Here is a 97,511-nt window from a genome sequence, read left to right as displayed (position 1 = left end):
AGGCGTTGCTGTTCCCGTTACTGTATAGCCCGTTGCAGATGTACCTGTTACTCCTGTTACTGTCGGTGCTGGAACAACTACTGGATCTGCTGGCGTTGTAAACGGTGTACCCGCACTTGTATTTCCAGCTCCATCAGTTGCTGTTGCTGTTAATTGCTCATTTGGTGTTGCTGCTCCTGTTGGAATCACGAGTGTATAATTTCCGCTTGGATCTGCTATTGCTGTACCAATAACAGTACCACCAGAATTTTTAATTGTTACAATATCTCCTGCTGGCGCTGTACCTGTCACTGTATAACCTGTTCCTGAGTTCCCAGTTACACTTGTTACTGTTGGTGAAGTAACAACCACAGGATCTGCTGGTGTTGTAAATGGTGTTGCAGTACTTTGATTTCCAGCTGGATCAGATGCAATAGCTTTCAACTGTTCAACTGGTGTTGCTAAACCTGCTGGAATGGTTACTGTATAGTTTCCTCCTGCATTCGCTACCGCTGTACCAATTACTGTTCCGCCTGTATTCTTGATTGACACTGTATCTCCAGGCGTTGCTGTTCCCGTTACTGTATAGCCCGTTGCAGATGTACCTGTTACTCCTGTTACTGTCGGTGCTGGAACAACTACTGGATCTGCTGGCGTTACAAACGATGTGCCAGCACTTGTATTTCCGGCTCCATCTGTCGCTGTTGCTGTTAATTGTTCATTTGGCGAAGCTGCTCCTGTTGGAATTACAAGTGTGTAATTTCCGCTTGGATCTGCTATTGCCGTACCAATCACTGTTCCGCCAGCATTTTTAACGGTTACAACATCTCCTGCTGGCGCTGTTCCTGTTACTGTATAACCTGTTCCAGAGTTTCCAGTCACGCTTGTTACTGTTGGCGCTGGAACAACTACTGGGTCTGCTGGAGTTGTAAATGGTGTTGCAGTACTTTGATTTCCTGCTGGATCAGATGCAATAGCTTTCAACTGTTCAACTGGTGTTGCTAAACCTGCTGGAATGGTTACTGTATAGTTTCCTCCTGCATTCGCTACCGCTGTACCAATCACTGTTCCGCCAGTATTTTTGATTGTCACAGTGTCTCCAGGTGTTGCTGTTCCTGTTACTGTATAGCCTGTTGCAAATGTTCCAGTCACACCTGTCACAGTCGGCGCTGGGACCACTACTGGATCTGCTGGCGTTGTAAACGGTGTGCCTGTACTTGAATTTCCTGCTCCATCTGTTGCAACTGCAGTTAATTGTTCATTTGGTGTTGCTAAACCAACTGGAACTATCGCTGTATAGTTTCCACTAGGATCAGCAATTGCTGTACCAATAACAGTGCCACCTGGATTTTTAATTGATACTGTATTTCCTGGTGTAGCTGTCCCTGTTACCGTATAGCCTGTGGCAGAGTTTCCAGTTACACTCGTTACTGTTGGCGCTGGAACAACTACTGGATCTGCTGGCGTTGTAAATGGTGTTGCTGGACTTTGGTTGCCGTTTCCATCCGAAGCAGTTGCTGTCAATGCTTCTTCAGGTGTAGCTAAACCTGTAGGAATTGTTACCGTGAAATTTCCACTTGCATCTGCTGTTGCTGTACCAATAATAGTACCGCCGGCATTTTTAATTGATACAGTATCTCCAGCTGGTGCTGTCCCTGTTACTGTATAGCCAGTTGCAGATGTTCCTGTTACCCCAGTCACAGTTGGTGCTGGAATTACTACTGGATCCGCTGGCGTTGTGAATGGTGTAGGTGTACTTTGATTGCCGCTTCCATCAACAGCCACAGCTTTTAATGCTTCACTAGCTGTCGCTTGGCCTTGCGGGATTGTTGCACTAAAATTACCACTTCCATCAGCAGTCGCTGTTCCAATAACAGTGCCGCCGGCATTAAGAATATTTACTGTATTACCAGCTGTTGCTGTCCCTGTTACTGTATAACCAGTACCAGATGTTCCTGTTGTATTTGTTACAACTGGAGCTGCTACAGCAGTTGGGTCTGCAGGGGTCGTAAATGGTGTAGGTGTACTTTGATTGCCACTTCCATCAACTGCAACGGCAGTTAAAGCTTCACTAGCTGTTGCTTGACCTTGCGGGATTGTTGCGCTAAAGTTCCCACTTCCATCAGCAGTCGCTGTTCCAATAACAGTACCACCAGCATTAAGAATATTCACTGTATCGCCAGCTGTCGCTGTACCTGTTACTGTATAACCTGTTGTAGATGTTCCTGTTGTGTTTGTTACTATAGGCGCTGGAACAACTACTGCAGTTCCTGCATAGTAGATGTCAGAAACACCATTCGCAGTGTTTAATAGATTAACGTCAATGGTATCGGTCTGTACGACTGTACCAACAAATTTTGCATCTAAGTTTTGCGACAAGTTAGTTGGGCTAACAACTGTTGTAGGGATATCAATAGTTGTTGAACCTAATACAGATGCATCTAATAATTGATTGAACCCAGTTCCACCTGCTTGAACTAATGGTAACGCTACATCAATAGCTGTATCAACAGCTAATTTTACTGGTGCTAAAGCTGTATTAATAATCAAAGCTGATGCCGGTCCTGTTAGACCAATTCCAGTTGCATGTAAAGCATCAACCGCTGATTTTAAGTCTTGAAGTATCGTTGTAACATTTTGTGATAATACCAATCCCAAACCATCATCAATATTTGCACTGATATATGAGCCATCAGCCGAAAGTGTTGGTGTTGAACTGAATGATGCGCTTCCGAAATTTTCAATATTATTTAATAGATTTAATTGTTGTTGAACAGCAGTTAAATCAAGGGTAACCCCAGTTAATGAAGCTACCGTACCACTAGTAATTTGGGTTAATAAGGTTGCTAAATTATTGGCTGCTGTTAATGTGTTTGTTAAAAATGATACTTGACCAACCGTAATTGTCACATTCGTATTGATCGTTGCTGATCCATTTGGTGTTACTTTTCCATTTAATTCAGTAGGGATAGTTAATACTCCTTGTTTTGTTCCGGTATTAATAACAGAACCACCTACTAGAGCACTTCCTGAAATCGTAAAATCAACATTTTTTGTAGAGCCATCCGATGCCCACGGACTTCCACTAGTTGTTCCACTATTATTAGAACTGGTGATATTAGATAAAATTTCTGCATCCAAAATCGCTGCTGAAGCAGTAATCCCCCCGGGTAAATAAAAGGTCAATGGGACTGTTAAAGGTGCAATAACCAAACTACTTGTTAAAACAAGCGATAATGCACGATACTTATTCTGTTTTTTTGATTTATTATTACCTTTTTTCTTTTGTTTATCATTTTTCATAATTATCCTCCTCCTGCATTTAAACAAATATTACAAAACAAATGGATTTAGAAGCTTGTTAAAACCAATAGACACTCTCCTTTCGCAAAATGTGAGCAACGTAAAAATTTATTTAAGCTTCTACCTATGGATTTTATAACCTTTATAATATTTTTGGAAATGATATGAATCGAAAAAACTTATTTTTTTTTAATAAGAACATAAAAAAACGGATGTCCTTTTTTAAAAAAACAAACAAAAACCACTAATAACAATGTTTAAAGCCCTTGTATATACTATTTTAATTTTAATGAAAATAATTTTAGACCCAGAATGAATATTATCAATATAATATGAAGTTTTACAAAAAAAACAATGTATGCGTTATCAATTTTTCGAGGTAAAAAAGAATTGGAATTAAATTTTTTAACAATGTCATTAAAAAACAAGAAATCTTGAAAACACTGCTCTTTACTATACTTTATTAATCTTTTGTTTTTATACTTTTCCAATAATAGATTTACGTACTCTTTCATTCCAAAAAAATTAATAAACGGATCACTAAAAAACACATTGATAAGCATTATGATTCCAAATATTCACCGAAAATAAAGGCTAGCATCACTCTCAAAAAATAATACTCAGTCAAAGATTAATCTCCAAATACGTTAGTAAAACCAACAATACTATTCCCAATAACACCTATTACCGATTCTTCTGTTATAATGTTTCTCTCAAAAACACTCATCAACGCTCATAAGAAACGTAGAGCATGATCAACCCACTAATTCAATTAAAACAATGGGCAACAAAACAATACAATGAGCACACTATAATTCTTTTAGAATAAAAAAACTAGAGTTAGATATAAACCCAACTCTAGTTTTTTTATTTATTATTTTTTAGCAATATCGTTTAACGCTGCTTGTGCTAACAAATTCAAATAGTTCCAAGGACGATCAAAATGCGGTTGGAAGAAGAAATCTGATAAAGCCAAATCTTCTACGGTCATATTATTTTGAACGGCTAATGATAACGTATTAGCTGACTGTGTAATGTCGTATTTAGACATTAACTGTCCACCTACAATACGATTTGTTCCTTTTTCATAAACCAGCTCCATCATTACATTTTCAGTTGTTGGCATAAATTCTGGTCGATAGTTATCTTCGAATTGTGTTGCCGAAACTTCTAAATTGTTCATTTTTGCACTTTCCAAAGTAACACCTGTTGATCCGATTTTCCACCCAAACAAGTATAGGCCAGAAGTTCCCTGAGTTCCACGGTAAGCTAGTTTTTCGTCAGTTAAATTATATCCAACAAGCATTCCTTGACGGACAGCATTTGTGGCTAAAGGAATATAATTAGTTGAATTACTTGGATTATAGTGTACAACTGCACTATCACCTGCAGCAAGAATATCGGGGTTGCTTGATCTCATATATTCATCAACTACAATAGCTCCATTTGGTAACATATCAACTTTGTCATTAAGTAATACTGTGTTTGGTGTAAACCCAACACACATAATAACCATATCCGCTTCAAATTCTTGGCTAGGGGTAATTACTTTATTCACATGTCCACTTACATCTGATTTGAATTCTTGAACATTTTCACCTAAAGCTAAAGTCACACCGCGATCCACCAGTTCTTTTTCTAAAACATCCGTGAAAGGCTTGTCTAAATATTTGTTTAAAATACGATCTAGTCCATCGATTAAAGTAACTTCTTTTCCAGATTCTACGAATGCTTCTACTAATTCAATACCAATGTATCCGCCGCCTACAACGACAACTTTTTTCGCTTCTTTCGCTCGTTCAATAATTACATTCGCTTGGTTGTAGTTTTTACATAATAAAATATTTTCAGCCTCAATCCCCTTGATTGGCGGAACAATCGGCCATGATCCAGTTGTCATTACTAATTTATCATAGGAAACGGTTTCTTCAATACCCGTTTGAATATCTTTTGCAGTGACTGTTTTATGATTAACATCTATTGTTTCAACGTCATGTTCCATTTTTACAGTAGCTCCAAGGGACGCAAGTTCTTCAGGACTTGAATAAAACAAGCTAGCTGCTTCTTTCACGACTCCTCCTACATATAGAGCGATACCGCATGATAAAAATGATACATTATCATTTCGTTCATATACGATTACCTCCGCATTTGGGTGATTTGTTAAAATACTTTTGACTGCAGCAGTTCCTGCATGCGTACATCCTACGACTACGACTTTCATTTTGTAAATCCCTTCTTTCAAGTTAAATTTTTCACCAATGAGTTCATTACGAATCTATTGGTATATTAGTAATATAACAAAGTGAAAGGGCACTTTCTAGTACTTTGTTTGTGAATTCAAAGATTATTTTTTCACAAACTCTTCTGTTTTTAACTGTTTTTTCATTTATTATCGCTGAAAAATAATAAAAAAGCTGATTTTACAACAAAAAAAGCTGAGAAATAATCATTTCTCAGCTTGTGAAAGTAAGGTATTATTCAGTTACTTCTGCAATAATTTCTATTTCAATAAGAACATCTTTTGGCAATCGGGCTACTTCAACTGCAGAACGTGCTGGCAATTGACTTGTAAAAGCTGAAGCATATACATCATTAAAAGCGACAAAATCATTCATATTCTTTAAAAAACAAGTCGTTTTTACAATATGATTAAAATCACTGCCTACTTCTTCTAAAATTGCTGCAATATTTTTCAGAACTTGTTTTGTTTGTTCTTCTATTGTAGAACCAACAACTTCCCCAGTTTCAGGACTTAAAGGGACTTGACCTGAAGCAAATAATAACCCATTCACAATATTCCCTTGTACATAAGGTCCAATTGCTTTTGGTGCTTTATCCGTATGAATAGATTTCATTTTCTCACTCCTTTTCTTTTTGGCACTCTGGACATAGTCCGTAAAGTTCTAGTCTGTGTTCGTTAATCTCAAAACCTGTCAATTTACTCGCTGCCATTTCTACATCTTCCAAACCCGGATAATGAAAATCGACAATCTTACCACAGTTTTGGCAAATGGCATGGTAATGTTTTTTTGAACTAAAATCAAAGCGACTTGATGCATCACCATAATTCATTTCTTGAACAAAACCGATATCTGTAAATAAACGTAAATTATTATATACAGTAGCTACACTCATATTAGGAAAACGATCTTCTAATGAACGATAAATTTCATCTGCTGTTGGATGGCTATGATTCTCAATTAGATATTCTAGAATTGCATATCTTTGAGGAGTAATACGAATATTGGCTTCTTTTAACTCTTCAAGTGCGTTCTTTACCAATATATTGTCCATTTGTCTCCCTCCCAGTCTTTCTTTCTTAAATAATACTATTTCTAATCTATCTTTACAAGAATTATTAAAGAATAAAACAGGAAATACCCGTTCTATCTCTTTAATTATTTGAATTAATATAACAATTACATACTTTTTGTTTGAATTATGTACAAGGAAGCTGTGGCATCCGCTTCCTTTCTTAGTTAAAAGTTATTCAGAAAACTCATAAAGAGCTGTTGAAAGATACCTCTCACCGTTATCTGGTATTACTGTTAAAACTTTTTTCCCTACGCCCAACTCCTTAGCAATAACCAAAGCTGCATAAACTGCGGCACCTGCGGATATCCCTGCTAACAGTCCTTCTTTTATTGCCAATTGTCTAGCGGTTTCAATAGCAGTGTCACTGGGGACTGCTATAATTCTATCATAAATTTCTGTATCCAATACTTTGGGAACAAAACCTGCACCAATTCCCTGGATTTTATGCGGTCCAGGTGTTCCACCTTCTAAAACAGGTGACTCTGTTGGTTCAACTGCAATAATTGAAATACCAGGATAGACACGTTTCAATTCTCTACCAACGCCTGTTATTGTTCCTCCTGTACCCACACCAGCAACAAAGACATCTAAACCTGCAGGACCAAAGGCATCTTGAATTTCTTTTCCAGTTGTCTTTTCATGTGTTTCTGCATTCGCTGGATTTTCAAATTGCATAGGCATAAAGTAACCATCTGTTTTTGATAGTTCAGTCGCCTTGGCGATAGCTCCTTTCATTCCTTCGGAACCTGGAGTTAATAATAGTTCAGCGCCATACGCTTTCATCAATTTTCTGCGTTCAATACTCATTGTATCAGGCATAACAATCACAACTTTATATCCTTTAGCCGCTCCTACCATTGCTAAACCAATCCCAGTATTTCCACTCGTTGGTTCAATAATCGTATCTCCAGTTTTAAGTTTGCCGCTCTTTTCAGCTTGATTGATCATATTTAATGCGATTCGATCTTTTACACTTCCGCCTGGATTAAAAAATTCCAGTTTCACATAAACATCCGCTGCATCTTCTGGAACCATATGATTTAACTTTACAATCGGTGTTTTCCCAATTAACTCTGTAACTGAATTAAAAATTTGAGTCATATTATATTCCTCCATTTTTCTATTTTACAGATAAAACTTCTCTTGTTTTATAATAGCTTATATAGCGCTATATGGCTATTAATTTGTTAGTGTAAGCTAATTGATAGCTAGTCTTTAAACAAATTTAACAAAAATGGTGTATATTATAGAAGACTAAAAAAAGTAAATAGGGGTATCTATAAATGAAAATTATAAATATTAGCCCACGTGGCTATTGTTATGGGGTAGTAGATGCAATGGTTATAGCTAGAAATGCTTCTCTAGACGAAACATTGCCTCGCCCGATCTATATTTTAGGAATGATCGTTCATAATCAACATGTAACCGATGCTTTTGAAAGTGTTGGCATCCGCACGTTAGAAGGAGAAAATCGCGAAGAGATCTTAGCTAAAGTCGATCATGGAACAGTTATCTTCACTGCTCATGGCACATCCCCTAGGGTAAAAGAACTGGCCATCGAAAAAGGCTTAACTGTGATTGATGCGACTTGCCCAGACGTAATAATTACGCATGAATTGATTGCCGAGAAAACAGCTGAAGGCTATGAAATCATCTATATCGGAAAGAAAAATCACCCTGAACCCGAAGGTGCACTAGGTGTGTCTCCTGAACACGTTCACTTAGTCTCTAATTCAGACGATATCTCTGCCTTAACATTAACAGCTGATAAAATTTTTGTTACCAATCAAACAACAATGAGCCAATGGGATGTAAGTGACTTAATGGATGAAATACAAGAAAAGTATCCTCATGTAGTGATTCATAAAGATATTTGCAAAGCTACCCAAGTTCGTCAAGAAGCCGTTGTGGAACAAGCCCGAGGATGTGATTTAACCATTGTTGTAGGTGATCCTAAAAGTAATAATAGCAATCGCTTAGCTCAAGTTTCAATTGAACAAGCTGGGGTTCATGCTTATCGAATCTCTGATGTTTCACAAATTGATCCCCAGTGGTTGGTTAATGTCGAACAAATTGCAGTTACAGCAGGCGCTTCTACTCCTACACAAATTGTTCGTGAGGTTATTGAATATTTAAAGAATTTTGATGCAAACGATTCTTCAACTCATAAGCAACATTCAAAAACAACACCAGAAGCGATTTTACCTAGACCAAGAATTAAGGATCTAACAAAAAATCGTCAACGCCGACTAGACGAACTACGTTCTGGAAAAAGATAAAAAAGAAAACTCTCAAAGATTGCCATGAAAAACGACAGTCTTTTGAGAGTTTTTTTATGCAATTTTCAGTACTTGTCCTACTGTAATTAATTCAGCAGTTAACCCATTAAGAGACATAAGCTGGTCAACTGAAAGACCACTTTTTTCAGCTATAGCCCAAAGCGTATCACCTGAAACAACTGTATACGTGTTCGCAGTTGTTTCTACCGAGCTGCCTCCACTTTGTCCAAGTGCTGTTATGTCAAATGTTGTATTTCCGTTTGTATTTGCTCCCCAGTCATAATCAGTTAAATTATACGTTGCAATTAGCCAGTTTAGCTTGCTCGCATAATCTGGATCTGTTGCATAACGTCCTGCCAAAGCTGCTGTAGCATCTGTATAATTTGATGTATTGCTTTTCCACACACCTGAATAATGATAGTTTCCATTAGAAGCTAGGGTTGTTCTAATAACATTAGCGTGATCTTGAAATGAGTCTGCGTATGAAGGATAACTTCTAAAAGGTTCGTTCATGGTAACCCATTCTCCATTTAAATATTCTGAAGTAGGCATATAAACTGTTTGACCACCATAACTACCTTTCACACCAAATAAATTATAATTGGGCGCTGCAGCCAACCCAGACGTACCATAGCTGCTTTCTAACAGTGCTTGAGCAATCATTACAGATGCATATAAATCATTAGCACTCGCAACCGAAGCAGCAGAATAACCAATCGAATCAATAAATGCTTGCGGAGAAGATGCTCCTTGCTGATCAATTTCTGTTGCCTGTACACCTACAGGTAGTAAATTACTTGCAACAGGAAGAAAAACCAATGAAGTCCCTAGTGCCGCTGCGATCTTTTTACTACTGATAGTGTGCACTTTATTTTGATGCCTACTGCTTCTTGTTATTTTTTCTTCCATTCCTTTGTCCTCCTTGATAGAACATCATACTCATATTCTACTCGGGTATCTTTTTATAAACAATTATTTACTCCCGATTCTTGAATTTTTAAAGGATATGTAACTTATTTGAAATTTTTGTTTTATTAAAAAACAAATTTTTGTTCCGTTATTATTACACGGTGTAGATAATTCGTATATTTTTATGAATAGAAACCCTTTAATACCCATTTTATTAAAAAAAATTAATTTACCGAAAAAACATTTCTTTTATTTGTTTTTTGTTTCATTTTCATTACTTAAATATTACAAAAAAAAGGATGGGAGCTTCCCCATCCTTTTTAGATTGCTTATAAGTTATTATATTTTGCTACAACATTTTCAGTAGTGAAACCAAATTCTCTCAATACTAAATCTCCTGGAGCTGACGCACCAAAATGATTGATTGTCACAGTCGTACCTGCTGTACCTACATAACGTTCCCAACCAAATGGTGAAGCAGCTTCGATCGCTACCCGTTTTGTTATATTTTTAGGTAAAACAGACTCTTTATATTCCTCTGTTTGTTTTTCAAACAAATCAAAACTTGGCATCGAAACAACAGAAACATCCTTACCTTGTTCTGCCAGTGCTTTTTGAGCTTCTATTGCTAAATTCACTTCAGATCCAGTTGCAATCAAGATTCCTTCAGGTTTAGCACCTTTTTGTGGAGAAATCACATATGCACCTTTTTGAACAAACTCAGAAGCTTTTTCTTTTGTCCCTTCGATAACTGGTAAATTTTGACGACTCAATACCAAAACAGTTGGTGCATCTTTTGTAGTCATTGCAAGTTTCCAAGCAGCAACTGTCTCGTTACCATCAGCAGGGCGTAAAACTTGCACACCAGGCATACAGCGAATGCTTGCTAATTGTTCAACAGGTTCATGGGTCGGACCGTCTTCTCCAACTGCTACAGAATCATGCGTTAACACATAAGTTACAGGTGTATTTTGAATAGCAGCTAAACGGAGTGCTGGACGTAAGTAATCCGTAAACACAAAGAATGTTCCGCCATAAACTCTGCTTCCACCATGTAATTGAATACCATTCATTGCCGCTGCCATCGCAAATTCACGAACACCAAACCAAATATTACGACCTTCATATTGTCCAGGTTCAAAATCTTTTTCAGCTGCCACCATCGTATTATTTGATGCAGATAAATCAGCAGAACCACCCCAGAAACTAGGTACAGTTTTTGAAATTGCTTGGATTGTTTCTTTGCTAGTTACACGGCTTGCTGCGCTTGATCCTACTTCATATGTTGGTAAGTCTTTGTCCCAATTTTCAGGAAGTTGATCTGCAAAAGCTTGCTGGAACTGTTTAGCTAGTTCTGGATGTTCTTTTTCATAATTCTTGAACATATTATTCCAGTTATCTTCTGCTTTCCCACCTTTTTCAACCACCGCTTCTTTAAAACGGGCAGCTACTTCGTTAGGAACTGTAAAATCAGGATATTCCCAACCATAAACAGCTTTAGCAGCAGCAATTCCTTCAGCGCCAATTGGTGCACCATGAACAGAAGAAGTACCTTCTTTTGGAGCTCCATAGCCAATCACAGTTTTAACTTCAATTAAAGTTGGTTTGTCAGATTCAGCCTTTGCTGCTTCGATTGCATTAGAAATAGCTTCTAAATCATTCCCATCCTTAACTAAAATATGTTGCCAACCATAAGCTTCGTAACGGTCACCAACATTTTCAGTGAACGCTTTTGATGTTGGCCCATCCAAAGAGATATCATTTGAATCATATAACACGATCAATTTGCCTAATTTCATGTGACCTGCCATTGAACTTGCTTCTTGAGAAACACCTTCCATCAAGTCACCATCACCGCACAATGCATACGTATAGTGATCAATTACAGGGAAGCTATCACGATTATACACTGCTGCAGTGTGAGCTTCAGCCATCGCCATACCAACTGCCATCGCAATTCCTTGACCTAGTGGACCAGTTGTCGCTTCCACACCATCAGTAAAATGGACTTCAGGATGCCCAGGTGTTTTACTATCCCATTGGCGGAAACTTTTAAGATCATCTATCGTAACGTTGTAGCCTGCTAAGTGAAGCAAACTATAGAGCATTGCTGATCCATGACCTGCAGAAAGAACAAAGCGATCTCTGTCAGCCCATTTTCTTGATGTTTTAGGATTTACTTTTAAATGTTTTGTCCAAAGTGCATAAGCCATAGGTGCAGCACCCATTGGTAGTCCAGGATGGCCTGAATTTGCTTTTTGTACTGCTTCGATACTTAGTGTACGAATCGTATTGACGCCTAACTGATCAGTGTTGTCGAACAAAAAAATCATCTCCTATTTAGGTTTTTTTTACCTTTATTAGTTATATTTTATCGTATTTTGTTTATGAAAGCAATTACTTTTAGTAAAATAAACTAAAATTATTCTCGATTGTGTAATCCTTTGGCCTTTTGAATTTCTTTTAACTTTTCAGGTGTGACGTCATTTCCGTTTGGATCAACAACTTTCATTCCTTCAATATGGTGACGCATTCCGCCGCGAAAAGCAGCTAAGTACTCTTGTCTCAGTATTTTTTGTTCATGTTTTTCGTTTTCATTTAGTTCAGTTTCTTTTGCTTTTTTAGCAAGTTCATTTATTCGGTTCATTTTTTCTTTTGATAGCATGTTTATCCTCCTTAAAATTTAAAAAGCTGAACTTGTCCAACCTTCATTGGGAAATAAAAATAACGAAGAAGATATTTTTATCTTATTCATGTTTCGATTTTTTACGAAATTCCCCAAAAATGTAATAAGATATTAGTCAAAACATTCGTATAACAAAACATGTTTACTTTCCATGTCTATCTTATAAGATGAGCTTCGAAAACACAACCATATTCTTGATAAAACAGGAAAATAACTTTTTATTCTTAGGTAATCATTTTTTTCAGTAACTTCAATAAAAAGTTTAGCTTTAATTTTTCAAAAAAACACGAACGCTTGTTTGATTCCTTCGTAAAACTATGGTACACTGAAAATATAAATCGAAAGAAGGTGCGGGTTGTGGTGAAACGTACAGACACAAGGCAAATTGAAGTACTAAAATATATATACGAACAAGTTGAACTCAAGGGCTATCCCCCGACCGTTCGGGAAATCGGAAAAGCAGTTGATCTTTCGTCAACCTCCACGGTTCACGGACACTTAGCGCGCTTGGAGAAAAAAGGGCTGATTTTACGCGACCCAACAAAACCAAGAGCCATTGAACTAACTACAGAAGGTTTAGAAAGAATCGGTATTCGCCCGTCGATTATTCCAATGTTAGGAGTCGTTACAGCCGGAGAACCTATACTAGCTGTCGAAGAAGCATCTGACTTTTTCCCTCTTCCTCCTGATTTAAAATCAGAAGAAAATGCTTTGTTTATGTTAACAATTCGGGGCGAAAGTATGATTAATGCTGGAATACTAGATGGTGATCAAGTTATTGTTCGCAAGCAAAGTGATGCGTCTAACGGAGATATCGTTATCGCAATGACTGATGAAGACGAAGCTACATGTAAACGATTCTTCAAGGAAACAGATCATGTTCGTTTACAACCAGAAAATGATGCTTTAGAGCCTATTATTTTAAATAATGTGAGTATCTTAGGTAAAGTTGTTGGATTATATCGCAATCATATTTAAAACATAAAAAACATACTACCTTAATAGTATGTTTTTTATGTTTTTCCATTACTTTATTCAAACGTTCTATCAGTTTATTTGTTCAGATGAAACTTTTCGTTGATATGTTTCAAATTGATAAGCATAATGATTTTCTTCATCTTGCTCACCTTCACTTAAATTAATCAATGTCCAATCATCCCAGGAAACAATAGGGAATTTTGCATCTCCTTCGAAGGTATGATGGATAAGAGTCCGGTACAACACGTCACAATGAGGTAAAAAATCCTCATAAATTGCTGAACCACCAGCAATAAATGTAATGCCCGTGAACGTTTTTGCATAATCAAGTACTTCTTCTATTGTATGAAACACAATGACTCCTTGTGCCTGATAGTCTTTATCTCTCGTCATCACGATTGTTTGACGATTTGGCAATGGACGACTTCCCATCCCTTCAAAAGTCTTTCTTCCCATAACGATTGTATTGTCTTCGGTCATTTGCTTAAAAAATTTTAAATCATTTGGCAAATGCCAAGGTAACCGATTTTTTTTACCGATTGTCCCTTGCTCATCTTGTGCCCATATGGCTGCTAACATCAGGAAGCACTCCTTTCAAGTTATACGGCGATTGGCGCCTTAATTGCTGGATGTGGGTCATATCCTTCAATAACAATATCTTCCATATCGAAATCAAAAACAGATTGCTTTTCTTGATTCAATTTTAAAGTAGGAAATGATCGAACATCCCTAGAGAGTTGTTCACTCATTTGATCAATATGATTGGTGTATAAATGAGCGTCTCCTATCGTATGAACAAAATCTCCCACTTCTAATCCAGTTTCATGTGCAATTAAATGCGTCAACAAGGCATAACTAGCGATATTAAATGGCACACCAAGAAAAACATCCCCACTGCGTTGATACAACTGACAACTTAATTTACCATCATTTACGTAAAACTGAAACATGGTATGACATGGCGGTAACGCCATGGAAGGAACATCTTCAGGATTCCAAGCAGAAACAATCAAGCGACGTGAATCGGGCGTTTCTTTTATCATATTAATAACATTTTTTAATTGGTCAATAAACTCACCATCTTTTGTTTCCCAATGGCGCCACTGTGCACCATAAATGTTGCCTAACTCACCATACTTAGCAGCAAAAACTTCATCGGTCAAAATCCTATCACAAAATTCTTTGTGTTCTTTTTCGTAACTGTCTTTAAACACTTCATCTATCAACACTCGACGACCAAAATCTGTCATATCTGGACCATGGTAATCTGAACTTTTTATATAGCGTTCAAAAGCCCATTCATCCCAAATATGGTTGTTGTGTTGTAATAAATAACGAATATTGGTATCTCCTTTTAAAAACCATAAGAGCTCACTTTTAATTAAACCAAATGGTACCCGTTTCGTTGTTAGAAGTGGAAACCCTTCAGAGAGATCAAAACGCATTTGATGACCAAAAATACTGCGTGTTCCTGTCCCAGTGCGATCTTCTTTTAAGTGACCTTCCTCTAAAATTTTGCGGCCTAATGCTAAGTATGTTTCTTCCATAGATACTGCCTCCTAATTTTCTGCAAATTCACTCAAATATTCCCAACGTTCCATTTTTTCTTCTAATTCTTGTTCAACAGCTGATAACTCAGTTTGAAGTTGTTGTAACTTAGTAAAATCGTCACCTTGGTGATTCATTTCTTCAGTAAGTTTCGCTTCTCGTTCTTCTAGCTTACCAATATCTGCCTCAATGGTTGTCCATTCTTTTTGTTCCATGTACGTCAATTTCGTTTTTTCTTTTTTCTCAACTGATTGGATCGGCTTGTCTTCTACTTTTACAGTTTTCTTTGTTTTCTCTTTGTTGATTAACAAATACTCACTCATTGAACCAAAATAAGTTGTGATTTGACTATCGCCTTGAAAAACGAGTAGTTTGTCCATGGTCTTATCAAGAAAGTATCGATCATGAGAAACAGCAATCACTGCTCCTTTAAATGATTGGATATAATCTTCTAAAATCGTTAAGGTGTCTATATCTAGGTCATTTGTAGGTTCATCCAATAATAACACATTTGGTTGACTGATCAATAGTTTTAACAAATAGAGTCGACGTTTCTCGCCACCAGAAAGTTTGCCAATGATTGTCCCATGCATAAAACGAGGGAAAAGAAATTGTTCCAGCAATTCAGCAACACTTATACTGGTACCATCTGTTCGTTGCACTTGTTCAGCAGCCTCTTGCAAATAAGAAATCATTCGCTGGCTTGGATCCATCGCTTCGTTTTGTTGCGTATAATAAGCTAAACGAACCGTTTCTCCAATTGAATAGACACCACTATCCAATGTCAAACGCCCAGCCAATATATTCAACAGTGTAGATTTTCCTGCACCATTTTTACCAGTAATTCCTATCCGATCCTTTGCTTGAATCAGAATATCAAAATCTTTTAGAATGGTTTTATGTTCAATACTATAGCTTCCATTCTTAATTTCTAATACTTTTTTACCTAGTCTTTGGGTCGCTATATCTATCTCTAATTGATTTTTTTGGTTCACTTGATGAAGGTTTTCTTTAAGATCATGGAAACGGTCTTGCCTTGCTTGCTGTTTTGTTCCTCTTGCCTGTACACCAGCACGCATCCATTCCAATTCTTGTTTATATAATTGTTTTCTTTTGTCTTCTTGCTCAAGTTCTACACGTTCACGTTCTGATTTTGCTAGGATATATGCTTCATAATTACCTTTGTACTCATATAGTTTACCAAAAGATAGTTCAAAAATCCGATTTGCCACACGATCTAAAAAATAGCGATCATGGGTAACCATCAAAATTGCTCCACGATATCCGTTTAAATAACTTTCTAACCAATTGATTGCCTCATAATCTAAATGGTTCGTTGGTTCATCCAACAGTAATAAATCAGGAGATTCAATTAGTACTTGTGCTAGACTGACGCGTTTTTTTTGCCCACCAGATAATTCACCAATTTTTTTATGCAAGGTTTCAATACCTAACTTTTGTAAAATGATTTTAGCATCCGTATCAGCAGTCCAAGCATCTTCTTTATTCATTCGTTCCTCTGCTTGAGCGTATTTTTTTTGAGCCGATTCACTAAGTCCATCCTCAGTCAGCGCTAGTAAAGCTAGTTCATAATTTTTCACAGCTTGAATAATCGGCGTATCACCTTGGAATACTGCCTCCACAACTGTTAATTCAGGATCAAACTCTTGATCTTGCGATAGATAGCCTATTTGGTAATCATTTGGCTGCTGGATCGCATGAATGTCACCGTCACCACTGTCTTTACCAGCAAGAATATTCAATAAGCTAGTTTTTCCTGTTCCATTTGTTCCTATCAATCCAATTCGGTCTTTATCATGGATATGGAAAGAGATATGGTCAAATAACGTTTTCTCTCCATATGTTTTAGTTAACTCACTCACTTTTAATTCTTTCATATGCTCACGCCCTTTTCATCCTGCTTATTGTATCAAAAAAAAGTAAAAAAAAGAAGCGAGTTTTCTTACTCAGCTTCTTTTTTTAATTCTCTTGTCAACTTTCGCAATGGAATAGTGTTAGAAGTATCATTAATTGAGTAAGATTCCAGTAAATTAACATTTTTTCTGTATTCATTTGCTTCTAATGAAGATATTTTTTCTGAAAGTTCATATTGATCAATCATTCTTCGTTCTTCTTGATAACCAATCAATAGTTCCTTTACATAATTTGATTGAGAACGAACGATAAAGGAATCAATAAATGTTCCATCTTCTAGCCTTTGTGCAAATTGTAATCGTCCTTCAATAAAGAATTGAATAATTTCATCATCATAAACACCTTTTAAATTATCCAAACTTTTTAAAATCACTTCTGTATTTTGTAAAAATACTTGTCGAACATTTTCCAGTTCTTCTTTTTGAAATTCTCGTCTGTTCTCTTCGTCTTTTGAAGAGAATAACAACTTAGGATGGACAAAAAATGCAATAATTTGTCGAACAAAAAGCAACCAAAAACCAATAATAGAGAGTAATTGTCTTGCGATAGAACGCTCCATTCTAGAAATTAATCGCTCATATAGGCGATATCCTTCGATGCCAATTTCTTTTTGTCGAAAACTTTCTTCCAACCCATCACGTTCAATCGAAACAATCAGTGCTCGTAATTCTTGAACCTCTTGCCGCTGATCCGATGGTAATTGCTCTGTATACAATTCTTTCACGCGATCTTGATAATTTTCGATCACAACATTCATCTCAACATGCGGATCGTTTTTATTGATCTTTTTTAGCTTTTCAATAACGTCTTGAAGTAAATTAATCCCTTGAACATTAATACTTTCCGCTTCGTCAGATTCAGTTAAAAATGGTAAAACAAGAATTCCGCCAACTAGAGTAACCAAGATTACACATGCTGTAATAAACAACAACAATGATCGCTCAGGAAAATATTGCCCGTTTACTGTTAACGGTAAAATAAAGATCGTTGCTAAACTGACCGTTCCCTTCACTCCAGCAAAAGTCAAAATCAGCATTTCATTCATTGACTTCCCGAGATTTCTTAATCCATTTTTCACACTATAAATCAGAACAAGAGATAAGAAACGTGCGACAAATAATGTAACACTTAAAATCAAAACAACAAGCATTAAGAAACTATTCGAGTAAGTCTCGCTATTCCAAACAGGTGAAAAAACTTGTGACAACTCAATTCCTAAGAATAGAAAGACCAATGCATTCAAGGTAAAAGTAATCGTTCCCCAAGTAATTTCAGAGACACTCGAAAGTTCCGCTTCAAAAAGAGAAACTTTTTTAAAACTAGCCGCTTGCATAACACCTGCTACAACTGCTGCAATAATCCCTGAAACATGGAACACTTCAGCAACCATATAAGCTAAAAACGGTAACAATAGTTCCAGCAGTAAATAACCGGTTACATCTCTGGCTGAAGCTTTTTCTAAGATCATGACTATTTGTCGTTTGATCATTACTAAAATAGCTCCTACGATAGCGCCACCAATACTTGAAACGATTAATGTTATTCCCGCACCCGTTGCCGAAAAACTACCAGTCAATAGAGCAGCTAACGCAAATTGAAACGCCGTAACGCCAGAAGCATCATTGATAAGTGCTTCTCCTTCTAATATATGCATGGCCTTAGGAGGAATCTGGATCTTTCCAGATAAAGAACCTACGGCTACCGCATCTGTAGGTCCAAGTGCTGCTCCTAATGCAAAACAAGCTGCGATCGGTAACGCAGGTATAATAATATGTAATGCCCAACCAACACTCACAAGTGTGATTAAAACACCGATAAAAGCTAAAAATAAAATGACGCTAAAATTTTTCATCGTCGCAGAAATATCATTTCGTTGACCTTCACGAAAAAGCAAAGGTGCGATAATCATTACTAGAAATATTTCTGGTTCAAACGTTATTTCACGACCGATGTCCGTCAATCCAATTAAGATACCAACAATGATTTGAACAATCGGTAACGGTATAATCGGAACAATCCGATTAAACACATTAGAAAATGTAATTGCAAAAACAAATACAATAATTAAATACACAAACCCCATCCTGTATCTCCCTTCATTAATTATTGATCCATCTGTTTACCTAAATATCGTAATAATTTTTCTTTCTTACAGGTTATTTTCTTTTCTATTAGTCCCAGTTCTTTTTCCTTGTCACACAATTCCAACTGAGCACGACGAGCTTCTAAACGTAGTAACTCCGACTTGACTAATTCAATTTTTTTATAGTTTAAAAAGTTTCTTTTCTTTATATGACGTTCCAACTCTGCTTTTTTTTCTGGAGGCAACTCTTTATATTTTTCACGTAGCTCAGCAATTCGTTGCTCTATCTCTTTATTCACAACATTACTTCCTTTCAGAAATTCTCTGACACATTATAGCAAACAGTTGAAGAAATACCTACTAAATTTTACTATTCTTTAGAAAAAACTTTTCAAACTTAATTTTGAAATCTTAAACGCCAAAAAAAGGGTAACAAAATGCTCTTTTAGACTGATTTTATTTATTTACTTTCATTGTCTTCCTCCACCAAAATACTAATTTCCGCTTCTTCGTTCAGTCGCTCAGAAAGAAAAGATAACAGATCTTCTATTGGCATAGAAAATTTCAACATTGGACCTCTGCGTCCATTTTTAAAATAATTCAATCGTATTTCTTTTTGTTTAAGTAATAATGCCATTTTTTCTATATCATGATACATAACACCATTCTTATCAAACGGTCCTAAAATAAGTCGATCATCCGACAAACCTTTTGTATCCAATAAAAAACTTAGTATAAGTAAAACTGAAAGAAAACCTCGAATTCTTTGATCCGTTGTTTGTTCAGAAAACAGGGTAGTAACTAAGACGATTGAGCTGAATCCAAAAACTAATACATAAAAAAAACGTCTTTTTATACTTCTAATCAAGATACTTTTTCTTACTAAATTTAGATAAATATAAATAAGTACAACAAAAATAGCGAGTAGTACTGTAAAAAAATCTATGCTCAAAATATTCTCCTTTTGTAAATGATTCTATCTATCTTTAATTGATAGTTATTCTTTTTTATTTAGCTCAGTTAATTGTTGGTTGATTTTCTTTATTTTGTCTTTGCAAGCTAGTATGTCTCGTATCATCTGATCACGTTTATCTCCAAGCGGCAAACGATTGACTACTTGGTAATACGCAGCGAGTAGTTGAACTTGCTTCATTTTTTCTTTTTGTAAACGTCCTTCAGTTAGATTCATCCACTCGCCCTCCTTTTCTTTAAGTATACCCTACTTTTAAAGGAAAATGACTATTGAATCGTTATTTTTTATCGATTTTCAACAAAAAATAAGATTTGCTTTTCATTGTAACATACTATTTATTTTCTAGTGAGAATACGAACTTATTAGATTATCCCTCGTATTACACCTCAAAGAACAAAACAGAGGATGAAACAAAACTAAAAAAGTTTTGCTTCATCCTCTTCTTGGTTTATTGGGCACAAATACAAAGGGCAATTGCTTTTTCGCCTAAGTGAGTTCCAATAACAGGATTAAAATGACCAATTTCAATAATTGCATTAGGATATTTTTTTTCAAGCTTTGCTTTCTCTTGTTCGGCTACAGCTAAATTATTTGCATGAATAACGTAAAGTTTAACTGGTCGACCAATTTCTTTGTCTCGTTTGCCTATTATCTCTTCGGCACGAGCAAAAGCTTTTTTAGTTGAACGAATTTTTTCGAATAAAACAATTTTTCCATCTTCGAAAGTTAAAATCGGTTTAATCTTCAATAATCCAGCAACTAATGCTGCACCATTTGTCAATCGTCCACCACGGACTAGATTGTTTAAATCTTCAACAATCAGGTAAGCATAAGTGTTGTCTCTGATAATATCTAATTTAGCGAAAATATCTTCTAAACTAGCATCTTCTTTAACTAAATCTAATGCCGATTCTACCATATGTCCCATGGGTACACTCGTAATTTTAGAATCGTACGGATAAAGTGTAACACCTTTTATTGAATCAGTTAATGAAAATAAGGTATTAACAAATCCAGAAATACCGGATGAAAGATGAATACTAATAATCGTGTCATATCCTTTGGAAGCAATTTCTTCGTATAATTCAATAACTTCTCCTAATGCAGGTTGAGAAGTTGTTGGAAACTCATTGCTATGATTCAACAAGCTGTAATATTCATCAGCTTCGATATCGATTCCTTCGTTATATATCTTACCATCTAAAATAACTGGGATGGGAATAACAAATAGATTAGGCGAATTTTTGATTCGCTCAGGTAAATAAGCTGTACTATCTGTCACAATAGCAATTTTCATTTTGTAACCTCGTTTCACTAATTTTACACGGCATTATAAATATAGCATAAATCAATGTATATTTAAATACAATACTTATTGTCCTAGAAAGCTTTGAACTGCTGATCGATTCATATCTAGATCAATTTGAAGTACGCTACCCGCATAGTAAACATCCTCATTACTCCAAGAGCCGTCAATGGGAACAGTTAAGCGTTCCACACCGCCACCGCCTTTTAACATCAATGATGGACCATTTTTCAGCATAAATGATGTAGGAATATCTGTTGATATATATCCAACCAAACGTCCTAAAGATTCAGGTGTACGAATCAAGGCAAAGGGATTTTTTAACTGTCCAATAACAGCGTTCATAACTTGCTGTTGACGACGAACACGCCCGAAGTCACCTTCTTCATCTTTTCTAAAACGTGCATATTGCAAAAGCTTATGCCCATCCATTTTTTGGTTTCCTTTGGTAATATCAACACCATCTAAATTCAAATCTTTTTCAGCATCGATTTTAACACCACCAGGAAACATAGAATCAATAATTTTTTCGAATGATTGAAAATCAACTTTTGCGTAATATTTGGTTTGAATATTGAAATTTTCTGCTAATGTTTGGCGAACTAGCTCTGCTCCGCCCAATGCGTAAGCTGTATTAATCTTATTAGCATCATAACCCGGGATATCAACAAAGGTGTCTCGCATAAATGAAATAAGTTTAGGCTTTTTGGATGGTCCGTCTAATTGCAATACCATAATCGTATCCGCTCGACCAGAATCTTCCCCTCTTGTATCACTGCCTAAAATCAAAATGTTATTCGCACCATTTTCGCTTTTCACACCATTAAAAGTCTGAACTGATTCTTTAGGTAAAGAATTATCATTTTCAGCATAAGATTTTCCTTTAAAAAAGAATCCAACAGCTAAAACAATCAGTAAAATTAAAAATAAAGCAATTCTTTTAGGCCAGCTGAACCGTCTTTTTTTCCTAGGCTTTTTCGGCTTCTTCTCTTTTTTTGAGAAACTTTTATTTTTTTCATTAGGTTCAGCTTGTTCAAATCTTTGACTTTCATTACTGCTCACGGGTTCTTGATATTGATTAGATTGTTCCTGATAATAGCTATTTCTAGGTTCTTCCGAATAATTTTTTTCTTTTCTAGGATTAAATCCATTTTTTTCTTCTACTGGTTTGGCCTTGTCATGTATATGTTTATAACGATCCACACGGCTCATTATGTCCACCTCTCTTCAATTAACAACAGTTATAAGCATACCTTATTTTGCCGAAAATTCCTATTTATATTGTTAAAATTTAAAAAAAAATAAAAAGACCTTTTCAGATCTTTATACTCCGTTTATTGGATAAATAGAATAGTTCCCAAATATTTTTACAGAACCTCCCATTAAACGTATTTCTTCTAATGCGTTATCAATTAATTGTTGTGGCTTTTGAACATTGATATCAATTAAAAAGAAATATTCCCCTAAGGTTGTTTTTAATGGTCTAGATTCGATTTTACTTAAATCGATTTCCCGCCAACTGAAAGCAGATAACGCTTTGTGTAAGGCTCCTGGCATATTATTAGGCATGGTCAACGCAATTGTCAACTTCTTATCTTCTGACGCAATCGGGAGAGCTACTTTCTCAGAACCTAATACCCAAAAACGAGTTTGATTAATCGCTACGTCTTGAATGTTTTTTCCAACAATGGACAATTCGTAAGTCTGTGCAGAAAGTTTTGGTGCAATAGCTGCGATTTTTTGTTCTGGGTGACTGGCGACAAAATTAGCTGCATAAGCGGTTGATGGCGTTCCCTCTAATTCAGCCATCGGAAAATAAGTGCGAATGAATTCCTGCGACTGAGCTAACGCTTGAGGATGAGATAAAATTTTTGTCGTTTCCTGCCATTTATCTTGGTTGTTTTTGGCTACCATCAATTGTTGATAGATCGGCAATACAATTTCAGCTCCAACAGGAATACTTGTTTGATGATACAAATAATCAACAGTTGTATTAACAGACCCTTCGATCGTATTTTCGATTGGTACAACACCTAAATCAACTTCACCAAATTCAACCCCTTTAATACATGCTGGAATCGAATGATAAGAAATTAATTCCTCATTTGGAAAAGCAGTTTTTGTTGCATTATGAGTAAAAGATGCTTCTGGACCTAAAAAACCGACTCTCATTGACTCACCTACTTATATATTCTTTAAAATTTGTTCTACGATTTCTTCTGGTGTTCGATTGTCAGTATCAACAACTAAGCTAGCACTTTCTTCATAAAATGGAATTCTTGGTTCAAAAACTTGTCTGATCTCTTCTGGCGATTTCGAAACAACTAAAGGTCTGACAGTTGTATGATCATGTTTTAACCTAGGAATAAACACTTCTGGTTTTGTTTGTAAATATACAACTGGCGCCATTTGTTTTAACAGTTTACGATTTTCAGGTCTCATAACAATTCCGCCACCTGTCGATACCACTTGGTTATGATTAAGATATCGTTTTAAAACGTTTGTCTCTTTCTCTCTAAAAGCTTCTTCTCCATGTCTATCAAAATATTCCTGAATTGTCATGCCAATTTCTTCAACAATTTTATCATCAAAATCGATATGTTCCATACCCGTTTTTTCTGAAAGCAGCTTCCCAACAGTTGTTTTTCCTGCTCCCATGAAACCAATTAAAATAATTCCCTTCATTCTTGTCCCTCCATTTATCAATACAATTTATTTAGATCATCGAAAAAAGCTGGATAGGAAACAGAAATCGCTTCCGCTTTGTCCAATTTTACTGAGCCCTCTTTAACTAAAAGAGCGGCAATTTGAAGCATCATGCCGATACGGTGATCACCATAGCTTGTAACATGAGCACCATGCAAAGTGGTTCCTCCATGAATAATCATTCCATCGTCTGTGGGTTCGATAGTAGCGCCCATTTTATTCAATTCGTTAGCCACTGCATCAATTCGATTGGTTTCCTTGACTTTTAACTCTTCGGCATCACGAATAATTGTAGTGCCTTTTGCTTGAGTTGCTAATAAAGCAATAATCGGCAATTCATCAATCAATCTAGGAATAATCTCTCCGCCAATTTCAATTCCTGTCAATTCACTAGTTTCAACAGTTAATGTTCCAGCTCTATTTTCTTTATTACCAGTTTCTTGGATTGTCAGTTTTCCACCCATTTGTTTGATAACATCAATAATTCCAGTACGGGTGGGATTTAAGCCAACATTATTCAAAACAATTTCACTGTCAGGAATGATTGAACCTGCTACAAGGAAGAACGCTGCAGAAGAGATATCACCAGGGACAGTGACTTCTTGTCCAATTAACTTTTGCGGCCCCTTGATACGGATTTCTTTTCCTGATACAGCAATTGTACCGCCGAACTGACGAATCATATCCTCTGTATGATCCCGTGTTTTCTCTTTTTCTATAATCACTGATTCTCCTTGAGCTTGTAATGCGGCAAAAAGAATTGCTGATTTGACTTGTGCGCTAGCAACAGGCATCTGATAATTAATAGGCAATAAGCTCTTTGTCCCTGTTACAGTAAGAGGTGGGAATTCTGTTCCATCATGCCCAGAACATACAGCCCCCATTTGATTGATTGGCCCCATTACTCGATTCATCGGACGTTTCGCAATTGAGTGGTCCCCAAATAACTCAGTAGTAAAAGTTGTTCCTGCTAAAATCCCCATAATTAAGCGAATGGTAGTTCCAGAATTACCAACATCAATAGCGTTGATAGACGGCTTCAAGCCAGAAAAACCTGTTCCATGTACCGTAATGATTTGTCCATCATCTTCGATTTTAACGCCTAAATCTTGAAACGCTTTTAATGTACTTAAACAATCATCACCACGTAAAAAGTTTTTTATCGTTGTCTTACCTTTTGCAATAGCACCGAACATGATACTTCTATGAGAAATCGATTTATCACTGGGAATATCAATTCTACCCTTTAAACCAACTTTATTGATTACTAATTCCAAAAAATCCCTCCTAAATTTAAAAGCCTAATGGGCTCGTTCAGTTCTTTTGCCTGAAGAACTGTCCCATAAAACTAGCTATCAGATCTTCTATTTTTCATAACACAAATAATTCGTTTGATTTTCAATGGCTTCCTTAGCTTTTTTCAAATCATCTTCACGTTTAAACGTTAATTGTAAAATACCATAAATGTCTTCTCTAGTTTCAAGAATTTTTAAATTAATCAATGATAACTTCGCTTTTCCAAGTAATCCCGTAATTTCAGCAATAACTCCGGGTACATCTGGAACATCTACAAATAAATCATGGAAAGCTGGTATTGCTCCTTCTTTATGGACTGGCATTTGATTTCTCGTTTCTTTTGCTTCATAGAAAAATTGAAAAATTGCTTCTTTATTTTCATTTTTAATCCAAGATAAAACCTGCTCCATTTCAACTTGCCAGGAAGACATTAATTCTAATAACGCCTCTTTATTGCTCAATAAAATATCCGTCCACATCTGTGGATCAGATGAAGCAATTCTTGTGATATCACGAAATCCACCAGCTGCTAATTGTCTGGAACGAGGATGTTTTTCATTAAACGCTTTGCTTTGATTCACTAAACCAGCTGCAATAATGTGGGGTAAATGACTAAGCATTCCTGTAATTTGATCATGTTCTTCTGCTGTTAGAACAACAAATTTTGCTCTTGTACCACTTAATAACCATTGCAGTTCACTAATTTTTGATTGCTTGTTTATATCAGAAGAAGTTAAAATGTAATAAGCATTTTCAAATAAATCTTCATCTGCTGCCGTGACACCAGACTTATGGGATCCAGCCATTGGGTGCCCACCAATAAATGTTTTTAACCCAGCTTTTTCAGCAGTTTCTATAATTTCTATTTTTGTACTGCCGACATCCGAAACGATTACATCTTCTATTAGTGGCAACTCACCAAGAACTTTTAATTGACCAAGCATGCTTTTTACAGGTGTACATAAGAAAATCACATCTGCTTGTGTTGCCGCCTCTTCTAAAGAATCACCTCTTCGATCAATGATTTTTCGTTTTAAAGCAAATTCTTCAGAAGTTTCCAATTCATCTATTCCAATAATAATTACTGATGGATGCGCTCTTTTTATACATATTGCCAACGAGCTGCCGATCAATCCTAAACCGACAATCAATACCTTTTTTTCCATTTTGCTTCACTCTCCATTTATACTTTTCTTAAAACGTTTGAGTGTACTGGCGATAAGCTTTTACTTCTGCTTTCATTTGCTCAAAGGCATCACTACCAAATTTTTCTAGCATCGCTTGTGCGACTTCGGTTGCCACAACAGCTTCACAAACTACACTAGCCGCAGGAACTGCTGTACTATCAGATCTTTCAACGCTCGCTTTATAAGGTTCTTTTGTATCAATATTTACACTTTGCAGCGGTTTATATAGTGTTGGAATAGGTTTCATTACGCCTCTAACAATGATCGGCATCCCGTTCGTCATACCACCTTCAAAACCGCCTAGGTTGTTTGAAGTTCTTGTGTAACCTGTCGATTCATTCCAGATAATTTCATCCATAACTTCACTACCAGGTTTGTACCCCATTTCAAAACCGATACCGAACTCAACCCCCTTAAATGCATTGATACTCGTCACAGCTTGTGCGATTTTTGCATCTAATTTACGATCCCACTGAACATAACTACCTAATCCAATTGGTACGCCACCTACAATAACTTCTACAACACCGCCTATTGTATCACCGTTTTTCTTTGTTTGATCAATCAAGCTGCGCATTTCATCTTCCACTGCTGGATCCAATACACGAACATCTGAACTTTCTGAACGCTCCTGAATTTCTTTCACTGTTAAGTTCTGTGGAATTATGGCTTTGATTCCGCCTAAAACAGCAACATGGCCAGCAACTTCGATACCCAATTCTTTTAACAACTTTTTAGCAACAGCACCAATAGCCACACGCATGGTTGTTTCCCGTGCTGATGAGCGTTCTAAAACATTTCTAAGATCATCATGCTGATACTTGATACCGCCAACCAGATCTGCATGCCCTGGCCGTGGTTTATTTACACGGCGAATCTTTTTCTCCTTCTCTGAAACTTCTTCAATTGACATTACAGAAGTCCAGTTTTTCCAGTCTTTATTTTCAACAACTAATGTAACAGGCGAGCCTAATGTCTTCCCGTGACGGATACCAGAAGTGATTCTTACTTGGTCTTTTTCAATAAGCATTCTACCGCCACGACCATATCCACCTTGTCTTCTAGCTAATTCCAAGTTAATGTCTTCTGGTGATAATGGCATGCCCGCTGGCAAACCTTCTATAATTGCTGTTAACTCTGGTCCATGTGATTCTCCCGCAGTAATAAAACGCATATAATTTCCCCCTAGTCTAAATAACTCTTCATTTCTTCAATTGGAATACGGACAATTTTTGCCTTACCAATTGATTCTAATAAAATAATATTGATTTCTCCGCCCCGCGCTTTTTTATCATGTGTCAATGCTGTATATAATTGTTCTGGATTCCAACTATCAGATGAAATTGGTAAATGGAATTTTTGGATCATCTTATTCAATTGTTCTGTGGTTCCAATGGGTGTTAAATTTTTTTCTTCTGCGACTTTGGTAATTTGGCTCATGCCAATTGCTACTCCTTCACCGTGGGTCAATTTCCCATAACCAATAGTATTTTCCAACGCATGGCCAATTGTATGACCAAAGTTAAGGAGTAAGCGGACACCATTATCCAGTTCATCTTCTTCAACTACTTTTCGTTTGATTTGACAACAAGCTGCGATGATCTCTGTTGCATGTGCTAATAAATCATCTTCATCTTTCAACATATCCAGCCGTTCCCATAATCTTTCATCTGCAATCGCTGCTGATTTGATGATCTCAGCAATTCCTTCACGAACTCGCCTTAATTCTAACGTATTCAAAGTATTTGGATCAATCAACACACCATCGGGTTGCGCAAATGTCCCCACTAAATTTTTAGCTTTTGTCGTATTAACACCTGTTTTCCCGCCAATACTACTATCTACTTGAGCTAATAATGTTGTTGGAACTTGTAAAAAGTGAACGCCTCGCATATATGTCGAAGCGACAAATCCTGTTAAATCACCAACAACACCGCCGCCTAAAGCGATAATCCCATCACTTCTTGTTAATCCCTTTTCTGCAAGAAAATCATAAATTTCTGCAGCTACAGTCAAACTTTTACTTTGTTCCCCTGCGTCTATCACAAAAAGTGATGGATCAAATCCAGCCTCTGCCAAACTTTTTTTTACTTGCTTGCCATATAACGGTGCAACGTTTGTATCTGATATGATGACAACTTTTTGTGAAGACCATAAATCGTTTACCCATTGACCAATGCTAGCTAAAATCCCATTTTCAATAGTCAAATCATAAGAATGATTTGGTAAATTTACCGTGAGTTTCATTTGATTCAACCCCCATTTTTGACGTTTTTGGTCTAATTTTTTATCCTAAAGCCTTGATTTCTTTCATCGCTTTTTCAATGATGTGTACCTCTTCCATCATACGTAAGTATGTCTTTTCATTAAGCGATTGTGGACCGTCAGACCATGCGTTGATTGGATCAGGATGAATCTCAACAATCAAACCATCCGCTCCTGCTGCTACACCTGCTCGTGCCATTGAAGGAACAAGATCCCAGATTCCCACACCATGACTCGGGTCAACAATAATAGGAAAATGACTTAATTTTTTGATTAATGGAACCGCGCTTAAATCTAGTGTATTCCGGGTAGCTGTTTCGTATGTTCGGATACCTCGTTCAATGAAAATCACATTGAAGTTTCCTTGTGCAGCGATGTATTCCGCTGCGTTTAACCACTCATCAATTGTACCAGAAATACCACGTTTTAAGCCGATTGGTTTACCAGTTTTTCCAACAGCCTGTAATAATTTAAAGTTTTGCATATTTCTAGCACCGATTTGTAAAATATCACTGTATTCGGCAATCATATCAATATGTGCTTCATCCATTACTTCTGTGATCACTTTCATGCCAAACTCATCTGCCGCTTGACGAATGTACTTCAATCCTTCTTCTTCCAAACCTTGAAATGCGTATGGGGATGTTCTTGGTTTAAACGCTCCCCCACGTAAAATTGTTGCACCGCCAGCTTTAGCGATTCTAGCACATTCACGAATTTGATCCAGACCCTCAATTGAACACGGACCTGCCATCATGGTCATACTTCCATCACCTATTTTCACACCATCCACATCGACCACTGTATTCTCTGGATGAAATTCACGACTAGTCAATTTGTATGTTAGTGAAATTCTAACTGCGTTTTCAACACCATCGTAACTATTGAATGCTACATCCTGCATTTTTCTCGTATCACCAACTAAACCAATGATTGTCTGCTCTTTCCCTTCACTTAGATGAACTTCCAGTCCTTCTTTTTTTACTCGCTCGATTACTGTATTAATTTGTGCTTTAGTTGCTTCTGATTTCATAATTACGATCATTTTGTTCTCTCCCTCGATAATTTCTAATTAGTTGTTTTCAATAATTGGTTTAACGATTTCTATCGGCATTTCTTTTCCTGTCCATTTTTCAAAAGCAGCAGCTCCTTGATACAACAACATACCTAGTCCGTTGTTTGTTTTGGCGCCTCGCAAACGAGCTTGCTTTAAAAATTCTGTTTCTCGCGGTGTATAAATCACATCACATACAGCCAAATCAGGACGTATTATTGAAAAATCTTGAATCGGTGTTTGTGTTTCTAGTGGTTTCATACCAACACCTGTTGCATTTAATAATAAGGCACTTCCAGCCACATCTTTCGCCAATTCATTCTGATCTGCTAAGTCATGCAGTGTGATAATGCAATCTGTATTATCAGATATATAAGCCAATTTTTTCTTGATATTATCATAAAAATCATCTTTTCGATTGTAGACAGTGATTTCTTTCACACCATCTAAAGCTGCTTGTACGATAATCGCTGTAGCTGCTCCACCAGCACCGATGATCGTCATTTTTTTTCCAATAATATTTACATCGATGTCTTCTAAACTTCTCATGAAACCTGTACCATCGGTATTATGACCAGTTAACTTGCCATTATCATTGGTAATCGTATTAACTGCTCCAATCAAGCGAGCAGCTTCACTCAACTCATCCATATGCTCCACAGCTAAAATTTTATTTGGCATTGATAGGTTTGCACCTAACATTTCCAAGTTTCTGATTGAATCAATGGCTTGTGACAGTCCTTGTGTCCCCACTTCAAAAGCAAGATATACTGCATCTATACCTAATGCCTGAAAAGCTGTATTGTGAATCATTGGTGAAACGCTGTGACGGATTGGTGTAGCAAATAATGCAGCTAACCTTGTATGACCTGTGATCTTATTTTCCATCTTAATTCCTCCTGAAATCTGATTTTTTTCAAACAAAAAAGGTATTCACGTAAATTTTAGAAAAATCTACAGTGAACACCTCACAAAAAATAGGTAATATAAAAGCCACTATAGATTTACTCATCTACGCGGCTGAAAGTCATCTCAAAATCCCCTAGCCATCATAGATACAAACTTGCTAGTCTGCATCCACAATGTTCATGAATACAAACTCATCTAAAATAGCTAAAGTAATAATTATTCAGTTGTATTTGGTTATGTTTCATGGTTGTCATTATGAATCACTCCGTAACTGATTATTTAAGAATTGTTATCAGTATATACCTAGGTATACGTGGTGTCAACCTATTTTTCTTAATATTATTTAAAATCCTTGTGCATATTATATATAAAGCTTTACGTACCAATGTTTTACATACTGATATTTTTGACTATTCAACGATTTATTTTTAAAATGATTTTCCCTTTATTTTTATTACTTTTCATAAGTTGGTGGGCTTGTTCAACCTCTTTCAGTAAAAAAATTGAATCTATGATTGGTTTTAAATGCCCCGTTTCAAACAACATCTTTGTTTTTTCTGAAAATTCTTTAGTTAATCTAGCTTTATACTCATCACTTCTAGGTGTGAGCAATGTTCCTTTAATGGTTATCCTTTTTTCTAATAGATTCATTAGATTCACATCTTTTACAAGCGCGCCACCAAGAATTCCAATTAATATCAACCGACCATCATAAGAAAGACTTGCTAAATTTTTGTCCCAATAAGATGCACCGACAAAGTCTAAAATAACATCTACACCTTTGCCTACTGTTTCTTGCTGAATTATCTCGCTAAAGTCTTTTTCATGATAATTAATAAGAACATCTGCTCCTAATGTATGACATAATTCGAGTTTCTCGGCACTGCTTGCTGTCACAAAAATTTTTGCTGAAGTGAGTTGTTTGACTAACTGAATTGCAGCTGTTCCTACACCACTAGCACCTGCATGTATCAGGACTGACTCTGTAGACTTTAGCTCCCCGAGCCAAAATAACGTCTGATATGCTGTCAAAAACACTTCTGGAATAGCTGCACCTTCTTCAAATGATAGTTTTTCAGATAGGGGCATTGCGTTGCCAAGATTCATCACAGCATACTCAGCGTAACCGCCACCATTAACAAGTCCCATTACACGACTTCCACATGGAAAGACTTTAGAATCACTTTCTATTACAATACCAGAAACTTCAACACCCAAAATTGTATTGCCTTTTGGTAATTTCCCGGTCTCTTTCGCTACTAGATCTGTCCGATTGATTGCGGCAGCTTCTACCTTTACTAATAATTGATTGGTCTTTCTTTTAGGTAACTCAAAATCATTATTCAGTTCTAAAATTGCTTGATTTTCAACGTATGACAGTTCTATTGCTTTCATTTTTAACACCTCTTTATAGATTGTTTTTGACGAAAAAACCGTAGAATTTCTAAAAAGAAATCTACGGTTAAAATAGGTTAGAAATTAGAATTCATCACCATATACATCGTCAACTGTTTGTTTAGGGTCAATTACGATATATAAGCTTTTTGTTTTTTCACTGACTTTAGTCGATTGATAGATGTTGTCTAATCCTTCGTCAGTTTTATCTTTGTATGGGAAGTAAACTAAATCCGGCGCACCAGTTTTGAATAAAATTTCCATACGTTCGATATCTTCATATTTTAAAGCACGGGCAAACATACCTAACTCAAGTCCGCCAAGATTGATATCATGCGTTTGTACATGATCGCCTTCTTGGAAAATTTCGATTTTAAACCCTTCACATGGATGAATTTCCATAAATTCGCTTCCATGAATGCGGCCAAAGCTGGTTGTGATTTGTTTAATCCATAAATCTCCGATGAAGCGACGACCAATCGTCCAAGTTTCACCATTTCTAAAATAAAATTTTAATCCAGTCATTTCTCTACTCATAATATAGGTCTCCTTATCTGAAATAATTTCTACAAAGTTAAGTTTAGCATAACTTTTGATCTAGGTCACACTATTCGCATTTTCACTTTGTAACTGCTAATTTACTCAAAAAAACATCTGTTAAGATAACAGCTCTTTGGTGAATACCTGTTGCTATGATCTTCTCATTATCGAAAACAGTAAAAGAAAAATTTATCTTAGAAGGTTCTTGAGATTCCACCTTTACTTTTACAATAATTTCAGCGCCAACTGTAGATGGTCTCAAATGTTTTGCTTCAATGATTGTACCTACACTCGATTCTTCTGGTGCTAACTCTTTATGCAGATATTCTTTCGCTGTATTTTCTACCATTGCAATCATAGCTGGTGTTGCTAATACATCTAAATCACCAGAGCCTATTTCTTTAGCTGTATCTTTTGAAGCAACTACAAACGATTTCGAAAACTCTTTCAAGGTTATCACTCCTTATTAATCATTTCCTTTGCAAATATAAGTATCATTTCTTTATCATTAACTAGTTTATCATTCACTACAGCCGATTCAATCATCTCAATCATCTCACCTAACCATTTACCAGGCTTTTTATCAAAATACGCCAATAAATCATTCCCAGTAACAGCAAGTTGTTTTCTATCATGAATGGCCAAACCTAGATAACAATCTCTTACCTCTTCAAGTTTACTCTTTTGTCCATAATAAAACAATAGTTTTTCTACAGATAACGCTGCATCTAAGCCTAAATCGAATAAATCCTGCGCTTGCCATTCTCCTGCTAAGCGTTTATTCAATCCGTAAATCCGTTGTTGTACAGCGTGAATCATTTGATTTGATAGCTTCCATTCTTTCAAAAAACCACGAACTTCACTTTCACTTAGTTGCATGGTTCTAAGCAATAATGTCCAAACTTCACTGTCTATTTCGATTTGTTGATTTGGGAGATCAGAAAAATTGAACAATGCTTCACCAAACGGTCTCAATCCCGGGCAATATTGGTAACACTCCGTCTCAATAAATGGCAACAATGCCGCTCGTCTATTTTTCCCCATCAAAAGTTTATTAAACTCAACAGCAATTCTCTCAACAGCAATTTTACCTAGTAGCGAGTGAAATTCTTGAATGGCAGATAAAGTATTTTCCTCAATCTTAAAGTCTAATTGGCTAGCAAAACGTAATCCTCTCATCATTCGTAAAGCATCTTCATGAAAACGTTCCTTAGGATTACCTACAGCTCGAATAATCTGTTGATCCAAGTCATTCATGCCTTCAAAGAGATCAATAATGTTCCCTTCAACATCCATTGCCAATGCATTGATAGTGAAATCCCGTCGTTTCAAGTCTTCTTTTAATGAACGAACAAACGTTACAGTATCAGGACGTCTAAAATCTTGATATGCTGATTCGGTTCTAAATGTAGTGATCTCATATTGCTCTTCACCATCTAAAACCAAAACAGTTCCATGTTCGATACCTACATCGATTGTTCTCGGAAAAATATGTTTGATTTCTTCTGGATAAGCACTAGTAGCAATATCAACATCATGAATCGGCTGCTTTAATAAGGCGTCCCGAACACTACCACCAACAAAATAAGCTTCAAATCCATGATCCTGAATCTCCTTAAGTACACTTGCTGCTTTGGTAAATTCATCGGGTATCGTATCTAATTTCATAATAGATTTTCCAACCCATAAACCAACTTATCCAAATGAACCACTTTCTTACATCCTAGAGCAACGCCTGTCATAAACGAACTCCGATCATAAGAATCGTGTCTGATGGTCAAACCTTCTCCCACGCCTCCAAATTGTACTTGTTGATGTGCGATCATACCTGGCAAACGAACACTATGAATCTTCATTCCCTCAAAATCAGCTCCACGTGCGCCATTCATCAATTCTTTTTCTTCTGGATGACCTTGACTTTTTTTCGTGCGAGCTTCACTCATCATTTCAGCTGTTTTAATCGCAGTTCCACTTGGTGCATCTAACTTATTGTCGTGATGCAATTCAATAATTTCAACATCTGGAAAATATTCAGCTGCTTTTTGAGCAAATTGCATCATCAAAACCGCTCCAACAGCAAAATTCGGTGCAATTAAACCACCAACTTTCAATGTTTCTGAGCGAGCTGTCAATTCAGACAATTGCTCCTCCGTTAAACCAGTGGTTCCTACAACAGGTGAGATTTTATGTTCAATAGCGAAACGTGTATTTTCATATGCCACTGCTGGTATTGTGAAATCAATCCAAACATCTGGCTGTACAGAAAGAACCTCTTCCTTTTTTTTAAAAATGGGAACATCAATCATGGGATATTCCGCTAATTCTTTAAGATTTGTTTTTTCTTCAAACGGATCCAATACACCTACTAATTCAAATCCTTCATGGTTTAAAACCATCTTGGTAGCAGTTGCGCCCATTTTCCCTTTAAAACCTGCAACTAGAATTTTAATCATTTGTCTGTCCGTCCTTTCTCTCAAAACGATATTTATCTCGTTGATTGAATTTTTCCATATTAGTTTGGAATGCTTCGGTTAGATCTATGTTCAGTGAATTCGCCATAATCATCGTAACAAATAACACATCGCCAAGTTCTTCAGAAACAGTTTTTGGTTTTTCTTCTGCCTTCTTAGGCTTTTCACCATAGTAATGGTTGATTTCTCTAGCCAATTCACCTACTTCTTCTGTTAATCGTGCCATCTGGCTTAATGGAGAAAAATAACCAGTTTTAAATTGCTGGATATACGCATCCACTTCTTGCTGCATGGAAATAAGCGATTGATTCTTGTCTTTCATTTTACCCCAACCTTTCTTATTAAACATCTTATCAAAAACTACGCCATCTGGAAAGGTTCTACTTGTTGTTTTATAGTGAGAATGATAAAGTGATACTGGATAAGGAGGTAAAAAATGGAAGAAAAGAAATTTTATGTAAAAGACGTTCTGTTGATTTTAGCTGGAACGTGTCTTTATGCATTTGGGTTAGTCACATTTAACATCGCCAATGACTTAGCTGAAGGCGGAGTAACCGGTATTACTTTGATTTTGCGTGCACTTTTTTATATTGATCCGGCTTACTCAACTTTGATTATCAATATTCCGCTGATTTTAATTGGCGGTAAAATCCTTGGGAAACACTCTTTTTACTATACAATTTTAGGAACTGTTTCACTATCAGTTTTTTTGTGGTTATGGCAACGCTGGCCAATCGAAGTTAACTTAGATCATGATTTACTGATTGCCTCTTTGCTCGCTGGTTTAGCTGCTGGGATAGGCAGTGGATTAGTCTATAGAGTAGGTGGAACAACTGGAGGGACGGATGTCGTTGCTCGTATTCTAGAAAAAAATTATGGTATCAGCATGGGACGCTCATTGCTGATTTTTGATATCTTAGTTTTAATACTTTCTTTGAGTTATATTGATGTCAAACGAATGATGTACACTTTGATTGTTTCATTTGTTTTCAGTCGAGTGGTGGACTCTGTTTTAGATGGTGCTTATGCCGCTAAAGGGATATTGGTCATTTCAGACCATACTGAAGACATTGGTAGAGTAATCATGGCTGTTTTGGAACGTGGTGTAACCTATTTAGATGGACAAGGCGGCTATTCTCAAGTGGATAAAAAGGTTCTCTATGTCGTTGTTAGCCCTAGTGAAATCATGGAAATCAAACGTATTGTTCATGAAATAGATGCAAAAGCCTTTATTTCTGTGATTAATGTTCATGAAGCTATTGGAGAAGGATTCACTTATGCTAGACCATCAAAAAAAATATTTAAAAAGAAAAATCAGCTTACTTAAAATAGTAATAGGTTTTTAAATAGAAACTGGCTAAAACAGACAACTATGTAACAGACTTGTCTATTTTAGCCAGTTTTTCTTTGATTAAAAGTACGATCAGATATTTTTTAAATGATTTAACTCATTGGTTAATTCCAAAAAAGCTTCGTGATTGTTATCTTCTAACGCCAAATCAATTTGACTATACAACAAATTCATTTTTGCTTGCTTTTCTTCATGAGCAAAGAAGTTATTAATATTTTCAACTACCTCTTCACTCACTTGCTCATTCCAACGAGCGTAAGGATTATCTTCTAAAATAGACAAATATTGGCTATTTTGCCAAGAGGAATCAAAAACACATTCCAAGTACAATGCCTCTTTCCAATTCATACGAATTTCATGAAAAATCTGATCTGTATCTGTAAATTCTTTCCCTGATAGAAATAATCTGATTGGTTCTCCTTCTACCTCTTTTGAAGTGACTTTTAACCCGCGAGTGGCTTTGTCGGCTTGCTCTATAAAATGAACATTATTTAAAATAGCTTCATGATTAATCAAATAATTTAAAATCCACAATACTTCTCTTTGACTAAATGAAATATTATTAACTAGCCAAATCAAAAATTCTTTCTTATCCGAGACATTGACAAACATCTTATCACCTATCTTTCTTCAATATCTTCCAACAATGATTGTGCTTCATTATCACCAGGTTCATGTTGAAGATAGTGTTGTAATAATTCTTTAGCCTTTTCTATTTTTCCTTCTTCACGAAGGAAAACTGCGTATTCTTTCAAAAATTCTGGTTCATGAGAAATTTCTTGGTAGGCTTGTTCATAATGAACTTTAGCCAAATCAAACTCTTCCAACTCATTGTATGCATGAGCTAAATTCCACTCGCCGTAAGGATGTCCTTGCTCTTCCATTTGTTTTACAACATCAATAACCTCATCAAATCGATTTTCGTTTAAATACAAATTACTTAACGTCAATCTAGTTTCGTCAGTCTTCTCACCAAGTTCTAGTGCCTGCTTTAATAACAATTCTGCTTGTTCTGTATCATGAAGGCGATAAGCATTCTCAGAAGCTAATTGATAAAGGTCTACTTGGAAAGGATTTTCTTTGATGCCCTCGGCTAACACGATCCGTGCTTCTTCCAATTGTTCTTCTTCTTGTAAAGCTTCCCCTAATGATAAATACATTGATTGATAATGAGGATTCAAGACTCTCAATTGTTGTAAAAGTGCGATGGCTTTTTGATTTTCATGTAACTGTAAATAAGTAAACGCCAATTGGAATAATCGATCATCCGTTTGCTCTTCTTCTAGCGCTTTTTCTAAAAATGGAATTGCCTCTTCAAAGTCCCCTGACATGCTGTAACAACTTCCTAAACGCTCATTGATAGATACATTAGAGATTTCATTCACTCCAACCTTAAGCAGTCCCTGATAGGATTCAACAGCTTCGTAAAATTGCCCATTAACGAAGTACAGTTCACCTAAAGCAAATATAATCAATGGCTCATCAGGCAATAATCCTTGCGCTTCTTTCAATTTCGCTTCACTCACTTCTGGAATGCCAATCACTTGATATAAATCAGCGGTTACTAGCAGGCTTTGAACATAGCTATCACTTTCTTTAGATACTTTCTCTAAAAAAACAAAAGCATCATCAATCTGATTATTTTCAATTGCGATTTCGGCTAAAGGAATATTCAATCCATCAACATCTGGAAAAATTGTCAATAAATGTTCAAAAACTGTTTGAGCTTCCTCCAAAAATCCAAGAGACAATAGTTCTTCACCTAGGTCAGCTAGCGTATCATCGTCGTCCTTTCTGATAGCTTCTGCTAACATCAATTGCGCCTGAGCCAACTCTTCTTCATGTAACGCTTGTAACATTTGTTCACTATATGTTGTCATTTTTTATCCTCTGATTTCTTTTAAAATAGTTTTATATTTTTCTATCGTTGCTAATAGATCTTCCGTTTTTGGCTTTTCCATCTGAGCTACTACTCCTACTTCGTTTAAAAGAGAAGCACTTCCACCGTGATCAACGCATTTTATAATTCCTTCCACATAATCACTGACTAAAATCTGTTCAGGAAAATCGACTGGAAAGCCTAAACGAATCAACCATATAATAAAGTTTTTATAATGAAAAGAAAAACGATTAACCTCTTGAGACCACAACAGCTGCAGTAAACAACCTAAAAATCGTTTCATATGGCTGGAAAGTAAATGACCATTCGGTGTTTGTAGAAAACCTTGTTCAAATAAATTGCCGAATTGATCAATCTCTTGCCCTTTTTTTTCATAATAATAAATCATTTCATCTAGCATGCCATTAAATGATTGCTGATTCAAGCGTGTTGCATCACTATAATTTTTAAAGAGCATTCGTAAAAAATCGTGGCTGCAAACCAATCCACATCTAATGAAAACAAGAAAATCAACTAGCTTTCCCTCTCCATGATCAGTAGTCAGTGTACGATCATAGATAATTTTTTTGGCTAGTACCGAAGTTTCTAAAACAGGATGGTTCATTAGCTCTATTTGCGCTTTTGGAATCAAGCTTTTACTAAGTGATTGAACTGATAGCGGCAATGACCAGCATTCAGAAGTCAATATGGATGTTTTGTGTAGGAAATTGGTCAGCTGAACAACGCCTTCATTTCCAACACCTAGAAAAAGGAATTCCTGTTGCTGTTCAAAATCAGCCAAAAAGGCCAATAGACTTTCTAATTCTTTTATATTGTTGCAATGAACATCATTCTTACAAATATACCAATCTATTTCCTTTTTGTCATCAAAAAGCTGAACCAATTTCTCAGAAAATAAATCATAGTAACGCTGGTTGGTAATCAAAAAAATGTGTTTTGAGCCAAGTGAGATCGATTTAAGTTGTGAAGCAAATGTTTCTCCATAAACGATCGTCGTACGTAACTGATTTTTTTCGTATACTATTTCCATCGATAACACCCCTCTTCCTTATTTTACCATTAGTTGTTGTAAAACCAAAAGAAGGATGTTTTTATTGAGACACACCATTTAAAATTAAATCTTCTTTGACTTTTCAACTAAAGACAATTGTTCTTTTATTTTTCTTAAAGAACAGACATTATTGATTCACTATTTCATTATATATATTCATATATTTCTATGTAAAAAATTCTTAATTGTTCGATATACTAAAATTGTTTCAAGAACCTACAGTTTTTAAGAACTATAGCGCACTTCTTAAAAAATTACAGATTCTTAGAAACAGAGTGATTCGGTCTGACTTGAATAGTTAGCAATTTCCAAAATTCATAGTAAGACTATACGTTTTTTTAACATAGCTAATTATTCATGATCTCTAGAGCCAATCTGAAAAGATTGGCTTCTTTCCGTTTTTAACCATTTAATTGCCCTATTAATTGAACTTGTGCTATACTCGTTGCAAATATAGGAGGTAAATCAAATGAAAAAAGTGTTCTATGCTGGCTTAATTGCAGCATTGGCTCTATCTGCTTCTGGCATGATTATGGGTATTGCTATGTCTGAATTATGTTGTAAAGATTAGTGATCATTCGTTAGCCTTTTCTACACTAATCTAGTTTTATCCTAGCTTATGTAATATTTCTATCCATAAACAAAGAAAGACCCCTTGAATAATCAAGGGGTCTAAGAACTGTCTTATTTAACAGCATCTTTCAACGCTTTACCTGGTTTGAACGCAGGTACTTTACTTGCAGCGATTTGAATTTCTTTACCAGTTTGTGGGTTACGTCCCTTACGAGCCGCACGTTCGCGAACTTCAAAGTTACCAAAACCGATTAATTGAACTTTTTCACCTTTAGCAAGAGATTCTTGGATTGTTGAAAATACAGCATCCACTGCTGCAGTTGCGTCTTTTTTAGTTAAACCAGTTGAAGATGCAACGTTTTCGATTAATTCTGCTTTATTTGCCATGGATTATTTCACCTCCTCCACAAGGGATAGGATATCTAAAAGATATCTAATTTACGTTTATTTTTGAGTGGTCCAAAAATGACGTACAAATATTGAATTGGATCAATATTCTGTTATCACGATATCATAGGAAGCTTGCAATAGCAAGGTTTTTGATGCGTTTTAACCAGTTTTTTCTAAAAATATCATTTTTTTTTATAACTCAATGAATTTGTTTGTACATTTGAAAAAAATGTGGTAAAATGCGCTATTTCCGTCTTCTTGGTATGATTTTGATTGGTGTTCCTTCGAAAGTAAAAGCCTTTCTAATCTGGTTTTCTAAGAATCTCGCATAAGAAAAATGCATTAATTCTTCTTCATTCACAAAAATAACAAAAGTCGGCGGTTTAATTGCCACCTGTGTAGCATAAAAAACTTTCAATCGTTTCCCTTTGTCTGTTGGCGTTGGATTGATTGCAATGGCATCCATCACAACATCGTTTAACAAAGCTGAAGGAATCCGCAGATTTTGATTCATGCTAACTAACTCAATTAATTCAGGTAGTTTATTTAAACGTTGTTTTGTTAGTGCTGAAACAAAAATAATTGGTGCGTAATCAAGGTATTGGAATTCATCACGAATCTCTTCTTCAAAGTCACGCATTGTATTCGTTTCTTTTTCAACAGTATCCCATTTATTAACAACAATGATAATACCGCGACCTGCTTCGTGAGCATAACCAGCTACTTTTTTATCTTGTTCACGGATACCTTCTTCCGCATTTAGCACCATTAAAACAATATCTGAGCGTTCAATTGCACGCATCGCACGCATGACACTATATTTTTCAGTGCTTTCATATACTTTCCCACGTTTACGCATACCTGCTGTATCGATCATTAAGAATTGTTGTCCATTTTCAGATTCAAAATGTGTATCGATCGCATCACGAGTGGTTCCCTCAATTTCAGAAACAATCACGCGCTCTTCGCCAAGAATTGCATTAATTAATGAAGATTTCCCCACGTTTGGACGACCAATCAAACTAAATTTGATTGTATCTTCATCTTCCTCTTCAATTTCAGTCGAGAAATGTTTGACTGCTTCATCAAGCACATCTCCAAGTCCTAGACCATGACTACCAGAAACAGGAAATGGATCGCCTAATCCTAAGGAATAGAACTCATAAATTTCGTTTCTCATTTCAGGGTTGTCGACTTTATTTACAGCTAAAATAACAGGTTTTTTGCTTCGGTATAAGATTCTTGCTACTAATTCATCCGCATCGGTTACCCCTTCACGTCCACTAGCAACGAAGATGATTACATCAGCTTCTTCAATAGCAATTTCTGCTTGATGCTTGATTTGATCCATAAACGGTTCGTCACCTAGATCTATCCCACCTGTATCGATTATACTAAATTCACGTCCCAACCACTCTCCTGTGGCATAAATACGGTCTCTGGTTACACCTGGTGTATCTTCTACAATTGAGATTCTTTCACCAGCGATACGGTTAAAAATCGTCGATTTCCCGACATTCGGGCGCCCGACAATTGCAATTGTTGGATTTGCCATTCAAATTACCTCCTTGACAAGTTTTCAATCTTTACTAGTTTACCTAATGCTTGTCTAAGATGCAAGAAAATGTTGTATATAGTTGAGGAACAATGTAAAAAATGAGAAAAAATATTATTTTATTGAAATTTCTTCTCTTTTTTCGACGATTCATCTAAAACTTTTTCTATTTAGTCGCTTTCATTGACGAACGATCTAACGTTAGATACGATTGGATTAATAAATGGAGGTGGTATTTTTGAGATTTTACCATATTAAATCAAAATATGACGCATCAGACTTACCTAAAGATGAGCGTTGCTTTATTATTTGTGATAGAGAAAACTTCACCCATGTGTACGAACAGTTTAATTTAATCAATCGAGAAGAAATGAATAAGACAATTGACTTGGTTCACTTTGAAAGTCATTTTGATTATGATGTGATTTCATTTTCTTTTTTTGAATGGGTACATGATGAATTAATTTTTGAAAAAGTTTATTTGTACTTTAGTAATAGTTACTTGATTTTCGTTTGTGATCAAAACGAGTCACTTTACCAGAAAATTGCTGCAGACACTCGATTGAATCAAGATAGACAACCGAACGGAATTGACACACTGACCTTTATTTACTATAAAACTCTTGACTATATCCTTTCAGAAATGTTTGTTTCTTTAGAAGGTTTCGAGAATTCACTTGCTAAAGAAGAAATGATATTGTTGGAATCTGATGGATATTATGATTTTGAGAAAATTATAACCATGAAAAATATTTCTTTTGAAGCTAAAAGACAACTACGTATGTTGACATATATTAGTGAACAGATCAACAGCAATGATAACGATTTAATTTCAGATGAAAATTTGAAATATTTTAAAAATATTTCAGCAAAAACCTATCGTCTGTATGAATTCGGAACAAGTTTAAACGATAAAACTGTTCATTTAATGGATCTTTATACAACTAATATGAGTGAAAAATCCAATAATTTTTTGAACAAACTAACTGTATTTTCAGCCTTTGCTACACCTATCACAGTCCTTTCAGGCATTTACGGAATGAACTTTGTTAATATTCCTGAACTTACTTTCAAATATGGTTACTTTATTTTATGGGCCTTATTTTTAGGAATTTCACTGATTATCTATCTACTACTTAAAAAATCGAAAATGCTTTAGCTAAAGCATCTTTCCCTTTCTTCTCAAGAAAAAAGGAGATCATCGTTGGAACTTAAAGCCCACGATGATCTCCTTTTTATATTAGATTATTACTCAATACCATACGCAATGCGTTTTACGTTCATTAAATGATGAGCAGTAACATTATCTGTTGTGCTACTTCCGCCCATTGCTCCGCAACCTAATGTCATTGATGGAGCTAGCTTTGTAGTTGCCCCAATCGCGCCTAGTGCTCCTAATGTATTAACTAGAATGCGTGAAGCTCTCATCTCCAAGCCGTACGTTTCAGCATTAGCATCCGTTGTCGTATGAATCACAGCGGTATGTCCAGTTCCTTCATTAGCAAGTAACGCTTTACATGTTTCTACTCCTTTTTCAAACGAGTCAACCGTAAAGAATCCTAAAATTGGTGTTAGTTTTTCCCTTGAATAAGGATTATGATGACCAATCTCTGTTTGTTCAGAAATCAAAATAGTCGTATCATCTGGTACTGAAATACCAACCAATTTCGCAACATCGACTGCACTTTTACCAACTATTTCTGGATTAAGCGTTCCAGTCTCTCTCAAAATATATTTACTAACTTTCGCTGATTCCTCTTCATTCATAAAATAAGCTTTTTTAGCTTTTAATTCTTCAATGACTGCATCTTTAATAGAAGCCTCTACAACCAAGGCTTGTTCAGATGCACAAATAATTCCGTTGTCGAATGTTTTACTACTGATTACACAATCAATCGCATGAGCAATATCTGCAGTTGCATCAATTAATACAGGAACATTTCCAGGTCCAACACCAATTGCTGGATTTCCAGAACTGTAAGCTGCCTCCACCATTGCTTTACCACCAGTTGCAAGAATTAAAGAAACATCTGTATGCTTCATCAATGCACTTGTTGCATCTAATGTTGGTTCTTTGATTACCTGAACTAAACCAGCAGGTGCTCCTGCTTCAACCGCTGCCTTCTCGATAATTTCTACAGCCATCAAAATAGAATTTAACGCTTTTGGATGTGGAGAAAAAACAATTGCATTTCTCGTTTTCAATGCAATCAAAGCTTTGAAAATAACTGTTGCAGTTGGATTTGTTGATGGAATCAGACCTGCAACGACACCTAAGGGAATCCCGATTTCAATGATTTTATCTTCTTTACGACGATTGATTACTCCGACAGTTGGCAAGTCTTTAATACTGTCATAGACTTGTTCACTAGCAAAAGTATTTTTGATTATTTTATCAGAAACTTTTCCAAAACCAGTTTCTTCGTTTGCTGCTATAGCTAATTTTTCCGCATTATCTAATGTTTTTTGATAGACATTTTTTACAACAGCATCTACTTGCTCTTGAGAAAAGGTTTCATACTCTACCTGTGCTTTCTTTGCTGTTTCAACTAGTGTGTCAATTTCTTTCACTTTGATTTCTTCAGTCATTTTGAACACTCCTTCAATTTTTTTACTTCAATCTTCACTCTGTTCTAGGCTCTTGTAGAGTTGGATTTTATTAAACGCTTACAACACTATTTTAATCTATTTTTTTCAATTTGTTAGGGAATATTTTAAGAATATTATGGACAAAATTTACCTTTTCGTGTATTTCTTTCACAAATTATTAGACTTGAAAGCTGAATATAATCAGGGTATTATAAAAGTAGTAAATAGATTTTCACAAACAAAAGTACACTTAATTCCATCAAAGAAAAGAGGGTTTACTTATGTGCCGATTATTGATTGTTAGTAACGATCCAAAAGAACAGCAAGCTCTTCAACAATCTATTAATGATTCATTTATGAATATAAAAGTTTTACCTCCAGCCAGAACAGAACAAGAAGCCTTAAACATCGCTGAAAAACTTCTTCCAGAAATTCTTTTGATAGCGATTGATCATCTTGACGTTGACGGTTTCATCGTAAAACGAAAAATAATACAGTATTTACCAAACATTAAAGTGATTATATTGACTGAACGCGATAATTTTCAAAGTATTCAACACGCATTGCGGTGCGGCGTTATCGACTATTTACTAACTCCAATTGATTTTAATGAGTTAAATTTTGCAATCGATCGTAGTGTGAAATCACTAAATCAAGTATCTTTGCTGGATGTTTTGAATAACAAACCAACCGCATTGGCTAAAGAACAGATCAACACTATCCTTGACTATATCCATGACCATTACAATGAAGAGATTAACTTAACAACTCTAGCAGACATCATGCATTTGAATCGTCATTATGTTAGCCGCTTTTTTAAAGATGCTGTGGGTATGAACTTTATTGATTATTTAACCACTTATCGAATAGAAAAAGCCAAACAATTACTAATGAAAACTGAAGAGTCTATTACCGAAATTTCGGGTACTGTAGGATATGTTGATTCTACTTATTTCAGCAAGCTATTTAAGAAAAAAGTTGGTCAGTCTCCTCACCAATTCCGTAAACAATATCAGGGAGCTTACATACCAGCAGATTTACGTGTAATCTATAATTAAACTGACGCATGACAAAAGAAAGCTTCAGCTTATTTCTGGAGCCTTCAATTCTAGCATACCTTCATTCCCTGACTTTTTCACAACATTTATTAGAATTTCCAGTGAGGTGGATAAAACTCTTTGAGTTTTATCCACCTCACTTTTTTTAATATTGAATACAAAAAAAGAACGAAGGTTTCCCTTCGTTCTCATTAATCTTATAATTATTCTGATTCAGAATCGTGACCTTTTAAAGCATCTCCTAAGATATCGCCCATAGTGAAACCAGTATTTTCTTCTGGCAACTCATATTCTTGAACATCTTTCGGTTCTTCTTGAGACTCTGGTTTTGCTTCTAAAGCTTTGATGCTCAATGCGATGCGGTGTTCATCTGGGTTTACTTCCAAAACTTTCACTTGAACTGCGTCACCTTCTTGTAATACTTCGTGAGGTGTTGCAATATGCTTATGGGAAATTTGGGAGATGTGAACTAACCCCTCTACACCAGGAAATACTTCTACAAATGCACCAAAACTAGTTAAACGTTTGACTGTTCCATCAAGTACAGAACCAACAGCAGCTTTGCTCTCGATATCTTCCCACGGTCCAGCTAATGTCTCTTTAATTGATAGAGAAACACGTTCTTCATCTGGCTTAATTGAAAGGATTTTCACTTTCACATCATCGCCAACAGCTAAGACATCACTTGGTTTGCCTACATGCTGATGTGCAATCTCAGAAACGTGTACCAACCCATCAATACCGCCTAAATCAATAAACGCTCCAAAATCAGTTAAACGAGCAACTTTGCCCTCAACGATATCCCCTTCATGCAGAGTAGTTAAGATATCTTTTTTCTTAGAATTCTTCTCAGCTTCAACGACTGCTTTATGAGATAGAATTAAACGATTTTCTGAAGGCTCAATTTCAATAATTTTAAATGTTAAAGTTTTACCTTTATACTCTGAAAAATCGTCAACAAAATGGTCTTCTACCATCGATGCTGGCACAAATCCACGTACGCCGACATCAACAACCAAACCACCTTTTACAACATTTGTAACAGGGGCTTCGATGACTTTACCTGATTGGAAATCTTGTTCGATTTCTTCCCAAACTTTTTTAGCGTCTAAACGACGTTTAGAAAGTAAATAACTACCATTTTCTTTGTCTTTACCAATTGAAGTGATTACAACCAAGTCTAAGATGTCTCCAACTTTTACTAACTCGTTGATATCTTCTACTTGTATAGTGGACAATTCTTTAGAAGGTACCACACCTTCAACGCCCGCACCTTCAATACCAACAACCACTTGTTTGTCCTCAACAGCAAGCACTTCACCTTTAACGATGTCGCCGACACTTACTTCTTGGACACTGTTCATTGCATCTTCCATTGTTTCATTGCTAATTTCCACTTTTTTGTCTTCTGTCATGAATACTTATCCTCCTATGCCACCAAAAAATTCGTAAAAAACTGACCTACTCACTTAATAGTACGGGATTTCACCAAAAAAATAAAGCGATTTCTATCATTTTCTTTTTTTTCTTCGAAACATGCAGGGAATTTCTTTCTTAAAGCTAAAAAAAGCATAATCTCAAAACATTCAAACTTTTTTTAATAACTACATAAATAAAGAGAATGAACGTTTAATTTTTTGTCTCAATGACATGTTTTATTGCTGTAACAACCTCTTCTATATTCATACCAGTCGTGTCAATTTTCACTGCATCTTCAGCTTGTTTCAATGGTGATACTTCTCGAGTTGAATCAAGATAATCTCGGTGTTCAATTTCTTTTTTCAACGTATCAAAATCAGTGGTGATTCCTTTTTCCTGATTTTCCTTAAAACGTCTTTCAGCTCGCTCCTCAACACTGGCAACCAGAAAGATTTTAACTTCCGCATTCGGCAACACAGCTGTCCCAATATCTCGACCGTCCATAACCACTCCGCCTGCATGTCCAATCATCTGTTGTAGACCAACCATCTTCTCCCGAACTTCTCTATGTTTAGCTACAATCGAAACAGAATTGGTCACATCAGGTTGTCTAATGTCTTCTGTTACTTCTGTATTATCTATAAAAACAAGTTGTTCTTTTTCTGTCTGCTTAAAGGAAATTTTGTGATTCAAGCATAGTTCAACTAAGCCATTTTCATCTTCAAAATCAATATTTTTTTTGATTGCTAAATATGTTAAGGCTCGATACATTGCTCCTGTATCACAATAGATATAATTTAATTGTTTGGCCAAAATTTTAGCGACTGTACTTTTTCCGGACGATGCCGGACCATCGATTGCAATACTAATCTTTTTCATAACGAACTCCTTTGTTTAATACATAGTAAAAGAGTCTGGTACAAAACAAAGATTGTTTTGTTTCAGACCCTTAAAAGCAAACTGTGAGATTAGGTACACCTCATCTCATCGTTTGCTTATTTTTTTATTTAACACGTAATGATTGTCCTGGTTGTAAAACAGAATTCAGATTTAAACCATTTAATTGTAATAATTCATCTGTCGTAATGCCATTTCTCGCAGCAACTTGATTCGGCCCTTCCCCAGCAAGTACTTCTGTGTAAGCTGGTGTTTCTTGCCCTGGCTGACTTGTTGGTGTTGTTTCTTGTGGCGCACTACTTTCACTGTTCGCCGCACTAGATGAAGACGCTTCACTTGACGCACTAGATGATGATTGTGCCGTTGATGATTGAACAACAACAGATGATGAAGGTTGAGTCGCTTCTTTATTATCTGATTTATCTCTCATCACATAAAGATATGTCCCTACAGGTAACGCAATGATCATTAGTAATAAGATAACTAAAATCGTCAGAAAAACCGTATTTCCTTTTTTTTGTTGACGTTTTTCTGAGCGGGAACCTCCAGAATTCTTGTCTGTATCATAGATTGACTGCTCCCAAGGCTCACGTGCTCCTGATGGTTTTTTCTTATCTTGTTTACTCACGTATCGTTCCTCCTAAAATTCTATCGTCTGTTATTATACCACAGCTTTTTGCCAACTGCAGTCTAAATAAAGATTATTTTCATTCTTTAAATAATCTTATTAAAATGTCCTCCCATTGTTGAGATTTTTCATTTTCTTCTGGTGATTGTACTATCTGCTCTTTGTAATTGTCAAAAGATAAGCCACATTGGTCACAACAATTTTCCTGTTTTGTTTCGTTAATTTTTTCTGAAAAATACTGTTGAATAAGCTCTCGCCGGCACTTCTCTTCATTAATATAGTTTAACATACTGTTTAACTGTTGTTGACGTTCTTTCTCTTTTCTTAATAATCTTTTCTCTAACTCTTCAATCGTATATTCTTTTTTTAAAAAACCTTGAAGCCATTTTTGCTGAATTTCATTTAATGCAGGAAGTGTATCTTCTTGCGTTTCTGTTAGGTACACACCTGGTGCATGTAAGAGTTCCCTATCCAGTCGACTTTCTTCCTGAAAATAATAGTGAATGTATTCGTCTCCTTTTTGATACAATAAAATCGCTACACTAGGTTGACCATCACGACCGGCTCTACCGATTTCTTGGACATAATTTTCCAAACTATCAGGACAATCATAATGAATAACAAATCGGATATCCGGCTTATCAATCCCCATACCAAAAGCGTTAGTCGCACATAAAACATCCAATTGATTTGACACAAACTGCTGTTGTAATAAACTTCGGTCATTGGGTGACAGGCCCCCATGATAAAACGCGGTCTTTAAATTAGTTTGTTCTTTAATAGTTTGGCTTAGGATCTCAGCTTTCTTCCTTGTTGCACAATAAATAATCCCTTTGCTTTTTAATTGATTCAAATAAAAAATTAGTTTCTCATTTTTTTCTGTTGTGTGGTTGACGATTAAACCAATATTCGGTCGATTGACAGAAAAAACTACTTCAGAAACTTGGTCACAATGAGTGAATACTTGTTTAAGTATTTCTTTTTTTACTGTTTTAGTTGCAGTTGCAGTCAAAGCCAAGGTTAAGGGATACCCGCACTCTTCTTGGATTTGATCTAGTTTGGTGTATTCAGGTCTGAAATCTACACCCCATTGGGAGACACAATGGGCTTCATCTACAACAAACAAAGCAATCATTAATTGTGCGATCTTTTGTCTGACTTCTTTTTGCATTAAGGTTTCTGGACTAACCAAGATAAATTTATAATCATTTAAATGATTCAATACATATTGCTTTTCTAGAAATGATAGACTACTATTTAACGCAATTACACGAGATTCGCCTTTTTTTTGAAGTTGAATCACCTGATCTTCCATTAATGATAACAACGGAGATACAATAATCACGGTTCCTTCAACTAGTTGTCCAATAAATTGGTAACATAAAGACTTTCCTGTGCCTGTAGGCAAAACAGCCAATGTATCCTTCTTTGTTAACAGTAATTCAATGACTTCTTTTTGCCCAGGCTTAAACGTGTTAAATCCGAATTTATCATATAGTACTTGTTCTAAATATATAGACATCTTCCCTATTCTCTTTCTTCTCTAAGTTTTTGAATTTGGTACAATCGAAACTCAAAGTAATCAAGTTCTGGATTATTTTGTTTCAATGAACGATAAACCCATTCTTGATAAGGACCCGAGTAATTATTTAAATAGTGGCATGTATTGTTCGATATAAAACGTTCAAATGGAAATTCACTAGTTAGCGCTAGTTCCATAAAATGATCTTGTACAGTACTTTTTTTCATTCTTCTTTCCTTAGCCACATCCTCGATTGACAGATCTCTGTTCAAATAATATCTTGTTTCATTCATACTTTTATTTTCATTTTGTTTAAGCAGCGGCATAATAAACTTTTTCAAAAAACTATCCTCTGACATCTTAGAAATGGTCTGAAGCAAATGGTGCAACCGTTCTTTTTTTAAAAGAAATTTTTCAAATGCTGTACGCTTTGTATCCATCAGTTGAAAAGAAGCTTTGCCAATTTGCTGATATCCTGAGAATTGTTTCGCAAAAAAATCAGCTTCTTCTTTAGGCAAACACAAAAAAATCTGTGTCCATTCTTGTTTGACTGTCTGAATCAACTGATTTTTCGGCATTGATTTAATATACATTTTTAGTTGTTTCTGGTACAACGGCGACTGTTCAAGCGGAATATACTGTTTGTCTGCATAGGATAAATGAGAGATAACTTGTACCGTAAACTGTAATAATCTCCAGATGGTTTCATCTGTTTTACCAAAACGATAATTATCAAGCCAAATAAAATAGTTCTCATGCTGAAGTAGTATTTCCTTACCTTGAGCCGTTATTTTGGCTTCTCCTCCATCATCTAATACCAAGAATTGACGCTGAACTAATTCAGTTATGTTCTTATTAAATTGAGTTTCAGACAATTCTGGGATTAAATGGAAAAAGCGTAAATTCTCATACAAAAAACCATACAGTAGGACGGAACTTGTCCGCTTTCCTTTTAAAAGATGATACAAAGTTGAGGTCCGTGCCTTGTATCCATGTTGAAATAAAGCTAAAATAAAGAGAGAGTCCATGTTTTCACCTCTTTGAATGATAGAATAGGATGTGTACATATGTTATGTAAAATAATACCTGAAAAATGTATTGCTTGTGGTCTGTGCCAAGTATATGCCCCAAATATTTTCGATTATAATGACGATGGAATCGTTATTTTAAAAAATGATCACGAGGCTCTGCAAGAATTTGTTCATGAAAGCGAAACAACCAATGCGATAACAGCGTACCGCAAATGCCCTGTTCGTGCAATAGAGATTATAGAAAATTAAAAAAAATCAGGTGCTTATCTCAACAATAGTAGGAGAAGACGATACTTCTGTTAATCTATCGTCTTCTCCTACTATTGTTTTATTTGATTGTATTTAACCAATCGATCAGCTTTTTTGCTACTTCTTCTTGTTGTTCTTCATTACTTATCAAAAAAGGTTTGTCTCCTTTTTGTTCCCCGTAGCTTCCAAAACCAGCGTGGTTTCCACCTTTTATTTTCTGGTAAAGTGTTTGTCTAGGTAAAAAATTTTTTGCTTGATTATAGGCTCGCCAATTTAAAACGCCATCTTCTGATCCCGTCAGTGAAAGAACTTGTCCTTCAAATTGAGAAAGACTGCCTTTTTTATCTGGGTAACTCGCTAGGAAAAAAACACCTTTTAACATAGGTTGGTTCTTTTCTTCAGAAGCAAAGCGACTAGCCATAACTCCACCTAAAGAATGACCACCGATCACGTAGTTTTTTAAGTGTTTAGATTGGATGATTTGCTTCGCTGCATTTTGTCTTAATACTGCCAGGTTCAATGGTTCTTTAATCAGGTACACAGAAAATCCAGCTTTTGCAACTTTTTGTGCCCAGATACTATAGCTAGCATTTTCAACTAAAGCTCCTTGATAAAAAATAATTGCTGGTTTGTTCCGATCTCCTTCAAAAATCAAGGTTCCACTTTCATCAACTGCTTTTTTTGATACTTCCAAAGCTTCTGTCGTTGGTGTGTAAGTGATTGTTTTTATATAGAACAGTCCTACTACAAGTAATATTGCAAGTATTCCTGTCATCCAAAGTAGTCGCTTCTGCCATTTCTTCATTTTTTCCCCTCCTCATCTTTTCTATTCTACCAGAAATAATCAAGTAAATAGAAATTTTTGGTTTATTCATAAAATAAGCGTGAAACAAAACTAAAAGATAGTCTGTTTCACGCTTTTAAACATCTATATCAATAAATTTATTTCATTATTGGTTTTTGTTTTCCTAACTGATGTTGCTTCCTTGATAGCCATGGTAAAAGTTTGGCGTGAAGAACTAAAAATACCGCACTCACAATTATCCCTTTGATTAAGTTAAATGGAAAAATACCGATCGTCACATATTTCGTTAATGACATTCCTAAAAACTGCCCAGCAGATACGCCGAATAATTTTAAGTATATCGGTGTAATCACGAAGTAATTTGCTACTGTCATAAAAACAGTTAGAGCAGTAATTCCTGTAGAAATTCCCAGAATTTTATTTGAAAGCTTATTGCTTCCTTTTTTAAAAAAGTAATACATTGGTAAAGTAAACATCATTGTTGCAAAAAAGCTAGCTACATCCCCTACTAAATTTTGTGGTGATGCGCCGGTTGTGAATAGATGCAACACTGATCTTATGAATGCTGTGCTAATACCTGCCAGCGGACCAAATAAGAACATGCTGATCATAACCGGAATATCACTGAAATCAACTTTCAAGAAGCTGAGCGCAGGGATCGGCATGATCGGAAAAGCTAAATACTGTAAAACCACAGCTATTGCTGCTAACATTGCTACACTTACCATTTTTTGTACCTTGTTGTTTCGCATATGAAATCCTCCTGTTAAGGACCCATCTTCAAACGAACTTTTCTAAATTGTTTTTCCAGTAATTTCTCCTGATTTGCTGCGAGAGGTTTTCATTAGTCGAACAACTAATGAAATGCCATTAACTATGCAATACCCTATACTCACCATTTTATTGATAACTATTCTGCAGTAGGTCGTAGTAATAGTTATTTTTTAATCAAGCACAGTGCTTCACTACGATAGTAACTTCACCAAGTACTGTTCAACATCTGTTCTATCCTTCACTTCTGTTTTAGCTCTTAGAAATTGATACGATCGAAATGAGGTATAATGTTTCACAGCAAAAACTCTATTTTCCAGCAGGGAAAATAGAGTAGAGTTATCTTATCTGAAAAAAGCCAATTCAAATAAGCCCTATCTTCTTTATCCAGACTTTACTGTCGGTATTGGAATTTCACCAATTCAGCCACCTCAAATGAAGTAGGTCGTGGACTATAACCACCGGTCGGGAATTGCACCCTGCCCCTGAAGACGAACCTTTATTAAATTTTGTTCATACTTATTATACAATGTTATTCTAAAAAAGCAATAGTTACGCTTTTCACATTTTAATTTTATAAAAAATAAGATGAGATACAGTCTGAGCTACCAAAAAAAGTTAGAACAAAAATCTAACTTTTCGGGTCACTCCATATATCATCTTAGTTTTCACATTATTTTGCTTGATTGAGTAATGTACTGATTTCTTTTTTATTCAAATTACGGTATTCACCTGGGCGCAATCCTTTTAAGGTTAAATCACCATATTTTTCTCTTTTTAACTTTTGAACTGGATAACCTACAGCTTGCAGCATCTTTTTCACTTGATGATTGCGTCCTTCATGAATCGTTAACTCTACAATACTAGTATTGGTTTTAAGGTCAACCGATATAATCTGGAAAGCAGCTGGTGCTGTTTTGTACCCTTCGATTTTCATGCCTTTAGTCAACGGAAGAAAATCATGTTTTTTAGCCAAACCTTTTACTTTTGCAACATAGACTTTATCGATTTCATGGCTTGGATGTGTTAATTTTTGTGAAAATTCACCATCATTCGTCAGTAATAACAATCCTGAAGTATCATAATCTAATCGACCAACAGGATAAATGCGTTCTTTAATATGAGAGAAAAAATCGGTAACGACTTTTCTGCCTTTATCATCAGAAACAGCAGAAATAACACCTTTGGGTTTATAGAATAGATAATAGCCATATTCTTCTTTATAAATAGGCACATCATCTACTTCAACTTTATCATTTTTTCCTACTTGTGTTCCTAATTCTCGAACGATTTTTCCATTTACTTTTACACGTCCATTGACGATATACTCTTCTGCTTTTCTACGAGATGCGATCCCTGCATGCGCAATTACTTTTTGAAGTCTTTCCATCTATTTTTCTTCCTCCGATTCACTCATGTCCGTTGCCGGTTCTTCTTCGTTTATTTCTTTGTAACGGTCGAAAAATAGATCCAAAGGTAATTCTTCAGCTATTTCTTCTTCCATTTGATGAATATCTGGTAGTTCTTCTAATGATTTTAAGCCAAAATAATCCATAAAATAAGCTGTTGTTCCATATAAAATCGCTCGGCCAGGACCATCCACTCTACCCTTTTCCTCTATCAATTGACGAGCAACCAGTTTTTGTATCGATCCTGACGATTGCACACCTCTTATCTCATCTACTTCAACTCTTGAAATCGGCTGTTTATAGGCAACAATTGACAATGTTTCAAGGGCTGCCTGGGATAGTGAATTAGACATAGGTGATTGCGCATATTTTTTTAATAAAGATGCAAATGTTTTTTTGGTAGACAATACAAAGTGATTGCCGACCTCTAAAATATTTAAGGCTGATTGTTTATCTGACTCGTAGCGTTCTTTTAAAGCTGTCAAGGATTCGTATGTTTTGGCGGTAGATAGATCTAGTAAATAGGATAATTCCTCTAAACCAATTCCTTCTTCACCAACAACAAATAGAATCGCTTCAACTTGACTGATTGTTGTCACGCGGTTTCCTCCGTACTTGATTCAATCTCTTCAGACGTATTGTACAGCAAAATTGTACTACAATTTTCTTCTTGCTCTACATGAATAACCCCTTTTTTCATCAATTCTAACAAAGCCATAAAAGTTGTTACAACTTCTTGTTTAGAGTATGAAGTAAAAAAAGAATCAAAATCTATCGGTGTATTTCGATCTATTTGACGCATTTTTTCAGAGATTGTTGCAATTTTTTCTTCGATTGATACATCATCACCTGCAACTGTTGTTTCTACGGGCTGACGACTCTTTTTCTTTTCCAGCATTGCATGAAACGCCAGAAATAAATCAATCGTATTGATTTGATTTGGTTCTAAAAATGGATTGTCTTCCTTATACTCATCGATATCCATTGGTTCTTTCGTATAATAAAGACTTCTTTCAGATTCTTTTTCATGTAAAAGACCTGCCGCATATTTAAATTTTCGATATTCTAGCAATTGAGCGACCAATGCATCTCGCGGATCTTCTCCTCCGAGAAGTTCATCTTCTTCTGTTACTTCCAATTCTTGTTTTGGTAAAAGCATCTTACTTTTAATCGCCATTAACGTTGCCGCCATCACTAGATATTCACCAGCGATCTCTAATTCCAGTGTTTTCATTGTATGAATATAATTCATATATTGTTCTGTCACTGCAGCAATCGGAATATCATAAATGTCTATTTCCAATTTTTTTATCAAATGTAGTAAAAGATCCAACGGTCCTTCAAATACATCTAATTTTACATTAATTTCCTGCAAGATCATCCAACTTTCTTTTTCGACTCTCTAGTTTACCATAAAACTTAAACCTTGTGTTCTTTCCACTTAGATAAATAAGTAGATGTTGCCAAAGTTCCATAAATTTTCGTCTCCTGATACAATTCAGCCAACTCATCTAGTAAATCAAACCCGAGCTTTTCTCCTCGAAAAGAAGGATTGATCGATATATCATGTAAAATCATCGCCTCGGACGTTTTCACTTCGATTCCCACAATTCCCTGAATATTTTTTCCCCCGGCTGGTATCCAAAATAGCAAATGTAGGTCTTCTTCTTTCTCATACATATCTATTTCTTTTAACAATTCCTTGTATTCAGTTAGTTTTTGGTGAAAACTCAATATACCCATTGCAATTTTTCGTTGCTCTTTTCGATAATAAGTTAACATGATCTCACCCTCTTTCTTTCAGAACTATTCATCACGCTCTTGGGAAATGTTGTTTATAAACATCCGCCATACGTTGTTTAGTAATATGAGTGTAAATTTGCGTAGTGGAGATGTCAGCATGTCCTAAAAGCTCTTGAACAATTCTCAAATCAGCACCATTTTCTAATAAGTGTGTGGCAAAACTATGACGTAAAGTGTGAGGCGTAATGCTCTTATCAATACCAGCATCTCGAACAATTTGTTTTAGATTTTTCCAAACTCCTTGACGTGAAAGTGGTCTGCCATGATGATTTACAAATAAATGTGTCTCGCTTTGATTTTTCTTGATCAAGATAGGACGAGCTTCTTCTAAGTACTTTTCGATCCACTGAATCGCATAATCACCTAAAGGGATAATGCGTTCTTTGTCTCCTTTACCGATTGTTTGCAATAATCCAATTGATAAATGTAAATCTCCTATTTTTAAATCCACTAGCTCACTAACACGTAATCCTGTAGCATACATTACTTCCAATATCGCTCGATTCCTTACTCCTAGCGGTTTGGTGGTGTCTGGCGTCTCAATAAGCAAGGTGACCTCTTCCACTGAAAGTGTACTTGGAAGCTTTTGTGCTTTTTTAGGTGAATCTATATGTTGCATTGGATCATGATCTGTCTTACGTTCTTGTCTTAAAAACTGATGAAAGCCTCTTAAACTTGAAATCATTCTAATAATCGTAGCAGATGAATTATTTTCATTGTGTAGTGATTGTAAATATTCCATAATTATGTAGCGGTCAATCAGTTGCCAAGAGCTTACTTTTTGTTCCTTTAGAAAAGTGAAATATTTATGTAAGTCTCGTTCATAACTTTTTCTAGTGTTAAGAGAAAGCCCTCGTTCTATTTGTAAGTAATGAAGATAGTCAATAATTTGATCTTCCATCTATTTTACCTCATTTCTTTTTATTATCATATCAAAGAATTCTAGTAGATGCATAGCAAAATCATGAAATTAATTAGTTAAGGTATAACATGGGTATTTGATCTCGTTTTTAATAGTGAATTATCAGCAGAATTTGGGTTTTACTTCAAAAAATCGCCACCAGCTTTTCAAACTGAATGACGATCTTTCATTAATCAACGTATTTTGTTAAAAAGTTTGACACTTTCTCTTTATATGCTTTCGGATCTGTTGAATAAGCTTTTGCATGTTGTGCTCCTGCAACAACATATTTTTCCTTTGGTGCATTTGTTGCATCATATACTTCATCCAACATTTTAAATGGCACAAATTTATCTGCATCGCCATGGATAAACAACATTGGAACTTTATTTTTTTTCAATTGTGCAACTGAGCTAGCTTCACCAAAGAAGTAACCAGCACGAATTTTAGTGATTAAACTTGTAACTGGAACTAAGGGAAATGACGGTAAGTTAAACATATCTTTTAATTGATAGGCCAATTCTTCATTCACAGTAGAATAACCACAATCTTCTACGATTGCTTTAACGTTTTTGGGTAATTTTTCGCCACTGGTCATCATCACGGTTGCTCCACCCATACTAATTCCATATAAAGTAATTTGAGCATCTTCACCATTTTCAGTCAGTACTTTATCGATCCACTGAAGATAATCTTTACGTTCAGGCCACCCAAAACCAATATAATCCCCTTCACTTTCACCATGTCCTCTAGCATCTGGTACTAAAACATTGTAGCCCAAATCATGATATATCTTGGCAAAACTAGCCATTGTTTCTGCAGTACCCATATAACCATGAGCCATGATGACATTTTTATCTGTTTTTTCTTCAGCTGGTAAATAAATGGCTTTCAATTTTAGGTCATCCGTTGATGTTATTTCCCAATAAGAGCGATTTTTGCTATCTTTAAACCACTTTTCTTCTGGCTTTTCCACTTCAACATCAGTGCCTGGGGTATCACCATCCAAGAAATCCTTCTTTGACGGAACTACTGCATAATTATAAAAATACATGCCTGCACTTAATAATACAATTACGATCAATGATACAATAACAATCAAAAATTTTACTATTCGACTCATTCGATTACTCCTCGTTAAAAGCACTAGTCATTTTCATCTGATTTGCTTACCTCAAAAATAAACAAATAACACTAAGCTTTTTTCAAATTCTTAAATAGTATAATATTTTATTGTAACTTTCGCAATATTAATCACAAATCATGATATTTTTTTCATTTATTTCTATTTCATTGGAGATTACTAGAAATTCGGTATTTCATTAACAAGTAAAAAAAGAGATTGAGAAAAGCCTATAACTTTTCTCAATCTCTTAATTTTATTATTTAGTACTTTCAATTAATTTAAAGCTAGACCATGGTTTTAAGAAATCTAACAAGAATAATTCATCTGCAGAAATACGACCGACAACATTCACTCGTCCATCATTTTTCATTTCTTTCAACGCAATTTGGGTTTCTCCTTTGTATTGACCATAGCCAACATTATCGATCAAGACATCCCCCTTAGTCATATCCTTTGTATTATGAGCTGGAAATGCACGATCTTTAAAGTGAATACGTGTCATCGTCGAACGTAAAATATATTCAGAACGGTCTCCACGATAACTATGAAGACTCGTGAATAAAACTTCTCTTTCATCATCTGTGATATCTTTGGCAACGTCAACCTTCACTGATGGATATTCTGCATTGAATGCCTCAGCCATCGCTTTTAACTCTGCTTCTGACGCATAAGCGTTTCCTACTAAAATATCATCAATCAAACCAGTTAATACTAAATGTTTTACCTGAGTAGCAATTTCCAAGTCACGATGATCTTCTAAAGAACATAGACCGTCTTGTGTCGGCCAAGGTCCAAATGTTGCGTCGTGAGAATTCACAAATGCCATTGTATTTAAATTATATTTTCGGAATTTTTCAGAACAGAACACAAAATGACCATAGCCTAGACCAGAATAACGATGTGGATAAAAATTATGAGAGCCTAACAAGTTATCCGTATTTGGTGAATAACTCATGATGTTGTCTACATAACTTGTCCCAGTACTCATATTAATTTCAATTTTTATGCCATATGGATTGCGGGTCATTTTCGCTTCTTCAGCACCTGTAAATCCAACATCTAAACGTACACCATAAGCCCCCATATCATCAAAGAATGACAAATCATCATAAGAAATATCTAATTGTTCAAACAAGGCAGGATTAATGTCAACCATTACTTCCATTTCCAAACTGTTGGCATAATCAACAACTTTTTTAAACTCTGCTAGAACTTTCTCTTTGTCATCTGTAATTTGAAGTAAGCTTGTAAAAACACGTTTAAATCCATATTTATGAGCTAGATCAAGATATGCTTTGTCCTTTTCAAAAGTTGAACGTTCTGGATAAATAGAAATACCTAATTTTCCCATTATACTGCCTCCTAAAATTTGTATTGATTATAATGTATCCATTTTCATTATAGCAGAATAGGAAAAAGTGGTCTACACCTTTTCCTATTCTTAAAAAATTGCCATTTTGACTGGCAGTTCTAAAAAGGATTTGTTATCATGAGATGTAACTATTTTTGAAAGGAAGACTTAACTTTATGAAAACAAAAAAATTCATTGTTGCAACATCTCTATTAGCAGCCGTAGCGTTATTTGCAGCATGCGGATCTAAAAATGAAAAAACAACCGCAGAATCTTCTGCTACTTCTTCTTCTGCAGAAGATTCTGCTACTTCTTCTGAAACAAAAACATCTGAATCTGTTGATTTAAATGCGTTGGATCTACCTCAATTATCTGACAAAGTCAGTGAAGATGAAGATTTAGTTGAGATGGTCACTACAGAAGGGTCAATCGAGATCAAACTATTTCCAAAACAAGCACCAAAAACAGTTGAAAACTTTATGACACATGCAAAAGAAGGTTATTATAATAACCTTACTTTCCATCGCGTTATCAAGGATTTCATGATTCAAGGTGGTGACCCTAAAGGCGATGGTACTGGCGGTGAGAGCATTTGGGATAAGCCATTTGATGATGAAATCTCTAACCAGTTATACAACCTTCGTGGTGCCTTATCTATGGCAAATGCCGGTACAGACGAAAATGGAAATGGTACCAATGGAAGCCAATTCTTTATTGTTCAAAATGACAAAAATGTTTCTGACGGTCTTTTAAAAGAAGATTACCCAGAAAAAATTATCGAAGCTTATAAAAAAGGTGGAACTCCTTTCCTAGACGGCAAACATACTGTCTTTGGTCAAGTAACCAAAGGGATGGATGTTGTAGATAAAATTGCTTCTGCTGAAAAAGATCAACAAGATAAACCTAAAAAAGACATCAAAATTGAAAAAATCAATATTTTACAAGAAGCTAAAAAATAAACGTTTAAAAAGAATGGTGTTTTATCACCATTCTTTTTCTTTGAGATCGGAGGATATGTATGCACAAAATTATGATTGCTGGACCTGTTGGTAGTGGAAAAACAACATTTGCTAAACAACTATCAGAAAAAAAAAGATCCCCTATTACGAACTAGATAACCTGATTTGGAAACGCCATCCTCAAGGGGATCAACCTTATTTAGAAAATGAATCTGTCCAACAACTACAAAGTATTTTGAACAAGGATACATGGATTATTGAGGGAACCACTACTAAAAACTGGATCGCTCCTGCTCTAAATGATGCAGATATCATTTTACTACTTCTGCCTTCATACTCTACTCGAGTTTATCGTATTCTGCATCGATTTATTAAACAAAAAACAAAGCAAGAAACAGCAAACTATAAACCTACACTTCATTTGCTGAAAAAGATGTTTATTTGGAGTCACCATTTTGAAAAAAAGAACCTTCTTGAGTTACAAAAATTGACTGAACGATGCCCAGATAAATTAATACTTTAAAAAAACAAGCATGTTTACCACACTTACATAAAAAATTAATCTTAAAAAACTTCTTTCCATTTCCTCATTAACTATTGAATTACTATCCAATTTAAGAAATAAATGATACTGTTAACAAAAGAGGTGAAAACCAATGACGTTTAATCCACAACTAGAAACGCTCATACTTGAGGCTTCCAATCGAAAATCTCCTCGCTTTGTAGCAAATGTGATCAATTTTCAGCAATTTGACCAAGAAGACGTAAAAGATACCGCACAAAAATTGATTGAAGAGGGAGAAATTAAGGCAACTATCCATTTTCATTATAATGATTTATGTACGATTAACTTTATTCCTCAAGCTATTTGAACAACTTGATACAGAAAAAAGACTGCACGAATATCATCCTAACTTTAGCTGAACAAAAGTAGTTTACCTACTTAGAATCTCTTTTGTTCAACTTTATTTGATCGGATTATATTACCGGTGCAGTCTTTTATCTATTTAATTGCTTCAATGCTCTTTCAGGCACCTCACCTTCAGAAACCTCTTCATAGGTCTCTACATGTGCTCCTTTATTGTAAATTTTCAAATAGCGATTTGTTATCAATTCATGGTCTGCCGAAAAAGTAAGTTCTTTTTTCTTACCATCTTTGTCTACTGTTTGTTGTCTATAACTGCTAGTTCCATAGTTGTTTATGCTATCAGCTTTTTTTGTCTTAACGTATACTTCTCCTTTTGGAACTAGTGGATTTAACTGATCAATTATACCCGAAAATTCATCTGATTGATTTTTTGTATATAGCTTTGCTCCTAAAAGAGTAGCTCCTCCAACTAATCCTAGTACAACGATCGCTTTAATTACTTTCAAGATAATTCCTCCAAATTTCTTTTGATACATTTATTTTAACAACGGATTATCAAGAAAAAATCAGCCGAATTTATGAAATTTGTGTAATACTTCCGATGTAGACACTTCTCAGTCTCTGTAAATAGAAACAAGTTGTGCCCATGTTTATTTTCTGTTTAACTAAAAAATAAGGATAAGACGGACACTTAAAAAATCCGTTTTATCCTTATTTTTATTAGGCTATACTGTTTTCTTTCACAGTATCAAAAGCTGTCACTAACTGTTCTTCTGTTTGTTTTAATATTCCTGAAAGCGTCAAAGAAGCCATACCTGTTGCGACAATTAATAGTTGCATATGTAATTTTTCAAGTTGTTCTTTTGAAAAAGCAACGTATTTTTCATCAGATTTCATGCATTTTTGAAATAAATCAAAGGATAGATTCTGTAATTCTTGACCATATGAATGTTGATCTAAATATAGAGATATGTAGAGCTTATTGTCTGATTTTGCTAAATTAATATAACCTAAACCAAAATTCGTAAAACTATCAGTTGTTTGTTTTTTAGTAAAAAATTCAGTTTCTAAATATTCATACACACTATTCAACAATGTCAGTTTTAAATCTTCCATATTCTTAAACTCAAGATAGATAGGTTGAGTTGAAATTCCCATATGTTCAGCAACATTTCTTGCAGTTATAAAAGAAAACCCTTTTTCAACTAATAAATCACGCGCAGCAGCTAATATATGTTTTTTTGTATACACTTTTTTTCTCACCAAAACAATTCCTCCTGTTTTTTAATTTATCATTATTTATTCACAAAACTATAATTGTACATATTTATTTTAATTATTTATTCTTTTATTTTACACTCTTTTAGTAACTTATTTTCTCAATATTTATGGAGAAATGCTAAAATCATGATAATTTATAAAACTTATCTGAAATATTATTGACCAATGATAGTTTTACAAGCTATAGTTAAGTTACAGTCAAATAACGGAGGTATTATTTATGGCTAAAAATAACAGCCAAGCACTTTTTCTACACACTGACAAAAAAAATCCAGATCAAATAAATAAAAATAGAAGTTATTATTTTCTAATCGGTTATTGTGTAATCCTGATTATTATCGGGCTATTTAGTGAGCCTATAAATATTTTATGGGAGGGCATGATTCGAATCCTAGCCTCACCTAGCAATTTGCTAACCGATTATATTGAATTAGGTACATTCGGCAGCGCATTTGTAAATAGCGGACTGCTCACACTAATTAGTGTATTACTTGCAAAAAAGGAAAAAATCCCGATTAACGGTCCTATCATAGCTGCATTATTTACAGTATCAGGTTGTTCTTTTTTTGGAAAAAATTTATATAATTCAATCCCAATTATCATTGGTGGACTTTGCTACGCAAGAATTGTGAAAAAGCCTTTTTCACAATTTATCGTTGTAAGCTTATTCGGTAGTGCATTATCTCCAATCATCAGTTACCTTACGTTTGGCATCTCTTTGCCTTTGATATTTTCTGTTCCTCTGGGATGTTTAGTGGGTATTTTTATCGGTTTAATTTTACCACCTCTTGCCTCCCATATTCTCACGTTTCATCAAGGGTTTTCTTTGTATAACGTTGGGTTTACATCTGGGCTTATTGCAATGCTATTTACAGGAGTTTTAAGGATGTTTGGTTGGAAAATTGAAGGAAAAAACTTAGTTTCTACCGAATATCATACTCATCTCTTGTCTTTCCTATTGTTTTTGTTTTTCTTGATGTTTTTTGTAGGCTTTATAGTCAATCATTTTTCATTAAAAGGGTTAAAAGAGATTAGTAAAACATCTGGGAAATTGATTACTGATTTTATCTCTATTGCGGGCGTTGGAGCCACTATGATGAATATGGCATTGATGGGATTTTTACTTGTTGGTTATACTCAAGTTAGTCAATCCACCATTAATGGACCCATTGTGGGGGCTATTTTATCTGCAGTTGGTTTTAGTGCATTCGGTAATCATCTTTTTAATAGCTCACCTTTGTTGATTAGTGTCTTTTTAACAGCTCAATTATCTTCTGTTTTCGAAGTTAATCAAACAACGGTAGTACTTGCTGGGATTTTTGGCACTGGTCTCGCTCCGATTGCCGGATATTATGGTATTACATTTGGACTAATTGCTGGATTTTTACATATGTCCCTAGTTACCAACGTCAGTTATCTTCATGGTGGCCTTAATCTTTACAATAATGGATTTTCTACTGGTTTTGTGGCGGCAGTCATGGTACCATTACTTGATAATATTTTACAGATCAGAAAGGTGAAGCAGCATGCAAGAAAGAGACAAAGCTAAGAGAATTGTAGATGAATTATTGACTTACTTTTTTTCGAATGGTATTGAAAAAATTCGTATTGATGTAGATTTTACTCCTGATGGCTTTTATATTGATATGCAAGGAAACACCGAAGATGAGCCTGAAAATGTATTACATTTATTAGAGCTATTAAATACACCTAGAGATCTAAGCATTGAGGGTTATTATGATGAATTACTCGGCATCACACATCACGAAGAAGAAGATTATCATCTGCTTGGTTTAATGATCGATGAAGCTGAAATTAGGTTTGATGCACCAGTTTTTGAGATCAAAGTATTTAGAAAAAAATAATAATTCCAATAAAAAATATGAAGAAACTTAGCAACAGTTCTCTTCATCTTTTTTTGCATTCATACTTTTGAGACTGTAACAAAAAAACACCCAAAAAATTGGGTGTCTTACTTCGAACTATTTACCATCTAGGATATTTAAACGAACTTTTTTAGGCCCATCCACACGTACACTGTAAACAATGGTACGGATTGCTTTAGCAACACGTCCTTGCTTTCCAATAATACGACCAATATCTTCAGGCGATACAGTCAAATTATATTCTAGAAAAACATCAGATTCTTCTATTTCTAATTTGACTAGCTCAGGTTGACTGACTAATGGGCGAACGATAGTTAAGACTAACTCTTTCACATCTGTCATCATCTGTCACCTTATTTCTTTTCAAGTTTAGCTTCATGGTGTTTTTTCATAACGCCTTCTTTTGAAAGGATGTTACGAACTGTATCTGAAGGCTGAGCGCCATTAGACAACCAGTTTAAAACTAAATCTTCTTTTAAAACTACTTCTGCAGGATCTTTTAAAGGATTGTAAGTTCCAACAGTTTCGATGAAACGTCCATCACGAGGAGAACGAGAATCTGCGACTACAATACGGTAAAAAGGACTCTTTTTAGAACCCATGCGTTTTAAACGAATTTTTACTGACATTTTATATATTACACCTCCATTAACTTAATCACAAATGTTAGTTTACCAGATTTTCAACAAGCTGTAAAGAGTTTTTTCTTGACACCTTAAAAAAAGCTTTAAACCGCTGTTTCTCATTTGTTTTGAGTCAAGGTGTGGTATACTTATTCTACCTTGGCAGGGGCAATTATTAGTTGCTTAACAAAAATAAGCTGTAAAAAACTACTATTTTTTACAGCTTATTTTTCGTTGCTTTAGAGAATTAATTGCTTCTTTCCCACATGTAATAATCAAATATTGAGCGGAAGCCACAGCAATCCCTTCTAGATACTGTAACAAGGTACGACTTGATGTGGCACAGTATCTAATTGGTTCTTGGGATTTAACGCTTTTGCCCCAACTTCTTTTTTATATTATTTTTTCTTCTTTTTCTTTTTCTTGCTTTTCTTCACCATGCGATTCATAGCCATTTTACCAAGTTTTCCTTTGATTCCTCCACCTAGCATTTGATCCATACCAGGAATATCCATGTTACCTTTGGACATTTGCTGCATCATTTTTTTAGATTCTTTGAATTGTTTAATCATGCGATTGACTTCAACCACATTATTTCCAGAACCAGCAGCAATTCTGCGGCGACGACTTGGGTTTAATAGATCTGGATTTTCTCTTTCAGCTGGTGTCATTGATAAAATCATGGCACGCTTGCGCTCTACATCTTTCGGATCTACTTTAACATTTTCTAGCCCAGGCATATTACTCATACCAGGAATCATTTTCAGCAAATCTTCAATTGGTCCCATGCCCATCACTTGATCTAATTGTTCAATAAAATCATTAAAGTCAAAGCTATTTTCCTTCATTTTTATTGCAAGTTCTTCAGCTTTTTTCTCATCATAATCTTGTTGCGCTTTTTCAATCAGAGTTAACATGTCTCCCATGCCTAAAATACGACTAGACATACGGTCAGGATGGAAAATTTCTAAATCTGTCAGTTTTTCACCTGAACCGATGAACTTGATTGGCGCACCTGTTACAGCACGAATAGAAAGAGCCGCACCTCCACGAGTATCTCCATCTAATTTAGTAATCACGACCCCAGTAATACCTAGCTGTTGGTTGAAACTGTCAGCAACGTTAACTGCATCTTGCCCAGTCATAGCATCAACTACAAGTAAGATTTCATCCGGTTGAGCGACTTCTTTGATTTGCTTTAGCTCATCCATTAAGTTTTCATCAATATGAAGACGACCTGCAGTATCAATCAAAACATAGTCATTTTTCTTTTCTTTTGCCAATTCCATTCCTTGTCGAACAATCTCAACGGGATTGGTGTCTGTGCCCATGTCAAAAACAGGGACATCTAATTGCTGACCTAAAACTTTTAACTGATCGATTGCCGCAGGACGATAAACATCGGCTGCGATCATCAATGGACGGGCATTTTCTGTTTTTATTAAATGATTGGCTAATTTTCCGCCAAAGGTTGTTTTACCAGCACCTTGTAAACCAACCATCATGATTACTGTAGGGATACGTTCGGATTTGTTCAATCCAACGGTATCAGTTCCCAATGTTGCTGTTAATTCTTCATCAACAATTTTAACGATTTGTTGGGCTGGTGACAAGCTTTCAAGAACTTCAACCCCCACCGCACGTTCACGTACACGTTTAGTAAAATCTTTGACCACTTGTAAATTTACATCGGCTTCTAATAATGCCAAACGAATTTCTCTCATCATTTCTTTTACGTCAGCTTCAGATACTTTTCCTTTACGACGTAATTTACTCATCGCCTGTTGCAGGCGGTCTGTTAAACTTTCAAATGCCATAATCTCATTCCTCTACTTCTTGTATTTGTTCTATATAATTTGCAAGCGTTGTATCTTTCGGATAGGTTTCATTTACGTAACCTTTCAGTGCATCTAATAACTCACCACGTACAACATAGTCAGAAAATAAATGAAGTTTTTTTTCATATTCTTCCAAAATCTTACCTGTTCGTTTAATGTTATCATAAACAGCTTGACGGCTAACTTCATATTCTTCAGCAATTTCACCCAATGAAAAATCATCTGCGTAATACATTTCCATGTAATTCATTTGCTTTTCCGTCAATAAAGTAGAATAAAATTCAAACAACGCATTCATTCGATTGGTCTTTTCAATTTCCATAGTTGTTACTCCTATCTTCAATCCCTTTTAGGTTACCGATTTCAGGGGAATTAGTCAATAGTTCTTGTTTGATTTTCAAGTATTTTTTCAAGATTTAATCAACTAATCATACTAATTTTGCCCGCCAATCCAAAAATTCTTTTTAGAAACGGCCACTTCTATTATTTACTGTCGATCATTTCCTCACGCTCAAGCACTTTTTGCCACTCACTTTCCGAAACCACTTCAAGACCGTGAGAGATAAAATATGCTGTTGCAACTCCCGAACCACTTCTATGCTTCCCGGAAAAAGTGCCATCATAAATGCCAGCTTTACCGCATGACGGACTATTTTCCTTTAAAATGATTGTTGTAATATTATTTTCAATTAGTTTTTGGTAGGCTATGATTGCTCCTTGTTTGAATAAATCAGTCATATCAACGCCTGATTCAGTAAGGACTTTTGCCTTGTTATCCCAAACATCAAATCCATCCCCACCGCTTATTTCAGCTGGATCTCTAGGAATCGGTAGACCACCCAATACTTCAGGACAAACAAGTATTGCTCTTCCGTCTGAGACTAATTTTTTCAATTCGTTGATTTCTTTCGATTGACCATCATAACGACAGCAGACCCCACCAAGACATGCGCTAATTCCAATCATCTTACTTCCCTCATTTCAATCTTTATCATTATACCATTTCTTTAGCTTTGAAAGTAGTTTTAGAAACATTCCATAAAGTTTTTGATAGTCGCAAATTTGTGATAAAATGACGTTGTGTTTATTTCGTATTTAAAGGAGCCAAATAGATGAAAAAAGTCCTAGTTGTCGATGATGAACCATCGATATTAACATTATTATCTTTTAACCTAGAAAAAGACGGCTACGAAGTAATGACTGCCGAAGACGGTGCAGTTGGTTATGAATTAGCATTATCCAATCAATTTGATTTTATCATCTTAGACGTTATGTTGCCAAATATGGATGGCTTAGAAATTACAAAGTCACTACGCAGAGAAAAAATTGACACGCCTATTTTGATTTTGACTGCCAAAGATGATCAAGTCGATAAAATAATCGGTTTGGAAATTGGTGCAGACGACTACTTAACAAAACCCTTCAGTCCAAGAGAAGTATTAGCGAGAATGAAAGCTATCTTTCGACGCTTAAAACCTGCACCAGGTAAATCAGAAGAATTTATCGAAACACCTAAAGCACCTTTAACAATAGGTGAAATCAGTATCGATGAGCAAAATTATGAAGTAAGGGTTCGTGGTCAAAAAATCGAACTTACGCCAAAAGAATTTGAGTTGTTAGTTTATTTTATCAAGCGCAAAGATCGAGTAATTGACCGAGACACTCTACTTGATCGTATTTGGAACTATGATTTTGCCGGTCAAAGTCGAATTGTTGATGTTCATGTGAGTCATTTACGAGATAAAATAGAAATCGATCCAAAACGCCCTGCCTATTTGGTCACTGTTAGAGGATTTGGCTATCGTTTTCAGGAGCCTAAAAAATGAAAAAACGGCAACGAATTGAATACCTGTTAGTCAGTATCATGATGATTGCTTTATTTTTTGGTAGTATTCTTTTAACAAACTATTTTTTTAAAAAAGAGCTTCTCTCCCAACAAGAAGAATACTTACAAAAAAAAGGAACATTGATCCTTGACCAACTCTCTCCTGAGATATTTATAAATCAAGACTTTTCAGTACAAGAAAAGAAACTCATTGACCATTATGCAACGGATGAAAATGAGCGTCTGACATTGATGAATGCAAAAGGAACTATTTTTTACGACAGTAACAATTCTGTGCTCCACGAATCTAGAAGTAGTCGACCTGAAGTAAAAGCGATACTTTCAGGCGCCGATTTTGGGTCGGCATTAAGAAAAAGTGCTACGTTGAAAAAAGAATTGCTTTATTTAGCTTTACCAATTCGTGAAAATGGCGAATTGGTCGGCATTCTTCGAGTTGCTGAAGAGACAACACAGTTTTCAAATAGTATTCAATCGTTCCGTCGATACATTCTGTTTACCTTAGGGATTTTATTTTTGATCATTACCGCTTTTGTTTTTTTATTGCTCCGTCAAAAAAATGAACCCTTAGTGACTATTTTGCCTGTATTAAAAAAAATTGTAAAATATCCTGACGAAGCTCGTTCTATCATCCAAGATTCTCCTGAATGGAATGAACTTTATCAAACTGTCAATCTGTTGAGTCAACAAATGAGTCAAACATATTTAGCTTATACATCCACTGATGAACAATTTCATGCGCTATTAGATGAATTAATGATTGGAGTCTTTATCATTGACGTGGATGGGAAATTACAATTAATCAATCCTAAAATGCTTGAAATTTTAACAATTCAAGACGATGATGCTGGGAAAGATTATTTTGAAGTAATCAAAGAACCTGCCTTGATTCATTTAATCCATCAAGTTATCACAGAAAAAAGTTCAGTACATCAAGAAATTAAACTGACTGATCCGCTAAATGATATGATTTTAGATATGTCTTTACGTTTTATAGAAGAAGATGGCAGTAATTATCAAGTCTTAGGAATCGCTTATGACCTTACTCGTGTAAGACAACTAGAAAAAATGCAAAAAGATTTCGTCAGCAATGTATCACATGAACTGAAAACACCGGTTACTTCGTTATTAGGTTTTACTGAAACATTACTGGATGGAGCCAAAGATGATCCAGAAACATTAAATCAATTTTTAGAAATCATGCAAAAAGATGCCTTGCGCCTGCAGCAGTTAATTCAAGAGATTTTGCAGTTATCACGAAATGGGAAAAATATATCTTATGATGACCAAGATATTACTTTGCATCCTTTTATCGAAGAAATATTGCGTTCTTATCGCAAAACAATCAAGGAAAAAAATCTGACCATAAAAATCATTGGGAATGAAACGCTAACGTATACAACGAAGTATGAGCTTTTCTATCCAATCGTTAAAAATCTGGTTGAAAATGCTATTCAGTATTCTCAAGAAGATGAAACTGTTACAATCGATTTTGGTTTTAGTGACACATTTTTCTTCACAGTAAAAGATAATGGCATTGGGATTAGCTTAAAAGACCAAGAACGAATTTTCGAACGTTTTTACCGGGTAGATAAAGCTCGAAGCCGTCATTCTGGCGGAACTGGTTTAGGTTTGTCAATCGTCCAAAACTACACTGAATTACTAGGTGGTTCTGTAACGATCGAGAGTCATTTAGGTTTAGGCTCAACATTTATGGTTAAATTACCTAAAAATAGCTAAATCAAAAAGAGGCTGAATGTGAAAACATTCGCCTCTTTTTGATCTTTTAGGGGAAGAAGTTATTTCTTTGTAATCGTTCCAGATACGTCTCTTTCAACTTTCATCGCCGTTATTGGTAAGTAACCTAACTTTTTAACGACACCTTGTTGAACATCATCTGATAATATAAAATCAATAAAGGATTGGACATCAGTATCCGGTTGTCCTTTTGTATACATATGCTCGTATGACCAAATTTTCCAAGAATTGTCTGCAACGTTTTCTTCGGTTGGTTTTACATCATCAATACTTAATGCAGTGGTAGAGTTATCCATGTAAGAAAAAGCAAGATAACTGATAGCTCCCGGTGTTTGAGAGACAATTTGGCGAACCGTTCCTGATGAATCCTGTTCCTGTGATTGAACAGCCGTTGCTCCATCCAGTCCCCATTTTTCGAATGTTGCTCGTGTACCACTACCACTTGGACGATTGATCACTGCTATTTCTTGATCTTTTCCACCCAACTCTTTCCAATTTTTGGTTTTTCCAGTAAAGATATCAACCAATTCTTGTTTGGAAATATTTTTAACACCAACATCTTTGTTTACTACAGGTCCCATGCCTACTACGGCAACCCGATGATCAACTAATTTTGAGGCATCAATGCCAGATTTCTCTTCCGCAAAAACATCAGAATTCCCTATCGTTACGGCACCGTCTACTACTTGAGAAAGTCCTGTTCCGCTCCCTCCTCCTTGAACTGAAATTGTGTAATTTGGATGTTCAGACACAAACTGATCCTTTGCGGCATCCACTAAAGGTTGTAACGCTGTGGAACCTACAGCTACGATTTTAACAGGTTGATTACTTCCGCTGTCTTTTCCTTTATCACTACTCTGATCAGTTGCAGCACCTTGATTGCCGCATCCTGCGATTAAAATTCCTACACTTAACACAATTGCTGATAATAAACGTTTCTTCATCTTTGCACGTCCTTTTCAATTAGTTACAAGCTTAGTTTACCAACAACATGTTAATTCCGTTTCAACGTTGTGTAAATAATGAGTAAAGGAATGTAAAGGTTTTGTTTAGCAACAAAAAGTCTTAGCCAAAACTAAATACCAGTTTTGGCTAAGACTTTAAAATCGAACATAAAAAGTGATTTTAAGCACTATGAAACGTATTTTTCTCTATTTCATATAATTTCCTATTCGGTTCATCGCATCTTTAAGTGTTGCTAAATCTGCCGCATAACTAATACGCACATACCCTTCTGCTTCTTTACCAAAAGCAACTCCAGGAATAATAGCTATTGCTTGTTGTTGTGCCAAATCCACACAAAATTTCATTGAGTCTTGTTCGTAACCTGTTGGGATTTTAGCAAAGATATAGAAAGCACCATTTGGTCGAGCGACATCAAAACCAAAAGATGTCATTTGTTCATAAACAAAATCTCGGCGTTCACGGTATTCTTCTTTCATAGCCGCTGCATCATTCATTCCTTCAACTAAAGCTCTAACAGCTGCTTTTTGGGAAATAGTGGAAGCTGCTGTAACCAAATATTGATGGACTTTGATAATCTCTCCAATCAAGCTCTCTGGTCCAAAAATAAACCCGATCCTCCATCCAGTCATGGCATGAGATTTCGATAGACCATTGATTAAAATGGTTTGCTCTGGTATAAACTCTGCAATAGATACATGTTGATCTTCATAGGTCAGCTCGCTATAAATTTCATCACTGATAACAAAAATTGAGTAATTTTTCAGAACATCAGCAATCGCTTTGACTTCATCACGATTATAAGTAACTCCTGTAGGGTTGCTAGGATAGTTTAAAATAATTGCTTTAACTTGATCACCATGTTCTGCCATAGCTGCTTCAATCATTTCAGGTGTCAAAACGAAATTATTCGGTCTTGTATCGATATAGACTGGCTCTGCCTGAGCCAAAGTGATCACAGGCTCATATCCAGGATAAATAGGTGCAGGCATCAATACCTTGTCACCTGGCTCTAAAATAGATAACAAACTGGCTGAGATCGCCTCAGTTGCACCTACAGTGACCAAAACTTCAGATGCTGGCTGATAACTTACACCATATTTTTCTTTCATAAAAAAAGTTGCTGCTTCTCTAACATCAGTCAATCCAGCCATACCTGAATAATGAGAAAAGTTGTTATTGATCGCATCATGCGCTGATTTTTTTATATGCTCTGGTGTATTAAAATCAGGTTCTCCCAAAGTTAGCTTTATGATACCTTCAATATCTGTTACTTGTTCATCAAACTGACGAATCGTTGACACAGCAATTTTATATACTTGCTTGTTAAACTTTTTAGATAAATCCATAAAACACCCTCCTATTGTTTGATAATCCAACCTTCGATACTTACTATTTTTGTATCAAGAAGTCATCGTAAGCAAAACATCGTTATCATATCCACATTTGTGTTAATGGCTCTATGATAGCATAATCTAACTTAAAATGAAATTTGTATTTCAAAAAAAGATATTTTCTCTCCAAATCCACATATTCATGTCGAGTATTTTCTTTATTGCTTTAACAAGGATTTTTAAACGTAGAAAAATCACTCTTAAAAATGATGAGTAAGAGTGATTTTGATCGTTTATTTATTACTTTCTTCAGCTATTACACTCAAAATAATCGTTTCAATTCTTCCATAAAGTATTGCCCAATTGTACTTATCCCTTTGTTCTTTTGATAAAGTACACAAATTTTGTTATTTGTACTTTCTGCTAATGGAATCAAACGAATTTCTTTCTTTGTAAAGCCTGTAACAACGCCCGAACCAGATGCATAAGCATCTGTTTCTACTAGCAAATTCATTAATGTTCCTCGGTCGTTCGTGTAAATGACTGTTTCTTGTTCTTGATTTTCGATTAGATCTTCTGAAAAATAAGAAAAATTGCTGCCTTCTTGTGTAAAACGAACTTGTGGATAGCAACATAAATGTTCCAATTGGATTTCCTTTTGGGTAGCTAACGGGTGATTTTTTCCAAGGAAAATGTGGGTTTTAAAACTTCCTATCACATCATAGGTCAAGTTGGCTTGTTCCAAATAACGCTCAATCCCAGCTTGATTTTGACTATTTAAATAAATTATACCTAATTCACTGTGATAACTTTTCACATCTTCTATTACCTTTAACGTTGTTGTCTCAAACACACGAAAATTTTTGTACTGATCCTTAAATCGCTGAATCACTTTTCCCATTACTTCTCCTAAAAAGTCATAATGTTGAGACGAAATTGAAAATCGTTCACTTGTCGTAACTTCTTGGTAACGGTTCTCTATGATTTCCATTTGTGTTAAAATTTTTTCTGCATGTTCTAAAAAAGTTGATCCCTCGTCTGTCAATGAAGCCCCTTTGTTTGTACGAATAAACAAGGTTACACCAATTTCCTCTTCTAACTCACGAATACCATTGGATAAACTGGGCTGCGTGATAAAAAGTTTCTTTGCGGCTTCCCGAAAACTGCCATTATTTGCGACAGCTACAACATACTTCATTTGTTGAATATTCATAGAAGTCCTCCGTCTTATTCAGAAAAATAGATTTTACGTCCATTAAGTGGTTGTACTGGTCGGTTATTAAACGGCAGCATACCTTCATCTATCCGTTGAAAAAAATCGCTATCCAATTTTTGAACAGTATCGAACACAAACCAATGAACAGGACCTTTCGTTGGAGGTGTTGTTAATGAACCTAAGTAGTGAAAATGAGACTTTTGTTCAGGTAAGAAAATCGAAGGATCAAACCATTGTTGATGGGTTTGCGTATTCCATACAAAAGCTGCTTTCTTCTTTGAAAACTTATTTTCTTCTTTAGTAATAGTAAATAAACAACCTACAACCAAATTATCGCCAGAATTATTCATATGAACGAGATGAAATTCTACTGGACAATGTTCACCATCAAACGTATGCTCACTAGGCGTATGAAAGTGAATATCTGTCAAATAATATTTTTCCTCTTCGAAAACCACATAACTTTCTGTATTTGGTGGAATAAAGTGGAATGTATTTTTAAATTCTTTTTCTGTAAATTCTTCTGTTTTATAACAAAAATTGATCTCTCTATTTTCGGATACACCATTAATTAAGTCTTTGGATAAATTGATTGGTGATTGATATGGATATTTTGCACCTGTTGAAAACCAATCACAAAGCGTATGCCAGTTTTCAGGACCACGCTCACCTGTGTATCCCCACTCTACGTCCATATTTCGAATATTCTTCATCAAACCCCACCTTCAGATTTTATCATTTAAATAACTGTATCCTATTTATTATTAACAGTCAATTTTCAAAAACGATTTATCGATTATTTAATATTTAAATCAGTTTAACATGAAAATTATAGCGTATTGAAGGAAACTGATATACAGTATCAAACGTCAAAATGTTCGGTAATTTCTCAAAAACCACACAATGCATACAAACACATTGTGTGGTCTTTAGTTAAATTAGCCGTTGGGCCAGTTTTCAGGATCTTTTTTCCAATTTTTTAGCAAGTCAATATCACTTTCTTCGATGTAGTTTGACTCTAAAGCTGTATCTAACAATGTTGAATAGTTAGTCAATGTAACTAATTTCATGTTATGTTCTGCAAATTTTTCTTTGCCTTTTGGTAGTTCGTAAGTGAAGATTGCTGCAACGCCTAAAACATCAGCACCTTCACGTTCTGCTGCAGAAGCTGCTTCCAACACACTTCCACCTGTAGAGATCAAGTCCTCAATCACAACCATTTTTTGACCTTTAAATATCCGACCTTCGATTTGATTTCCCTTGCCATGTTCTTTGGCTTTGCTTCGAATATAAACCATTGGTAAATCCAAAATATCCGCTACCCATGCTGCATGAGGAATTCCTGCTGTAGCCGTTCCAGCAATAACTTGTACATCTGGATAACTCTCTTTAATTTTTTCTGCCAGTCCCTTAGCAATATCTTTGCGAACTACTGGATAACTCATTGTAATACGATTATCGCAATAGATTGGGCTTTTGATCCCGCTTGCCCAAGTAAATGGTTCGTTTGGACTTAGAAATACTGCTTCTATTTCTAATAACTCTTTCGCAATTTTTTTAGCCAATTCAGTCATAGATTTTCTCCATTCCATTCATTTTTTATTGTTTGATATGCTTCATAAGGTATATTCGCTTTTGTAATTGGTCTTCCAACAACAATAAACGTTGATCCGATTTTTCTGGCCTCTCTTGGTGTGACAACACGTTTTTGATCGCCGAGATCACTACCACTAGGGCGAATACCTGGAGTTAAACAAACAAAATCTTTACTTGTTGCTTCATGAATAGCTTCTACCTCCAAAGCAGAACAAACAACACCAGATAAACCAGCGTCTTGCGCACATTTTGCATAATGAAGCACACTTTCTTTTAAAGGTACTTGGATTAGTTGGTCCTGCTGCATTTCGGCTTCGCTAGTTGAAGTTAATTGTGTTACAGCTATCAAAACTGGAACTTCCCCTCCTGATTTGGTGCCTTTTTCCAACCCTGCTTTAGCAGCCTTCATCATTTTAATTCCGCCTGCAGCATGAACATTTGTCATATCCACACCTAGTTTTGCCAAACCTGTCATTGCTTTTTCAACAGTATTTGGAATATCATGTAATTTTAAATCTAGAAAAACAGAATGACCTAATGATTTTAACCAACGGACAATCTCAGGTCCTTCTTGATAGAATAGCTCCATCCCAACTTTAACAAACAATGATTCGTCGTGTGGGAATTTGGCTAAAAATGCTTCTACTTCTATTTTTGAAGAAAAATCTAATGCAATAATCGGTCGTTGGCTCATTGATTTTTTTCCTCTCTAACCTCTTTGATTAATTGTTCTAACGATTCAATCCCAAGTTCCGCCATCCTTTTGGGTAAAGCATCAATCAGTTTAGGACAAATATATGGGTCTGTAAAGTTGGCTGTTCCAACACCTACTGCACTAGCTCCAGCCATAAACATTTCCAAAACATCATCAACTGTTTGAACACCGCCCATACCGATAATTGGTAAATTAGAGATTTGGGAAACTTGATGTATAAGACGAATAGCAACTGGTTTAATAGCAGGACCTGATAATCCTCCAGTCTGATTGGCTAAAACGGGACGGCGTGTTTTCAAATCAATCCGCATTCCTAAAAGAGTGTTAATCATTGAAAATCCGTCCGCTCCGCCAGCTTCGATTGCTTGTGCGACTGGCACAATATCAGTAACATTCGGAGATAATTTTACATAAATTGGTACTTTAGTCACTTTTTTCACTGCTTGTGTTAATTGAAAGGCAACGTCTGGATCAGTTCCAAAAGCGATTCCTCCATGTTTTACATTTGGGCAAGAAATATTTAACTCAATTGACTTTACATTTTTAGCATCTCCAATTTTCCCGCAAACTTCTACGTAGTCTTCTTCGCAAGCTCCAGCAACATTAGCGATAATTGGTAAATCGTAGGCTTCTAAAGCAGGTAATTTGGTATTCATGACAACATCTAGACCGGGATTTTGCAACCCAATCGCATTTAACATACCACTAGGTGTTTCCGCTACTCTAGGTGTTGCATTACCGAAACGTGCTTGTGGTGTTGTTGCTTTAACCATGATTGAACCTAATTTCCCAAGATCATAATACTTCGCATATTCTTCACCAAATCCAAAACAGCCACTAGCAGGAATAATTGGATTTTTCAACTCTAAACCAGGAATACTTACAGCTAAAGGATTCTTGATCATAAAACCACCTCACTTGCTCTAAAAATCGGTCCTTCGTCACATACCTTAACGCTTTTTGTTCCTGTTTCATCCTCTGGTACGTGGCAAACACAGGCATAGCAAGCCCCCATACCGCAAGCCATACGCTGTTCCAAAGATAGAAAGACATTGGGATTTTCAGAGAAAACTTGTGCTACCATTTTTAGCATCCCATTAGCCCCACAGGCGTAAACGGCATCTGGCTGCTCTTTTTTTACCGCATCTAACAAAAGATTGCCGACATTTCCTTCAACACCGAATGAACCATCATCTGTTGCAAATCTTGTATCTCCTAAAGCTACAAATTCGTCTTGAAAATAGGCCACTTCTTTAGAGGCATAGCCTAGAAAATGAACCACTTCAATCCCATTTTGTTTCAATTGCTTCGATAGTTCATACATTGGAGGAATTCCGATCCCTCCACCAATTACATACGCTTTTTGACCAGGTTTCAAACAATGCACATCAAAACCATTTCCTAAAGGTCCCATCACATCTAAGGTGTCACCAGCAGATAGCATAGAAAATACTTTCGTACCTTCTCCTTCTGTTCGATAAATAATCGTACATGTTTGCGCCTGTTTATCGATTTGATTTAAGCTGATGGGTCTTCTTAAAAGCATATCTTCTCTTGGAACTTTGATATGAATAAATTGACCAGGTTTTTCCATCTCATTTACTAAATCCCCTGTCAAAGTCATTTGAAAAATTCTAGGAGCTAATTGTTTTTGAGAAACGATTGTCATAATTTCCTGTTTCATGTTTTCTACTCCTTTGCAGCATATTATTATAACTAAAGCTGAGAAAAAGCGGCTGTCTTTAAGAGCTCAACCTTTTTTCTCAATATTTAATGTATATTAAATTGCCTCAGTTGAAAATGCTCGAGACTCTAAAACTTTCAAAATTGCTTCTGCTGTATCTAATGAAGTAAATAGCGGCACGCCATGCTCCACTGCCTCTCGGCGAATCAAGAAGCCATCTTGATTCGTGTCTGATCGATCCTTATCCATTGTATTGACAACCACTTGTGCCTCACCTGTGCGGATCAAATCAAGAACTGTTTTGCCACCTTCATGATTTATTTTATCAACGGTTTTGACAAATAATCCATTCTCTTGCAAGAATTTTGCTGTCCCTTTTGTTGCAATCACACTATAACCGATCTCATTGAATCGTTTAGCTAAACCTAGTGCTTCTGCTTTTGTCTCGTCAGCTATCGTAAAGAGTACTGCACCAAAGCTTGGTAAATGTAGTCCTGATGCTTCAAAGGCTTTGTATAAAGCTTTTTCTAAGCTATAGTCAGAACCCATTACTTCTCCAGTAGATTTCATTTCTGGGCCTAAGTAAGTATCGACTTTTTGTAGTTTAGTGAAAGAAAATACTGGCGCTTTAATGTGTACTTGTTTACTTTCAGGATATAGACCGTCTTTATAACCTAGTTGATTTAATTTTTCACCAAGAATTGCTTTTGTAGCAATCTGAGCCATGGGAATACCAGTAATTTTACTTAAAAATGGTACCGTTCGGCTTGCTCGGGGATTCACTTCGATCACATAAACTTTTTCTTCATGTATAACAAACTGGATATTCATCATGCCGATACAGTTTAATCCAAGCGCTAATTTTTTTGTATAATCAGCAATTGTCTTTTGTATATCTTCTGATAAAGTTTGCGGCGGATAAACAGCCATTGAGTCTCCTGAATGGACACCAGCTCGTTCGATATGTTCCATAATCCCGGGAATTAATACGGTTTCTCCATCACAAATGGCATCCACTTCGCATTCTTTTCCTATTAAATAGCTATCAACTAGCACTGGATGTTCTGGAGAAGCTTTCACTGCGTTAGTCATGTAATCTTCTAAGTCTTTTTGATTCTCTACAATTTCCATTGCTCTTCCGCCAAGTACATAGCTTGGACGTACCAAGACTGGGTAACCAATTTTATTCGCTACAGCCACCGCTTCTGCTGGACTTGTTGCAGTATCTCCAGGTGGTTGAGGAATATCTAGTTCTTGCAATGCTTGTTCAAATAAATCACGATTTTCAGCTCGATCTAGATCTTCAATTGATGTACCAAGGATTTTAACCCCTTGTTTTACCAAAGGTTCAGCTAAGTTGATTGCAGTTTGACCGCCAAATTGAACGATCACACCTATCGGCTGCTCCAATTCGATCACATTCATGACATCTTCCAACGTCAATGGTTCAAAATAAAGTTTATCTGAGATCGAGAAATCTGTTGACACTGTTTCGGGATTGCTATTCATGATAATAGCTTCAAAACCAGCTGCTTGAATTGCTTTAACAGAGTGAACCGTAGCATAATCGAACTCCACGCCTTGACCAATGCGAATCGGTCCTGAACCTAGAACTAAGACTGATGGTTTTTCAGAACGAATACTTTCGTTTTCGAATTCATATGTGCTGTAAAAATAAGGTGTTTGAGATTCGAATTCAGCTGCACAGGTATCCACCATTTTGTATACAGGAAGAATTTTTTGTTCATGACGATATTCTGTCACTTCTTGTTCGCTTATCTGCCATAACTCAGCAATTTTTCGATCAGTAAAGCCGTTTTGTTTTGCTTCTTTTAAAAGCTCAATGTTTTTACTATTTTCTTTCAAACCATTTTCCAATTCAACGATATGAAGTAATTTATCTAAGAAGAATAAATCGATTTTTGTCAACATTGCCAGCTCTTCGATTGAGTAACCTCGACGAATCGCTTCGGATAGATAGAAAAGACGATCATCTTGGGCTTTCACGATTTTTTCTGTCAATTCTTCATCACTAACATCCTGTATTTCTTTTAATTCATTATGGTAAGTACCGATTTCAAGTGAACGAACAGCTTTTAATAATGATTCCTCAATATTTCTGCCAATGGCCATGACTTCTCCTGTTGCTTTCATTTGAGTGCCTAAACGGCGATCGCCCTTTTCAAACTTGTCAAAAGGCCAACGAGGAATTTTTGCAACCACATAATCTAAAGCAGGCTCAAACTCAGCATACGTCGTTTCTGTCACAGGATTTTTCATTTCATCCAATGTTAATCCCACCGCAATTTTTGCAGCTAATTTAGCGATTGGATATCCCGTTGCTTTACTAGCAAGTGCTGATGAGCGTGAAACACGAGGGTTTACTTCAATCACATAATAGTTGAAACTATCAGGATCCAGAGCTAGTTGAACGTTACAGCCACCTTCTATTTTCAATGCTCGAATTATTTTTAGTGATGCATCACGAAGCATTTGATATTCATGATCAGATAATGTCTGACTTGGTGCAAAAACAATTGAATCACCGGTATGAATGCCTACTGGATCGAAATTTTCCATATTACAGACAACAATCGCATTGTCTGCAGAATCCCGCATCACTTCATATTCGATCTCTTTAAAGCCAGCAATGCTTTTTTCAATCAAACACTGGGTTACTGGCGATAATTTCAAACCGTTTTCAGCAATGAGCCGCAGTTCATCTTCATTATCACACATCCCCCCACCCGTTCCACCTAAGGTAAATGCTGGGCGAACAATGATCGGGTAGCCAATTGTATTCGCAAATTTTACTGCTTGTTCTACAGTATTGACAATCTCACTTTCTGGAATTGGCTGATCTAAATCTTCCATCAGTTGTTTAAATAAATCACGATCTTCTGCTTGATCGATGGCACTCAATTTGGTTCCTAATAATTCGACATTTAGTTCATCTAGAACGCCAGATGCAGCAAGCTCCATCGCCATATTCAGTCCTGTTTGACCACCAAGCGTTGGAAGTAAGGCATCCGGACGTTCTTTTCTTAAAATACGAGAAACAAATTCAAGTGTAATTGGTTCTATGTACACTTGATCTGCGATTTCTTTATCAGTCATAATCGTAGCTGGGTTTGAGTTTACTAAAACGACTTCATAGCCTTCTTCCCTTAGAGCAAGACACGCCTGTGTTCCAGCGTAATCAAATTCTGCGGCTTGACCAATAATAATTGGTCCTGAACCGATGACCATGATTTTTTTAATATCTGTTCTTTTTGGCATTAGTCCTGCTCCTTCCATGCATCCATTAGTTCCATAAATTCATCGAATAAGTGCAATCCGTCATGAGGGCCTGGCGCCGCATCAGGATGGTATTGAACGGTAAAGGCTGGGTATTGACGATGCCTAATCCCTTCAACTGATCCATCATTTACTTCTATATGTGTCACCATTAATTTTTCAGGATCAACCGTTGCGTCATCAACTGCAAATCCATGATTTTGTGAAGTAAAATCAATTCTTCCTGTAGCTATCTCTCGAACCGGATGATTTAGACCACGGTGACCGAATTTCATTTTGTAAGTGTCCGCTCCATTTGCTAGTGCAAATAATTGATGACCTAAACAGATTCCGAAAATCGGTACTTTCCCTTGAATTCCTTGAATCATTTGAATAGCTTCTGGAACATCTTTGGGGTCACCAGGTCCATTTGTCAGCATAACTCCGTCAGGTGAAAGCTCTAAAATGGTTTCAGCATCTGTGTTATAAGGGAGAACGGTTAGATTACAGTGACGTTTTGACAATTCTCGTAAAATACTATGTTTCAAGCCAAAATCAACCACTACAACATTACGTCCAGTTCCCGGACTTGGGTAAGGTTTAGTTGTTGAAACTTGAGCAACTTGATTTTGAGGCAATACTGTTGCTTTCAACTGATCAAAGGCATGAGTCAAATCATCCCCTTCATCAATGAACCCGCCTTTCATCGTCCCTACAGAACGAAGCTTTCTTGTTAATGCGCGAGTATCAATTCCAGAAATCCCTGGAATCCCTTTTCGTTTCAGAAATTCATCTAGCGTCATTTGAGCACGCCAATTTGATGCAAGGCGTGCATGTTCCTTAACAATCACGCCTTTACAAGTAGGAGATATAGATTCATAGTCATCACGATTGATACCATAATTACCAACCATCGGATAAGTAAATGTAATGATTTGACCGTTAAAACTTTGGTCAGTGATCGTTTCTTGATAACCGGTCATGCTTGTTGTGAATACAACTTCACCAACAACATCACATGCTGCGCCAAATGCTTTTCCTTCAAAAACGGTTCCGTCTTCTAGTATCAATAATCGCTTCAAATTCTATGCATCTCCTTTAGACCAAGCTGAATGTCCATCAACAAAAGTCATTAGTGTATTTCCTTTAACTTTCCAACCAACAAACGGTGTGTTAACACCTAGTGATTCAAAATCCTTGTCGTTAATTGCCTCTTCCGTTGATAAATCAAAAACTGCAAGATCTGCTGGACTGCCGATTGTCAAAGTCCCAGCATCTAAACCGAAAATTTCTGCTGGTTTCGTTGCCATCCAGTCAATAACTTGTTCAAGAGTAAATCTTCCTGTTTCAACAAAGTTTGTATAAATCAATTGGAAGGCTGTTTCACTCCCAACAATTCCAAAGGGGGCTTTTAAGAATGTTTGATTTTTTTCTTCTAAACCATGTGGTGCATGGTCAGTTGCGATACAATCAATCGTTCCATCTAACAATCCTTCGATCAGCGCATCACGATCTTCAGTTGCTCGCAATGGCGGATTCATTTTCCAAAAGCCATTATCTTCTGGGATATTTTCATCAATAAGAATTAAATGATGAGGAGCAACTTCTGCTGTTACATGAATGCCTGCTCGTTTAGCATCACGAATTACACGAACACTTTCTTTTGTAGAGACGTGACAGACATGGTAGTGAACTCCTGTTTCTCCAGCTAAGACAACATCTCGAGCAATTTGTGACGCTTCCGTAGAGCTTAAAATCCCCGGCAAGCCTAATTTCTTAGAAATCTCCCCTTCATGCATCACACCATCGAACAACAAGGACTCATCTTCAGTATGAGCAACAATCGCCATTCCTAATGAAGCTGCTTCTTTCATGGCAAGATACATCGTTCCAGCAGTTTGTACACCTACACCGTCATTAGTAAAAGCAAATGCTCCAACTTCTTTTAAAGCTTTTTGATCGGTTAAGGTTTCACTACGAAGTTCTTCGGTGATTGGCGCATACTGTAGAACTTTTACTACAGCATTTTTTTGAATGATCTCGTAAACTTCTTTTAGTTTTTCAGCGGTATCTGGTACCGGATTTAAATTAGGCATGGCACAAACCGTTGTATATCCACCTCTAGCAGCCGATTTACTACCAGTTTCGATTGTTTCTTTATAGGTGAAACCCGGTTCTCTCAAATGAACATGAACATCCACTAATCCTGGTGTGATCAACTGACCTTTTGCATCGTACACTTTTTCAAAGTTGCTTTCGTCAAAAAATTCACCAATTGCTCTAATCTTGCCATCTTCAATCCAAATTTCTGCTGGAATCAGTTGATTGTCTTTTTTAATGATTTTTCCATTTTTGATAAGTGTTTTCATTTTGCTCACCTATGCCTTTCCTTGTAGTACTGCTTCTAAAATAGCCATTCTCATGTAAACACCATTACTCATTTGCTGGATAATACGTGACTGGATTCCCTCTACAAGAGGATCCGCTAACTCAACATCACGATTGATTGGTGCTGGATGCATGATAATTGCGTGTTTTTGCAATCGTTTTGCTCTCTCTACTGTTAAACCATAGTTTTGATGATATTCTTCTTTTGAAAAGATTTCTGATCCATCATGACGTTCATGCTGCACTCGCAGCATCATCATTACGTCTACGGTTTCCACTACTTCATCTAGTGGCATATAATGTCCGTAAGCTTCAAACTGCTTGTCATACCATTCTTCTGGTCCAGAGAAAAAGATCGTTGCACCAAGACGTTTGAGCATTTGCATATTTGATTTTGCTACTCTGGAATGAGTAATATCCCCAACAATTGCTACTTTCAATCCTTCAAAATTATCAAATTCTTCATATATCGTCATTAAATCTAAAAGACATTGCGTTGGATGTTGTCCGCTGCCATCGCCTCCATTAATGATGGCACATTGAATTGTTTTACTTTGGATTAGTTCATCATAATAATTTTCTTCTCCATGACGAATGACTGCCACATCTACTCCGATTGCCGACATTGTCAGCACTGTATCATACAGTGTTTCACCTTTTTTGACTGAACTCATACTTTCTTCGAACTCAATCACTTCAATTCCCAGTTTTTTCTCAGCAACGTCAAAGCTTTTGTGAGTTCGAGTACTGTTTTCAAAGAACAAGTTTGTCGCAAAATATTGTTTTTTTGCTGGCTGCCAAGTTGCACCTTGTTTAAATTCTTGTGCGCGATGGATCAGCCCCATGACCTCTTGATCACTTAATGCTTCTACGGTTAAAAGATGTTTTAAACTGATACGTTCAGATGTGATGATCATGCATTCATTCCTCCTTATATAAGTAACAACGTTCCGCTTCGCTACACCTTGTAGTTTTCAACATCCGTTCACTTCACTTTGTTTCAAAGTAAAAAGTGTCTTAGGCTTGCTTGCGAAGCTAGAGAACATAAAAGCTAACTCTTAAATCTAGACAGATTCTTCTTCACTACGTGCCGTTTCAGGTAAAATTAAATTCAGAATAATTCCTAAAACTGTGGCTAATGCCATAGATGACAATTCAAATGTATCTAGCTTAAAGACTAATCCGCCGATACCAATAACTAAGATCACAGAGGCAATCAGTAAATTCTTTTTCTTATCAAAGTTGATTTGATTATCAATCAATATTTTCAATCCACTCGCTGCGATTACTCCGAATAAAACAAAGCTGATACCAGAAATTACTGGTCCAGGAACGCTTAAGATTACTGCGCTTAGTTTTCCGACAAAGCCAAGACCCACAGCGAAAACTGCCGCTCCTCCAATAACAAAGACACTGTGCACTCTTGTAATTGCTAACACTCCGATATTTTCTCCATAGCTCGTGACAGGAGGTCCGCCCACAAGTCCCGCGACGATTTGAGCGGCTCCATCCCCCATCAATGTTTTTGATAGTCCAGGATCTTTAAAGAAATTTCGTTTTGTTAATTTATTCAAAACCATTAAGTGTCCAATGTGTTCTGTCATTGTGACAAACGCAATCGGCGCCATTGTTGTAATTGCGTTTAGATATAGTTTCGGTTGATATTGAACAAAGGGAATTTCAAAATTTGGTACTGTAAACCATGCCGCTTGTTTGATCGGCTCCGTATCAACAATTCCGAATAACAACGCCACCAAGTAGCCACTGACAATTCCTAACAAGATAGGAATCAAACCTAGAAACCCTTTGAAAAACATATTATAAAAAATCGTTAGGCCTAAAGTGATTAATGCAACAGCGATAAATTTAAAATCATACTCGCCGTTATTAAACATGGCATTATTTGAAGCATTTGCTGCAAGACCTAGACCGATGACCATTACTACCGGTCCTACAACGATCGGCGGTAAAAGTTTGTCTAGCCACGCTGAACCAATTTTACTAACAATGAGGGAAACAATCAGGTAAACCAAACCCGTTGTGATTGCCCCTTGAGCGATAGCAGGATAGCCATCACTTTTCATCAACATCTGCATAGCTGCAATAAAAGCGAAGCTGCTTCCTAAATATGCTGGAATTTTCCCTTTTGTGATAAATAGGTAAACTATCGTGCCTAATCCAGAACTGACCAAAGCGATTCCCGGATCAATCCCTACTAATATTGGAACGATAACCGTTGCGCCAAACATCGTGAATAAATGCTGTAAGCTTAATCCGATCCAAGGTACTGCCTTTGGTTTATCATTTATATCCAGTACTGCCTCATCATTACGAAACTTTTTTTCTGCCATCTCAACCTATCCTATCTCTACTATATTTATTTGTCTATTCTTCTGTACTAGCAATCAAGATGCGATCAGCACCATCTTTTTCTTCTACTTCTACAATGATTTCCTCTGCCATCGATGTTGGAATATTTTTGCCAACATAGTCAGCTCTAATTGGAAGTTCACGATGTCCTCTATCTACTAAAACAGCTAATGAAATTTTTCTAGGTCGACCAAGATCCATCACTGCATCCATTGCAGCTCGAATCGTTCGTCCTGTAAACAGTACATCATCAATCAAAATAACTTCTTTTCCTTCTATAGAAACTGGAATATCCGATGAATGAAGTTCCGGTTCTTCTAGGGATCTTTTTTTCATAGATTGACCATCCATATCATCTCGATATAATGTGATATCTAACTCACCTACTGGTACTTCAATATGTTCTAATTGATTTAAACGCTCTGCAATCCGTCGTGCGATATAGATTCCACGGGTTTTAATTCCTACTAATACAATGTCTTGGATTCCTTTGTTTCTTTCAATAATTTCATAGGTGATTCTTGTTAGTGCTCGTTTCATTGTCACTGCGTCAACGACTTCTTTGCCTTGCATTTTTTTCCTCCTAAAAATGTGATTTTATTTTTTGATTGCCTTGTGAGCTTCCTGTTTCAGCGTATAAGACGGTACGCTTGCTCTTTTGGTGTTCCCGCTAGTAAGATAACTTCTCCCACTTCGTTCACCTTGTACTTTTCAACATCAGCTAACTCTTTCGCTGTATATCAAAGCAAAAATCCTCCTACCCGTGTTCGGATAGGAGGATTGAATTTATCTATACAAAGATACTATTCGTTTCACACAGATTTTCTCTAAGCGCACCTAGATATTATTCTGCATGTTTCCTTCTTAGCCTCACGGGACTACTCTTAAAGGATTACTTTATTTAATTTTCTTTCTCAAATCAGTGTACCTTTTCTTCTGAAATAAATCAATCATTATTTCTTAATTGGTCTAAAGTTTTTTCAAAAAGGTCAGGTAAAGGTGCTTCAAATACCATCATTTGACCAGTTGTGGGGTGTTTGAAACCTAGCATTTCAGCATGTAGAAATTGACCCTTCCCTTTTAAGGTTTTTCTTGGTCCATACAATGGATCACCTGCTACTGGAAAGCCAATATACTTCATGTGTACCCGAATTTGATGTGTACGTCCTGTTTCTAGTTGTAATTGCACTAAAGTGAAATCATCAAATCTTTCCAAGACTTCAAAATGAGTCACTGCAGGTTTTCCACCTTCGATTACGGCTTGCATTTTCCGATCATTTTTTGAACGCCCAATCGGTGCATTGATTTCACCTTTGTCATGAGATATTTCTCCATGAACTAAGGCAATGTATTTTCTAAGTGATGTTTTATCTTTCAATTGTTCTGCTAATGCAATATGAGCTTTATCATTTTTAGCTACCATCAATAAACCCGAAGTATCTTTATCGATACGGTGAACAATCCCTGGACGAATAATCCCATTAATTGAGGATAAGTCTTTTATATGATACAACAATGCATTGACTAATGTACCATCTTGGTGTCCTGCTGATGGATGAACGACCATACCTTGTGGTTTGTTAATAACAAGTACGTCGTCGTCTTCATAAACAATTTCAATAGGAATGTTTTCCGCTTGAACATCAAGTTCCTCTGGTTCTGGAACATTAATGCTAATTTCGTCATTTTCTTTTACTTTATAGTTAGAACGAGTCACTTCACCATTAACAGTTACATTCTGGTCTTTTAACCATTGCTGAATTTGCGAACGCGAATGATCTTTTAACAAGTCGCTTAAAACTTTGTCAATCCGTCCTTTTTCTTGTTTTATTATTACATTAATTTGTTCCATTTTTCCCATCCTTCGCTGCTTTTTCTTCCAAAAGCAAATAAATAAATATACATGCTACACCTATAACTAGTACTGAGTCAGCAACATTGAATATAGGAAAGTTAATAAATTCTGTTTGGAACATATCAACAACAAAACCTAGACGTAAACGATCAATAAAATTTCCGATCGCTCCTGCTAAAACTAAACTCAAACCAACGGTAAGCCATTTGCTTCCATTAATATTTTTAACTAAGATATATAAAACTACAGCTACCACGATTACCGTAATAATATAAAAGAACCACATTTTGCCTTCTAGAAGGCTCCACGCAGCCCCAGTATTACGAATATAGGTAAATGATAAAAATCCGGGGATAAATTCTTTGGTTTCTCCTAATTGGATATTAGTTACCGTTAAATATTTTACCCACTGATCTAAACCAACCAATACGGCACTGATAATAAGATAAACTGCTAACAATGGCTTTCATTCCTTCTCTAAATTATTGTATAGATCTCTTGGTCGAATAATGCCCAGTAAACTGCCATTGGGGTTACCATCCTTGGTTATCAATATGGCCTCTAGTTTTATTTGGGTCACAAACATTCTTTCTACTTGATAAACAGTCGTCTCTTTACTAACAAATTGATAGTTACTCTCTTTGTAGTTACTGACTAAAAGCTCCGAAGCTGTTCTTCCTTCTAGATGAATGTCTCCTTTAGAACTTTCAACAGCTAACCAAATGCCTAAACCACGAACAGTAATCAGACCTCTAAAGATACCATGCTCGTAAATTGGAAATTGAGAGTATTGTTTACGAGCAACGATTGCTAGAATTTCTTTAATTGAAATATTTACATCAAATCCAGTTACTTTCTTTGAAAAACGAGGCAAAACTTTTTCAGGTCGAATTAAAGATTCTTCAATTTCCTCAATGCGTTTGACTGCCCACTCGTTTGGTTCTGCTATCACAAAATCCGCTGAAATTCGTTCATGCACGATTGCATTTCTTAATTGAGCCATTTGTAGTAAATCATCTTGAAACATCAAGACCTGACTTTCGTTTTTTCTAGCCAACCGACGAACCATTTCGCTAAATCCCATATTTGTTGGATTATTTAATTGTTCACGAAACCATTTTTCAATTCGGTTAAAACTACTCAAAAATTCTTCAGCTCTTTCCCCCATTACATCTTCTCCTTGATGATATAAGCTTTATTTAACATAGAAAATAAAAAAACAAAATAGAGCACTAGCAATATCAAAATCCCTAAGATATTCAAATGCAGGAGTGGAATTAGAAACATTCCAACAAAAAGTATAACATAAATCAACATCAGCATAGGATTCATCATTACCACTAAATCAATCGTCTGGCCGTTATCATTCACGGTCAGCGGTGTACTCTTCAAAAGAAAAAAATTGGCTTGTAATGTACAATGTTTGTCATTTAACTCAATTTGTTTCGTTTCATTTTGATTTAAACAAAACAATTTTTTACCATCTTTTTTGATCTCGATCGGACTGCCCATCCCATAAAATCCGGTATTTCTAGTACAACGAATATTCATGTTGATTCCTCCTCGAGCTTTAATATAAAGTATATAACAAAAAACCTCAGACTGAAAGAAAGAAGTTGATTTAAACGAAAATAAACTGCATTAAATGACAAAAAAACAAGAGTCTCAAAACTAAACTCTTGTTTTTTTAGATACATACCTTTTATTAAAATAAACCAATCGCATGACCATCTTTGTCTACATCCATATTCAATGCAGCTGGTTTTTTAGGCAAACCTGGCATAGTCATAACATCGCCAGTTAAAGCGACTATAAATCCTGCACCAATTTTAGGTACTAGCTCTCGAATCGTAATCGTAAACCCTTTTGGACATCCTAATTTTTGCGGATCATCCGATAAGGAATATTGCGTTTTAGCCATACAAACAGGCAAACGATCCCAACCATATTTTTCAAAAGTAGCTAGTTGATTTTTGGCTTTCTTTGAAAAAGTGACATTGCTGCCACCATATATTTTAGTTACTATGGCATTGATTTTATCTTCAAGATTCATCCCCATTTGATAAATAGTTTGGAATTCTGATGATTGCTCTTCAATCACTTGGATAACTCGTTTAGCTAAAGCAATACCTCCTTCAGCTCCTTTTTCCCAAACACTCGTCAATTCAACTGGAACATCAATTGTTTTACATAAATCGAGTAAAGCTAAAATTTCATTTTCAGTATCGTCCACAAATTCATTGATGGCAACAACTACAGGTAAACCATAACTTTTCATATTTTCAACGTGCTTTTCTAAATTATCAAATCCTTTGACCAGCGCAGGAATGTTCTCTTCCTTTAGCGCTGTCTTTTCTACGCCACCATGCATTTTGAGTGCCCGAATCGTTGCTACGATCACTACCGCATCAGGTGCTTTCTTCAAATTGGGAACTTTGATATCTAAAAATTTTTCTGCTCCTAGATCAGCACCAAATCCAGCTTCCGTCACAACATAGTCCCCAAGCTTCAAAGCTGTCTTTGTAGCTAAAATACTATTACAACCATGAGCAATATTTGCAAATGGACCGCCATGAACTAATGCAGCAGTTCCATATATTGTCTGAACCAAGTTGGGTTTGATTGCTTCTTTCAATAATAAAGTCAGTGCTCCTTGGACACCTAGATCACTCACTGTCACAGGCTCACGATCAAATGTATAGCCAATAACGATGTTTCCTAAACGAAACTTTAAATCCTCTAAATCAGAAGCTAAACATAATATTGCCATGATTTCACTAGCAACGGTGATATCGAAACCGTCCTCACGAGGTACCCCTTGAATTGGACCACCCAATCCGACGATTACTTGACGCAATTCACGATCATTCAAGTCCACTACACGCTTCCATATTACCCGTCTAGCATCAATGTTCAATTCATTTCCCTGTTGAATATGATTATCAAGTAAAGCTGAAAGAGCATTATTCGCAGTCGTAATAGCATGCATATCTCCAGTAAAATGCAGATTAATGTCTTCCATCGGCAAAACTTGCGCATAACCTCCTCCAGTAGCACCACCTTTAATTCCCATCACAGGGCCTAATGAAGGTTCCCGTAAAGCTATGACTGTCTTTTTGCCAATATGATTCAATGCGTCCCCTAATCCAATTGTGACTGTTGATTTTCCTTCGCCAGCTGGTGTTGGATTGATAGAGGTGACTAAAATTAAATTTCCTTCTTCTTTTCCTGCCAAATTCTGAATCGTTGAAAAATCAATTTTGGCTTTGTATTTTCCAAATAATTCTAGATCATCTTCCGTTAACTCGATTGACTCTGCCACTTTTTTAATAGGTAATAAGTCCACCTCTTGCGAAATTTCAATATCTGTCTTCATGAAAAACCTCTTTTCCCGAACTCTTTTTATTTTTTTTCACACTTTGTTAAGTTATTGCTTATTATAACCTTTATTAATATGCTTTTCCATCATAAAAAACACTTTTTTCCAAAAGTTTGACGGGTACCTTTTTACACTTTATAATGATGCTAGACTTCATAAAATAAAGGAGCGTGATTTGAATGGAAAAAGGTTTTGTCAAATGGTTCGATAATAGAAAAGGCTATGGTTTTATTGCTTACAATGAAGATGAGGAAATCTTTGTTCATTTCACAGCAATCGAAGAAGATGGCTTTAAGTCATTGGAAGAAAATCAAGCAGTAGAGTTTCAAGTAATGGAAGGTACACGCGGTTTACAAGCCGCTCATGTGAAAAAAATATAGAAAAAAGAGCGTAAAACAAAACTAAAAATAAGTTTTGTTTTACGCTCTAAATATAAATAAACAGTGAGAAAAAGCAACTTTCTCTTATTTCTCTAAGCTAGACACTTTTGTCCGCCCTCTTTTTTAATAATGTCTGCCGATTTTCAGCTCTGGATCATCTACAATTTTTCCTGTAAACAATTTCTGCTTTTTAATCGATTCTATAAATGCCATTTTGTTTTTTTTGGTCATAATAAATAATTGTGTGTCGCCTCTTAACTCTGTCGATGTTAATTCAATACAATTAGATCCGATTCGGATCAATTCGATTGTGGCTAACGTTATTTTTTTTCGTCTAACTGGCAATAATGTGTGCACAATTAAAGATTCATTTTCAATGATAAAATAACGATTAAATCCTAATACAGCAAATAAAAAGAAAATGCCTAACACAATATTACTAGTCATATAAGGACGAGTGTGTTCCAATGTTAAAATCAAACTTAAAAATAAAATGCCAAATGTACAAGACCAATAAATTATCGCTGTTGATAATTCTGGTTGCCAATGATAGACTCTTTTCTTCATGTAGCGACCCCTTAATAAAAATTCAGTATGTTATAATAATAACATACTTCAACTTTGAACGAAAAGACAATAAGGAGATATTTATGTTACGAATATATGTCGATGCTGCAACAAAAGGAAATCCTGGCCCAAGTGGCGGTGGTATCGTTATTGTGGGGGATTCTCTTCACGAACAATTGCATGTACCACTTGGTGAATGTTCTAATCACGAGGCAGAATTTAAAGTTTTTATTAACGCTCTTCAATTAGTGATTGAAAAAAACTTAAATGCGCAGTCGGTTCTAATTCATTCTGATAGTAAAATCGTTGTTCAAACGATTGAAAAAAGACATGCCAAAAATCCTTTATTCCAGCCCTACTTGCACACCTTTCAACAACTAGAAAGCCACTTCCCATTGTTATTAGTAAAATGGCTTCCTGAGAGTCAAAATAAAGGTGCCGATTCTTTAGCAAGACAAGCATTAAGAAAATATCAGTAATAACTGTTCCTAGGGTGTTTTGGAGTCTTACATTGTCAAACTCACCATTTTACCATTTGTTACTTGCAAAATTGATGCAGACGGTAATTCGATCTGCATCCCTCGTTTACCAGCTGAGATTATGATGGTATCATAATCATTTGCCTCTTCCGCAAGGTATGTTGGGAATAATTTTTTCATTCCAATCGGTGAACACCCACCTCTAATATAGCCTGTTGTTTCTTCTAGATCCTTCAAATGAAGCATTTCAACTTTTTTATTGCCGCTTGCACTAGCTAATTTTTTTAAATCTAACTCCTTATTCCCAGGAATAACAGCAACAACAGGTCCAGTTTTGTTACCAATAGTTACTAATGTCTTAAAAATTTTCCCATCTTCGATTCCTAACTTTCCCGCTACACTATCTGCACTCAAATGGTCTTCACTCCATTCAAACTCATACTCTGTATAAGGAATTTTTTGTTGTTCGACTATACGCATGGCATTTGTTTTTTGTATTTTCTTTTTCTTACTCAATTTCACTCACCTCGCATTTAAGTTTAACAAAGAAATCAATGGATGCAAGAAAATAGGCTAGTTAAAAACGAGTTTTCTCCTTTCTAACTAGTCCTATTTATTTATAACGCTAACGTTTTAAGAATTTCTCGTAATTCTTCTACTGGCACTTGTCCTGGTGCTGAAGCCTTTTTGGCTGCGCCAAAGGTCATCGCTGAACCAAAAACTTCTCCACACATTCGGCTAACCATTCCCAATTGTCCCATTGACATTGTAACGATTGGCCTGTTTGCATGTATTGATTTCATTTCATTAGTTGCTTCTAAAAGGGTCAACACATCATCTGAAGATTGTGGCATAACAGCAATTTTGCAGATATCTGCATTTTTTTCTTGCATGCTGCATAATCTAGAAACAATTTCTGCTTTATCAGGCGTTTTGTCAAAATCATGATTACACATAACTATTTTGATCCCTTTTTCATGAGCTAAGTTGATTGTCCGTTGAACAAGTTTTCCATCCATGAACAATTCAACGTCTAATAAATCAATGACTCCACTTTTGATAACTGTTTCATATAAACAAAAGTACTGTTCATCTGAAAACGGTATTTCTCCACCTTCTTGTTTAGTGCGAAACGTAAAAAGTAATGGCTTGTCAGATAAGATTTCAGCGATTTTTTTTGACATTTCAGCAACTTCTTGAAAATCCTGAACTTGATTAAAAAAATCTACACGCCATTCAACAAGATCACAATCAATTGTCAACAAATGTTTTGCTTCTGCGACTAATTCTACTTCATTTTTCCCTACAAGAGGGACAATAATTTTAGGACTCCCACTTCCCAGGGTCACACCTTTAACTGTAATTGTATTCATTTTTTTAATCTTCCTTACTTTATTTTGACGTATCGATTGTTTGACGATAGCGAATAAAAATAATAACTGCTAACACAAAACCAATCCCTGCAATGATCGTATCAAATAACATAATACCACGTACATTTGTTTTTGCAATTTGAGCTGCTGCTACTGGAATAACGAATGAGGCGATGCTCCCAAAAGTATAATAAATACCAGTGATCGTTCCTTTTCCAGCTGGGAACATTTCACCCATAACAGTTAATCCCAATTGTAACACGCCACCTGCTGCAAAGAAACCGACCAACGCCGCTCCAATCATGCAAACAAGTGGTGTTGGGAATAACCACATAATGGCGATTGTAACAAAAGAAACTAAGGTATAAATTACTACTAGATACACTGAACGAACTCTAGATGCCATAATTGCTGTAAATGCGACACATAATAATGAGCCAATTGAATAATAAGACACCAAAACACCAGCATCTGTTTGAGACATACCAGCTACTTTTTCACCATATGTTCCGATAAATTGGCTGATTAAATAGAATGTTGCTTGTGCGATAAAACCATACATAACAAAAGCTACACCCTCAATGGCCATTTTAGGTTTTGACTTAAATAAAACAGTTGGCGCTTCTTCCGCCACTTCCTCTACCTTTTCTGCTTGTTTTGCATCTGCATCTGGGAAAGGTTGTTTCCACAAGTAAATGGCATTTATGCCAAGTAAAATCGCTGCAATCATAAACGACCAACCAAACCATAACTGATTAGAAACTAAGAATTTAATAATCAGAGGTAACGCAAATTGCCCCCCTTGAATAAATGCTTTTAATAAAACAGTCGCTGTTCCCGCTGTTTTAGGAAATGATTCCATCAGCGCTGGATAGGTTCCTGAATCAAGAAATGAATTAGAAATTCCTGCAATTACTGCAAAAAACATCGCTAACTCAACACTAGGGCTATAAAGTATACCAAAGAAATAAGCTGCATAGGTTACCATCCCTAAATAAATGAACGGCTTACGTCCAAATTTATCAGACAGTCTTCCTGAAATCATGATAGCAATCAAACGTCCAATCCCTAACATTGAAATTACTTTAGCAATCCCCATCAAATCTGTGTCCCATTGTGCCATCAACGAATTTTGGTTTTGCGAAATAATGATAACGCCCATACCGTGTACAATGTAATTGATATATAGACCAATGGCGGTCGGTGTGTATTTATTTTTCATCATCTTCTCCTAACTGTTAGTCCTTAAATAATAATTCTTGAATATAACTAACTGGCATCTCTTCACCCGTAAAGTGTTTAAAAGCTTCAGCTCCTTGATAAAGCATCATGCCTAGTCCATTGATTGTTTTTTTCGCTCCATTTGCGCGGGCAAATTTTAATAACTTTGTTTCTTTTGGAATATAAACAACATCGAAAACAACCAAATCTGAATGAATAACTTCTGGATCATTAATTAAACTTTCCTCTTGTAATGGTTTCATTCCAACACCAGTGCCGTCAATATAAATACTACTTTCACTGATTGATTTTTTGAATGCTGCTTGCTCTGATAAATCTGTAAGAGTTGCGATGCACTTTGTATTTTCGTTGATTTTTTTCACAGTTTCCTCTGCAGTTTTATAATGCTGATCATTAATATTAAATATTCGTAATTCCTTAACACCATCCAACGCTGCTTGTATTGCGATAGCTGTTCCCGCACCTCCTGCACCAGTCATCGTTACAATTTGATCTTTTACTTCTACCCCCTCTTCTTTTAAAGCACGCATAGCTCCAGTACCGTCAGTGATATGTCCAACTAAATGCCCTTTTCCATCTTTATTTGTCACTGTATTCACGGCTCCAACTAACTTTGCAGCTGGTGATAACTCATCTAAATAAGGAATAATCGCTTGTTTATTAGGCATAGAAACATTCGAACCACGAATCCCTAAAGCTCGGATACCTTGAACCGCATCTTTTAATTCTTCATTGCCTACTTCAAATGCCATATAAGCATAATCTAAACCTAACTTAGCAAATGCTTCATTGTGCATCGTTGGTGATAAACTGTGACGAATCGGTGTTGCAATCAAACTGATCAATAATGTGTGTCCATCAATTCTTTCTGTCATTTCAAATTCCCTCGCTTTATATAGTTTGTGGTGATTTTTGTAAATTTTTCGTTTGTTCAAACAACACTTTCTGTGTTCGAGTATTTTCCAAAACTTCGATTGTTTTCAGAATATCCCGCGCTTCTCTTGTCCCCTCCATAATTCTTCTAGCAACTTTACTATCGCCCATATTTAAAAGGACAGCACCATTACTTCTTGCATAGTTGTCTAATTCACGAATCATCGGTGCTTCTGCACGCATCCCTAGACAAACAAAACCTAAATCAAAGGGTAGTTCAAGACTTTCTCCATCTTTTTCAACTAAAAAGCTATTTTCTCGAACTTCTGTCAATCTAGTTTCAACATGAACTTCTACACCAAATTTTTCTACGATTTCCATCATTGCTAATTTAGTGATTAGATCTAAGTCTTTGCCAATTTCACCTTGCATTTCGACAATGCTTACTTTTTTTGCACCACGTTCCGCATAGTATTCAACAACATCTAAACCAACAGCACCGCCGCCAATCACAACAACTTCTTTTCCTTCGAATTCTTGGAATTTTGTCATATCATCTAAGATATCAAAAATAGAGAATATTTTTCTCTTTGGGTTGTCTAGTTGTTCCTTTAACCCGTTGATTGGTGGTAACAAAGGTTTCGCTCCCGTTGCATTGACTATGATGTCTGGGCCAATCTCTTCAATATCTGCTAGTGTGGCACTGTGATTCAAATGAATGGACAGGTTATCTAATTCTTTACAGCGGTTGATTTCGTAGGTGATAAAGTCATCAATTCTTTTTTTATCTGGAAAACGGGCAATTTCATGTCCTAAACCACCCAAATAATCTTTTTGTTCAAAGAGATCTACATTTACACCAACTTCAGCAGCTGTCGCTGCAGCTTCAAGTCCTGTTGTTCCTCCTCCAATTACGATCATTTTAGTAGGATGCAACACAGGTTTCATCTTATAGTCGTCCTCATAATGCAAATCAGGATTTACTGTACAGCGCATTGGACGTGCTTTAGCAATTCGATGATCCGCACAACCGATATTGCAAGAGATACATTTTCTCAAAAGATCCTCTTGCCCATTGGCTACTTTATTGACCCAATTCGGTTCTGCAATTAATCCTCGACCCATTGCTAATAAATCAGCATCACCAGCTTGGAGAATTTCTGCTGCTCGTTTAGGGCTGCGAATATTTCCAGAAGTAACTGTTATTTTATCTGGAAAACGCTCTTTGACTGCTTTTGACATATATGCACGCCAACCATCTGGCAA

Annotated in this window: 98 protein-coding genes and 1 riboswitch (1 of these 99 only partly in view); of the genes, 15 read left to right on the top strand and 83 right to left on the bottom strand. The window is 35.9% G+C overall.

Annotated features, from left to right (window positions below; genetic code table 11):
- From BCR23_RS13340 to cysK, 5 genes are all read right to left on the bottom strand, one after another.
- Positions 1 to 3,282: adhesive domain-containing protein (locus tag BCR23_RS13340; protein ID WP_069635986.1), on the bottom strand; the 3,282-nt coding region annotated here is incomplete at its 3' end.
- A gap of 874 nt (positions 3,283 to 4,156) precedes the next feature.
- Positions 4,157 to 5,506, bottom strand: coding sequence for an NADH oxidase (locus BCR23_RS13330; protein ID WP_069635984.1), 1,350 nt, complete (start codon positions 5,504 to 5,506; stop codon positions 4,157 to 4,159).
- Positions 5,507 to 5,759: 253 nt separating this feature from the next.
- Positions 5,760 to 6,140 (bottom strand): RidA family protein, encoded by a 381-nt coding sequence (locus BCR23_RS13325; RefSeq protein ID WP_069635983.1) that lies wholly within the window; start codon positions 6,138 to 6,140, stop codon positions 5,760 to 5,762.
- Between the two features lie 4 nt (positions 6,141 to 6,144).
- Complete coding sequence (gene perR, locus BCR23_RS13320; RefSeq protein ID WP_069635982.1) at positions 6,145 to 6,579, bottom strand: peroxide-responsive transcriptional repressor PerR; 435 nt, start codon at positions 6,577 to 6,579, stop codon at positions 6,145 to 6,147.
- A 192-nt stretch (positions 6,580 to 6,771) separates the two neighbouring features.
- Positions 6,772 to 7,701 (bottom strand): cysteine synthase A, encoded by a 930-nt coding sequence (cysK, locus tag BCR23_RS13315; protein WP_069635981.1) that lies wholly within the window; start codon positions 7,699 to 7,701, stop codon positions 6,772 to 6,774.
- 182 nt (positions 7,702 to 7,883) lie between these two features.
- On the opposite strand from cysK, the gene BCR23_RS13310 reads away from it, so the two are divergent.
- A complete protein-coding gene (locus tag BCR23_RS13310) occupies positions 7,884 to 8,879 on the top strand; it encodes a 4-hydroxy-3-methylbut-2-enyl diphosphate reductase (protein WP_069635980.1) in 996 nt (331 codons plus the stop codon).
- A gap of 54 nt (positions 8,880 to 8,933) precedes the next feature.
- On the opposite strand, the gene BCR23_RS13305 is transcribed toward BCR23_RS13310, so the two are convergent.
- The 3 genes from BCR23_RS13305 to BCR23_RS13295 form a co-directional block, all read right to left on the bottom strand.
- Positions 8,934 to 9,788, bottom strand: coding sequence for a glucosaminidase domain-containing protein (locus BCR23_RS13305; protein ID WP_069635979.1), 855 nt, complete (start codon positions 9,786 to 9,788; stop codon positions 8,934 to 8,936).
- A gap of 329 nt (positions 9,789 to 10,117) precedes the next feature.
- A complete protein-coding gene (gene tkt, locus BCR23_RS13300; RefSeq protein ID WP_069635978.1) occupies positions 10,118 to 12,112 on the bottom strand; it encodes a transketolase in 1,995 nt (664 codons plus the stop codon).
- A gap of 98 nt (positions 12,113 to 12,210) precedes the next feature.
- On the bottom strand, positions 12,211 to 12,453 hold the full coding sequence (locus BCR23_RS13295) for a DUF896 family protein (RefSeq protein ID WP_069635977.1): 243 nt from the start codon (positions 12,451 to 12,453) through the stop codon (positions 12,211 to 12,213).
- 378 nt (positions 12,454 to 12,831) lie between these two features.
- Between BCR23_RS13295 and lexA the strand changes: the two genes are divergently transcribed.
- On the top strand, positions 12,832 to 13,452 hold the full coding sequence (lexA, locus tag BCR23_RS13290; RefSeq protein WP_069635976.1) for a transcriptional repressor LexA: 621 nt from the start codon (positions 12,832 to 12,834) through the stop codon (positions 13,450 to 13,452).
- Positions 13,453 to 13,521: 69 nt separating this feature from the next.
- On the opposite strand, the gene BCR23_RS13285 is transcribed toward lexA, so the two are convergent.
- The 23 genes from BCR23_RS13285 to BCR23_RS13175 form a co-directional block, all read right to left on the bottom strand.
- Positions 13,522 to 14,031, bottom strand: coding sequence for a dihydrofolate reductase (locus BCR23_RS13285; protein WP_083241972.1), 510 nt, complete (start codon positions 14,029 to 14,031; stop codon positions 13,522 to 13,524).
- 20 nt (positions 14,032 to 14,051) lie between these two features.
- Entirely contained in the window at positions 14,052 to 14,999 is a 948-nt protein-coding gene (locus BCR23_RS13280; RefSeq protein ID WP_069635974.1) for a thymidylate synthase, read from the bottom strand.
- A 12-nt stretch (positions 15,000 to 15,011) separates the two neighbouring features.
- Complete coding sequence (locus BCR23_RS13275; protein ID WP_069635973.1) at positions 15,012 to 16,898, bottom strand: ABC-F family ATP-binding cassette domain-containing protein; 1,887 nt, start codon at positions 16,896 to 16,898, stop codon at positions 15,012 to 15,014.
- Between the two features lie 65 nt (positions 16,899 to 16,963).
- Positions 16,964 to 19,018 carry a cation:proton antiporter gene (locus tag BCR23_RS13270; protein ID WP_069635972.1) on the bottom strand — a complete coding sequence of 685 codons (2,055 nt, stop codon included), beginning with the start codon at positions 19,016 to 19,018 and terminating at the stop codon, positions 16,964 to 16,966.
- A 20-nt stretch (positions 19,019 to 19,038) separates the two neighbouring features.
- Entirely contained in the window at positions 19,039 to 19,317 is a 279-nt protein-coding gene (locus BCR23_RS13265) for a hypothetical protein (RefSeq protein WP_069635971.1), read from the bottom strand.
- Positions 19,318 to 19,478: 161 nt separating this feature from the next.
- Positions 19,479 to 19,970: a hypothetical protein gene (locus BCR23_RS13260; RefSeq protein WP_069635970.1), complete on the bottom strand. Its 492-nt coding sequence runs from the start codon at positions 19,968 to 19,970 to the stop codon at positions 19,479 to 19,481.
- A 45-nt stretch (positions 19,971 to 20,015) separates the two neighbouring features.
- On the bottom strand, positions 20,016 to 20,207 hold the full coding sequence (locus tag BCR23_RS13255; RefSeq protein ID WP_069635969.1) for a hypothetical protein: 192 nt from the start codon (positions 20,205 to 20,207) through the stop codon (positions 20,016 to 20,018).
- 232 nt (positions 20,208 to 20,439) lie between these two features.
- Entirely contained in the window at positions 20,440 to 21,288 is an 849-nt protein-coding gene (locus tag BCR23_RS13250; protein WP_069635968.1) for a DegV family protein, read from the bottom strand.
- A gap of 75 nt (positions 21,289 to 21,363) precedes the next feature.
- The gene (locus tag BCR23_RS13245) at positions 21,364 to 22,509 is read right to left on the bottom strand and encodes an LCP family protein (protein ID WP_069635967.1); all 1,146 of its coding nucleotides are present in this window, start codon (positions 22,507 to 22,509) and stop codon (positions 21,364 to 21,366) included.
- Between the two features lie 111 nt (positions 22,510 to 22,620).
- Positions 22,621 to 23,469 carry a prephenate dehydratase gene (gene pheA, locus BCR23_RS13240; protein ID WP_069635966.1) on the bottom strand — a complete coding sequence of 283 codons (849 nt, stop codon included), beginning with the start codon at positions 23,467 to 23,469 and terminating at the stop codon, positions 22,621 to 22,623.
- Between the two features lie 12 nt (positions 23,470 to 23,481).
- The gene (locus BCR23_RS13235; protein ID WP_069635965.1) at positions 23,482 to 23,982 is read right to left on the bottom strand and encodes a shikimate kinase; all 501 of its coding nucleotides are present in this window, start codon (positions 23,980 to 23,982) and stop codon (positions 23,482 to 23,484) included.
- 17 nt (positions 23,983 to 23,999) lie between these two features.
- Positions 24,000 to 25,280, bottom strand: coding sequence for a 3-phosphoshikimate 1-carboxyvinyltransferase (aroA, locus tag BCR23_RS13230; protein WP_069635964.1), 1,281 nt, complete (start codon positions 25,278 to 25,280; stop codon positions 24,000 to 24,002).
- A gap of 87 nt (positions 25,281 to 25,367) precedes the next feature.
- A complete protein-coding gene (locus tag BCR23_RS13225; protein WP_069635963.1) occupies positions 25,368 to 26,465 on the bottom strand; it encodes a prephenate dehydrogenase in 1,098 nt (365 codons plus the stop codon).
- A 28-nt stretch (positions 26,466 to 26,493) separates the two neighbouring features.
- Positions 26,494 to 27,660: a chorismate synthase gene (gene aroC, locus BCR23_RS13220; RefSeq protein ID WP_069635962.1), complete on the bottom strand. Its 1,167-nt coding sequence runs from the start codon at positions 27,658 to 27,660 to the stop codon at positions 26,494 to 26,496.
- 11 nt (positions 27,661 to 27,671) lie between these two features.
- A complete protein-coding gene (aroB, locus tag BCR23_RS13215) occupies positions 27,672 to 28,733 on the bottom strand; it encodes a 3-dehydroquinate synthase (RefSeq protein WP_069635961.1) in 1,062 nt (353 codons plus the stop codon).
- Between the two features lie 40 nt (positions 28,734 to 28,773).
- Positions 28,774 to 29,796: a 3-deoxy-7-phosphoheptulonate synthase gene (gene aroF / locus BCR23_RS13210; RefSeq protein WP_069635960.1), complete on the bottom strand. Its 1,023-nt coding sequence runs from the start codon at positions 29,794 to 29,796 to the stop codon at positions 28,774 to 28,776.
- A gap of 27 nt (positions 29,797 to 29,823) precedes the next feature.
- Positions 29,824 to 30,693 (bottom strand): shikimate dehydrogenase, encoded by an 870-nt coding sequence (aroE, locus tag BCR23_RS13205; protein ID WP_069635959.1) that lies wholly within the window; start codon positions 30,691 to 30,693, stop codon positions 29,824 to 29,826.
- 435 nt (positions 30,694 to 31,128) lie between these two features.
- Positions 31,129 to 32,109, bottom strand: coding sequence for an NAD(P)H-quinone oxidoreductase (locus BCR23_RS13200; RefSeq protein ID WP_069635958.1), 981 nt, complete (start codon positions 32,107 to 32,109; stop codon positions 31,129 to 31,131).
- Positions 32,110 to 32,193: 84 nt separating this feature from the next.
- On the bottom strand, positions 32,194 to 32,646 hold the full coding sequence (locus BCR23_RS13195) for a hypothetical protein (RefSeq protein WP_069635957.1): 453 nt from the start codon (positions 32,644 to 32,646) through the stop codon (positions 32,194 to 32,196).
- 82 nt (positions 32,647 to 32,728) lie between these two features.
- Entirely contained in the window at positions 32,729 to 33,109 is a 381-nt protein-coding gene (locus BCR23_RS13190) for a thioesterase family protein (protein WP_240482563.1), read from the bottom strand.
- Positions 33,106 to 34,317 (bottom strand): CCA tRNA nucleotidyltransferase, encoded by a 1,212-nt coding sequence (locus BCR23_RS13185; protein ID WP_069635955.1) that lies wholly within the window; start codon positions 34,315 to 34,317, stop codon positions 33,106 to 33,108. The genes BCR23_RS13190 and BCR23_RS13185 overlap by 4 nt, the downstream gene beginning before the upstream one ends.
- Positions 34,314 to 35,102 (bottom strand): 4-hydroxy-tetrahydrodipicolinate reductase, encoded by a 789-nt coding sequence (gene dapB, locus BCR23_RS13180; protein ID WP_069635954.1) that lies wholly within the window; start codon positions 35,100 to 35,102, stop codon positions 34,314 to 34,316. Before dapB ends, BCR23_RS13185 begins: the two co-directional genes overlap by 4 nt.
- Positions 35,095 to 35,442 carry a nucleotide pyrophosphohydrolase gene (locus tag BCR23_RS13175; protein ID WP_069635953.1) on the bottom strand — a complete coding sequence of 116 codons (348 nt, stop codon included), beginning with the start codon at positions 35,440 to 35,442 and terminating at the stop codon, positions 35,095 to 35,097. The genes dapB and BCR23_RS13175 overlap by 8 nt, the downstream gene beginning before the upstream one ends.
- A gap of 114 nt (positions 35,443 to 35,556) precedes the next feature.
- On the opposite strand from BCR23_RS13175, the gene BCR23_RS13170 reads away from it, so the two are divergent.
- Positions 35,557 to 36,447 carry a YitT family protein gene (locus BCR23_RS13170; protein ID WP_069635952.1) on the top strand — a complete coding sequence of 297 codons (891 nt, stop codon included), beginning with the start codon at positions 35,557 to 35,559 and terminating at the stop codon, positions 36,445 to 36,447.
- Between the two features lie 96 nt (positions 36,448 to 36,543).
- On the opposite strand, the gene BCR23_RS13165 is transcribed toward BCR23_RS13170, so the two are convergent.
- The 5 genes from BCR23_RS13165 to der all read right to left on the bottom strand — a co-directional run bounded on the left by BCR23_RS13165 (position 36,544) and on the right by der (position 41,940).
- Positions 36,544 to 37,083, bottom strand: a complete 540-nt coding sequence (locus BCR23_RS13165) for a ReoY family proteolytic degradation factor (RefSeq protein ID WP_069635951.1) — start codon at positions 37,081 to 37,083, stop codon at positions 36,544 to 36,546.
- A gap of 8 nt (positions 37,084 to 37,091) precedes the next feature.
- Complete coding sequence (locus BCR23_RS13160) at positions 37,092 to 38,351, bottom strand: tetratricopeptide repeat protein (protein WP_069635950.1); 1,260 nt, start codon at positions 38,349 to 38,351, stop codon at positions 37,092 to 37,094.
- A 3-nt stretch (positions 38,352 to 38,354) separates the two neighbouring features.
- Positions 38,355 to 39,401 (bottom strand): hypothetical protein, encoded by a 1,047-nt coding sequence (locus tag BCR23_RS13155; RefSeq protein WP_069635949.1) that lies wholly within the window; start codon positions 39,399 to 39,401, stop codon positions 38,355 to 38,357.
- Positions 39,402 to 40,106: 705 nt separating this feature from the next.
- Positions 40,107 to 40,382 (bottom strand): HU family DNA-binding protein, encoded by a 276-nt coding sequence (locus tag BCR23_RS13150; RefSeq protein ID WP_010761417.1) that lies wholly within the window; start codon positions 40,380 to 40,382, stop codon positions 40,107 to 40,109.
- 247 nt (positions 40,383 to 40,629) lie between these two features.
- On the bottom strand, positions 40,630 to 41,940 hold the full coding sequence (der, locus tag BCR23_RS13145; protein ID WP_069635948.1) for a ribosome biogenesis GTPase Der: 1,311 nt from the start codon (positions 41,938 to 41,940) through the stop codon (positions 40,630 to 40,632).
- 238 nt (positions 41,941 to 42,178) lie between these two features.
- On the opposite strand from der, the gene BCR23_RS13140 reads away from it, so the two are divergent.
- Positions 42,179 to 43,099: a magnesium transporter CorA family protein gene (locus BCR23_RS13140; RefSeq protein ID WP_069635947.1), complete on the top strand. Its 921-nt coding sequence runs from the start codon at positions 42,179 to 42,181 to the stop codon at positions 43,097 to 43,099.
- A gap of 89 nt (positions 43,100 to 43,188) precedes the next feature.
- Here the strand turns inward: BCR23_RS13140 and BCR23_RS13135 are convergent, their stop codons facing one another.
- Complete coding sequence (locus BCR23_RS13135; RefSeq protein ID WP_069635946.1) at positions 43,189 to 44,529, bottom strand: acetaldehyde dehydrogenase (acetylating); 1,341 nt, start codon at positions 44,527 to 44,529, stop codon at positions 43,189 to 43,191.
- A gap of 281 nt (positions 44,530 to 44,810) precedes the next feature.
- On the opposite strand from BCR23_RS13135, the gene BCR23_RS13130 reads away from it, so the two are divergent.
- Positions 44,811 to 45,587, top strand: a complete 777-nt coding sequence (locus BCR23_RS13130) for a helix-turn-helix transcriptional regulator (RefSeq protein WP_069635945.1) — start codon at positions 44,811 to 44,813, stop codon at positions 45,585 to 45,587.
- Between the two features lie 203 nt (positions 45,588 to 45,790).
- Here BCR23_RS13130 and rpsA read toward each other — a convergent pair whose 3' ends face one another.
- The 5 genes from rpsA to BCR23_RS13105 form a co-directional block, all read right to left on the bottom strand.
- The gene (gene rpsA / locus BCR23_RS13125; RefSeq protein ID WP_069635944.1) at positions 45,791 to 47,002 is read right to left on the bottom strand and encodes a 30S ribosomal protein S1; all 1,212 of its coding nucleotides are present in this window, start codon (positions 47,000 to 47,002) and stop codon (positions 45,791 to 45,793) included.
- Between the two features lie 214 nt (positions 47,003 to 47,216).
- A complete protein-coding gene (cmk, locus tag BCR23_RS13120; protein WP_069635943.1) occupies positions 47,217 to 47,885 on the bottom strand; it encodes a (d)CMP kinase in 669 nt (222 codons plus the stop codon).
- Positions 47,886 to 48,009: 124 nt separating this feature from the next.
- Positions 48,010 to 48,531, bottom strand: a complete 522-nt coding sequence (locus BCR23_RS13115; protein ID WP_069635942.1) for an SAG1386/EF1546 family surface-associated protein — start codon at positions 48,529 to 48,531, stop codon at positions 48,010 to 48,012.
- A gap of 79 nt (positions 48,532 to 48,610) precedes the next feature.
- Positions 48,611 to 50,053: a RecQ family ATP-dependent DNA helicase gene (locus BCR23_RS13110; RefSeq protein ID WP_069635941.1), complete on the bottom strand. Its 1,443-nt coding sequence runs from the start codon at positions 50,051 to 50,053 to the stop codon at positions 48,611 to 48,613.
- 5 nt (positions 50,054 to 50,058) lie between these two features.
- Positions 50,059 to 50,967: a helix-turn-helix domain-containing protein gene (locus BCR23_RS13105; protein ID WP_240482562.1), complete on the bottom strand. Its 909-nt coding sequence runs from the start codon at positions 50,965 to 50,967 to the stop codon at positions 50,059 to 50,061.
- 153 nt (positions 50,968 to 51,120) lie between these two features.
- Between BCR23_RS13105 and BCR23_RS13100 the strand changes: the two genes are divergently transcribed.
- Entirely contained in the window at positions 51,121 to 51,333 is a 213-nt protein-coding gene (locus BCR23_RS13100) for a ferredoxin (protein WP_069635939.1), read from the top strand.
- A 79-nt stretch (positions 51,334 to 51,412) separates the two neighbouring features.
- Here BCR23_RS13100 and BCR23_RS13095 read toward each other — a convergent pair whose 3' ends face one another.
- The 9 genes from BCR23_RS13095 to BCR23_RS13055 all read right to left on the bottom strand — a co-directional run bounded on the left by BCR23_RS13095 (position 51,413) and on the right by BCR23_RS13055 (position 59,499).
- Positions 51,413 to 52,138 carry an alpha/beta hydrolase gene (locus BCR23_RS13095; protein ID WP_069635938.1) on the bottom strand — a complete coding sequence of 242 codons (726 nt, stop codon included), beginning with the start codon at positions 52,136 to 52,138 and terminating at the stop codon, positions 51,413 to 51,415.
- Between the two features lie 137 nt (positions 52,139 to 52,275).
- Complete coding sequence (locus BCR23_RS13090; protein ID WP_069635937.1) at positions 52,276 to 52,890, bottom strand: ECF transporter S component; 615 nt, start codon at positions 52,888 to 52,890, stop codon at positions 52,276 to 52,278.
- Positions 52,891 to 53,281: 391 nt separating this feature from the next.
- A riboswitch (FMN riboswitch) is annotated at positions 53,282 to 53,406 on the bottom strand.
- A 176-nt stretch (positions 53,407 to 53,582) separates the two neighbouring features.
- A complete protein-coding gene (locus tag BCR23_RS13085) occupies positions 53,583 to 54,299 on the bottom strand; it encodes a pseudouridine synthase (RefSeq protein WP_069635936.1) in 717 nt (238 codons plus the stop codon).
- On the bottom strand, positions 54,300 to 54,917 hold the full coding sequence (gene scpB / locus BCR23_RS13080) for an SMC-Scp complex subunit ScpB (RefSeq protein ID WP_069635935.1): 618 nt from the start codon (positions 54,915 to 54,917) through the stop codon (positions 54,300 to 54,302). It lies immediately after the preceding gene.
- A complete protein-coding gene (locus tag BCR23_RS13075) occupies positions 54,914 to 55,693 on the bottom strand; it encodes a segregation/condensation protein A (protein WP_069635992.1) in 780 nt (259 codons plus the stop codon). Before BCR23_RS13075 ends, scpB begins: the two co-directional genes overlap by 4 nt.
- Positions 55,694 to 55,737: 44 nt before the next feature.
- Positions 55,738 to 56,100: a GNAT family N-acetyltransferase gene (locus BCR23_RS13070; protein ID WP_069635934.1), complete on the bottom strand. Its 363-nt coding sequence runs from the start codon at positions 56,098 to 56,100 to the stop codon at positions 55,738 to 55,740.
- A gap of 31 nt (positions 56,101 to 56,131) precedes the next feature.
- Positions 56,132 to 57,022, bottom strand: a complete 891-nt coding sequence (xerD, locus tag BCR23_RS13065) for a site-specific tyrosine recombinase XerD (protein ID WP_069635933.1) — start codon at positions 57,020 to 57,022, stop codon at positions 56,132 to 56,134.
- A 190-nt stretch (positions 57,023 to 57,212) separates the two neighbouring features.
- The gene (locus BCR23_RS13060; RefSeq protein ID WP_069635932.1) at positions 57,213 to 58,145 is read right to left on the bottom strand and encodes an alpha/beta hydrolase; all 933 of its coding nucleotides are present in this window, start codon (positions 58,143 to 58,145) and stop codon (positions 57,213 to 57,215) included.
- A 259-nt stretch (positions 58,146 to 58,404) separates the two neighbouring features.
- Positions 58,405 to 59,499: a DUF871 domain-containing protein gene (locus tag BCR23_RS13055; protein ID WP_069635931.1), complete on the bottom strand. Its 1,095-nt coding sequence runs from the start codon at positions 59,497 to 59,499 to the stop codon at positions 58,405 to 58,407.
- 176 nt (positions 59,500 to 59,675) lie between these two features.
- Here BCR23_RS13055 and BCR23_RS13050 point away from each other — a divergent pair, with 176 nt between their 5' ends.
- From BCR23_RS13050 to BCR23_RS13040, 3 genes are all read left to right on the top strand, one after another.
- Positions 59,676 to 60,458: a peptidylprolyl isomerase gene (locus BCR23_RS13050; RefSeq protein WP_069635930.1), complete on the top strand. Its 783-nt coding sequence runs from the start codon at positions 59,676 to 59,678 to the stop codon at positions 60,456 to 60,458.
- Between the two features lie 59 nt (positions 60,459 to 60,517).
- A complete protein-coding gene (locus tag BCR23_RS14930; protein WP_240482561.1) occupies positions 60,518 to 60,613 on the top strand; it encodes a EutP/PduV family microcompartment system protein in 96 nt (31 codons plus the stop codon).
- Positions 60,614 to 61,114: 501 nt separating this feature from the next.
- On the top strand, positions 61,115 to 61,330 hold the full coding sequence (locus BCR23_RS13040; protein WP_069635929.1) for a hypothetical protein: 216 nt from the start codon (positions 61,115 to 61,117) through the stop codon (positions 61,328 to 61,330).
- A gap of 127 nt (positions 61,331 to 61,457) precedes the next feature.
- Here the strand turns inward: BCR23_RS13040 and BCR23_RS13035 are convergent, their stop codons facing one another.
- Positions 61,458 to 61,832: a YxeA family protein gene (locus tag BCR23_RS13035; protein WP_069635928.1), complete on the bottom strand. Its 375-nt coding sequence runs from the start codon at positions 61,830 to 61,832 to the stop codon at positions 61,458 to 61,460.
- Positions 61,833 to 62,046: 214 nt separating this feature from the next.
- Entirely contained in the window at positions 62,047 to 62,589 is a 543-nt protein-coding gene (locus BCR23_RS13030; RefSeq protein ID WP_069635991.1) for a TetR/AcrR family transcriptional regulator, read from the bottom strand.
- A gap of 238 nt (positions 62,590 to 62,827) precedes the next feature.
- Here BCR23_RS13030 and BCR23_RS13025 point away from each other — a divergent pair, with 238 nt between their 5' ends.
- Both BCR23_RS13025 and BCR23_RS13020 read left to right on the top strand, forming a co-directional pair.
- A complete protein-coding gene (locus tag BCR23_RS13025; protein WP_069635927.1) occupies positions 62,828 to 64,156 on the top strand; it encodes a DUF1576 domain-containing protein in 1,329 nt (442 codons plus the stop codon).
- Positions 64,134 to 64,472 carry a hypothetical protein gene (locus tag BCR23_RS13020; protein ID WP_069635926.1) on the top strand — a complete coding sequence of 113 codons (339 nt, stop codon included), beginning with the start codon at positions 64,134 to 64,136 and terminating at the stop codon, positions 64,470 to 64,472. Before BCR23_RS13025 ends, BCR23_RS13020 begins: the two co-directional genes overlap by 23 nt.
- A 117-nt stretch (positions 64,473 to 64,589) precedes the next feature.
- On the opposite strand, the gene BCR23_RS13015 is transcribed toward BCR23_RS13020, so the two are convergent.
- The 5 genes from BCR23_RS13015 to BCR23_RS12995 form a co-directional block, all read right to left on the bottom strand.
- Positions 64,590 to 64,835: a KH domain-containing protein gene (locus BCR23_RS13015; protein ID WP_069635925.1), complete on the bottom strand. Its 246-nt coding sequence runs from the start codon at positions 64,833 to 64,835 to the stop codon at positions 64,590 to 64,592.
- 11 nt (positions 64,836 to 64,846) lie between these two features.
- Positions 64,847 to 65,122, bottom strand: coding sequence for a 30S ribosomal protein S16 (gene rpsP / locus BCR23_RS13010; protein WP_069635924.1), 276 nt, complete (start codon positions 65,120 to 65,122; stop codon positions 64,847 to 64,849).
- Between the two features lie 392 nt (positions 65,123 to 65,514).
- Positions 65,515 to 66,933, bottom strand: coding sequence for a signal recognition particle protein (ffh, locus tag BCR23_RS13005; protein ID WP_069635923.1), 1,419 nt, complete (start codon positions 66,931 to 66,933; stop codon positions 65,515 to 65,517).
- A gap of 4 nt (positions 66,934 to 66,937) precedes the next feature.
- Positions 66,938 to 67,276 (bottom strand): putative DNA-binding protein, encoded by a 339-nt coding sequence (locus BCR23_RS13000; RefSeq protein WP_069635922.1) that lies wholly within the window; start codon positions 67,274 to 67,276, stop codon positions 66,938 to 66,940.
- A gap of 161 nt (positions 67,277 to 67,437) precedes the next feature.
- The gene (locus tag BCR23_RS12995) at positions 67,438 to 67,920 is read right to left on the bottom strand and encodes a 2-thiouracil desulfurase family protein (protein ID WP_069635921.1); all 483 of its coding nucleotides are present in this window, start codon (positions 67,918 to 67,920) and stop codon (positions 67,438 to 67,440) included.
- Between the two features lie 146 nt (positions 67,921 to 68,066).
- Between BCR23_RS12995 and BCR23_RS12990 the strand changes: the two genes are divergently transcribed.
- Both BCR23_RS12990 and BCR23_RS12985 read left to right on the top strand, forming a co-directional pair.
- Positions 68,067 to 68,780: a response regulator transcription factor gene (locus BCR23_RS12990; RefSeq protein WP_069635920.1), complete on the top strand. Its 714-nt coding sequence runs from the start codon at positions 68,067 to 68,069 to the stop codon at positions 68,778 to 68,780.
- Complete coding sequence (locus tag BCR23_RS12985; RefSeq protein ID WP_069635919.1) at positions 68,777 to 70,537, top strand: sensor histidine kinase; 1,761 nt, start codon at positions 68,777 to 68,779, stop codon at positions 70,535 to 70,537. The genes BCR23_RS12990 and BCR23_RS12985 overlap by 4 nt, the downstream gene beginning before the upstream one ends.
- Before the next feature lie 59 nt (positions 70,538 to 70,596).
- On the opposite strand, the gene BCR23_RS12980 is transcribed toward BCR23_RS12985, so the two are convergent.
- From BCR23_RS12980 to BCR23_RS12890, 19 genes are all read right to left on the bottom strand, one after another.
- Complete coding sequence (locus tag BCR23_RS12980; RefSeq protein WP_069635918.1) at positions 70,597 to 71,499, bottom strand: phosphate ABC transporter substrate-binding protein PstS family protein; 903 nt, start codon at positions 71,497 to 71,499, stop codon at positions 70,597 to 70,599.
- 207 nt (positions 71,500 to 71,706) lie between these two features.
- Entirely contained in the window at positions 71,707 to 72,867 is a 1,161-nt protein-coding gene (locus tag BCR23_RS12975) for a pyridoxal phosphate-dependent aminotransferase (RefSeq protein WP_069635917.1), read from the bottom strand.
- Positions 72,868 to 73,174: 307 nt separating this feature from the next.
- Positions 73,175 to 74,065 (bottom strand): LysR family transcriptional regulator, encoded by an 891-nt coding sequence (locus tag BCR23_RS12970; RefSeq protein ID WP_069635916.1) that lies wholly within the window; start codon positions 74,063 to 74,065, stop codon positions 73,175 to 73,177.
- Between the two features lie 14 nt (positions 74,066 to 74,079).
- Positions 74,080 to 74,781 carry a carbonic anhydrase family protein gene (locus BCR23_RS12965; RefSeq protein WP_069635915.1) on the bottom strand — a complete coding sequence of 234 codons (702 nt, stop codon included), beginning with the start codon at positions 74,779 to 74,781 and terminating at the stop codon, positions 74,080 to 74,082.
- Between the two features lie 225 nt (positions 74,782 to 75,006).
- Complete coding sequence (gene pyrE, locus BCR23_RS12960; RefSeq protein ID WP_069635914.1) at positions 75,007 to 75,642, bottom strand: orotate phosphoribosyltransferase; 636 nt, start codon at positions 75,640 to 75,642, stop codon at positions 75,007 to 75,009.
- Positions 75,639 to 76,358, bottom strand: a complete 720-nt coding sequence (gene pyrF / locus BCR23_RS12955) for an orotidine-5'-phosphate decarboxylase (protein WP_069635913.1) — start codon at positions 76,356 to 76,358, stop codon at positions 75,639 to 75,641. The genes pyrE and pyrF overlap by 4 nt, the downstream gene beginning before the upstream one ends.
- Positions 76,355 to 77,284, bottom strand: a complete 930-nt coding sequence (locus tag BCR23_RS12950; RefSeq protein ID WP_069635912.1) for a dihydroorotate dehydrogenase — start codon at positions 77,282 to 77,284, stop codon at positions 76,355 to 76,357. Before BCR23_RS12950 ends, pyrF begins: the two co-directional genes overlap by 4 nt.
- Complete coding sequence (locus BCR23_RS12945; protein ID WP_069635911.1) at positions 77,281 to 78,063, bottom strand: dihydroorotate dehydrogenase electron transfer subunit; 783 nt, start codon at positions 78,061 to 78,063, stop codon at positions 77,281 to 77,283. The genes BCR23_RS12950 and BCR23_RS12945 overlap by 4 nt, the downstream gene beginning before the upstream one ends.
- Positions 78,064 to 78,159: 96 nt before the next feature.
- The gene (carB, locus tag BCR23_RS12940) at positions 78,160 to 81,342 is read right to left on the bottom strand and encodes a carbamoyl-phosphate synthase large subunit (protein WP_069635910.1); all 3,183 of its coding nucleotides are present in this window, start codon (positions 81,340 to 81,342) and stop codon (positions 78,160 to 78,162) included.
- Positions 81,342 to 82,421, bottom strand: a complete 1,080-nt coding sequence (locus BCR23_RS12935) for a carbamoyl phosphate synthase small subunit (protein ID WP_069635909.1) — start codon at positions 82,419 to 82,421, stop codon at positions 81,342 to 81,344. Before BCR23_RS12935 ends, carB begins: the two co-directional genes overlap by 1 nt.
- Positions 82,422 to 82,424: 3 nt before the next feature.
- Positions 82,425 to 83,708 (bottom strand): dihydroorotase, encoded by a 1,284-nt coding sequence (locus BCR23_RS12930; RefSeq protein WP_069635990.1) that lies wholly within the window; start codon positions 83,706 to 83,708, stop codon positions 82,425 to 82,427.
- Positions 83,709 to 83,717: 9 nt separating this feature from the next.
- Positions 83,718 to 84,644 carry an aspartate carbamoyltransferase catalytic subunit gene (locus tag BCR23_RS12925; RefSeq protein WP_069635908.1) on the bottom strand — a complete coding sequence of 309 codons (927 nt, stop codon included), beginning with the start codon at positions 84,642 to 84,644 and terminating at the stop codon, positions 83,718 to 83,720.
- Between the two features lie 147 nt (positions 84,645 to 84,791).
- Positions 84,792 to 86,078, bottom strand: a complete 1,287-nt coding sequence (locus BCR23_RS12920; protein ID WP_069635907.1) for a solute carrier family 23 protein — start codon at positions 86,076 to 86,078, stop codon at positions 84,792 to 84,794.
- A gap of 34 nt (positions 86,079 to 86,112) precedes the next feature.
- Positions 86,113 to 86,670 carry a bifunctional pyr operon transcriptional regulator/uracil phosphoribosyltransferase PyrR gene (pyrR, locus tag BCR23_RS12915; protein WP_069635906.1) on the bottom strand — a complete coding sequence of 186 codons (558 nt, stop codon included), beginning with the start codon at positions 86,668 to 86,670 and terminating at the stop codon, positions 86,113 to 86,115.
- Between the two features lie 373 nt (positions 86,671 to 87,043).
- Positions 87,044 to 87,949, bottom strand: coding sequence for an RluA family pseudouridine synthase (locus BCR23_RS12910; RefSeq protein ID WP_069635905.1), 906 nt, complete (start codon positions 87,947 to 87,949; stop codon positions 87,044 to 87,046).
- Positions 87,936 to 88,412: a signal peptidase II gene (lspA, locus tag BCR23_RS12905; protein ID WP_069635904.1), complete on the bottom strand. Its 477-nt coding sequence runs from the start codon at positions 88,410 to 88,412 to the stop codon at positions 87,936 to 87,938. The genes BCR23_RS12910 and lspA overlap by 14 nt, the downstream gene beginning before the upstream one ends.
- Positions 88,413 to 88,418: 6 nt before the next feature.
- Positions 88,419 to 89,120 carry a CBS domain-containing protein gene (locus tag BCR23_RS12900; RefSeq protein ID WP_069635903.1) on the bottom strand — a complete coding sequence of 234 codons (702 nt, stop codon included), beginning with the start codon at positions 89,118 to 89,120 and terminating at the stop codon, positions 88,419 to 88,421.
- Positions 89,120 to 89,503: a hypothetical protein gene (locus BCR23_RS12895; RefSeq protein WP_069635902.1), complete on the bottom strand. Its 384-nt coding sequence runs from the start codon at positions 89,501 to 89,503 to the stop codon at positions 89,120 to 89,122. The genes BCR23_RS12900 and BCR23_RS12895 overlap by 1 nt, the downstream gene beginning before the upstream one ends.
- A gap of 154 nt (positions 89,504 to 89,657) precedes the next feature.
- Positions 89,658 to 91,328, bottom strand: coding sequence for a formate--tetrahydrofolate ligase (locus tag BCR23_RS12890; protein ID WP_069635901.1), 1,671 nt, complete (start codon positions 91,326 to 91,328; stop codon positions 89,658 to 89,660).
- 182 nt (positions 91,329 to 91,510) lie between these two features.
- Here BCR23_RS12890 and BCR23_RS12885 point away from each other — a divergent pair, with 182 nt between their 5' ends.
- Positions 91,511 to 91,711, top strand: coding sequence for a cold-shock protein (locus BCR23_RS12885; RefSeq protein WP_069635900.1), 201 nt, complete (start codon positions 91,511 to 91,513; stop codon positions 91,709 to 91,711).
- Between the two features lie 123 nt (positions 91,712 to 91,834).
- Here BCR23_RS12885 and BCR23_RS12880 read toward each other — a convergent pair whose 3' ends face one another.
- On the bottom strand, positions 91,835 to 92,278 hold the full coding sequence (locus BCR23_RS12880) for an EbsA family protein (RefSeq protein WP_069635899.1): 444 nt from the start codon (positions 92,276 to 92,278) through the stop codon (positions 91,835 to 91,837).
- Between the two features lie 83 nt (positions 92,279 to 92,361).
- Between BCR23_RS12880 and BCR23_RS12875 the strand changes: the two genes are divergently transcribed.
- Positions 92,362 to 92,757: a ribonuclease HI family protein gene (locus BCR23_RS12875; protein WP_069635898.1), complete on the top strand. Its 396-nt coding sequence runs from the start codon at positions 92,362 to 92,364 to the stop codon at positions 92,755 to 92,757.
- A gap of 27 nt (positions 92,758 to 92,784) precedes the next feature.
- On the opposite strand, the gene ybaK is transcribed toward BCR23_RS12875, so the two are convergent.
- The 5 genes from ybaK to BCR23_RS12850 all read right to left on the bottom strand — a co-directional run.
- The gene (gene ybaK, locus BCR23_RS12870; protein WP_069635989.1) at positions 92,785 to 93,237 is read right to left on the bottom strand and encodes a Cys-tRNA(Pro) deacylase; all 453 of its coding nucleotides are present in this window, start codon (positions 93,235 to 93,237) and stop codon (positions 92,785 to 92,787) included.
- A gap of 137 nt (positions 93,238 to 93,374) precedes the next feature.
- Entirely contained in the window at positions 93,375 to 94,130 is a 756-nt protein-coding gene (gene aroD, locus BCR23_RS12865; RefSeq protein WP_069635897.1) for a type I 3-dehydroquinate dehydratase, read from the bottom strand.
- Positions 94,131 to 94,149: 19 nt separating this feature from the next.
- On the bottom strand, positions 94,150 to 95,352 hold the full coding sequence (locus tag BCR23_RS12860) for an MFS transporter (RefSeq protein ID WP_069635896.1): 1,203 nt from the start codon (positions 95,350 to 95,352) through the stop codon (positions 94,150 to 94,152).
- Positions 95,353 to 95,368: 16 nt separating this feature from the next.
- A complete protein-coding gene (locus tag BCR23_RS12855) occupies positions 95,369 to 96,247 on the bottom strand; it encodes a shikimate dehydrogenase (RefSeq protein ID WP_069635988.1) in 879 nt (292 codons plus the stop codon).
- Positions 96,248 to 96,263: 16 nt separating this feature from the next.
- A protein-coding gene (locus BCR23_RS12850; RefSeq protein WP_069635895.1) for an oxidoreductase crosses the window boundary here: on the bottom strand, positions 96,264 to 97,511 show its 3' portion. The gene runs 813 nt beyond the window's last position; 1,248 of the gene's 2,061 nt are visible here — the last part of the coding sequence; its start codon lies off the right edge, out of view; it ends in the stop codon at positions 96,264 to 96,266.

This window comes from Enterococcus quebecensis, assembly GCF_001730365.1.
GTDB lineage: Bacteria > Bacillota > Bacilli > Lactobacillales > Enterococcaceae > Enterococcus_L > Enterococcus_L quebecensis.
Note: the sequence above shows the minus strand (reverse complement) of the source record. Positions and strands in the feature narration are given on the sequence as shown.

Bases quoted from the DNA above. Each gene is read 5' to 3' on its own strand.
- BCR23_RS13280 (WP_069635974.1), bottom strand. From the start codon at position 14,999: ATGGAAGAAACATACTTAGCATTAGGCCGCAAAATTTTAGAGGAAGGT.
- BCR23_RS13195 (WP_069635957.1), bottom strand. From the start codon at position 32,646: ATGAGTAGAGAAATGACTGGATTAAAATTTTATTTTAGAAATGGTGAA.
- BCR23_RS14930 (WP_240482561.1), top strand. From the start codon at position 60,518: ATGCACAAAATTATGATTGCTGGACCTGTTGGTAGTGGAAAAACAACA.
- BCR23_RS13015 (WP_069635925.1), bottom strand. From the start codon at position 64,835: ATGACAGATGTGAAAGAGTTAGTCTTAACTATCGTTCGCCCATTAGTC.
- BCR23_RS13155 (WP_069635949.1), bottom strand. From the start codon at position 39,401: ATGGAAATAGTATACGAAAAAAATCAGTTACGTACGACGATCGTTTAT.
- BCR23_RS13000 (WP_069635922.1), bottom strand. From the start codon at position 67,276: ATGGAAATTGAAAAGACCAATCGAATGAATGCGTTGTTTGAATTTTAT.
- perR (WP_069635982.1), bottom strand. From the start codon at position 6,579: ATGGACAATATATTGGTAAAGAACGCACTTGAAGAGTTAAAAGAAGCC.
- BCR23_RS12910 (WP_069635905.1), bottom strand. From the start codon at position 87,949: ATGGAACAAATTAATGTAATAATAAAACAAGAAAAAGGACGGATTGAC.
- BCR23_RS12990 (WP_069635920.1), top strand. From the start codon at position 68,067: ATGAAAAAAGTCCTAGTTGTCGATGATGAACCATCGATATTAACATTA.
- BCR23_RS12945 (WP_069635911.1), bottom strand. From the start codon at position 78,063: ATGAAACAGGAAATTATGACAATCGTTTCTCAAAAACAATTAGCTCCT.
- BCR23_RS13225 (WP_069635963.1), bottom strand. From the start codon at position 26,465: ATGGAAAAAAAGGTATTGATTGTCGGTTTAGGATTGATCGGCAGCTCG.
- der (WP_069635948.1), bottom strand. From the start codon at position 41,940: ATGGCAAATCCAACAATTGCAATTGTCGGGCGCCCGAATGTCGGGAAA.
- BCR23_RS12975 (WP_069635917.1), bottom strand. From the start codon at position 72,867: ATGGATTTATCTAAAAAGTTTAACAAGCAAGTATATAAAATTGCTGTG.
- aroB (WP_069635961.1), bottom strand. From the start codon at position 28,733: ATGAAACTCACGGTAAATTTACCAAATCATTCTTATGATTTGACTATT.
- BCR23_RS13165 (WP_069635951.1), bottom strand. From the start codon at position 37,083: ATGTTTGTCAATGTCTCGGATAAGAAAGAATTTTTGATTTGGCTAGTT.
- xerD (WP_069635933.1), bottom strand. From the start codon at position 57,022: ATGGAAGATCAAATTATTGACTATCTTCATTACTTACAAATAGAACGA.
- rpsP (WP_069635924.1), bottom strand. From the start codon at position 65,122: ATGTCAGTAAAAATTCGTTTAAAACGCATGGGTTCTAAAAAGAGTCCT.
- BCR23_RS13250 (WP_069635968.1), bottom strand. From the start codon at position 21,288: ATGAAAATTGCTATTGTGACAGATAGTACAGCTTATTTACCTGAGCGA.
- BCR23_RS13275 (WP_069635973.1), bottom strand. From the start codon at position 16,898: ATGAAAGAATTAAAAGTGAGTGAGTTAACTAAAACATATGGAGAGAAA.
- BCR23_RS13255 (WP_069635969.1), bottom strand. From the start codon at position 20,207: ATGAATCTAACTGAAGGACGTTTACAAAAAGAAAAAATGAAGCAAGTT.
- BCR23_RS13330 (WP_069635984.1), bottom strand. From the start codon at position 5,506: ATGAAAGTCGTAGTCGTAGGATGTACGCATGCAGGAACTGCTGCAGTC.
- aroC (WP_069635962.1), bottom strand. From the start codon at position 27,660: ATGCGTTTTATTACTGCGGGAGAATCACATGGACCAGAGTTAACAGCA.
- BCR23_RS12980 (WP_069635918.1), bottom strand. From the start codon at position 71,499: ATGAAGAAACGTTTATTATCAGCAATTGTGTTAAGTGTAGGAATTTTA.
- aroF (WP_069635960.1), bottom strand. From the start codon at position 29,796: ATGATCGTAATTATGAAATCAGAAGCAACTAAAGCACAAATTAATACA.
- BCR23_RS12970 (WP_069635916.1), bottom strand. From the start codon at position 74,065: ATGAATATTCAACAAATGAAGTATGTTGTAGCTGTCGCAAATAATGGC.
- cysK (WP_069635981.1), bottom strand. From the start codon at position 7,701: ATGACTCAAATTTTTAATTCAGTTACAGAGTTAATTGGGAAAACACCG.
- pheA (WP_069635966.1), bottom strand. From the start codon at position 23,469: ATGAGAGTCGGTTTTTTAGGTCCAGAAGCATCTTTTACTCATAATGCA.
- BCR23_RS12965 (WP_069635915.1), bottom strand. From the start codon at position 74,781: ATGAAGAATATTCGAAATATGGACGTAGAGTGGGGATACACAGGTGAG.
- BCR23_RS12855 (WP_069635988.1), bottom strand. From the start codon at position 96,247: ATGACAGAAAGAATTGATGGACACACATTATTGATCAGTTTGATTGCA.
- BCR23_RS13325 (WP_069635983.1), bottom strand. From the start codon at position 6,140: ATGAAATCTATTCATACGGATAAAGCACCAAAAGCAATTGGACCTTAT.
- BCR23_RS12985 (WP_069635919.1), top strand. From the start codon at position 68,777: ATGAAAAAACGGCAACGAATTGAATACCTGTTAGTCAGTATCATGATG.
- BCR23_RS13055 (WP_069635931.1), bottom strand. From the start codon at position 59,499: ATGGGAAAATTAGGTATTTCTATTTATCCAGAACGTTCAACTTTTGAA.
- BCR23_RS12900 (WP_069635903.1), bottom strand. From the start codon at position 89,120: ATGGGGGAAAGAGCTGAAGAATTTTTGAGTAGTTTTAACCGAATTGAA.
- BCR23_RS13160 (WP_069635950.1), bottom strand. From the start codon at position 38,351: ATGACAACATATAGTGAACAAATGTTACAAGCGTTACATGAAGAAGAG.
- aroE (WP_069635959.1), bottom strand. From the start codon at position 30,693: ATGGAAAATAAGATCACAGGTCATACAAGGTTAGCTGCATTATTTGCT.
- BCR23_RS13295 (WP_069635977.1), bottom strand. From the start codon at position 12,453: ATGCTATCAAAAGAAAAAATGAACCGAATAAATGAACTTGCTAAAAAA.
- BCR23_RS12860 (WP_069635896.1), bottom strand. From the start codon at position 95,352: ATGAAAAATAAATACACACCGACCGCCATTGGTCTATATATCAATTAC.
- ffh (WP_069635923.1), bottom strand. From the start codon at position 66,933: ATGGCATTTGAAAGTTTAACAGACCGCCTGCAACAGGCGATGAGTAAA.
- BCR23_RS12925 (WP_069635908.1), bottom strand. From the start codon at position 84,644: ATGATCATCACATCTGAACGTATCAGTTTAAAACATCTTTTAACCGTA.
- BCR23_RS13150 (WP_010761417.1), bottom strand. From the start codon at position 40,382: ATGGCAAATAAAGCAGAATTAATCGAAAACGTTGCATCTTCAACTGGT.
- BCR23_RS13245 (WP_069635967.1), bottom strand. From the start codon at position 22,509: ATGAGCCGTGTGGATCGTTATAAACATATACATGACAAGGCCAAACCA.
- BCR23_RS13235 (WP_069635965.1), bottom strand. From the start codon at position 23,982: ATGAAGGGAATTATTTTAATTGGTTTCATGGGAGCAGGAAAAACAACT.
- BCR23_RS13090 (WP_069635937.1), bottom strand. From the start codon at position 52,890: ATGCGAAACAACAAGGTACAAAAAATGGTAAGTGTAGCAATGTTAGCA.
- BCR23_RS12930 (WP_069635990.1), bottom strand. From the start codon at position 83,708: ATGAAAACACTTATCAAAAATGGAAAAATCATTAAAAAAGACAATCAA.
- BCR23_RS12885 (WP_069635900.1), top strand. From the start codon at position 91,511: ATGGAAAAAGGTTTTGTCAAATGGTTCGATAATAGAAAAGGCTATGGT.
- cmk (WP_069635943.1), bottom strand. From the start codon at position 47,885: ATGAAAAAGATTAGTATTGCAATCGATGGTCCGGCATCGTCCGGAAAA.
- ybaK (WP_069635989.1), bottom strand. From the start codon at position 93,237: ATGCGTATAGTCGAACAACAAAAAATTCCTTATACAGAGTATGAGTTT.
- BCR23_RS13100 (WP_069635939.1), top strand. From the start codon at position 51,121: ATGTTATGTAAAATAATACCTGAAAAATGTATTGCTTGTGGTCTGTGC.
- BCR23_RS12920 (WP_069635907.1), bottom strand. From the start codon at position 86,078: ATGGCAGAAAAAAAGTTTCGTAATGATGAGGCAGTACTGGATATAAAT.
- BCR23_RS13285 (WP_083241972.1), bottom strand. From the start codon at position 14,031: ATGTTAGCAGCCATATGGGCACAAGATGAGCAAGGGACAATCGGTAAA.
- pyrF (WP_069635913.1), bottom strand. From the start codon at position 76,358: ATGAGCCAACGACCGATTATTGCATTAGATTTTTCTTCAAAAATAGAA.
- dapB (WP_069635954.1), bottom strand. From the start codon at position 35,102: ATGATTAAAATTCTAGTTGCAGGTTTTAAAGGGAAAATGGGCGCAACT.
- BCR23_RS13070 (WP_069635934.1), bottom strand. From the start codon at position 56,100: ATGTTAACTTATTATCGAAAAGAGCAACGAAAAATTGCAATGGGTATA.
- pyrE (WP_069635914.1), bottom strand. From the start codon at position 75,642: ATGACTGAATTGGCTAAAAAAATTGCGAAAGAGTTATTAGAAATAGAA.
- BCR23_RS12995 (WP_069635921.1), bottom strand. From the start codon at position 67,920: ATGATTGGAATTAGCGCATGTCTTGGTGGGGTCTGCTGTCGTTATGAT.
- BCR23_RS13270 (WP_069635972.1), bottom strand. From the start codon at position 19,018: ATGGGGTTTGTGTATTTAATTATTGTATTTGTTTTTGCAATTACATTT.
- BCR23_RS13025 (WP_069635927.1), top strand. From the start codon at position 62,828: ATGGCTAAAAATAACAGCCAAGCACTTTTTCTACACACTGACAAAAAA.
- BCR23_RS13310 (WP_069635980.1), top strand. From the start codon at position 7,884: ATGAAAATTATAAATATTAGCCCACGTGGCTATTGTTATGGGGTAGTA.
- BCR23_RS13040 (WP_069635929.1), top strand. From the start codon at position 61,115: ATGACGTTTAATCCACAACTAGAAACGCTCATACTTGAGGCTTCCAAT.
- BCR23_RS13135 (WP_069635946.1), bottom strand. From the start codon at position 44,529: ATGACTGAAGAAATCAAAGTGAAAGAAATTGACACACTAGTTGAAACA.
- aroD (WP_069635897.1), bottom strand. From the start codon at position 94,130: ATGAATACAATTACAGTTAAAGGTGTGACCCTGGGAAGTGGGAGTCCT.
- BCR23_RS13095 (WP_069635938.1), bottom strand. From the start codon at position 52,138: ATGAAGAAATGGCAGAAGCGACTACTTTGGATGACAGGAATACTTGCA.
- BCR23_RS13175 (WP_069635953.1), bottom strand. From the start codon at position 35,442: ATGAAAGACAAGAATCAATCGCTTATTTCCATGCAGCAAGAAGTGGAT.
- BCR23_RS12895 (WP_069635902.1), bottom strand. From the start codon at position 89,503: ATGAATATTCGTTGTACTAGAAATACCGGATTTTATGGGATGGGCAGT.
- BCR23_RS13200 (WP_069635958.1), bottom strand. From the start codon at position 32,109: ATGAAAGCAATAGAACTGTCATACGTTGAAAATCAAGCAATTTTAGAA.
- BCR23_RS12875 (WP_069635898.1), top strand. From the start codon at position 92,362: ATGTTACGAATATATGTCGATGCTGCAACAAAAGGAAATCCTGGCCCA.
- BCR23_RS13305 (WP_069635979.1), bottom strand. From the start codon at position 9,788: ATGGAAGAAAAAATAACAAGAAGCAGTAGGCATCAAAATAAAGTGCAC.
- BCR23_RS12950 (WP_069635912.1), bottom strand. From the start codon at position 77,284: ATGATCAAGAATCCTTTAGCTGTAAGTATTCCTGGTTTAGAGTTGAAA.
- BCR23_RS13050 (WP_069635930.1), top strand. From the start codon at position 59,676: ATGAAAACAAAAAAATTCATTGTTGCAACATCTCTATTAGCAGCCGTA.
- BCR23_RS12890 (WP_069635901.1), bottom strand. From the start codon at position 91,328: ATGAAGACAGATATTGAAATTTCGCAAGAGGTGGACTTATTACCTATT.
- BCR23_RS13085 (WP_069635936.1), bottom strand. From the start codon at position 54,299: ATGGAAAGACTTCAAAAAGTAATTGCGCATGCAGGGATCGCATCTCGT.
- rpsA (WP_069635944.1), bottom strand. From the start codon at position 47,002: ATGACAGAAGACAAAAAAGTGGAAATTAGCAATGAAACAATGGAAGAT.
- BCR23_RS13185 (WP_069635955.1), bottom strand. From the start codon at position 34,317: ATGAAATTAGATACGATACCCGATGAATTTACCAAAGCAGCAAGTGTA.
- BCR23_RS13130 (WP_069635945.1), top strand. From the start codon at position 44,811: ATGTGCCGATTATTGATTGTTAGTAACGATCCAAAAGAACAGCAAGCT.
- pyrR (WP_069635906.1), bottom strand. From the start codon at position 86,670: ATGCAAGGCAAAGAAGTCGTTGACGCAGTGACAATGAAACGAGCACTA.
- carB (WP_069635910.1), bottom strand. From the start codon at position 81,342: ATGCCAAAAAGAACAGATATTAAAAAAATCATGGTCATCGGTTCAGGA.
- BCR23_RS13110 (WP_069635941.1), bottom strand. From the start codon at position 50,053: ATGTCTATATATTTAGAACAAGTACTATATGATAAATTCGGATTTAAC.
- BCR23_RS12880 (WP_069635899.1), bottom strand. From the start codon at position 92,278: ATGAAGAAAAGAGTCTATCATTGGCAACCAGAATTATCAACAGCGATA.
- BCR23_RS13060 (WP_069635932.1), bottom strand. From the start codon at position 58,145: ATGAGTCGAATAGTAAAATTTTTGATTGTTATTGTATCATTGATCGTA.
- BCR23_RS13020 (WP_069635926.1), top strand. From the start codon at position 64,134: ATGCAAGAAAGAGACAAAGCTAAGAGAATTGTAGATGAATTATTGACT.
- BCR23_RS13170 (WP_069635952.1), top strand. From the start codon at position 35,557: ATGGAAGAAAAGAAATTTTATGTAAAAGACGTTCTGTTGATTTTAGCT.